At 42.7% G+C, this 115,343-nt stretch carries 108 protein-coding genes, 1 tRNA gene and 1 pseudogene (2 of these 110 only partly in view); 38 read left to right on the top strand and 72 right to left on the bottom strand.

The features are described 5' to 3' along the window. The 10 genes from miaA to Q9G97_RS05550 form a co-directional block, all read right to left on the bottom strand. Positions 1-1,104, bottom strand: the 5' portion of a protein-coding gene (miaA, locus tag Q9G97_RS05595) for a tRNA (adenosine(37)-N6)-dimethylallyltransferase MiaA (protein ID WP_305900064.1). It extends 24 nt beyond the left edge of the window; 1,104 of the gene's 1,128 nt are visible here — the first part of the coding sequence; its start codon is at positions 1,102-1,104; its stop codon lies off the left edge, out of view. A gap of 30 nt (positions 1,105-1,134) precedes the next feature. Then, on the bottom strand, positions 1,135-2,898 hold the full coding sequence (gene mutL, locus Q9G97_RS05590; protein ID WP_305900063.1) for a DNA mismatch repair endonuclease MutL: 1,764 nt from the start codon (positions 2,896-2,898) through the stop codon (positions 1,135-1,137). A gap of 87 nt (positions 2,899-2,985) precedes the next feature. Then, a complete protein-coding gene (gene tsaE / locus Q9G97_RS05585) occupies positions 2,986-3,504 on the bottom strand; it encodes a tRNA (adenosine(37)-N6)-threonylcarbamoyltransferase complex ATPase subunit type 1 TsaE (RefSeq protein ID WP_201573058.1) in 519 nt (172 codons plus the stop codon). A 316-nt stretch (positions 3,505-3,820) separates the two neighbouring features. Beyond that, on the bottom strand, positions 3,821-4,153 hold the full coding sequence (locus tag Q9G97_RS05580; protein ID WP_305900062.1) for a YnfA family protein: 333 nt from the start codon (positions 4,151-4,153) through the stop codon (positions 3,821-3,823). A 28-nt stretch (positions 4,154-4,181) separates the two neighbouring features. Beyond that, positions 4,182-5,015 carry a PhzF family phenazine biosynthesis protein gene (locus Q9G97_RS05575; protein ID WP_305900061.1) on the bottom strand — a complete coding sequence of 278 codons (834 nt, stop codon included), beginning with the start codon at positions 5,013-5,015 and terminating at the stop codon, positions 4,182-4,184. Positions 5,016-5,043: 28 nt separating this feature from the next. Continuing rightward, positions 5,044-5,505, bottom strand: a complete 462-nt coding sequence (locus Q9G97_RS05570) for an isoprenylcysteine carboxylmethyltransferase family protein (RefSeq protein WP_305900060.1) — start codon at positions 5,503-5,505, stop codon at positions 5,044-5,046. A 26-nt stretch (positions 5,506-5,531) separates the two neighbouring features. Then, positions 5,532-6,116, bottom strand: coding sequence for an HD family hydrolase (locus tag Q9G97_RS05565; RefSeq protein ID WP_305900059.1), 585 nt, complete (start codon positions 6,114-6,116; stop codon positions 5,532-5,534). A 21-nt stretch (positions 6,117-6,137) separates the two neighbouring features. Beyond that, positions 6,138-6,692 carry a hypothetical protein gene (locus tag Q9G97_RS05560; RefSeq protein ID WP_305900058.1) on the bottom strand — a complete coding sequence of 185 codons (555 nt, stop codon included), beginning with the start codon at positions 6,690-6,692 and terminating at the stop codon, positions 6,138-6,140. 26 nt (positions 6,693-6,718) lie between these two features. After that, a complete protein-coding gene (locus Q9G97_RS05555; RefSeq protein ID WP_305900057.1) occupies positions 6,719-7,348 on the bottom strand; it encodes an FMN-binding negative transcriptional regulator in 630 nt (209 codons plus the stop codon). 257 nt (positions 7,349-7,605) lie between these two features. Beyond that, positions 7,606-8,445 carry a BPL-N domain-containing protein gene (locus Q9G97_RS05550; protein WP_305900056.1) on the bottom strand — a complete coding sequence of 280 codons (840 nt, stop codon included), beginning with the start codon at positions 8,443-8,445 and terminating at the stop codon, positions 7,606-7,608. 135 nt (positions 8,446-8,580) lie between these two features. On the opposite strand from Q9G97_RS05550, the gene Q9G97_RS05545 reads away from it, so the two are divergent. Beyond that, positions 8,581-9,144: a biotin transporter BioY gene (locus Q9G97_RS05545; protein WP_305900055.1), complete on the top strand. Its 564-nt coding sequence runs from the start codon at positions 8,581-8,583 to the stop codon at positions 9,142-9,144. Between the two features lie 193 nt (positions 9,145-9,337). Here Q9G97_RS05545 and Q9G97_RS05540 read toward each other — a convergent pair whose 3' ends face one another. The 3 genes from Q9G97_RS05540 to Q9G97_RS05530 form a co-directional block, all read right to left on the bottom strand. Next, positions 9,338-9,958, bottom strand: a complete 621-nt coding sequence (locus Q9G97_RS05540) for a hypothetical protein (RefSeq protein ID WP_305900054.1) — start codon at positions 9,956-9,958, stop codon at positions 9,338-9,340. 230 nt (positions 9,959-10,188) lie between these two features. After that, positions 10,189-11,469: a saccharopine dehydrogenase family protein gene (locus Q9G97_RS05535; protein ID WP_305900053.1), complete on the bottom strand. Its 1,281-nt coding sequence runs from the start codon at positions 11,467-11,469 to the stop codon at positions 10,189-10,191. Between the two features lie 266 nt (positions 11,470-11,735). Next, positions 11,736-12,974: a carboxynorspermidine decarboxylase gene (locus tag Q9G97_RS05530; protein WP_305900052.1), complete on the bottom strand. Its 1,239-nt coding sequence runs from the start codon at positions 12,972-12,974 to the stop codon at positions 11,736-11,738. A gap of 86 nt (positions 12,975-13,060) precedes the next feature. On the opposite strand from Q9G97_RS05530, the gene Q9G97_RS05525 reads away from it, so the two are divergent. Continuing rightward, positions 13,061-13,690: a DUF924 family protein gene (locus Q9G97_RS05525; protein WP_305900051.1), complete on the top strand. Its 630-nt coding sequence runs from the start codon at positions 13,061-13,063 to the stop codon at positions 13,688-13,690. Between the two features lie 2 nt (positions 13,691-13,692). Here Q9G97_RS05525 and Q9G97_RS05520 read toward each other — a convergent pair whose 3' ends face one another. The 4 genes from Q9G97_RS05520 to lpxB all read right to left on the bottom strand — a co-directional run bounded on the left by Q9G97_RS05520 (position 13,693) and on the right by lpxB (position 18,667). Beyond that, positions 13,693-14,901, bottom strand: a complete 1,209-nt coding sequence (locus Q9G97_RS05520) for a CAP domain-containing protein (RefSeq protein ID WP_305900050.1) — start codon at positions 14,899-14,901, stop codon at positions 13,693-13,695. Between the two features lie 185 nt (positions 14,902-15,086). Beyond that, complete coding sequence (locus Q9G97_RS05515) at positions 15,087-16,382, bottom strand: CAP domain-containing protein (protein WP_305900049.1); 1,296 nt, start codon at positions 16,380-16,382, stop codon at positions 15,087-15,089. A 47-nt stretch (positions 16,383-16,429) separates the two neighbouring features. Beyond that, positions 16,430-17,305 (bottom strand): ribonuclease HII, encoded by an 876-nt coding sequence (locus Q9G97_RS05510; RefSeq protein WP_305900048.1) that lies wholly within the window; start codon positions 17,303-17,305, stop codon positions 16,430-16,432. A 75-nt stretch (positions 17,306-17,380) separates the two neighbouring features. Then, on the bottom strand, positions 17,381-18,667 hold the full coding sequence (gene lpxB, locus Q9G97_RS05505) for a lipid-A-disaccharide synthase (protein WP_305900047.1): 1,287 nt from the start codon (positions 18,665-18,667) through the stop codon (positions 17,381-17,383). A 195-nt stretch (positions 18,668-18,862) separates the two neighbouring features. Here lpxB and Q9G97_RS05500 point away from each other — a divergent pair, with 195 nt between their 5' ends. Further along, positions 18,863-19,945 carry a 3-deoxy-7-phosphoheptulonate synthase gene (locus Q9G97_RS05500; RefSeq protein ID WP_305900046.1) on the top strand — a complete coding sequence of 361 codons (1,083 nt, stop codon included), beginning with the start codon at positions 18,863-18,865 and terminating at the stop codon, positions 19,943-19,945. Between the two features lie 120 nt (positions 19,946-20,065). Here the strand turns inward: Q9G97_RS05500 and Q9G97_RS05495 are convergent, their stop codons facing one another. Then, positions 20,066-21,610, bottom strand: coding sequence for an inorganic phosphate transporter (locus tag Q9G97_RS05495; protein ID WP_305900045.1), 1,545 nt, complete (start codon positions 21,608-21,610; stop codon positions 20,066-20,068). Positions 21,611-21,777: 167 nt separating this feature from the next. Further along, complete coding sequence (gene pepN, locus Q9G97_RS05490) at positions 21,778-24,378, bottom strand: aminopeptidase N (RefSeq protein ID WP_305900277.1); 2,601 nt, start codon at positions 24,376-24,378, stop codon at positions 21,778-21,780. A gap of 174 nt (positions 24,379-24,552) precedes the next feature. Between pepN and Q9G97_RS05485 the strand changes: the two genes are divergently transcribed. The 3 genes from Q9G97_RS05485 (at position 24,553) to Q9G97_RS05475 (ending at position 26,718) form a co-directional block, all read left to right on the top strand. Next, positions 24,553-25,098 carry a DUF6231 family protein gene (locus tag Q9G97_RS05485; protein WP_305900044.1) on the top strand — a complete coding sequence of 182 codons (546 nt, stop codon included), beginning with the start codon at positions 24,553-24,555 and terminating at the stop codon, positions 25,096-25,098. A 294-nt stretch (positions 25,099-25,392) separates the two neighbouring features. Continuing rightward, positions 25,393-25,941, top strand: coding sequence for a peptidoglycan-associated lipoprotein Pal (gene pal, locus Q9G97_RS05480; RefSeq protein WP_305900043.1), 549 nt, complete (start codon positions 25,393-25,395; stop codon positions 25,939-25,941). A 150-nt stretch (positions 25,942-26,091) separates the two neighbouring features. After that, positions 26,092-26,718 carry a 4'-phosphopantetheinyl transferase superfamily protein gene (locus Q9G97_RS05475; RefSeq protein ID WP_305900042.1) on the top strand — a complete coding sequence of 209 codons (627 nt, stop codon included), beginning with the start codon at positions 26,092-26,094 and terminating at the stop codon, positions 26,716-26,718. Between the two features lie 135 nt (positions 26,719-26,853). On the opposite strand, the gene Q9G97_RS05470 is transcribed toward Q9G97_RS05475, so the two are convergent. From Q9G97_RS05470 to Q9G97_RS05455, 4 genes are all read right to left on the bottom strand, one after another. Then, positions 26,854-27,720, bottom strand: a complete 867-nt coding sequence (locus Q9G97_RS05470) for a hypothetical protein (protein WP_305900041.1) — start codon at positions 27,718-27,720, stop codon at positions 26,854-26,856. Positions 27,721-28,179: 459 nt separating this feature from the next. After that, positions 28,180-29,460, bottom strand: coding sequence for an enoyl-CoA hydratase/isomerase family protein (locus Q9G97_RS05465; RefSeq protein ID WP_305900040.1), 1,281 nt, complete (start codon positions 29,458-29,460; stop codon positions 28,180-28,182). An 86-nt stretch (positions 29,461-29,546) separates the two neighbouring features. Further along, a complete protein-coding gene (locus tag Q9G97_RS05460; RefSeq protein WP_305900039.1) occupies positions 29,547-30,707 on the bottom strand; it encodes an acyl-CoA dehydrogenase family protein in 1,161 nt (386 codons plus the stop codon). Between the two features lie 117 nt (positions 30,708-30,824). Further along, positions 30,825-32,030: an MFS transporter gene (locus tag Q9G97_RS05455; RefSeq protein ID WP_305900276.1), complete on the bottom strand. Its 1,206-nt coding sequence runs from the start codon at positions 32,028-32,030 to the stop codon at positions 30,825-30,827. A 378-nt stretch (positions 32,031-32,408) separates the two neighbouring features. On the opposite strand from Q9G97_RS05455, the pseudogene Q9G97_RS05450 reads away from it, so the two are divergent. Beyond that, positions 32,409-32,537 (top strand): annotated as a pseudogene (locus Q9G97_RS05450) (subtype I-F CRISPR-associated endonuclease Cas1); the annotation flags it as partial. Between the two features lie 205 nt (positions 32,538-32,742). Here the strand turns inward: Q9G97_RS05450 and Q9G97_RS05445 are convergent. Both Q9G97_RS05445 and Q9G97_RS05440 read right to left on the bottom strand, forming a co-directional pair. Continuing rightward, a complete protein-coding gene (locus Q9G97_RS05445; protein WP_305900038.1) occupies positions 32,743-33,243 on the bottom strand; it encodes a hypothetical protein in 501 nt (166 codons plus the stop codon). Between the two features lie 228 nt (positions 33,244-33,471). Further along, positions 33,472-34,263 (bottom strand): ankyrin repeat domain-containing protein, encoded by a 792-nt coding sequence (locus tag Q9G97_RS05440; protein ID WP_305900037.1) that lies wholly within the window; start codon positions 34,261-34,263, stop codon positions 33,472-33,474. Positions 34,264-34,491: 228 nt separating this feature from the next. Here Q9G97_RS05440 and Q9G97_RS05435 point away from each other — a divergent pair, with 228 nt between their 5' ends. From Q9G97_RS05435 to Q9G97_RS05425, 3 genes are all read left to right on the top strand, one after another. Next, the gene (locus Q9G97_RS05435; RefSeq protein WP_305900036.1) at positions 34,492-35,238 is read left to right on the top strand and encodes a hypothetical protein; all 747 of its coding nucleotides are present in this window, start codon (positions 34,492-34,494) and stop codon (positions 35,236-35,238) included. A gap of 109 nt (positions 35,239-35,347) precedes the next feature. Continuing rightward, positions 35,348-36,094, top strand: a complete 747-nt coding sequence (locus Q9G97_RS05430) for a hypothetical protein (RefSeq protein WP_305900035.1) — start codon at positions 35,348-35,350, stop codon at positions 36,092-36,094. 60 nt (positions 36,095-36,154) lie between these two features. Next, positions 36,155-36,466, top strand: coding sequence for a DUF1244 domain-containing protein (locus Q9G97_RS05425; RefSeq protein ID WP_201572982.1), 312 nt, complete (start codon positions 36,155-36,157; stop codon positions 36,464-36,466). Positions 36,467-36,529: 63 nt separating this feature from the next. Here Q9G97_RS05425 and Q9G97_RS05420 read toward each other — a convergent pair whose 3' ends face one another. The 3 genes from Q9G97_RS05420 to Q9G97_RS05410 form a co-directional block, all read right to left on the bottom strand. After that, the gene (locus Q9G97_RS05420; RefSeq protein ID WP_305900034.1) at positions 36,530-36,973 is read right to left on the bottom strand and encodes an SRPBCC family protein; all 444 of its coding nucleotides are present in this window, start codon (positions 36,971-36,973) and stop codon (positions 36,530-36,532) included. Positions 36,974-37,033: 60 nt separating this feature from the next. Beyond that, positions 37,034-37,471: a DUF3429 domain-containing protein gene (locus Q9G97_RS05415; protein ID WP_305900033.1), complete on the bottom strand. Its 438-nt coding sequence runs from the start codon at positions 37,469-37,471 to the stop codon at positions 37,034-37,036. Positions 37,472-37,542: 71 nt separating this feature from the next. Continuing rightward, positions 37,543-38,973, bottom strand: a complete 1,431-nt coding sequence (locus Q9G97_RS05410; protein WP_305900032.1) for a DASH family cryptochrome — start codon at positions 38,971-38,973, stop codon at positions 37,543-37,545. Positions 38,974-39,189: 216 nt separating this feature from the next. Here Q9G97_RS05410 and Q9G97_RS05405 point away from each other — a divergent pair, with 216 nt between their 5' ends. Continuing rightward, positions 39,190-39,420, top strand: coding sequence for a hypothetical protein (locus Q9G97_RS05405; RefSeq protein WP_305900031.1), 231 nt, complete (start codon positions 39,190-39,192; stop codon positions 39,418-39,420). Positions 39,421-39,521: 101 nt separating this feature from the next. On the opposite strand, the gene Q9G97_RS05400 is transcribed toward Q9G97_RS05405, so the two are convergent. Continuing rightward, entirely contained in the window at positions 39,522-41,009 is a 1,488-nt protein-coding gene (locus tag Q9G97_RS05400) for an aldehyde dehydrogenase family protein (protein WP_305900030.1), read from the bottom strand. Between the two features lie 415 nt (positions 41,010-41,424). Between Q9G97_RS05400 and Q9G97_RS05395 the strand changes: the two genes are divergently transcribed. The 7 genes from Q9G97_RS05395 to Q9G97_RS05365 all read left to right on the top strand — a co-directional run bounded on the left by Q9G97_RS05395 (position 41,425) and on the right by Q9G97_RS05365 (position 49,347). Then, entirely contained in the window at positions 41,425-42,060 is a 636-nt protein-coding gene (locus Q9G97_RS05395) for a TetR/AcrR family transcriptional regulator (RefSeq protein ID WP_305900029.1), read from the top strand. Between the two features lie 221 nt (positions 42,061-42,281). After that, positions 42,282-43,502 (top strand): iron-containing alcohol dehydrogenase, encoded by a 1,221-nt coding sequence (locus tag Q9G97_RS05390; RefSeq protein WP_305900028.1) that lies wholly within the window; start codon positions 42,282-42,284, stop codon positions 43,500-43,502. A 100-nt stretch (positions 43,503-43,602) separates the two neighbouring features. Next, positions 43,603-44,670 carry an NADP-dependent oxidoreductase gene (locus Q9G97_RS05385; RefSeq protein ID WP_305900027.1) on the top strand — a complete coding sequence of 356 codons (1,068 nt, stop codon included), beginning with the start codon at positions 43,603-43,605 and terminating at the stop codon, positions 44,668-44,670. A 70-nt stretch (positions 44,671-44,740) separates the two neighbouring features. Beyond that, a complete protein-coding gene (locus tag Q9G97_RS05380; RefSeq protein WP_305900026.1) occupies positions 44,741-45,418 on the top strand; it encodes a type 1 glutamine amidotransferase domain-containing protein in 678 nt (225 codons plus the stop codon). Positions 45,419-45,462: 44 nt separating this feature from the next. Beyond that, a complete protein-coding gene (locus tag Q9G97_RS05375; protein ID WP_305900025.1) occupies positions 45,463-46,098 on the top strand; it encodes a glutathione S-transferase family protein in 636 nt (211 codons plus the stop codon). A gap of 193 nt (positions 46,099-46,291) precedes the next feature. Continuing rightward, positions 46,292-47,980: an MFS transporter gene (locus Q9G97_RS05370; RefSeq protein ID WP_305900024.1), complete on the top strand. Its 1,689-nt coding sequence runs from the start codon at positions 46,292-46,294 to the stop codon at positions 47,978-47,980. Positions 47,981-48,069: 89 nt separating this feature from the next. Beyond that, positions 48,070-49,347 (top strand): HlyD family secretion protein, encoded by a 1,278-nt coding sequence (locus tag Q9G97_RS05365; protein WP_305900023.1) that lies wholly within the window; start codon positions 48,070-48,072, stop codon positions 49,345-49,347. A gap of 145 nt (positions 49,348-49,492) precedes the next feature. Here Q9G97_RS05365 and pdxH read toward each other — a convergent pair whose 3' ends face one another. The 5 genes from pdxH to cysS form a co-directional block, all read right to left on the bottom strand. Beyond that, a complete protein-coding gene (gene pdxH / locus Q9G97_RS05360) occupies positions 49,493-50,137 on the bottom strand; it encodes a pyridoxamine 5'-phosphate oxidase (protein ID WP_305900275.1) in 645 nt (214 codons plus the stop codon). A gap of 102 nt (positions 50,138-50,239) precedes the next feature. Beyond that, positions 50,240-51,604, bottom strand: coding sequence for a phosphoglucosamine mutase (gene glmM, locus Q9G97_RS05355; protein ID WP_305900022.1), 1,365 nt, complete (start codon positions 51,602-51,604; stop codon positions 50,240-50,242). A 156-nt stretch (positions 51,605-51,760) separates the two neighbouring features. Next, positions 51,761-53,233 carry an IMP dehydrogenase gene (guaB, locus tag Q9G97_RS05350; RefSeq protein ID WP_305900021.1) on the bottom strand — a complete coding sequence of 491 codons (1,473 nt, stop codon included), beginning with the start codon at positions 53,231-53,233 and terminating at the stop codon, positions 51,761-51,763. Positions 53,234-53,515: 282 nt separating this feature from the next. Next, positions 53,516-55,348 carry a mechanosensitive ion channel family protein gene (locus Q9G97_RS05345; RefSeq protein ID WP_305900020.1) on the bottom strand — a complete coding sequence of 611 codons (1,833 nt, stop codon included), beginning with the start codon at positions 55,346-55,348 and terminating at the stop codon, positions 53,516-53,518. A gap of 277 nt (positions 55,349-55,625) precedes the next feature. Next, positions 55,626-57,086, bottom strand: coding sequence for a cysteine--tRNA ligase (gene cysS, locus Q9G97_RS05340; protein WP_305900019.1), 1,461 nt, complete (start codon positions 57,084-57,086; stop codon positions 55,626-55,628). Between the two features lie 286 nt (positions 57,087-57,372). Between cysS and Q9G97_RS05335 the strand changes: the two genes are divergently transcribed. Next, positions 57,373-57,996, top strand: a complete 624-nt coding sequence (locus Q9G97_RS05335; protein ID WP_305900018.1) for a cob(I)yrinic acid a,c-diamide adenosyltransferase — start codon at positions 57,373-57,375, stop codon at positions 57,994-57,996. Between the two features lie 60 nt (positions 57,997-58,056). On the opposite strand, the gene lepB is transcribed toward Q9G97_RS05335, so the two are convergent. Both lepB and Q9G97_RS05325 read right to left on the bottom strand, forming a co-directional pair. Beyond that, complete coding sequence (gene lepB / locus Q9G97_RS05330) at positions 58,057-58,893, bottom strand: signal peptidase I (RefSeq protein ID WP_305900017.1); 837 nt, start codon at positions 58,891-58,893, stop codon at positions 58,057-58,059. 157 nt (positions 58,894-59,050) lie between these two features. Continuing rightward, positions 59,051-59,977, bottom strand: coding sequence for a hypothetical protein (locus Q9G97_RS05325; protein ID WP_305900016.1), 927 nt, complete (start codon positions 59,975-59,977; stop codon positions 59,051-59,053). A 263-nt stretch (positions 59,978-60,240) separates the two neighbouring features. Between Q9G97_RS05325 and Q9G97_RS05320 the strand changes: the two genes are divergently transcribed. The 7 genes from Q9G97_RS05320 to Q9G97_RS05290 all read left to right on the top strand — a co-directional run bounded on the left by Q9G97_RS05320 (position 60,241) and on the right by Q9G97_RS05290 (position 69,357). After that, entirely contained in the window at positions 60,241-61,026 is a 786-nt protein-coding gene (locus Q9G97_RS05320) for a glycerophosphodiester phosphodiesterase (protein ID WP_305900015.1), read from the top strand. A 234-nt stretch (positions 61,027-61,260) separates the two neighbouring features. Then, on the top strand, positions 61,261-62,679 hold the full coding sequence (locus Q9G97_RS05315) for a fatty acid desaturase (protein ID WP_305900014.1): 1,419 nt from the start codon (positions 61,261-61,263) through the stop codon (positions 62,677-62,679). Positions 62,680-62,929: 250 nt separating this feature from the next. Continuing rightward, positions 62,930-64,450: a YdiU family protein gene (locus tag Q9G97_RS05310; RefSeq protein WP_305900013.1), complete on the top strand. Its 1,521-nt coding sequence runs from the start codon at positions 62,930-62,932 to the stop codon at positions 64,448-64,450. 293 nt (positions 64,451-64,743) lie between these two features. Next, complete coding sequence (locus tag Q9G97_RS05305; protein ID WP_305900012.1) at positions 64,744-67,065, top strand: NADP-dependent malic enzyme; 2,322 nt, start codon at positions 64,744-64,746, stop codon at positions 67,063-67,065. Positions 67,066-67,195: 130 nt separating this feature from the next. Next, a complete protein-coding gene (locus Q9G97_RS05300; protein ID WP_305900011.1) occupies positions 67,196-68,377 on the top strand; it encodes a tRNA nucleotidyltransferase in 1,182 nt (393 codons plus the stop codon). Positions 68,378-68,380: 3 nt separating this feature from the next. Then, positions 68,381-69,184 carry a pteridine reductase gene (locus Q9G97_RS05295; protein WP_305900010.1) on the top strand — a complete coding sequence of 268 codons (804 nt, stop codon included), beginning with the start codon at positions 68,381-68,383 and terminating at the stop codon, positions 69,182-69,184. A gap of 96 nt (positions 69,185-69,280) precedes the next feature. Beyond that, positions 69,281-69,357, top strand: a tRNA-Ile gene (locus Q9G97_RS05290). 273 nt (positions 69,358-69,630) lie between these two features. Here the strand turns inward: Q9G97_RS05290 and Q9G97_RS05285 are convergent. From Q9G97_RS05285 to Q9G97_RS05275, 3 genes are read right to left on the bottom strand one after another with little or no spacing between them, the layout of a single operon-like run. Further along, entirely contained in the window at positions 69,631-69,984 is a 354-nt protein-coding gene (locus tag Q9G97_RS05285) for an MliC family protein (protein ID WP_305900009.1), read from the bottom strand. 28 nt (positions 69,985-70,012) lie between these two features. Continuing rightward, positions 70,013-70,177, bottom strand: coding sequence for a hypothetical protein (locus Q9G97_RS05280; RefSeq protein WP_305900008.1), 165 nt, complete (start codon positions 70,175-70,177; stop codon positions 70,013-70,015). Between the two features lie 38 nt (positions 70,178-70,215). After that, positions 70,216-71,121, bottom strand: coding sequence for a LysR family transcriptional regulator (locus tag Q9G97_RS05275; RefSeq protein ID WP_305900007.1), 906 nt, complete (start codon positions 71,119-71,121; stop codon positions 70,216-70,218). A 157-nt stretch (positions 71,122-71,278) separates the two neighbouring features. Between Q9G97_RS05275 and Q9G97_RS05270 the strand changes: the two genes are divergently transcribed. After that, positions 71,279-71,674, top strand: coding sequence for a DoxX family protein (locus tag Q9G97_RS05270; RefSeq protein ID WP_305900006.1), 396 nt, complete (start codon positions 71,279-71,281; stop codon positions 71,672-71,674). Positions 71,675-71,822: 148 nt separating this feature from the next. Further along, entirely contained in the window at positions 71,823-72,518 is a 696-nt protein-coding gene (locus Q9G97_RS05265; RefSeq protein ID WP_305900274.1) for a YoaK family protein, read from the top strand. Positions 72,519-72,670: 152 nt separating this feature from the next. Here the strand turns inward: Q9G97_RS05265 and Q9G97_RS05260 are convergent, their stop codons facing one another. After that, entirely contained in the window at positions 72,671-72,997 is a 327-nt protein-coding gene (locus Q9G97_RS05260; RefSeq protein ID WP_305900005.1) for a GNAT family N-acetyltransferase, read from the bottom strand. Between the two features lie 215 nt (positions 72,998-73,212). On the opposite strand from Q9G97_RS05260, the gene Q9G97_RS05255 reads away from it, so the two are divergent. From Q9G97_RS05255 to Q9G97_RS05245, 3 genes are all read left to right on the top strand, one after another. Next, a complete protein-coding gene (locus tag Q9G97_RS05255) occupies positions 73,213-73,923 on the top strand; it encodes a pirin family protein (RefSeq protein WP_305900004.1) in 711 nt (236 codons plus the stop codon). A gap of 95 nt (positions 73,924-74,018) precedes the next feature. Continuing rightward, positions 74,019-74,957 carry a pirin family protein gene (locus Q9G97_RS05250; RefSeq protein WP_305900003.1) on the top strand — a complete coding sequence of 313 codons (939 nt, stop codon included), beginning with the start codon at positions 74,019-74,021 and terminating at the stop codon, positions 74,955-74,957. 62 nt (positions 74,958-75,019) lie between these two features. Beyond that, the gene (locus Q9G97_RS05245) at positions 75,020-75,631 is read left to right on the top strand and encodes a nitroreductase family protein (protein WP_305900002.1); all 612 of its coding nucleotides are present in this window, start codon (positions 75,020-75,022) and stop codon (positions 75,629-75,631) included. 210 nt (positions 75,632-75,841) lie between these two features. Here Q9G97_RS05245 and Q9G97_RS05240 read toward each other — a convergent pair whose 3' ends face one another. The 15 genes from Q9G97_RS05240 to Q9G97_RS05170 form a co-directional block, all read right to left on the bottom strand. Continuing rightward, positions 75,842-77,302 carry a leucine-rich repeat domain-containing protein gene (locus tag Q9G97_RS05240; RefSeq protein WP_305900001.1) on the bottom strand — a complete coding sequence of 487 codons (1,461 nt, stop codon included), beginning with the start codon at positions 77,300-77,302 and terminating at the stop codon, positions 75,842-75,844. A gap of 151 nt (positions 77,303-77,453) precedes the next feature. Next, positions 77,454-78,746: a hypothetical protein gene (locus tag Q9G97_RS05235; protein WP_305900000.1), complete on the bottom strand. Its 1,293-nt coding sequence runs from the start codon at positions 78,744-78,746 to the stop codon at positions 77,454-77,456. A gap of 130 nt (positions 78,747-78,876) precedes the next feature. Beyond that, positions 78,877-79,710 (bottom strand): twin-arginine translocase subunit TatC, encoded by an 834-nt coding sequence (tatC, locus tag Q9G97_RS05230; RefSeq protein ID WP_305899999.1) that lies wholly within the window; start codon positions 79,708-79,710, stop codon positions 78,877-78,879. Further along, the gene (gene tatB / locus Q9G97_RS05225; RefSeq protein WP_305899998.1) at positions 79,707-80,093 is read right to left on the bottom strand and encodes a Sec-independent protein translocase protein TatB; all 387 of its coding nucleotides are present in this window, start codon (positions 80,091-80,093) and stop codon (positions 79,707-79,709) included. The genes tatC and tatB overlap by 4 nt, the downstream gene beginning before the upstream one ends. A gap of 230 nt (positions 80,094-80,323) precedes the next feature. Continuing rightward, positions 80,324-80,458 carry a Sec-independent protein translocase subunit TatA gene (gene tatA, locus Q9G97_RS05220; protein ID WP_305899997.1) on the bottom strand — a complete coding sequence of 45 codons (135 nt, stop codon included), beginning with the start codon at positions 80,456-80,458 and terminating at the stop codon, positions 80,324-80,326. 78 nt (positions 80,459-80,536) lie between these two features. Beyond that, positions 80,537-83,158 carry a copper-translocating P-type ATPase gene (locus Q9G97_RS05215; RefSeq protein WP_305899996.1) on the bottom strand — a complete coding sequence of 874 codons (2,622 nt, stop codon included), beginning with the start codon at positions 83,156-83,158 and terminating at the stop codon, positions 80,537-80,539. Positions 83,159-83,363: 205 nt separating this feature from the next. After that, positions 83,364-83,636 (bottom strand): DUF5676 family membrane protein, encoded by a 273-nt coding sequence (locus Q9G97_RS05210; protein ID WP_305899995.1) that lies wholly within the window; start codon positions 83,634-83,636, stop codon positions 83,364-83,366. 151 nt (positions 83,637-83,787) lie between these two features. After that, positions 83,788-84,900 (bottom strand): APC family permease, encoded by a 1,113-nt coding sequence (locus tag Q9G97_RS05205; RefSeq protein WP_305899994.1) that lies wholly within the window; start codon positions 84,898-84,900, stop codon positions 83,788-83,790. 153 nt (positions 84,901-85,053) lie between these two features. Next, positions 85,054-85,539 (bottom strand): DUF305 domain-containing protein, encoded by a 486-nt coding sequence (locus tag Q9G97_RS05200; protein WP_305899993.1) that lies wholly within the window; start codon positions 85,537-85,539, stop codon positions 85,054-85,056. Between the two features lie 41 nt (positions 85,540-85,580). Next, positions 85,581-86,765, bottom strand: a complete 1,185-nt coding sequence (locus tag Q9G97_RS05195) for a copper resistance protein B (protein WP_305899992.1) — start codon at positions 86,763-86,765, stop codon at positions 85,581-85,583. Between the two features lie 27 nt (positions 86,766-86,792). Continuing rightward, on the bottom strand, positions 86,793-88,493 hold the full coding sequence (locus Q9G97_RS05190; protein ID WP_305899991.1) for a copper resistance system multicopper oxidase: 1,701 nt from the start codon (positions 88,491-88,493) through the stop codon (positions 86,793-86,795). A gap of 67 nt (positions 88,494-88,560) precedes the next feature. Then, complete coding sequence (locus Q9G97_RS05185) at positions 88,561-89,190, bottom strand: DUF411 domain-containing protein (RefSeq protein WP_305899990.1); 630 nt, start codon at positions 89,188-89,190, stop codon at positions 88,561-88,563. A 95-nt stretch (positions 89,191-89,285) separates the two neighbouring features. Further along, on the bottom strand, positions 89,286-89,882 hold the full coding sequence (locus Q9G97_RS05180; protein WP_305899989.1) for a cytochrome c: 597 nt from the start codon (positions 89,880-89,882) through the stop codon (positions 89,286-89,288). A 126-nt stretch (positions 89,883-90,008) separates the two neighbouring features. Next, positions 90,009-90,284: a hypothetical protein gene (locus tag Q9G97_RS05175; protein ID WP_305899988.1), complete on the bottom strand. Its 276-nt coding sequence runs from the start codon at positions 90,282-90,284 to the stop codon at positions 90,009-90,011. Between the two features lie 129 nt (positions 90,285-90,413). Continuing rightward, positions 90,414-90,740 carry a hypothetical protein gene (locus tag Q9G97_RS05170; protein WP_305899987.1) on the bottom strand — a complete coding sequence of 109 codons (327 nt, stop codon included), beginning with the start codon at positions 90,738-90,740 and terminating at the stop codon, positions 90,414-90,416. A gap of 227 nt (positions 90,741-90,967) precedes the next feature. On the opposite strand from Q9G97_RS05170, the gene Q9G97_RS05165 reads away from it, so the two are divergent. After that, positions 90,968-91,672: a heavy metal response regulator transcription factor gene (locus Q9G97_RS05165; RefSeq protein WP_305899986.1), complete on the top strand. Its 705-nt coding sequence runs from the start codon at positions 90,968-90,970 to the stop codon at positions 91,670-91,672. A gap of 4 nt (positions 91,673-91,676) precedes the next feature. Continuing rightward, the gene (locus Q9G97_RS05160) at positions 91,677-93,230 is read left to right on the top strand and encodes an ATP-binding protein (protein ID WP_371747931.1); all 1,554 of its coding nucleotides are present in this window, start codon (positions 91,677-91,679) and stop codon (positions 93,228-93,230) included. Positions 93,231-93,527: 297 nt separating this feature from the next. On the opposite strand, the gene nhaC is transcribed toward Q9G97_RS05160, so the two are convergent. The 4 genes from nhaC to hppD all read right to left on the bottom strand — a co-directional run bounded on the left by nhaC (position 93,528) and on the right by hppD (position 97,720). Next, positions 93,528-94,952 carry a Na+/H+ antiporter NhaC gene (gene nhaC, locus Q9G97_RS05155; RefSeq protein ID WP_305899984.1) on the bottom strand — a complete coding sequence of 475 codons (1,425 nt, stop codon included), beginning with the start codon at positions 94,950-94,952 and terminating at the stop codon, positions 93,528-93,530. A gap of 169 nt (positions 94,953-95,121) precedes the next feature. After that, positions 95,122-95,460 carry a 4a-hydroxytetrahydrobiopterin dehydratase gene (locus Q9G97_RS05150; RefSeq protein ID WP_305899983.1) on the bottom strand — a complete coding sequence of 113 codons (339 nt, stop codon included), beginning with the start codon at positions 95,458-95,460 and terminating at the stop codon, positions 95,122-95,124. Between the two features lie 81 nt (positions 95,461-95,541). Next, on the bottom strand, positions 95,542-96,456 hold the full coding sequence (phhA, locus tag Q9G97_RS05145; RefSeq protein WP_305899982.1) for a phenylalanine 4-monooxygenase: 915 nt from the start codon (positions 96,454-96,456) through the stop codon (positions 95,542-95,544). A gap of 151 nt (positions 96,457-96,607) precedes the next feature. Then, positions 96,608-97,720: a 4-hydroxyphenylpyruvate dioxygenase gene (hppD, locus tag Q9G97_RS05140; RefSeq protein ID WP_305899981.1), complete on the bottom strand. Its 1,113-nt coding sequence runs from the start codon at positions 97,718-97,720 to the stop codon at positions 96,608-96,610. A 134-nt stretch (positions 97,721-97,854) separates the two neighbouring features. Between hppD and Q9G97_RS05135 the strand changes: the two genes are divergently transcribed. The 4 genes from Q9G97_RS05135 to Q9G97_RS05120 all read left to right on the top strand — a co-directional run bounded on the left by Q9G97_RS05135 (position 97,855) and on the right by Q9G97_RS05120 (position 102,505). Beyond that, positions 97,855-98,781, top strand: coding sequence for a LysR family transcriptional regulator (locus Q9G97_RS05135; RefSeq protein WP_305899980.1), 927 nt, complete (start codon positions 97,855-97,857; stop codon positions 98,779-98,781). A gap of 232 nt (positions 98,782-99,013) precedes the next feature. After that, on the top strand, positions 99,014-100,210 hold the full coding sequence (locus Q9G97_RS05130) for an amino acid aminotransferase (protein WP_305899979.1): 1,197 nt from the start codon (positions 99,014-99,016) through the stop codon (positions 100,208-100,210). A gap of 323 nt (positions 100,211-100,533) precedes the next feature. Beyond that, a complete protein-coding gene (gene fahA, locus Q9G97_RS05125; protein ID WP_305899978.1) occupies positions 100,534-101,823 on the top strand; it encodes a fumarylacetoacetase in 1,290 nt (429 codons plus the stop codon). Positions 101,824-101,929: 106 nt separating this feature from the next. Next, positions 101,930-102,505 (top strand): VOC family protein, encoded by a 576-nt coding sequence (locus Q9G97_RS05120; protein ID WP_201572892.1) that lies wholly within the window; start codon positions 101,930-101,932, stop codon positions 102,503-102,505. A gap of 74 nt (positions 102,506-102,579) precedes the next feature. On the opposite strand, the gene Q9G97_RS05115 is transcribed toward Q9G97_RS05120, so the two are convergent. Next, a complete protein-coding gene (locus Q9G97_RS05115; protein ID WP_305899977.1) occupies positions 102,580-103,440 on the bottom strand; it encodes an IclR family transcriptional regulator in 861 nt (286 codons plus the stop codon). A gap of 165 nt (positions 103,441-103,605) precedes the next feature. Between Q9G97_RS05115 and maiA the strand changes: the two genes are divergently transcribed. Further along, the gene (gene maiA / locus Q9G97_RS05110; RefSeq protein ID WP_305900273.1) at positions 103,606-104,247 is read left to right on the top strand and encodes a maleylacetoacetate isomerase; all 642 of its coding nucleotides are present in this window, start codon (positions 103,606-103,608) and stop codon (positions 104,245-104,247) included. Positions 104,248-104,391: 144 nt separating this feature from the next. On the opposite strand, the gene Q9G97_RS05105 is transcribed toward maiA, so the two are convergent. From Q9G97_RS05105 to narH, 12 genes are all read right to left on the bottom strand, one after another. Next, positions 104,392-105,321 (bottom strand): bestrophin family protein, encoded by a 930-nt coding sequence (locus Q9G97_RS05105; RefSeq protein ID WP_201572887.1) that lies wholly within the window; start codon positions 105,319-105,321, stop codon positions 104,392-104,394. Positions 105,322-105,614: 293 nt separating this feature from the next. After that, positions 105,615-106,058 (bottom strand): CopD family protein, encoded by a 444-nt coding sequence (locus tag Q9G97_RS05100; RefSeq protein ID WP_305899976.1) that lies wholly within the window; start codon positions 106,056-106,058, stop codon positions 105,615-105,617. Between the two features lie 25 nt (positions 106,059-106,083). Then, on the bottom strand, positions 106,084-106,233 hold the full coding sequence (locus tag Q9G97_RS05095) for a chlorhexidine efflux transporter (protein ID WP_201572880.1): 150 nt from the start codon (positions 106,231-106,233) through the stop codon (positions 106,084-106,086). 97 nt (positions 106,234-106,330) lie between these two features. Continuing rightward, positions 106,331-106,627 carry a MoaD/ThiS family protein gene (locus Q9G97_RS05090; protein ID WP_201572878.1) on the bottom strand — a complete coding sequence of 99 codons (297 nt, stop codon included), beginning with the start codon at positions 106,625-106,627 and terminating at the stop codon, positions 106,331-106,333. Between the two features lie 60 nt (positions 106,628-106,687). Beyond that, the gene (gene moaB, locus Q9G97_RS05085) at positions 106,688-107,218 is read right to left on the bottom strand and encodes a molybdenum cofactor biosynthesis protein B (protein WP_305899975.1); all 531 of its coding nucleotides are present in this window, start codon (positions 107,216-107,218) and stop codon (positions 106,688-106,690) included. 74 nt (positions 107,219-107,292) lie between these two features. Beyond that, positions 107,293-108,402, bottom strand: coding sequence for a GTP 3',8-cyclase MoaA (gene moaA, locus Q9G97_RS05080; RefSeq protein WP_305899974.1), 1,110 nt, complete (start codon positions 108,400-108,402; stop codon positions 107,293-107,295). Between the two features lie 182 nt (positions 108,403-108,584). Then, positions 108,585-109,892 (bottom strand): gephyrin-like molybdotransferase Glp, encoded by a 1,308-nt coding sequence (glp, locus tag Q9G97_RS05075; RefSeq protein ID WP_305899973.1) that lies wholly within the window; start codon positions 109,890-109,892, stop codon positions 108,585-108,587. Between the two features lie 66 nt (positions 109,893-109,958). Then, a complete protein-coding gene (locus Q9G97_RS05070) occupies positions 109,959-111,011 on the bottom strand; it encodes a peptidylprolyl isomerase (protein WP_305899972.1) in 1,053 nt (350 codons plus the stop codon). Positions 111,012-111,205: 194 nt separating this feature from the next. After that, the gene (locus tag Q9G97_RS05065; protein WP_305899971.1) at positions 111,206-112,408 is read right to left on the bottom strand and encodes a globin domain-containing protein; all 1,203 of its coding nucleotides are present in this window, start codon (positions 112,406-112,408) and stop codon (positions 111,206-111,208) included. A gap of 173 nt (positions 112,409-112,581) precedes the next feature. Next, positions 112,582-113,307, bottom strand: coding sequence for a respiratory nitrate reductase subunit gamma (narI, locus tag Q9G97_RS05060; RefSeq protein ID WP_305899970.1), 726 nt, complete (start codon positions 113,305-113,307; stop codon positions 112,582-112,584). A gap of 11 nt (positions 113,308-113,318) precedes the next feature. Continuing rightward, positions 113,319-114,134 (bottom strand): nitrate reductase molybdenum cofactor assembly chaperone, encoded by an 816-nt coding sequence (gene narJ, locus Q9G97_RS05055; protein WP_305900272.1) that lies wholly within the window; start codon positions 114,132-114,134, stop codon positions 113,319-113,321. A 112-nt stretch (positions 114,135-114,246) separates the two neighbouring features. Next, positions 114,247-115,343, bottom strand: the 3' portion of a protein-coding gene (narH, locus tag Q9G97_RS05050; protein WP_305899969.1) for a nitrate reductase subunit beta. Its footprint extends 445 nt past the window's final position; 1,097 of the gene's 1,542 nt are visible here — the last part of the coding sequence; its start codon lies beyond the right edge, outside the window; the stop codon is at positions 114,247-114,249.

The raw sequence follows: 115,343 nt of genomic DNA, 5'->3' as shown, positions 1-115,343 counted from the left end.
TACCTCTATCATAGAGTCAAATACCTGTAAATTTATTTGTTGGTTATTAATAGAGGTATTTGATTTTAGTTGCATCAATTTTCGCAGCCAAGTGTACTGACGTTTTGCCAGTTGTCTTGTGGCATATAGTGCTTTATTTTGCATGTCAGTATAAGCCAGCGCTTTTTCATCCTCATAAAACTCAACGTCTATATTTTGTGAGGACTTTGTGCCATTTTTTTCTAGCTTAAATGCGCTACAAAACGCGGCTTTGTCTAAATGGGCTTGCTCAAATACGGGATGATTACTCTGTACTAAGTATTCCAGTACTTGCCGATAGCCAACACAGCGCATAGACGGCATATTGGGCGTTAATCGGTAGCAACTTAACAAATCAACAACCTCAGAGATAAGCCCCTCATCCCACATAATATCTAATCTTTGCTCAATACGCTGATGTAGCCAAGGCCGATCAGGCATTACCGCTAATACGTGCCATTGCTGCTTCGTATTATGTGCGAGTGCCTGCTTAGGCTTTTTTTGCCAGTCACTAATCGCTATCCCTGTTTGTTTGTACACTTCAATAGCGCGTGTAATACGCTGAGTATCAGTAGGCTTAAGACGCGCATGAGTTGTGGCATCGACTTTACCCAAATAAGCATAAAGTGTATCAATGCCATCATCTTGACGCCACTGTTCAACTTGCCTGCGCACTTCATCAATGCTATCGGGCACTGGGGATAATCCCTCAAGCAGTGCCATGTAATACATCATAGTGCCGCCAACTAATAGCGGTATTTTGCCATTTTGGTGACAGCTGTCGATAAGGACTGCTACGTCATTGACAAATTCGGCGACACTATAACTTTGCGTTGGGTCAATAATGTTGACCAAGTGATGCGGGTAACGTACCAGCTCAGCGTTTGTTGGCTTGGCAGTGCCGATATTCATATCCCTATATATCAGTGCCGAATCTACCGAAATTAGCTCATAACGCCTCGTATCATATAGCTCATAAGCCAGTGCAGTTTTGCCACTAGCGGTCGGTGCCATTAAACAGACCACGCTATTCTCAGGCAAGCGCGTAGTCAAAAGACCAGAAGCGTTATTAGATGTGTAAGACATAGACTGGCCTTTGCCGCTCATGATAAGCGCTTAAAGAGAATAAGGAGATAGCAGTAGTGCTATGAGTTGAGCACTGTCTAAAGTTTTTATAGCTTTGGTGGTGAGTATATTATCAATATCAGCCTTAAAAGCTATAAAATCAGGTTTGGACATTTGAGTCGCATAACTCACCAGCTGCTGATTAATATCAGCGGCATCTGTCACGTTTTTATAAATAGCTAGTGAGCTTACCTTAAATAATGCGACTAAGCTCGCCTGCCAAGCTTGTTGACTAATCAGCACCATCTCACCTGTCCTATAGAATAGCAGCCAAGGTAGATGGCTTAGGCTATTTATTGAATCTAACTCTAGTGACTCGGCTAAGCTATCAATGACCTCTAAACATCGAGGCAACTCAAAACTTTGGGGCAACTCAAAACCACTTATAGCATTAGCTACAACGGTATCATCAGTAGAATTTACCCGTGGATTTAATTTAGAGTTGACGACTAATTGATTGCTTTTGGCATAACTATTAGCAACTAAATTATCAAGGGCTAATGGTTCATCCACCATTGAGTGCCGATAAGGCTGTAGGCTTTCTTCTACTTTTGAGGAGTGTTGAACTTTTTGACTGCTAGTACTAACATCAGTTTCAGTATTAACATCAGTAATTGCGCTGCTATTTTCTTTACGTTCAATACTCTTTAGTTGCATGCTGACAGCATGGCTAAGATGCGCCATTACATTATTCAAAGAACTGATCTTTATACGTTGTTTGCTCGGGTGCACATTAATATTAAGCCAGTGCAGCGGTAGCTCAAAATAAAGCGCATAACCCATACTACCCAGCTGCTCGCTCTGTGCCAGCTGGCGTAGCTGATTGCTAATGAGTGGCTCTTTGACCAGACGACCATTGATATATAGCAGCTTTGGCAGTAGAGCACTACTAGCTTGAGCATCACAGCTTGGCCATAGCCAGCCACTAATGCTAGCTATAGAAGTCATAAAATCAGCTGCTGGATATTGTAGATTGGAGTCAGAGGTTTGCTGCATGAGCGGTGTCAAATCTACGTTGACCTCTAGTGCATTGTCAACCAAAGCTACGCCCAGCGCTTGCTCTAGTCTAGATAGGGGTAATCGATTATCTGTATTGCTTAGGCTATTAGCCTTATTACCTTGCGCCTGAGCAGATAATGATAAGCGTTTTTTATTGTCGTGGAATAAACTCAGCGCCACATCAGCGTGAGCCAAAGCGACTTCACGGACGATCGTTTCGATATGAGCAAATTCAGTGGCAATCGATTTTAGATTACCGCGCCTTGCTGGCACGTTAAAGTATAAATCTTTGACAGTAATAGTCGTGCCGCGTGTACGAACTACAGGTACTAGCTTTGGCTCATCAGCCAGTACGCCAGAGACTTGCAGCTGACGACCGATACCGCTGTCATCATGACTACTATTCAGGCTTAAGCGCGAAACCGCAGCCGTCGCTGCTAGTGCTTCACCTCGGAATCCTAGAGTGCTAATACCGTGCAGATTGGCAACATCAGCGACTTTACTGGTTGCATGACGAGTGATTGCCATGACCATATCATCAGGGTGAATACCCTCGCCATCATCTACCACCTCAACCATACCCATACCGCCCTGAGTGATACGCACCTCAATATGAGTGGCATTGGCATCGATAGCGTTTTCCAGCAACTCTTTGACCACAGCCGATGGGCGCGTCACTACCTCGCCCGCTGCCAATTGATTGATCAATAGCGGTGAGAGTTTTTTTATACGGGTCTGTAGTTTTTCATCTAGCATAGCTATCTGGTATCGTTATTTAAGAATTATAAAGCCTATTGAACAAGCAAAATTGAAAGTCCAATTTTTAGAGCTGCATTGGAAAAGCTAGATTTGCAAAGCTGATAAATCCAAACCCTGCGCTTGCCCTACTTTTGATAGCCTCAGATCAACTTGACGCGATTCATCAACGCCTTGGGTGATATCAATGAATAATAGTGGTGGTGGTAGATAGTCATCAGCACGACTCGGCCACTCTATAATGATCAAAGCGTTTGGATCATCAAGATATTCATCAAACCCAATAAGAGATAACTCCTCAGGATCTTCTACACGATATAGATCGGTATGATAGACCAGCTTAATTTTATCGTCATCTTGCTCAATGCTGTAAGGTTCAACCAGCGTATAAGTTGGGCTTTTGACCGCGCCTTTATGACCAAGGGCTTGCAACCAATAACGGGTAAGCGTAGTTTTACCCGCTCCCAAGTCACCTGAGAGCCAGACACTACCTGAGACTAATAAAGTAGCGAGCTGATCGGCTAGACTTTTAGTATTATCTTCTGAACGCAAGATCAATACTTTAAAATTTTTGTCATTTAAAGAAGCATCATTATGAATAGTCATTAGACAGCACCTGTTTATACTTGCATAATTACCATAAAATTGATAAATCGCTCACCGCAAATGAGCTTGGCATACGGATGATATGAGCGTTCTCAAGTTTAAAGAGTTTACGGATACGGATAATAATTAATTAGCCAAAATAGTAAGTATTAAAACGAATAGTTAGTTTGTACGCTATATTATAACAAATCACTAGCAGCACGTAAGTAAGTGCTTATTAACAAGCTTGCTCATTAAAGCTTATTTATGCAGTACTAAAGTAATATCTAGGCACTACTTTTAGGCACTACTTTTAGGCACTACTTTTGGGCACTACTTAAACATTGCGCGGCGCAAACATAATAATCGCCATCCCCAATAACGCCACCGCTGATCCAATAATATCCCACATGCTAGGTCGAATACCATTAACCGCCCATAACCACAGAATAGCTGTGGCGATATATACCCCGCCATAAGCAGCATATACTCTACCGACAGCAGTCGGATGCAAAGTCAGTAACCAGACAAAAGCAGCCAAACTTAATGAACCTGGGATAAGCAGCCAAATACTTTTACCCTCACGCAGCCACAGGTAAGGCAAATAGCAGCCTATTATTTCTGCTAGAGCGGTCAAAAAGAAAAGAGCTAGCGTTTTTAATTCAGGCATCCTGAACTCCTCATCTAATGTCACTCTGCTAAACGGTAATAAAGCCTGTCATGTACTGCACGGCATTACCAGAGATGAGCACTCGGTCATCTGCCACCTCACATTCCAAAACGCCACCGCGACTTGAGGCTTGATAAGCAAGCAACTGACTTTTACCTAGATGCTCTGCCCATAATGGCGCAAGTCCAGTATGAATAGAGCCTGTTACGGGATCTTCATCACCACCGTTCGCAGGCCAAAAGTATCTGGAGATAAAATCGTATTGCTCGTATTTATCAGACTTAGCTTGACAAGTGACTACCACATCCAAAGGCGCGAGCTGCTTTAAGACTTCATTATCACGCTCAACCGTCAACACGTCAGCCTCAGCACTATAAATGACAAAATACGCTTGCGAGTTACGATAGACTTCAACAGGCACGATAGACAGACCTGCCAATAAATTTTCAGGAATGTCATCAATCTTTTCAGGTTTAGTATTAGGAAAGTCCATTTGAATTTTGCCTGAATCCGTCTGCACAACTGATAATGTACCGACGGCTTTCGCTACAAACTTGATCGTGGTTACATCAGGGTTCTTCTTAAAAAGTACAAAAGCAGATGCCAAAGTCGCATGACCACAAAACGCAATCTCAGTTAGCGGTGAAAACCAACGAATATGATAAGTAGCTACTTTAGCTATTTGCTCTTTCTTATCTGAATCGTCCGCTACTAAAAAGGCCGTCTCAGATAGGTTGTTTTCCATAGCTATCGACTGCATCAGCGCGTCATCTAGCCAGCTATCAGTGGTAATCACTGCGGCTGAGTTGCCTTTGAACACTGTGTCAGTAAAAGCGTCAACGATGTTGATTTCGAGTTGCATATTTCTATTTCCGTTATGATTAATATTTCTACAACCATCGTCTTACTTTCATTATATAAGCTCGATACTCATCACCAAACTTCTGCTTCATAAAGCGCTCTTCAGGCTGAATTTGGAAACGGCTCATATAAATAATGAAGATAGGCAGAACCAATAAAGCAGCAAAGTTGGATAAATAAAATGCCCAACCTAATAAAACCAGTAGCATGCCTAAATACATGGGATTACGAGTATATTTATAAATACCTTTAGTAACTAAGCTGACTGATTTTTCGGGAGTATGCGGATTGACAGTGGTTTGCGCTTTTTTAAACGCCAATATACCCATTATGGCTAGTGCCATACCTACTACAGCTAAGCCACTTGCCAGCCACTTTGTACCAAAAACCATGACCTGTAAGTTTGGAAATAGTCCAGATAAGCCATACATTGCAAATGCTATGGTTATTACTTGCAGCACGGGTGGTGCTTTTAATTCTAGAGAACTCATTACGTCACCTTGTCGACAATATCTAATTATTCATTGATCAACCAGCCCGCTTGTACCGCTAGATTTAATTGATGAAACATCCAAGCATGAATCTCAGGAAAATTATCAGAAATAAAGGCATGGGCATTCGCAACTTGGGACTTTTTGACATTTGACTCTCGCCATGTCCTGCCCTCGCTATTGATATTATGCAAAAACGGCAGCAGTCTATCGACAACTTTAAGCAGCTTAGTCTCAGGGCTTGTGCCAGTTTCTTGCTCCTCCCATAATTCAGATAGCTCGATAACCGCATTACCTTGATGAGCCTGTAAACGCTGCACCCCTTCTCGCTCGGCATTATGCGCGCTATCTCTATTAACGTCATAAAGAAAGGTATCGCCAGCATCGATCTCGCCTAAGTCATGAATAAGCGCTAGTTTAAGTAGCTTCTCTTCACATACTTCAAGTTTAAAACTTCTAGATATCGTCCAGCAAGCCATCGCCAAATGCCAAGAGTGCTCGGCTGAGTTCTCAACGCGCAGTCCGCCGTCGATATAGGTGCGTCGATTAACCAGTTTTAGCGCGTCCAGTTCAAGTAGATAATTAGTAATATCGGTTAGATTGTTTGGCAAAGTGAGTTCCTTATTAAATATCTATATAAATTTATTCTCGTTTAAAATTAGCTCATCCCACTCTTTTCTTGATAGTACGCACATATTGTCTTTGTTCGTACCTGTTAATATACACTTATCATCCCAACTGATTAATTCACAAGTATCTTTTGGTGTATCTGAGCTGAGCTTTGGTACTACACCGACATCAAACTTCCAATAGCCCTCTAAAATCAATTTTTTAACATCTTTTACTTTCAAAGGTATAGAAAGACACTTCCAACTCATCAGCAATTCAGCTATTTTTGCGTTATTCATATTATAGTCGTCACATAAGTTCCACCTGTGTGAGTCTCCAAAAATGAAGCCATACTCATTCTTTGTGGATATTACCACACAATTTTCTAAGTGAGTTTCTGCGCAATAGTAATAAAATTCTAGGTGGTTTGTCGTTTTATCTAGTTTTACAGCAAAAGGTTCAAGCCAAGGTTGAGCTATTTGTATCTCTTTATATATTTTATTGATGTTCAAATATAAACTTTCTACATCATCATAATTATTTAGAACTTTTATAATCTGCTCAGTAAAAATATTCATGGTCATGCCTTTCAGACTTATTAATGTTACTGCTGCGCTTGTATCATAGCCGCTACTTTGTCTGCATTAGTGCTCTTCTGCTCGGATAAACCTTTAATGACGCCAATCTGGTTAATCTCTGGCTGATTTTGACTAAGCTTCCACTGCCCTGTCATTGAGGTGACCGCTATTTCAATCCCAACTATCGCTGGTAGCATTTTATTAATATAAGTCGCTGGTGCATCGGACATTGCCCAAGGTTTATCGTTGTTGGATTCATGCTCAGCCGTCAAGGTCTCAAGCGCCTGATGTATCCAAATAGGATCATGAATAAAGCGAATAGTGCCTTTTACATGTACGGCAACGTAATTCCAAGTCGGCACCGCCTTGCCTGTCTGCTGCTTGGTGGGATAATGATTCGGGGAAATATAAGCGTTTGGCCCATTAAAAATAACCAGCACCTCAGAGCCTTCAGCAACGGATTGCCAAAGCGTATTTACCTTAGCAATATGCGCATGCAGATAGAGCTTATCGCCCTGCCAGCTGATAGAGATAGGCAAATGGTTGGCTTCGACACCTAATGCAGAATGGGTAATTAAGTTGGCAAAAGGATAATCACGTATCAGCGTCAAAAGCTCTTTGTCATCGTTTTGTTGGAATTTATTAGGAATGTGCATATCGGTTTCTTTGGTAGTTAGAGTCTTTTTAAGACTTTAAAAGTAAACCACTGCTATTAATTAAGCAATAAGAAAGAGGGCTATAGTTATCGCTTTACTAGCTGGGGCATTGTTTTTGATTTATTTGAGTAAGGTAAGGCAGGTTACTGAATAGAGATTTTATTTATGTCACTAATATAGAGCCTTAATCTGGTGGGTTATGCTTAGGCTAACCCACCCTACGCGAGGTATTTAAATGGCACTTTGATTTGTGGTGATTATGCTTGTTTATTGCTAAGAAAAACCCCTTCCACCATCCTCGCAATTTCCCGATAAATCAGCGCTCCGTAATCTTCATGATTAATAGCCAACCATAAAGACTGCTCTCTTTCAATATCTGCATTATCTGTTTTTGCGACTGCATATTGCTGATATACCCTAGGGCATAGTTCAAAATGCACGCCTGAAAGCAAATATTTGCCTTGCCCAAAGTTGCCGCTAACAACCGCGTTTTTGCCATTACTATAAGTCGCCACAATATTAAACTCAGCGTCATTATCCGCTACAAAGTACGCGCCACCATGATAATAAACCTCGTCTTGCTGCCCGTTAGCATAGTCTAAGCTAACTATAGTTTTAGACTTCACCGCTTCATCGTACAGCTGTCCATCAGTAAATTCACTTATACTACCGATAGCTGTGCCTGAGAATAACGCTAATTCACGAGCGCCATTTATCTCATAGCTTTCTTCAGAACTTTGTCCTGCAAACTTAATATCATGCGCGCCATAATAGCCGCCTGCGCAGATACCAATATAAATGTTGCCTTCGCTAATAAACTGACGAATATTATCATTGCCTAGTCCATTTAGCTTGTCGCAATAAGGCAAATCTGCGCCACCTGGCATGATTAGAATACTTTTGGTTTCATCATTGAGCTTATCATTAAGCACGTTATCGATAATGTCTTGGCTAGAGATTGTTTGCACCTTTGTGATCAAATTCTCTGGTAGCTTCTGCTGCATAGTTACTAGCGCAGATTGCACACTTAACGCGCTAGCACCTTCATCATCATAGACCCAAATTGTGATTGACCCAGTTGTTCTATTAATTACCATAAAAACATCGTCCGCATGACTCTAAATAAAAGTTGAAACTGTCTAAGCAATGATATACTTTGAGCCTCAGTATACAAGCGTTAACTAAAATTAATAACCACAAATTGATAACAAATCAATAGTAAGGGATTAACTATGACAGCTCTCTTAACCTCAACAAAGCAGTGGTTTCTCACCAATGAGCAGGCAGCTTTTTTTATCAAAGTTGTTTTCGGCTCGCTGATGATTGCCTTATTTGCGCAAATTTCAGTACCTATGTATCCTGTGCCAATTACGGGGCAGACTCTAGCCGTAACAGTAGTAGGCTTAGCCTTAGGTAGAAAGGCAGGTATATCAGCGGTATTGTTATACTTAGCGCAAGGTGCCATAGGTCTGCCTGTTTTCGCTAATGGCGTTGGTGGCATTGCTGCCTTCTTTGGCCCTACAGGTGGCTACCTTTATGGCTTTATCGCGGCAGTTGCTATCCTAGGTTATTTCAGTGATAAAGGCATACTAAAGAGTTATGTGATGAGCACGCTAGTCGCCCTCGTCGCCACTGCTGCGGTATTCGTATTTGGTCTACTGCATTTGTCATTCTTCGTACCGAGTGAGAGCCTATTACAGTTCGGCTTATATCCATTTATCATAGGTGGCATCATAAAAGCCGTATTGGCAGCCGCTTTGGTAGTACCGACGCATAAGTTTTTCTCAAAGCTTTAGCTTTACCTTAAAAAGGATAAAGAAGTTATATTTGAAAAATTATAAAAAGTCAGATACTTAGCGGTATTTGGCTTTTTTATTGCTCACATTTTACCTTTTTATGCACCCACTACAGTGGCGCAGTCTCTTTGGCGACCAAAATATCGCTGGCGGATAAAAACAATCGCTTTTTATAAAGTTCAAGCCTCGAAAATTACGGTAGTAACGCAGGTGCGATGAGGTCAGTCAATCGAATGCGATTTATCTTAGCATGCCAATCAGGCTCGGTGGGATGTGGCAAACCGTCTAATACTTTTAGTGGTTGATGATAACGGGACACGAAGACATCGATAAACCCAATAGCAGTATCACCACAAGGCACAATAATAATATCGGCGGGCGCTTGCTCAAGCACTTGAGTTAAGCGGCTAGTAAAGTCTTGAAAAATGTCCGTTTTAATTAAATCAATCGGCTCATTGCTATTATTCTGCGCCAAGTTTTGCTTAACCGTTACCAGCATATCGACTTGTGAGCGCTCGTCATCAGTCAAAGTACAGGGATAAAATACTCCGTTCATTGGCAAAGTAGAACAATTTAAAATACCAAGCGGCTTATAGTGCAGCGTTTTAATATTACAGCCTATAGGTAATTGCGCATCGAAGTCATTTAGATAGCCTTGCGAGATTAAAAACTGCGTGAGCTCAAGTGCGGACTCGCCTGCTGCTGGATGCCCATGGATATATTCATCAACATGGGGCGATTCTAAAATAATCAATACTTTTAAGGCGCTGACATCTTCAATTAGATTGAATACTTTATATTTATCTAGGGACAAAATCGGGTTTCCTTGTATCAAACTTACTTATAATACCTAATTCACTTACTTTGTGTAGGGTGCTTTTTAAGCACTGATGTCAATCGTAACCTAGGTGTCGGTGCGTGTAACGCACCCTATGCCTACTTGCGTTTTAGTCATTACTAGCTAGCATTAAAAAAGCACCCTAACGAGTAATAACTCAATAGGATGCTTTTTTACATAGAAATAATCGATTGAAAAACTATCGATTAAATCTCAAACTCTAACGCACGATCACCGTTTGCATCTTGAATACGCGTTGGCAGGCCAATCTTGTTTAATAGATTGATAAACGCCTTGGCATCTAATTCCTCGACATTGACCATCTTGCCTGCATCCCACTCGCCAGTAGCGACTAGCATAGCAGCAGCAACGGGTGGCACGCCTGCGGTATAAGAGATACCTTGGCTACCCATCGCCTCATAGGCCTCTTTATGATCAGAGATATTATAGATAAATACCTCAGTATCAACGCCGTCGATCTTGCCTTTGACTTTATCGCCAATACAAGTCTTGCCCGTATAGTTAGGCGCCAATGAGCTTGGGTCTGGTAGCACCGCTTTGACTACTTTTAGCGGTACGACCTCTAGACCTTCCGCAGTCGTTACTGGTTGCTCAGATAATAAGCCTAAGCTTTGCAGTACTGTGAACACATTGATATAGTGCTCACCAAAGCCCATCCAAAAGCGAATATTTGGCACATCCAAGTTAGCCGATAATGAATGAATCTCATCATGACCGCTCAGATAGCTGTCGCGCATACCGACGATAGGTAGATCATCGGTACGTTTGACTTCAAACATCTTATTCGACTGCCATTTGCTATCTTGCCAAGAATAAACTGTACCCGTAAATTCACGAAAGTTAATCTCAGGGTCAAAGTTAGTGGCGAAGTATTTACCATGGTCGCCTGCATTAATATCAATGATATCAATGTCAGTGACTGAGCCTGCATCCATCATATCGTAGCCCAAACGCGCATAAGCATTGACCATACCAGGATCGAAGCCTGCGCCTAAGATTGCGGTGATATTATTATCGGCGCAGCGCTGCTTGCGTTGCCATTCGTAGTTATTGTACCAAGGCGGCGTCTCACAAATCTTGCGTGGATCTTCGTGAATAGCGGTATCGATATAAGCCACGCCTGTTTCGATACAAGCTTCTAACACGCTCATATTAAGAAACGGCGAGCCGACGTTAATGACGATTTGAATACCAGTCTCTTTTATTAGACTGATTAAAGCTTTGGTATCTAACGCATCAATCTGATGCGTATGTAGAGTCGCTGGCTGCTGGAAGCTGTTTTTGTCATTGACGCTTTGTGCAATAGCCACGCATTTATCTAGCGTACGTGAGGCGATATGAATCTCGCCCAATACGTCATTGTGCATCGCACATTTATGGGCGACGACTTGTGCCACGCCACCTGCACCGATAATGAGCACGTCTTTTTTAGTTGAATTCTTTGGTGATGTATTTTGTGTAGTCAAGGCTACAATCCTCCTTTGTGTTCCTATCGTCGCCACTGCCTATTAAGCTTGAGCTGATCGATATAGCAACAGATGAATGATGTGCGTGAATAAAAAAGGAAGACCGAGGAAAACCCACGCACCCGATAAGTAACGACGCTTGTCGCTACCCGTAATAATTATAACAATTTTTATAAGCTTTTTAGGAATAATTAAGTATTAAATCAAAGCAGTATTTACATTATATAAAAATATAACTGCTTTAAAATCAATTAGTAACCCAGCGATTAAGACAAGCTCGCCTTATATTCTGAATAGTCAAATTCGCGCTGTATATCGATACTACCATCAAGCCGACGAATCACAATCGCTGGCATGTTAACGCCATTGAACCAGTTTTTCTTTACCATCGTATAGCCCGCAGCATTGGCAAAGGCAACTTGATCACCTACTTTTAAAGTATCAGCTAAAGCATATTCGCCAAAGATATCACCCGCCAAACAAGAGCGACCATAGATAATGGTATTATCCGCTGAATTGTCATCTCTTGACCCATTATCAGCAGGATCATTGTCAATAGGACTAACAGCAAGCGCTGCAATACTTACAACCTGATGATTAATAGCCGAAATAGGTGCAGACTCACGATAAATCAGTAAGTCCAGCATGTGCGCTTCGATAGAAGAGTCCACTACGGCTAGATTTTTCTCATTTGTCATAACATCCAAAACGGTAGTGACTAGCGTGCCAGCGCCATGAATGCTGGCTTCACCTGGTTCAAGATAAACTTGTACGCCGTAAGTTTCACCAAATTCTCTTAGACGTGCAGCGAGCTGCTCTAACGGATAATCGGGCGCGATGAAGTGAATGCCACCACCGAGACTGACCCAGTCTAGCTGCTGCAATATGTCACCAAAGCGAGCTTCGATATCGGCTAAGCTTTCACTGAAAGCCTCAAAGCTATCGTTCTCACAGTTGTTATGAATCATAACCCCTGTAATATCGCTCAAAACTTCAGATATTTTATCTTTATCAGACTCACCCAAACGACTAAAGGGTCGCGCAGGATCAGCGATGATAAAGGACGAGTTGCTGGTATTGGGGTTCAGTCGTAATCCTACCGGAGTGTTCTGTGCTGCCACCTGCTCTTTAAAAGCGTTCAATTGCGAGAGTGAATTAAAGATAATTTTATCAGCATATTTCAATACTTCAGGGATTTCGTCTGCACTATAGGCCACGCTATAGGCATGGGTTTCTTTATTGTTGGTATCGTCTTTGCCCTTACCAAAGGTCTCAAACCCTAAGCGCACTTCATTCAATGATGATGAGGTTGTACCATGCAGATAAGGCTGCATAGCCTCAAACACCCCCCACGTGGCAAAACATTTTAGCGCCAGTAACGCCTTAGCGCCCGACAGTTCACACAGACGAGCAATAACCTGCATATTAGCGACTATTGCCGCTTCATCAAGCAAATAATAAGGGGTTGGAACAGGGATAGATTGATTGACAAGTGATGTGTTCATAATAATTTACTCAATAGCATTTGATAACAGTAGCGAATAATATTTTTCGCTATAGTAGACTAAATTCATCTTAAATAGAATAGCTTATGACCACTGTAACTGACCACAATGAGTTCTTTAAAAGATCCGATTTTGACCTACTCTACCCTGATGCCCGTGCAGTATTAGAGTTTTGGTTTAATCCAGCAAACGAGCCGTATTGGTTTGTGCAGGACGATAGCTTTGATCAAAAAATTGACGATAAGTTTGCCGATTTATGGGAACAAGCTTGTCAAGGCGAGCTTAGTTTTTGGCGACGTGGCGAAAGCAATAAACCGAATGCTTTAGAGGATCTAGCAGGACGACTGGCAGAGATTATCGTGTTAGATCAGTTCTCTCGTAATTTATGTCGCAATCAAGCCTGCTCATTTACTCAAGATAGTATGTCAGTGGTTTTAGCGCAAGAGGCTATCAAACAGTCTCAGTTTGATATGCTACCTATGGAGTGGCGCCGTTTTACGATCATGCCCTTTATGCATTCTGAGTCTCTGTCTATTCATCAGCGCTATTTACCGCTGTTTGAGCAATTAAATGATGAGAGCACCTTGAATTTTGAGCATAAGCATCGTGCTATTATTGAACGCTTTGGTCGTTATCCGCATCGTAATGAAATATTGGGTCGTCAATCAACTGCTGAAGAATTAGCGTTTTTAGAGCAGCCTGATTCGTCGTTTTAGTCTTAATAATTTACATGACCTGTTGTAAAGGTAAAAGATTTGTTGACGAGTCTTTTGTTATCTATCAAAACATCAAAACTAACCCGATAGTCAGTATTACCATAAAGGCCACAATTTGTGTTCTTTATGGATTTACGCTCACAGCTTTTGAGGTGGTCGGTTAGCGGTAAAATAAAGGCTTCATTAGCAGGTAACTCATAGATAGTGTTTTTGTAGGGATCTTGACTGGCATCTAATACTTGAATGGGCACTTCCCTATCACGCGCAACATCATGAAAGCTCACTTGCTTGATTTTCATCGATTTCGCAGAGGGTATATTGATATAGATAGGCTGTCCAATAGGGTTGGTTTGCAGGTTGCGCTTAGTCTTAAAAGGATTTGGCGTCTCATTATAGAGTGCGGTAACGGTTCCTTTAACATCTTGGCAAGGATAAGTAAAAACACCGTTAACTGTCGTGTTTTTGGTCGCTTGTGTTGCCGTTGTATAGTTGACCAAAACATAGCCTTGATAGGTGTTAGCATCTTTACCAAAAGGCTTGTAGGCGGCCATACTAGACCCTAGCAAGCTTAAGTTAGGTTTCATCAGGGCGCGCAAATGATAAGGCGCGGCCAGTAGTGACTTGGTCATGGATCGCGTTGCGATACTGGGCGCGACAATATTACCAAAAGAATTAAAGTGAATGGATTGCGCAACATTCTCAGAAACATCATAAGAAGCTTTACTATACTTTGCCGTTAGTAAGCGCTTTTTTATACCATCGCCACTAAAGAAAGGGTTACTTGCGCCTGTGACATGAGCTATATTGCTGATTTTATTTTGAAAGTGCGCGTTAAAGACTGTTGGCGCGGCGTTGGCATACACATAGTTAATATAGTTTGCGTGATTAATGGCCATATTTTCAAGCTCTAAATCATCTGACAGAGTACTTAATCCACAGCGCTTGCGAGCTACATTAACTTCATTGTTAGAGATAGTAACCGCGGCTTTGTTATGGCTGGCAGACCTGCCATTGATGATAACCACAGGGTGATTATGAGCGGGGGTTTTTATTGATTTGATAGGTTTTGCAGCTCGGCTATCCATAGCCATATCTTGCGGTGTTGCCGCGCGAATTGATTTTTTTGATGCTTGGTTACTGTTACAGCCTATAACAAATGGTATAAACAAAAGAGCCAACCCTAAATGCTTCCATGCGGGTATTGCAGTCATTATCTATCCTGTTTTATCGATATAAGCGTGCCTAAGCGACGCACTATATTTAAAAAATAGGATAGTTAAACATTTTTTTACAAAGTATTTCTGTTAATCGGACGACTTGCAAGTTCAAGATTTTAGAGAAGATAAATAGTTTATTTAGAAGTGTTTGTTAAGCGCTGTTAAATAATATATTGAAATTAATAACTTACCTCACCTGTGCTAAAGGTAAAGGTTTTATTGATGAATGCTTTACTATCTATCATGACATCGAAGCTTACGCGGTATTGGCTATTACCATACAGACCACAATTTTCACCAATTTTAGGTCGATGCTCACAGCTTTTGAGATGATCTGTCAGCGGCAAAATAAAAGCCTCATTGGCAGGAAGCTCATAGCTGGTATTTTTATAGGGATCTTGATCAGTATCTAGTAGCTGAATGGGTATTTCGCTATTACGTGCGACATCATAGAAGCTGACGTTGCTGATCTTTATGGTTGTAGCAGTAGGCACATTGATATAGATAGGTTGTCCGATGGGATTGGTTTGCAGATTGCGCGTGCCTCTAAAAGGATCTGGCGTCTCGTTATACAGCGCTGTGACGGTATCTGTCACCCCTTGGCAAGGATAAGTAAAAATACCGCTATAACTGACATCTTTGCTGGTTTTGGTGGCGGCGGCATAGTTGACTAGAGCGTAGCTTTGATAGGTGTTGGCATCTTTATCGTAAGGTTTGAAAGCGACTACGCCCGTACCTGTCACGCTAGAATTAGGAATCATCAACGCCCGCAGATGATAAGGGGCAGCAAGCAACGACTTAATCATAGACCGTGACGCACTATCTGATGCGACCATATCACCAAGAGAATGATAGTAGCTGGATTGAGCAATGTTCTCAGCGACGCCATAAGCGATGTTATTATAGTTTGCTCTCTGCAAGCGCTCTTTGAGCTCATCACCTGTAAAGTACGGATTATTGCGACCTGTTACCTTTGCAATATCGTCAATTTGTCTTTGAGAATGCGCGTTAAAGAGCGTTGGTGTCGAGTTTGCAAAAACATAATTGATATAATTGGCATGAGTAACTGCCATTTTCTCCAGCTCAGAATCCTCTGATAAATCGCTTAACCCGCAACTTGTCCGCGCTAGATTGATCTCATTATTGGCAATGCTAGCGGCATTTCTATCAGAGCTGCTACCATTATCCGAATGGCTAGCAGCTATAGTGTCATCCGCCATAGTATCTTCAAAAGCTGGCTTACCAGCTTGGCTATCTGCATTATTATCTGGCAAGCTACTAGCTGGATCAAGGTCATCAGTCATTCGAAAATTAGCAATTGCAGCGACCATTTTGACCATAAAGGCATCTAAATCTTTTATATATATCGCCTTTAGATAAGTCCTATCTGCGCCATCATAGGCAGGTAATAGCAAAAGTAGTATTAATACTATTAACGGCTTATTAGATGACTGACTAAATGCTTTGGCGCTCATGCACTGCCCTATTTACTCTTGTCATTGTTATAATGACCGCTTTCATTCTAGACGTTTTTATTCTTGGCTAGCTTTTTAGCGACTGGCCCAAAGCTACGTCGATGCGCCTCTAATACCCCATAGTCATCGATAGCTTGGATATGAGCGCGGGTGGGATAGCCTTTGTGCTTTGCAATATTATACTGTGGATGGTTTGCATCCAAAGCATACATCGCTTTATCACGACTGACTTTAGCTAAGATACTAGCGGCGGCAATGCTAGTATGGCGCGCATCACCCCTCACCCACGCTTGGCTATCGATGTTGGCACGCTCTATCCCTGCTTGGGCCAGCTTGTCATAGTTAAGCTCAGGACAGCGATTACCGTCGTATAACACTTCAATTGATACTGATTCAGACGCGCTCTTGGCATCGTTAGTAACATACGGTGCTATTGCTTCTAATAAGATCTCAGTACATAAGCGCATACCCAGCATCGTAGCTTGCAAGATATTGATTTGATCAATGATAGCTGCAGGTATATCGGCGATCACATAGCCTAGCGCATGCTGCTGTACTAACGGATAGAGAATATCGCGCTTTTTTTCACTAAGCTGTTTGGAGTCGGTGAGTATAGATAGTGGCGTATCTTGTAAGGGCTTATCTTCAATGAGTCCCGACCAAGCGCTTGGCAATAGTGCGCTAGCCACATTGACACTGCCCAGTAAGGGGCCGCGACCTGCTTCATCGATGCCGATCTGTAACGGCGCTTGAGCTAAATCTTGAGTAAAGGATTGCAACTCATTGCACAGATCAGCGGCCTTTAGCTCACCTCTGATATAAATAGGTGCTGCTAAGCTGAGGTGTTGCCCCTTAACATCGATACGTTCGATAGTGGTTTCAATACAGATAACGGCTTTGTCCAAACTAGAATAATAGCTCATAAATTAACTTTTTATAGATGATAATTTGCTTATGCTCAGCTTCGTTAATGATAACTCAGTTGACGATGACAGCTTTTATTTGGCATTGTTTTTTAGATACCAGTGCTCAATGACACTAGTTGCAGGGTCATGATTGCTCTGTTGTTGTAGCATGTGCTTAGTATCTTTGAGAGCCTGTAATTGTTCACTATAAGCTCTTGGCTGAAGTAATTGCATAACAGTACGACAGATATTCTCGCCACTAGCCTGCTCTTGAATAAGCTCTGGCACAATAGCGTGATTGACTAAGATATTCGGCAAGGCGACATAGGAGACTTTGACTAAGCGTTTGACTATTCTGTAGGTCATCTTATTCAATTGATAAACCACGACCATTGGACGCTCAAGTAGCATTGCCTCAAGGGTGGCTGTACCTGACGCTAATAGGACAATATCTGAGGCCGCCATGGCTTGCTGGCTAAAGGCTGGCAGGCTCTCGTCATAGACCACGACTATCGCGGCACGTAGCTGCTCAGAGCGCTTGTCAATCACTTCTTGGACAATGTACTGATGATTTTGATCGACCGTTGGTACGATAAAACATAGATTCGGATCGAGCAATAGCAGCTTTTGGATACCATCGAGCATCAACGGTAAAATAGCGGTAATCTCCCCGCGCCGTGAGCCTGGCATCACACAGACCAGTTGACTGACCTCGGCGAAACGGGTGGTAAAAAACTGCTGCAAACCATCGTTATGCCAGACCAGCTCACTACGTAATTGATTGGTAGGCGTATGCTCCAAGTGCTTATCTATAGTATGTAGTAGCGGATGTCCAACACAAATAGCAGGATGGTCATGACGCTCATAAACGGCCAGCTCAAACGGAAATAAACATAGCACTAAGTCAGTAGCGGCTTTGATACCGTGAATACGTGATTCGCGCCACGCCCAGATCGATGGGCTAACGTATTGCACACAAAATATGCCTTTGGGTTTGAGCTTCTTGGCTACGCGCAGATTAAAATCAGGCGCATCAATACCGATAAACCAGTCAATATTAGCGTCTGCAAATGCCGTCAATAGCTCGCGTCTTGCCTTAAAAAGATCGGACAATTGCGATAGAACTTCCACTAAGCCCATCACTGCCAAGCGCGCCAGCGGAAAAATACTTTGTAGCCCCTCAGCTTGCATCTTGGTACCGCCAACACCCACCCACACGATATCGTCACGCAGAGCATTCATCTGGCGCATAAAGTCCGCGCCTAAGCTATCACCCGATACCTCACCTGCCACTATACCTATCACGAGTGGCGGTTTATGATGATTCTGTGCCTGAGAGAGTAGCTCTGTATGCTTAACAGGGGCGATAGAATTGGCCATGAAAACTCTTCTTATTATTAACACGCTATGAATGAGGGGCTCTAAAAAGGATGAGTATAACAAATTATTGGTTTTGACATTCCAGTTATCAGGTAATACCAGTTGCCCTTTAATAAAATTGCGACTGCCCTTGTCAACGCACTGTTTTCAACGCATAATAACTATTCCTATAAATTGGCTATACGAAGTATTATCATGACCACACTAGCTACTCATAATGCAGATATCGATGACGTGAATATCGAACAGTTCATACCCTTAATTACCCCAGCTGAGCTAAAAACTGAGCTGCCTTTGTCAGATGCCGCCTATAAAACGGTATTGAAAGGTCGTAATACGATTCAAGACATCCTAGATGATAAAGACCACCGTCTTTTTGTGGTGATCGGCCCTTGTTCAATCCATGACATAAAAGCCGCTCACGAATATGCAGATCGCTTGGCGGTACTCGCTAAAGAGATCGAAGATAGTATCTTTGTCGTTATGCGCGTCTATTTTGAAAAGCCACGTACGACTGTCGGCTGGAAAGGGATGATTAATGATCCTGATATGAATGACAGCTTCGATATCGAAAAAGGTCTACGCACCGCCCGTAAGTTACTGCTTGACCTAAATGAAAAGGGCTTGCCTTGCGCGACCGAAGCGCTCGATCCAAACACTCCGCAATATATGCAAGACTTGATTAGCTGGTCGGCGATTGGTGCACGGACTACTGAGAGTCAAACGCATCGTGAGATGAGCTCAGGCTTATCTTGCCCCGTCGGCTTCAAAAACGGTACTGATGGTGGTATGACTGTCGCGGTCAATGCGATGCAGGCGGTAAAAGCAGGACATAGCTTCTTAGGTCTGTCCTCAGATGGCAAAGTATCTATCATCAAGTCTAAAGGTAATCCATACGCCCATGTCGTATTGCGTGGCGGTAACGGCAAGCCTAACTATGATGCTACTGCTGTTGAGCAAGTCGAAAACGCGCTCTCTCAAGGTAAAACCAGCAATAAGATTATGATTGACTCAAGCCATGCCAATTCAGGTAAAGACCCTTACCTGCAACCGATGGTCATCAATAACGTCGCTGAGCAAATTCAAAACGGTAATAAGTCGATTATCGGTATGATGATTGAGAGCCATCTAAAAGGCGGCAGTCAAAAACTCACCGCAGATCTAAGCCAGTTAGAATACGGCGTATCGATCACTGATGGTTGCCTCGATTGGGATAGCACGGTTACGGCCCTGCATAATTTGCGCGATATGGTAAAAGACATCTTACCTACTCGCTAATTACTTATATTTACTTGCTCACTTGATGAGCTGCACTCTTTATAAAAAATAAAAAGCTCACCTATTTAGGTGGGCTTTTTATTTGTATCGATAACTATTATAAAAGTACTGATAAGAATATTAAGGCAGCAGTGCCCCTCTAATAGTATAAAAAATCAACGCCGCTAATAGAGCAGAGGCTGGTACAGTGATGAGCCAAGCAGCAGCGATTCTTAGCAATGCTGAGCGCCTTACTAGCTCTTTTTTATATACCTTTTTTAGGTTTTTCCTTTCACGCTTAGTAAAGACAGTAGCCGTATTCTCTTGTTTTAGGGTTTGCAACATCCTGTGCTTGCCCGCTACCGTTGCCTTTTGAAAATCCTTTAAAAAAGTCTCAACCACTTCATGTTCAGACTCTTTATGGTGCTGCATAATCTCATCGACCATTATATCATAGGATTTTTTGATATATTCACGCAAGAATCCCACACCGAAGATAGCGCCTACAGCAATATGGGTAGAGCTGACGGGTAAGCCTAATTGTGAGGCAAAAATGACTGTAATAGACGCTGCCATCGCCACGCTAAAGGCACGTAGCTTATTGAGTTCTGTGATTTCCGAGCCGACCGTACGAATAAGTTTAGGACCAAATAGTGCTAAGCCCAATACGATACCGATAGCGCCAACCAGCATTACCCATAGCGGAATAGCCGCTTCACTAGCGATACCGCCGCTGGTAATCGCATCGTTAATTGCAGCTAATGGCCCGATAGCATTGGCAACATCGTTAGCCCCATGAGCAAAACTAAGCATAGCAGCGGCAAATATCAAAGGCGCAGTGAATAGCGCATTGATGGAATCTTTGTCATTCTCAAGTTTATCAGCGGCCTTGACAATGAAGGGCTTGATTATAAAGTAGGTGACAATAGCGATAAAAAGTCCAATAGAGATTGCCGATAAAAAATTAACTTCAAATATTTTTTTCAAGCCTTTCATGATGAGATAGCTACTAAATGACCATGCCATTATAGCTATCAGTAGCGGCACCATACGCTTAGCGGCGGCTATTTTATCGTCTTTATAAGTAATCGTATGCTTGATAAACATCAAAAAAGCAGCGGCAATGATGCCACCTAAGACTGGAGATATCACCCAACTTGAGGCTATCGCTATCATTTGACTCCAATTAACAATACCCCAACCGCCTGCTGCTATACCAGCACCCATAACGCCGCCCACAATAGAATGCGTCGTCGATACTGGTGCCCCTATTGCCGTGGCAAAATTAAGCCATACCGCTCCCGCCAGTAAAGCGGCCATCATCACCCAGACAAAGACCGAACTATCCTCAATCATACTAGGGTCGATAATACCGCTTTTGATAGTACTAACCACATCCCCGCCAGCAATAAGTGCACCGGCTGCCTCGAATATCCCTGCAATAAAAATCGCACCCATCAAAGTCAAAGCTTGTGAACCTACCGCGGGGCCCACATTATTCGCCACATCATTGGCACCAATATTCAATGCCATATAACCGCCAATCATCGCCGCTACTATCAGCATTAAACGATTTGGAACATCAGCAGTATTAAAGTGTGTAAACAACATAACACCCATAATGAATAACAATACTAAGCCCATTCGCAGTGCTTCACCGCGACCGTAGCCCGATTTTTGTTCCATTTTTTCAATACTTTTTAGATCCATACCCCAAACACCCCTAATACTATTTTAAAAAGATATCTAACAAAAACTAGTGATTCGCTTGTATTTTATAATTATTAATAAAGGCCATCTTAGTTAAGACAGCCTTTATTAATTGACTTTTTGAGCTGATCGCTTAATTGTGCCTACTTATTCGCCGCTCCCAATACGCTATCCAAACTCTCAAGCACATGCTTGGACGTCGCTTGTTGCTGCAAATTAACCAATTTGTCATGTGCCATAGCTCGGCGCGGCTCGACCAAGGTGTACCAGCGGGCTAGCACTTGTAGTAATCGTGACGCCATCACAGGGTTTGCCTCATCCAGCTTTTTGATCACATTAATATAAATATCCAAACCCTCATCGGTCCATAATACCGCAGGCTGAGCGGTAAAAGCACTTACCACTGAGCGTATGCGGTTTGGTGTATTCCAATCGAAGTCGTCATGCGCCAGCAAAGTCTTGATAATATCAGTGGTTACATGAGCGCTAGAGGCTTGCACACTGAACCACAGATCTATCACCAGATCATCAGCAGCAAAGCGTTTGTAGAAGTCAGCTAAATACTTATCGGCAGATAAATGCTGATGATTAACCATCGCTTTTAGCGCGCCCAAACGCTCCGTCATACAGCTGGCATTATCATACTGCTGCTGCGCCCACTGATCAGCACCATCAACTTGAGCCGTCAGAGCCATATCAAGCACCACGTTACGCAATGCCCGCGTGCCTAATGCTTCAGGTGTGTCTGAATAAGGCTGTAGTGGCAGCTGCTCATAAAGCTCCGCTAACTTATCTTTTAGGGACTCGGCAACTTGACTGTACAGCGTTTGGCGCTGCTCTTTAACTTGTTCTGGATCATAATCCGTGCTAATAGCTGATGCCAGCTCTTGTGCTGATGGGATATCGAGCAGGCGTGCGGCTAACATTGCATCAGTAGCTGCAAGCATAGGCAAGGTTTTGGCTAAAGCCGCTAAATATACCTTTGGATCGCTATTTTGCAATAAGATTCGATTAACCAGCATTTGCGTTACTTGCCAGCGATTAAAGCCATTAGTCTCATGCGTGAGCAAAAACGCTAAGTCTTCATTTTGATAATCATAATTGAGCTGTACAGGCGCACTAAAGTCGCGCAATAACGACACTATTGGCTCATTACTAATATTGTCAAAGCTAAAGGTTTGCTCTGCTTGCTCGAGCAACAGCATACGCTCACCAATAATTTCGCCTGTAGTTCTATCAAAAAGCGCGGTCGCTACAGGGATAGGTAGTGGCTTTGGCGCATCAAATCCAGCAACATGACGGGTCTGCTGACTCAGGGTAATCGTTACCGTTTGTGTCTCGCTGTCGTACTGCTGATGACCTGATAGCACAGGCGTACCTGGCTGACGATACCAGTCGATAAAGTCCTCAACCTTACTATCAGTAATACTGAGCGCAGATAAAAAATCCTCAACCGTTACCGCTTGTCCGTCGTAACGGCGAAAGTACTCGTCAGTACCTGCTCTAAAGTTATCTGGCCCAAGTGTATTGGCAATCATGCGCACGATTTCAGCGCCTTTCTCGTACACCGTAGCGGTATAAAAGTTATTGATCTCAACGAAGCTCTCAGGACGCACAGGATGCGCAAGTGGCCCTGCATCTTCAGCGAACTGATGAGCGCGCAAGGTTGCTACATCGTCGATCCGCTGTACCGCGCTCGACTGTTGGTCGGCTGAGAACGACTGATCGCGGAACACCGTAAAACCTTCTTTTAGGCATAATTGAAACCAATCGCGACAGGTAATACGGTTACCTGTCCAGTTATGAAAGTACTCATGGGCAATAACGGCTTTGACATTAAAGCTACGCGCATCAGTCGTGGTCTCAGGACTCGATAACACACAAGCGGTATTAAATATATTAAGGCCTTTATTCTCCATAGCCCCCATATTGAACTGACTTACTGCTACGATCATATAGCGATCTAAATCGTAAGCACGGCCATAATTGACCTCATCCCAGACCATCGAGTCTTTGAGCGCTTGCATACCGACATGACATTTATCGATGTCACTGGCTTTGGCAAATAACTCAAGAGTGACCTCACGACCTTCACTGGTGATGTGCTGATCGGTAAGCACTGCTAAATCAGCGAACACACAGGCGAATAGATAGCTCGGCTTATTAGTCGGATCGTGCCAAATCGCATAATGACGATCGGTATCGCCTGCGACTTCTCCTTGCTCAACTAAATTACCATTGCCGAGCAGCGTTGGAAAAAGCTTATCAGCCTCAAGACGGGTAGTAAAGACCGATAGCACATCGGGGCGATCAGGATAAAACGTTATCTTACGAAACCCCTCAGGCTCACACTGCGTGACAAACATCGTCTCCGCGCCTGTACCCGCTATATATAAACCCTCAAGCGCAGTATTAGTCTGTGGGCAGATTCTCACCTGTAGCTCTAAGGTCAACTCATTTGGGGCATCGGTGATCGTCAGCTTATTGGCATCTTGATGATAACGCTCGGTCGATAGTGTCTCGCCATCAAGCTTGATAGTGAGCAGCTCCATATCCTCACCGAACAGTACCAAATCACCTGCGCTCTGTCGTGACATGACCAGCTTACTGTCCACTGTGGCGTCATCAGCAAATAATTTGATATCCAAATCCACCGTTTTTATCGTAAAACTTGGTGGCTGATAGTCTTTTAGATTAATCTTATTACTATGTTCACTAGGATTGTGATCGGGAACATCAGGCATTTGGGCATTGATAATAGTGTTATTATTGTCGGTAATTGACATGATACTTCCTATTTAAATAAATAATTTGTCGAGATCAGGGTCTGTTTGGGTTGGTATAAAATTTTATTTCAAGTATAGTTTATTTTCAGGCGCAACCCTATCAAAGAATGGTCAGTACTATGGTTAATCATTATGCAAAATAATCTTAAGTCTCCTAAAGTCACTCTACCATTACTAGTAGCCTACGTGACCGAATTATCGACGACGCTAAAGGACAAAGATAAAAATACAGATCTATTATGGGTTACGGAGAATAAAGACGCTTTGTCGCTTCTGAATGATCAAGCTTATGCTGATACAGCCACAAGTTATGCGATAAACGCTACGGCTATTACTCTACTAGCGCTAGCAAAACAAACCTCTCTTAGTCGCTATAACTTGGCGTGCTTTTGGTTGCCGACATTGACAGAGGAGACACTACAGCCTTATATTCCGTTAATGATGCGCTACCGTGATCTCTATGCGGCGCACCTGATAATCGCAGTAAGCCAAGAGATCGATCTGCGTCACTATGGCCTGATACCTTTAGATATCGTTAATCATGAGCAAGCCGCTCCTTACGCAGCCTTAGATATAACTATTTGGCAATTTAACATTTATGATTATAAGCAATTGCCAAACTGGTTAAATAGCGATTATTGGGCCAACCCTGAGAACTGGGATAAGCGTCGCTGGTAAATGATAATTTATAGCAGTCGTTATAATGATCGCATGGCGGTATCACTAAAAAAACATAATCGAAAGACATAATCAAAAATTATCAATAAAGACATGTATCACCTTTTAATCGCTTGATAAAGCCATTCGATATGTAAATAGATGACCACTTACATAATAATAAGTAGACTTCGATCAGATTTACAGTAATACTACTTACACATCTTAACACCGACTCTACTATGAGCAGCAATTGCTCAATTTTTGCATCCGTTTTGACAATAAAAATATTTATCAAGCACTTAGGAGCTTCACATGTCACGCTATACTACTTTTTCTAATACGACCGCTAAACGTTTTGGCAGAATTGCAGCTCTAGCGGTATTATCTGCTACCGTTGCGATAACCACAGGTTGTGCTACCAAACGCGCAACCTCAGAGGTTGTGGTTGCACCTTTAGGTATCCCAAGTGGTCAAATTGGTTATACTGGCGGCGCACTAGTTAATAACTCTAATGCTATCATTGGCGCTGCTGACAACTTGCAAGCGGTAGTCTATTTTGACTTTGACAGTAGTGCTATTACGGCTCAATCTGCAAGCATTCTTAATCAACATGCGAACCTATTAAGCTCAAATCCTGCCGCCAGCGTACTGATCGCAGGTAACACCGATGAGCGTGGCAGCCGTGAATATAATATCGCTCTAGGTGAGCGCCGTGCTCAAGCCGCTAGTGCTTATTTAGCAGGTCAAGGCGTCGCGCCTAATAATATCCGTGTGATTAGCTACGGCGAAGAGCGTCCTGCTGTAGCTGGCAATAGTGAAGAGGCCTACGCGCAGAATCGTCGCGCTGAGCTCTCTTATTAATTATAAAAGCGTCCAACACGCTCTGATCAACCAGCTGTTATAAAATTAACCCAGTGATATTATTATTGCTGGGTTTTTTAGCATTAAAATTGAGCTTGTCTTTAACAACACAAAACTTTAAAACACTCACTAATACTGATGTTTGCACTTATGATATCACTTAATAATATTCAGTTTACTCAGCTTGATGCTAATAGTTATTGCGCTACAGCAAGCTTAGCGCTGACTGTGCCGATAGTAGGGTCAGACGCTTGGACAGATAAAACCTCAAAACGTCAGAATCAACGCAACGGTGTGCGACTACTGCTACAAAGGCTACTGACTGAGCTGGCTATCGTAGATACTTTAGATGAGTTGGCGTTCCCCTATAGACTCAGCCGTCATGGCTACTATGTATGCTTTAGCCATTCGGCGGATAAAGTCGCGGTAGCTATCAGCTATCAGCAAGCTGTCGGTATTGATGTTGAGGTTAATACCGTAGCTTGGAAAGTCGCCAAACGTTATTATCATGCCAGTGAAATTGCGATACTAGAGCTATTACCAAACGCGAAACGCGATTATTTAGTCAAGCTACTTTGGCAAGTCAAAGAAAGCTTAATTAAAATTGATCAAAATAAGTTAGCAGCAGGATTGGGTGTGCCTTATACGGCACTGGCTAGACAGTTAGTTGAAAATGATGATATAGCTGATAGCTCATCTATTCAATTGAACCATCATCACGCTGCTAACCGTCAGCTTATGATTCTTGCAACACAACAGACGATTGTTGTTTTTTAGTAAAAAATACATGGTTAGTCGATCACTTTAGACATTTACAAGTTTTACTTCAGTAGATTTCAGCCATAAAAAAACGACCCAAAGGGTCGTTTTTTATTACTTTACTATTTATAAGAGATCTAAGTCTCTTATAAATTAGAAGCGGTAAGTTGCGCCTAACTTAACGATTGGTAACCACTCAGCGTAGTTTTTATCTTCCAATTCTCTTTCAGCTATTGCAGCTACGCTAGAAGAAGTTTCACCTGTTACCGCACCAGTCTCATCTCTAACAACAAGGTTGTTAGAAACTGAATTAATGTCAGCATCTGTTTTACCTAGGTAAGCAGCACCGATTTCACCGAACACACCGAAGTTATTAGTAATGTTAGGACGGAAACCGATAGTAGCATAAGGTGCTAATTCATTACGATGCTCAAGAGTACCTTTCAAAGTACCTACATCATTAGCATTGTACTGGTTGCCATTAACTTTGTATATGCCACCATTAGGGTTAGAGGTTACTTCGATATCATTGTCAGGAACGATGATACCAGCACCCATAGTGAACCAGTTCGCTGCTGGACGTAACTGAACACCCATGTACGGGTTACTAAAATCAGCATCTACATCATAGTTTACGTCGTTAGCGTCGAAGTCACCACCGAATAGATCAGCAACATCGCCACCTGCCCAACCTGCTTGTAGTTCAACTTTATCGTTGATACTGTAACCTAAGTTAGCACCATAACCCATTGAACCAACCTCAGCGCTGATAGAGGCTGGGTTTAACAAAGTACCGAAGATAGTTTTAGTACCACCAACTAGTGCACCAGTAGTGTTACGGATACCACCAACTACCGCACCAGTAGTATTACGGATAACACCTCTGTCTTCATAAGCATAATTAGACGAGTTAGTAGGCTGTACTGCATTACCGTCAACCATATAAACTGGCTCAGCGGCTAGAGCAGCAGTTGAAGCTAAAACAGCGGCAGAAATTGCCGTTAATTGAATAATTCTCATGGTGGTTCTCCTAAAGTATGAAATGTAGCCCGAAAAAAACGATTATTTGGTATTGTTTTAAACAATCAGTTTGTTGAGCAGATTAAAACAATTTTGGCTCAAAAAGTCACCCCTAAAAGCACTCTTTTTATTTACTGTTATGTAAATATTGCATAGCAATTGTAATGATTACTAATACAACCTGGCTATACAGGCTTTGTGGTTACATTACACCTGCAAATCAGTTTTATAGAGTAGCTACTAAACCTTATTTAAAATTAGGAGTTACAAGTCAAACCTTACTTCATTTTTACAACATCTATCAGTGACGCCTATTATGACACCGCGTATGGTATACCACTACATGTAACACAAATGTTGTATTTTGTTAGTATTTCTTATTTATATTAATGCTACGTTTTAAGAAAAAGTTGTATTTTATTAGCTGTATTTGTATAAGCTCAATCTAATTAGTCTAGCCTAACGGGCATATTGAGCACTAAGAGCGTCATCCCCTAACCAAGTAGACAAAGGATGCTGACCTGATTGATAAGGATTTTGAAGATGTTGATCAATATAACTTTGCCCCTCAGCACTAAAACAATCCACGAGCTGGCGTGACCATTTTGGATTCTTATCTTTCTCTATAAGCAGTGCGCGTACCCCTTCTTTAAAGTCAGGATTGGCGGCGCAGTGCACAGCAACATTCAGCTCTAAATACAAGACTTGCTCTAAAGAGAGCTGTGCAACCTTATGATACAGCGTAAAGGCAAGCGCGGCGGTAACTGGACAGCCTTGTTTATAGGTGTTGATGGCTTTTTGTACCCAAGGGTCTTGAGCAAATGCCGTATCAAGCTTAGCTAAGGCGCTATCATCTCGCAATAGCGCATCGATATCTAGCAAGTCACCACTATTCATGATTTGTTGAATCGGCTGCCAATGAGTCGCCAGTTTACTTTGATCAAGATCGGCTTTGGGCATCTTGGCTAAGGTGCGACTGACTATACTATAGGCGCTGATGAGATAGCTGGAGTCAAATACTGACTGCCAATCGCTTGCTAATAGCTTTTGCAAGAGCAGATCGTAATCTTGGCTATCAACGCTGTACTCTGCAAGACTCGTAAATAAGGCATCATTACCATTACAGTGCACACCCGTCAGCCCTAAAAATAGTCCTGTTTTGGCTGGCATACGCGACAAAAACCAGCTACCAGAGGCATCGGGGAATAAGCCGATAGTGATCTCAGGCATCGCAAAACGTGTGCGCTCAGTGACAATCCGATGACTACAAGCGGCCATCAACCCCATACCGCCACCCATGATAATACCATCGCCCCACAAGATTAGCGGCTTGGGATAAAAGTGCATCTGCCGATAGAGCTTATACTCATCACCAAAAAACTCAGTGGCATAAGGGTTAGGCATTGGCGCATCGACGCCCATACTGTCGTAGAGCTTACGGATATCGCCACCTGCACAGAATGCTTTATCGCCTGCTCCCCTTAACAGTATTGCTACTATTTCAGGTTGCGTCTGCCACTGCTCAAGTTGCTGTGATAACAGCTGGCACATCTCTACACTTAGCGCGTTTAGAGACTTTGGGCTGTTTAAGGTCATAACACCTAGATAATGACCGCTAGTAGTTTTTTCGGTCGTAAAAATCACAGGAGCATCTGCTGCTGGACGCTCGTTGGTTTTGGCACTACTAACATTGTTATTACTTATGTCAGTATCATATTTAGGATCGTTTGCTGCGCTCATAAAATGGCCTATATGGTTTAAAAATTAGGGTGAAAAAAGGGAACGTGCTGTGACACAGTTAGAGTTTTCTAAATAGATAAAACATCCTAATACAATGGCTCTAGTCCGTCCTCTTGTAGCAATTGCCGCGAGATAATGACGCGCATAATCTCATTGGTGCCTTCTAATATCTGATGCACACGCAAATCACGCACATGGCGCTCAAGCGGATAATCATTGAGATAACCATAGCCGCCATGCAACTGTAGAGCTTGGTTCGCAACCTCAAAGCTCAAATCAGTTGATAGACGTTTTGCCATCGCGCAATAGACGCCAGCTTGGGGATCATGGCTATCGACTTTACTGGCGGCTAAATAAATCATGTGCCGCGCGGTAATCGTTTGAGTAAGCATATCAGCCAGCTTGAACTGTACCGATTGCAGATCTGCTATCGGACTACCAAACTGACTGCGCTCTTTGACATAGCTAGTCGCAGTCTCAAGCGCGGCTTGCGCAGTACCGACCGCACAGATACCGATATTAATACGACCGCCATCCAAGCCTTTCATCGCCATTTTAAAGCCTTCGCCCTCCTCGCCTAAGCGATTCGCCACTGGAACTTTTACCTTATTAAAGCTGATCGTACGCGTTGGCTGCGCCTTCCAGCCCATCTTATGCTCGCTCTTACCGTACTCAATGCCTTCGCTATGCGCATCAACGACAAATGCAGAAATACCTTTGGGCCCAGCTGCACCTGTACGTGCCATAACGACTAACACATCAGTCGCGCCTGCCCCTGAGATAAAAGCCTTTTCGCCTGTTAATAAATAATAGTCGCCATCTCTAGCAGCTTTGGTACGCAAGGAAGCAGCATCTGAGCCTGCATTGGCCTCGGTTAGACAATAACTACCGAGTAACTCACCATTGACCATCTGTGGCACATACTGCTGCGCTAATGACGCGCTGCCATACTCGCCAATCATCCAGCACACCATATTATGAATGGTCATATAGGAAGCTATAGAGGTATCACCCCAAGCCAGTTGCTCAAATATCATAGCTGAATCTAAACGCGATAAGCCTAAACCTTCGTAATCTGTAGACGTATATAAGCCCAAAAACCCAAGTTCAGCCGCTTGCTTGATGACTTCTACTGGAAAGTAGGACTCTCGATCCCAAGTAGCCGCGTTTGGTTGCAGCTCTTTAAAAGCGAACTGCTTTGCAGTTTGTTTAAAAGCAATTTGCTCATCGGTTAATGAAAAATCCATCAATTACTCCTTCATCGTTGAATTAGTCTTTATGGGTTAAGTCGCTTTTATAGATAAACAGTATAATAAAAAATCTCATACAAGCTATAAGCTTTTATAAAAACAGCCTTGACACTTTTAATGGGTAGCTAGCTTGGCGGTACGCTTGGACTTAATCATGCCAAAACTTGCCATTAATAGCGCCAATACCTGCACAAATAACAGCAGCCATACCGTAAGCGACCATTGTCCATGGGTATAAGCAATACCGCATAGCCACGCGCCCAATGTGCCACCTGCATAGTAGCCCATATAATACAGCCCTGAGGCTAGTGAACGACCTTTTTTTACATTGACAGCAATGTAACTAATCGTTGCCGCTTGGGTGACAAACACGCCAGTAGACATAACCGCCAGCCCTAACACTACGCCCCATAGCGGTGTCATCAGAGTCAAGAGCACGCCGAGCATCGACACTACTACTGCCACTTGTATCGTTCGCGCTGAGCCAAATCGATTGAGTAGAGAAGTGGTCAATGGGGTGATAACGACCCCAATTAGATACACGGCAAAAATATTCGCTAGCTGACCAGTGCTCAGCTCATAAGGCGTATTAGCCAAATGCAAATTAATAAAGGTAAAGCAGCCCACCAGTGAGAACAAGACACAAGCGCCGAGCAGACAAGCGGTCACCACATAACGATCGGTCAGATGCTCGCCAAGAGTTTTTATAGCAGAGCGAAAGTTAGGATTGGCCCTAAAGCAGCGTGATTGGGGCAAGGCTCTCGTCACCCAAACCGCGCCAATAAGGGTCATGCCAGCCATCACATAATAAGCGTGTCGCCAGCCGATAAACTCCTCTAAATGCCCTAGTATAAAGCGTCCCATAAAGCCGCCAAGCACCGCGCCTGACACATAAAAGGACATTAGTTCAGTCACTGCCTTGCCTTCAAACTCCTCACCTATATAAGCAATTGCCACCACCGTGATGCCAGGCACGGATAGACCTTGCATAAAGCGCCATAATCCTAGCCAGCCAAGCGTTGGACTCTGCGCAATAAGCGCTGTTGGAATAGCTAAGAATAATAACGCGCCAACGATAAAGACCTTGCGACCTATAGCATCCGATAACATCCCCAAAAATGGCGACATAATCGCAATCGCTAATATCGTTGCACCAACGATCATCCCTGCCTGTACCTCAGTCGCAGCAAAATCGGTCATTAACACAGGTAGTATCGCCTGTATCGAATACACCTGTAAAAAGGCAAATACTCCAATGAGCCCAATGGTCAGCTTGAGCACCAGCGATGGCGAGCTGGCTTGTGGTGACTGTAGTGACATGGGCGCTGAGTCGTTAGAAGTTGATGTTTTAGAGTTATTCACAAGGAGGCTGACTATGTTGGACGCGGTTTAGCTGGCGTGGCTAGTAGGAGTAAAATCGTAAAAACCAATCTTGATATGCGCTTAGTGATTACGGTTGTAAGTACGCTATGGTAGCACATTGTAAGATGGTCTCAGCGCTAAAAAGGGTGCAATAACAGTGCAATAACTAGGGTCTGTTGATTATTATTAATAAATAAATATCTAGCGTCATCTGTTGTCGTATGACTAATTTTAACCCTTGTTTTTAATGACAGAGCTGTTTAGTATAAATCAACAATAATTTACTTTTATATTATTATAAAACTTCTAACTCATTGGACACCTCTTGGAGCTATTATGGTCAAACCTACCTCTCGCAAAAACGCTTATACCGATAATAGCTTCGCCTCATCCGACCTCAAAACTATCTTACATTCAAAACGCGCTAATATTTATTATTTATCGCACTGTAGGGTAATGCAAAAGTGACTTAGAAAGCACAGGTACAGTTGACCAAACTCATATCGCACTTCATCACCGCATAGGTTACTTAGAAATGAATGATTGATTGACTTTATCTATCCAATAGCATCATCTAATTCGTCAAACGCTTTTTTAAATGTTCTAAAACTACTATCGTCTATGATAAGGACAAACTTACCGCTGCATTCTATCTCAACAACTTTCAAAATTAATTTTCTTCAATTGCTTGAAGCTCAAATTTTATCGCTCTAAGACGCAATATTGATGCGCCTAGCGGCATGTCATTAAAGACGCGCTTTATATCACCTTCACTGTGCATACAATACTGCTGTGTTCTAGCCGCTAGCAACCTTGTATACTCAAGCGAGCGATCAGAATAAATCAAGCGGCTGGCAGGCTGACCATCAATAGTCATATTTTGGCGTTCATATTTTCGAGCGTCTGAATAGCGCTGTGCTATTTCGCTGGCAGGTATATCATGCATCAGGCTCATAGCTGTTAAACGCCTGTAGCTACGATTCATGTTTTCCTTAGCTTGTTCGGTTGTCATACTACCTGCAGGCATCAAATCATCTACTGCCATCATGAGATAAACGGCACAGATAAGGCTGTCATCCTCATTTAAGATGCTAGCCTGCGTTGTAGATGGCACGCCCAAACTAACCCCAATACCTATCGCTACCAATCCCGCCTGTAACCGCATGAGCAAGCCCTCTATCCGATATGTTTTGACTGATTGTATCATTATTGCTTTGAACAATAATAGACTTTGTGTTCGACCTACCATCTAGGCAGTGAGTGACTTTGAGCATATTAGGTATCTTGATCATAGACGTAGCTGGAAAGTTGGCAGGAGCAATTCGCGTCTTAAAAATAGCCAGAAAGGCCGCTAATCATTAGCGGCCTTTCTGGCTGAATGCCCAATTCTTAGTTCTATCTACTCACAGCTCGCCTCACCCGTACGATGGTTGATCGCGCCATTGGCTTTTAGCAACTGCTGCATCTCAACTAACCCGCGAGTACACGCATAGGAATATGCGCCTTGGTTATATGAGCCTAAGCTTTTGTTATCAGTGGTTGCTACTAAATTGGGGTTAGCACCTTTAGATAATAGATATTTCACCGTCTCTAAACGATTATTACTGGCTGACACCATGATTAGCGTCTCCCCATCGCTCTCACGAGTTTGATCGTTTAGATCAACGCCTTCACTAGCATCCAATAAGTTATAAACCTTTTTAACTACGTTAGTATTCTTGCCTAATGCCGCTGACTTTAGCACATTATAGACGTCACCTTTATCAGTAGCTTGCAGACTAGCATCTTGGTCAATCAGATAATCTACCATATCCTCATAACCGATAAATGCCGCCCAGCCAAGAGCCGTTTGACCTAGATTACCCGTGTCTTTTGCTTCTAAGTTTTGACCACTCTCAACCATGTATCTAACCGTAGGTAGATCGCCTTTTTTGACCGCATCAAACCACTTAGCATCAACGCCAGTCGATGGCTTGGCATAAAAGTTACGATAAGATAGCTTGTCCTTATTGACGATATCGAAGTTTTCAGCGGCGCTAAAGCGATAGCCCGTTTGCGGGGTAGGTGCAGTTTGTACGGCTGTAGTCGTGGTATTAGCTTTAGAGTTGCTATTTGGGCTTATATTTGAGCAGCCTGTCATCAGCATAGCCGTCATAATAGCTGAAGCGCTTAGTTTAAAAATATAATTCATGGTATAGCCTCAGATAAGTAAAAGAATAAGTAGCATCAATATCAAAGACTTTTTTGAAAATAACACTAATTAAAGATCATTTAGTAAAGCTAAATTGTAATGCATAGCTTTAGAATAAGAAGACAAAACGCTGTATAGCGTTTGTTACCTGTGTTATCACTTAAAGGAAATAATAGGTACTATTCACCTTAAATATTATTAATTCAAAGTAAAATAGGAATAATCACTATGTCAGACAAAATCCATGATTTAGGCGCAGGTTTTTGGAGCATTCGTGGCTCGTTTGTCAGAGACAACATCATCGATATCGGCAATCAATCAGCGTTAGTCAAACTAGCATCAGGCAAGTTCATCCTCCTAGATAGCTATACCCTCACTGGTGAAGTGCGCGCACAAGTTATGGCTTTGACTGATAACGGTCAAGATATAGAAGCCGTGCTCAACGTGCATCCTTTTCATACTGTACACTGTGCTCGCGTTGCCAAAGACTTTCCGCACGCTACCTTTTATGGCAGTGCTCGTCATCACAAAGAGGTTCCAGAAGTCGATTGGAACGAGGATTATGTCGAAAGTAAAGCAGTAGCTGAGCGCTACCCAGAGCTTAAATTTTCAGTTCCTAAAGGAATTTATTATATAGCGCCAGATGATTCGATACATTCAGGCTCGCTGTTAGTTTTTCATCCTGCTAGTCAAAGCTTGTATGTGGATGATACTATTCAGACTCCGCCCTCCAAGCTATTTGACGAAGTGCAAGCAAATATAAATTTGCATGCGACTACCTTGAAAGCGCTCATTGATGAGCCAAACGCGGGCAAAGACTATTGCGACTGGGCAATAAAGCTTGCGCATGATTGGCGTGAGACACGTCATTTCTGTAGTGCGCATTCTGGATTAGTCGTATTTGCAGAAGGTGAGTTTGAAGAAAAACTGCTAGCGGCTATCGATAAAGCGCGTTCAACTTTAGAAGCAGGATAAATTATCATTAATCTCAAACTTTAAAACTCAACTGTTAAAACTTAAATTTTAGAGATATGTACAATCAATTGTACATATCTCTGAAATAAAAACTAATTAGGAGATATCAATGTCAGAGAAAATTCATGATTTAGGCTCAGGATTTTGGAACATACGTGGTGATTTTCGTATTGGTGGCGTTATCAACATCGGCACCCAGTGTTCACTAGTCAAGCTTGAGTCAGGCAAATTTATCTTTCTGGATAGCTATACGCTAACCGATGATATTCGCTCAAAAGTTATGGGCTTGACGAACGATGGTAAAGATGTAGAAGCAGTGCTCAACTTGCATCCTTTTCACACTATTCACTGTGCGCAAATGGCGAAAGATTTTCCGCAAGCTGTCTTTTATGGTAGTAGCCGTCACAAGCAAAAAGTAGCTGATGTAAGTTGGAGCGATGATTTAGTTGAGAGTAGAGCTGTAGCGCAGCGCTATCCTGAGCTTGAATTTTCACTATCGCAAGGGATTTACTATATTCATGCCAACGAGATGATTCATGCAGGCTCGCTTTTAGCTTATCATCCGGCTAGTAAAAGCTTGCACGTCGATGACACTTTTATGAGTCCGCCTACTAAGTTGCTTGGGAAACTACTACCAGAGATTATGCTGCATCCGACAACTAAAAAAGCACTTGAAGACAATTCAAACGCAGGTAAAGAGTATTGTGATTGGGCAAGTAACTTAGCTCATGACTGGCGTGAAGTGCGCAACTTCTGCGCCGCACACTCTTATTTGGTTAGATTTAAAGAAGGCGAATTTGAAAAATCTTTGCTTAAAGCAGTCAATAAAGCTCGTCCTAAACTTGAAAATCCTTAAGTCAATTAAAGCTTAAGCGTTTGTATTAAAAATCGAGCATTAATAATTAGGAAAAACTTTATGGCAAAATTAGAATCCAATATCGAGTTAGAAGCCGCTGCTTTTCGTCGGTTATTAGCTCATCTAGACGAACGTAAAGATGTGCAAAATATCGAACTTATGAATCTTGCTGACTTTTGTCGCAACTGTTTATCTAAATGGTATAAAGCGGCTGGTGAGGAGCGCGGCATTGCAATCGATTATGAAGAGGCACGCGAACTCGTTTATGGTATGCCCTATTCTGAATGGAAAGACAAGTATCAACTAAAAGCAACGCCTGAACAGTTGGCGCGCTTTAATGAAATTGAAGCTGCCAAGAATAAAGCCGATTAAAATTAAAAGTAGTCTTCTAAGCTTAAAATTTTAACCGCTAAATAGTGAAAAATAGCCGCTGAGTTAGCGGCTTTCTATTGCCTTGAGTATGCTGCTAAATCCTACTGTACCTTGTTTCTGCATTTTGCGATCAAGTAAACGACCGATTAATGGCAATGGGACTACTATTCGACCTTCGGACACCCAAGTCACCCGTGTGGTGCCATCGCCTAAATCTTTTAGATCAATAATGCCTTTATCGTGCTGCATTTTTACAGGCCTAGCTTTTTCTATTTGATATTGCATGTGAGTCGGACGCTCAAACGCAGTAATTCGCTCCCAAAATTTGACGGGGCCCGTCTGTATAGTACGCAGAGCGCCAACACCATTACGCTCATCGTCACCCTCAGTCACTAACTTAGCAACCCCTACAGCTTTGAATGATCCATAACTGGCATGATCGCTCAGTGCTTCAAACACCTCATCAATCGGCTTTTTTATAATGCGTTCTACTTTTATTTTAAACATTAGGTTATCTCGTTATAGTTAAAGGATTTAGCTTTCTTTTATATTATTCACAGATAAGTTCTATAGTTGTACTGCTGCCACAATCAGCGAAACGACCACGATTAACGTCACATACTTTCTCACGGTAAAATATTTGTCATCGATTACTCGTGCTTTATTAAGTCCATAATCGATAATGAGTAAAGCAATAAAGCTAATAATAAGCAACCAAATAAAGCCTGCAATTGATAATATTAAAAAGCCAAGCCATAGCGCCAGCGCAACAATATTACTTAATATAGGCAATTTAACTGCCCAAGCATTGTCATCGGCTAAGCTCAAATGATTACCCCACTGCGCGCCAGCCATAAAGGTAGCAATCACTAGACCATAAACCGCTAGAATATGCTCAGTCGCACCCAAAGCCTGTATCGCATCGATCCCAATAGTAATCAGCACAGCACAAGCTATAAAAGGGATGGTACCTGCAAAAGTCAAATAAGGACTGGGTTTTTTCATAGCATTGTTTCGTTTTCTTAGTGTCTATATTTCATTAGTTTTTCAATTAATATCTGGTAGCGAATTAATTCCTACGTCCATCTATCGATAAACTCATTTTTAGGATCATGCTGCTGGGTTTGTTTTGATAGATTGAACTGTCGGCAGCCTCTAGGATCAGCCCCTACTCCTGCCAAATATTGCCAATTACCCCAGTTGCTGGCGACATCATAATCGATCAGCTGCTGCTCAAAGTAAGTCGCCCCATAGCGCCAGTCTAACCCCAACTCATGAATAAAAGCGCTGGCTACTATCTGCCGACCACGGTTGGACATATAGCCCGTGCTATTGAGCTGCTTCATACAGGCATTGACTATAGGGTAGCCCGTTTCGCCCTTTTGCCACTCCTCTAAGCGCTGCTCTCTGGGCGCTTTGCCCGAGCGATTATCGTACAGCGTTGTCGGCTTGTGACTGCTGATGCCTTGGAAGGTAAATAGCTGCTTTTGATGAACGTCGGCATACCAATAAAAATACTCACGCCAGAGCAGCTCAAACCATATCCAATAAGTTGACTTATTAGCGACAATTTCACGCTCATACTGACGTAAGCGATTGAGCAGCACCTTCACTGATAGTGAGCCATTCGCCAGCCAAGCAGAGAACTTAGTAGAGTGTGTCCAGTCATCAAGTGTATTACGTGTCTCTTTATAAATGCTGGGCGCATCAGATTCAAAATAGCTATTAAGATGCTCTATAGCGCTAGTCTCACCGCCTTTAAACTGACTTTGAGGATTAACTTTTGACTGATTATCAGCACTACTATCGATAACTTGGCTGCTAAAAAACAGCTTATCTTCGTTGCTGTTGATCAAAGAATCAGGCATTTTTGGCAGCGTCGCTGGTGTTTGAGTAATAAGTAAATCAAAGTCAGCAGTCAATAAATCATGATCATACTCAACCTTTTTACGGAACTGAGTAAAGCTCTGCGGTAACGCTTTGGTCGGCATATCATCAAACAAGGTCGTGACCGCTTGCACATGCCAATCGATATTTGGGTACTTATCTTGCAGCGCTTTATAAGCTCGATTTTGCGCGTAGTCTGCCATTTGGCTCACGCAGACATCCGTGACCTGTTGTGCTTCGATAAGCTGACATAACTGCGTAAAAGTGTCTGACTGTGCTGACTCATCCTGTGAATTGCTATGCTGAAAGCCGTCATTTTTTAGGCACAGTAGCCTATTGCCCAGCTGCTGCAAGGATTGATCTAAATCTGCCAAGCTATCAACTAAAAACTGCCGACGAGCATCTCCCATCTCATCAAAATGATAAGCCTGACTCCAATTATTTGAGTTTGAGCTATCCACTAGTGCTTGCGCGTAGACCAGTAGCAGTCGTCCGTTATTATCATCAGTCAATTGGGCGGCTTTAACTAAAGTGGCGTTATCATGAACGCGTAAATCATTATGAAATAGCACTAGTGATGTTTTGGCAGTAGGTGGACTATTTACAGGCGTATTTGACATCGTTACGGTTCCAAAAGTTATTGTTCTATGTCTCTTAAACTAGGTCATATTAAACTATAGTATCTAAAGAAACATCGAACAGTATATGGCTTGTTAACCGCGTGTATTAATACTACTTTTGCTTTACTTATATTATGTAGGTATTACATCTTCACTAAGCTGTTATTGACTAAATTTAAGCTGACTGTTTAAATAGTTCCTCTCTAGGAGAATGTTATGACTGTAGAACACGTTGTGATTCACAAACGTAAAATCGTAAATGAATTTTTGATAAAACTCACCAAAGAAGAACCACAAATGTACTATGCCACAACCTCTGAGGTGGCACGCAGTATCCATAAGATGATCAAAGAGCATACCAATCGCTTGTCAGTAGAAGATCAGGCGCTCGTTAGGCACATGACCATCGATGAGATCAAAGATATGTTAGGTTTTCACCTTGATTAATCCTACTATCAAAGCTCCCATAGAAAAAGACTGCCTATACAGCAGTCTTTTTTTCATTTTAAAAACATTATTTTAAATCATCTGAGTAAAAACAGCCGTTTTTAGAAAGGATAGTTACGAGGCTCATGCTGCACAGATATCCAATGCAAAGTTGTAAACTCTTCTAACACCCATTCGCCATTAAAGCGCCCAATACCAGAGTTTTTCTCCCCACCGAATGGTGCATTACTTTCGTCATTAACGGTGATGTCATTGATATGGGTCATGCCTGCTTTGATACCGCGAGCGAAACGCAGACCTTTTTCCATATCTTCGGTAAATACTGCACTTGATAATCCATACTCAGTATCGTTAGCCAGCTTTAAGGCTTCATCCTCATCTTTGGCACGGATAATACCGACTAATGGACCAAATATTTCATTACAAGATAAATCCATATCAGCAGTAACCTCAGTAAAGATATGCGGCGGCACCACTTGCCCCTCAATCTCGCCACTCATAATCATGTTCGCGCCAGCATCTTTTGCTTTAGCGATTTTATCTTTGATTGATTTAAGCTGATCTTCATTAATAATAGGTCCAATCGCTGTATCTTGATCGTTAGGATCACCCACTTTTAACGTTTTTACATGCGCGTGAAAACGCTCAACGAAATCATCATAAATAGCATCTTCAACGATAATGCGGTTGATAGCGATACAGATTTGACCTTGATGCAAGAACTTGCCAAACACCGCCGCTTTTACCGCGTTATCTAAGTTAGCGTCTTTTAGCACTACGAAAGGGTTATTGCCACCCAGCTCTAATGCTAGCTTTTTAATAGTATTACCACTGTTGGCCAGCTCGCCGATATTCTTACCGACTGATGTTGAACCTGTAAAAGAGATGAGTCTTGGGGTGTCATGAGTGACGATAGCATCACCAATCTCGCTACCTGCCCCAACCACTACATTGAGCAGCCCCTTTGGTAGTCCCGCTTCTTCAAATATCTTGGCAAGCAGTAGACCGCCTATAACTGGTGTATCGCTGGCAGGCTTCAGCACTACTGCATTACCTAGCGCTAGAGCTGGTGCAATTGAGCGCTGGGTCAGATGAAACGGAAAATTCCATGGACTAATCACTGCAATAACCCCAATAGGCTCACGATAAATAAAATTCTCTTTACCCGGAATCTTTGAAGCACGTATCTCACCATGCACACGACTAGGGAAACCTGCTGCCTCTACTGTAATGGCGCGTGCACTGCTAAACTCGACCATCGCCTTGATACGCGTACTGCCCGACTCCTTGACTAGCCAATCAACGATCTCATCTTGACGCTGATCTAAGATGCTAACCACTTTATGTAGTAGTGCACCGCGTTCGGCTGGGCTGGTTTGTGCCCATTCAATCTGTGCTATTTCTGCCGCTTTATAAGCCTCATCTAATTGGCTTTGCGTGGCTTGCTTAATCTCAACTAAGGTCTCACCGTTGAATGGGTTGGTGTCGGTATTGACGCTATCGTCTTGACCTTTTTGCCACTCGCCCGCTATATATTGAAAACTAAAATCGCTATATTTCTCAGTGCTTGATTGATTATTATTTGACATGATCATTCCTATTTTTATTCAAGTTAATGATTGTATAAATCAAGAGTTATCTAGGGCGCGTCATCAATTAAAACATTTATATTTTTATGGGCTAAAATTTACTTCAATGTTGTCCATTTGGCATTCATTGAGTCGTTATTCCAATAAGAGCGACTCTTTTCTCTCAATCATAAAAGTCTATTTTTAATGTGAGTATCATTTCGATAGTAAGTATCACGAATATACAAACCTAACTTGCTAGACGACTGGTCTAATGCTACCATAGAGGCACTTAAAACCAAAAACTATTATCAGCAGATTTTGTTGAAAAAACGTAACTCATCCAAATACGATTGGTCTAAATGCCATTTGCTCGATAGTTCAAACCAATACAACCTAATGTCAAAACCAACACAATAAGGAGGGCATAATTTTTATGTCTGCTACTACCTCAGCTGTTTCTATTAATGATACTACGCTAAACAGTACCACGCTTACCAATACTAAGACGCATCTACTGACGACCGGCTATCAGCTCCTTTCGCAGAAGGGGTTTACCGCTGTTGGTATCAAGCAAATACTAGATACCGCAGGTGTCCCTAAAGGCTCATTTTATCATTACTTTGCGTCAAAAGAAGCTTTTGGTGAAGCGATCATCAATTACTATTTTACTCGTTATAAAACGCGTTTAGATATGATTAATGAGCAAGATACTAGCGCTCAGCAAAAGCTTTATGACTACTTTCAAAACTGGTATGACACGCAGCAGAACGGCTGCGATCATGAAAAATGCTTGGTAGTAAAATTAAGTGCTGAAGTCGCTGATATGTCAGAGCCGATGCGTAAAGCGCTAGATACAGGCTATCAGCAGACTATAAACTGGTTAGCGACACATATCAAAGCTGGTTGGGCAGATGGCTCAATACCTAAGCGCGCCAATATCTCAGCGGAGAGTATCGCCAAGCGCTGGTATTTTGCATGGCTCGGTGCCAGCCTGATTGCCAAAATTAGTCAGACTAATACACCTCTATCTGAGGTCTGGCAAATGACTACGACTGAGATGGGTCGTTAAAGTATTTATAGGCTAGCTTTATTGTTGTTAGATCAATTGTTCTTGTCTAAATATCTCTATACAGCTGTTTTGTAACTATTATAAATAATGACTAGACGACCGGTCTAATTAATGTACAATGCAAACAGTTTTTGGTTATCTATGTTTATTAGACATTTATAACCAATCAAAATTTTTAATAAAACTAATTTAATTAACCTCAATAAAGATTTAGGAATATTATGAATAACTTTCAATATTACAATCCAGTACGTATCGTCTTCGGTGAAGATCAAATCCAGCAGCTATCTAAGCTAGTACCGACTGATGCCCGCGTGTTAATTACTTATGGCGGTGGTTCAGCTGAGCGCACAGGCACTTTAGCTGAAGTCAGAGAAGCACTAGCGGCTAGCGGTAGCCGTGAAGTATTTGAGTTCGGTGGTATTGAGCCAAACCCTGAGTTTGTGACCCTGCTAAAAGCAGCTGATATGGTCAATGAGCACAATATCGACTTTTTGTTAGCAGTCGGTGGTGGCTCAGTTATTGATGGTAGCAAATTTGTCGCACTGGTCTCTTCATTACATGATGATGATAATGTTGACAGTACGGTATCACGTGATAAAGCTTGGAGCGCGCTAACTAGCTATTGTAGAGATATAGACTCTGCCATTGATTTAGGTGCCGTATTAACGATTCCAGCGACGGGTTCTGAGATGAATTCAGGGGGTGTAGTCAATCATAGCGAACGCCAAGCGAAGCTACCGTTTGGTAATCCATTAGCCTTCCCTAAATTCTCTATTTTAGATCCTAGCAAGACTTTGACCTTGCCTGATCGTCAAGTGATGAATGGTGTGGCAGATGCTTTTGTGCATGTAATGGAGCAGTATTTGACTTATCCAGTCAATGCCAAGGTACAAGATGCGTTCGCTGAGAGTCTACTCAAAATCCTTATTGATGAAGGTAGAGCCGTCAAAGAAGATTCAGAGAATATGGAAGTCCGCAAAAACATTATGTGGACCGCCACTATGGCTCTGAACGGTCTCATCGGTACGGGCGTACCACAAGATTGGACGACTCATATGATCGGTCATGAGCTAACATCATTGCATGCTATTGATCATGCTCGCACCTTGACCATCGTATTGCCATCAGTACTACGTGAGCTTAAAGACAGCAAAAAAGATAAACTGCTCCAGTATGCTCGCAATGTATGGCACATCACTGACGAGGGTCAAGATGATGACGCTATCATAGAGTCCGCTATTAGTCATACTGAAAACTTCTTCCGCGAGCTCGGACTGCCAGTTAGCTTAGAAGATGCCGAATTAGATCAGTCAGCTATTGATCCGATTATCAAGCAATTGGAAGCGCATCAAATGGTCAAACTAGGTGAGCATGGCAAAAACGACTTGCAAGTATCACGCCGTATCTTAGAGCGAGCAGTGACAGCAAAAGCCAGCTAGTTGCTTTTATTAATTACCAAACGGTTGCTTTACTAGTAGCCGTTTGGCTTGATCTTCAATTGCCTAAAAACAATACTATTAATAAGAAAAGGAGCCTCCTATGAGTACTGATAAACAGTCGAGCTTTCAACAACAACAAAATAATCAAATCAATCGTCAAATTAAACTAGCCAGCCGTCCAAATGGCGCGCCAACTGCTGATAACTTTGAAATGGCGACTGGTGAGATACCGAAGCCTAATGACAGCCAGATGCTTCTGCGTACCGTCTATGCCTCACTTGATCCATATATGCGTGGACGTATGAGCGATGCCAAAAGCTACGCTGATCCGCTAGAAGTCGGTGATGTGATGCTCGGCGGTACGGTTGCGCAAGTGGTCGAATCGAATGTAGACAAATTTGCCGTCGGTGACTTGGTAGTCTCTAACTCAGGCTGGCAAGATTATAGCGTCAGTAATGGCGAAGGCGTGATCAAACTAGACAAAGATATGCCGCACCCCTCATACGGTTTAGGTGTTCTAGGTATGCCAGGCTTTACGGGTTATATGGGTCTGACCGATATTGGTAAACCGCAACAAGGCGAGACATTAGTCGTTGCTGCTGCTACAGGCCCTGTTGGGGCAACGGTCGGTCAAGTCGGTAATAAATTAGGCTTGAATACCGTCGGTGTGGCAGGTGGAGCCGAAAAATGCGCTTATGCGATCAATGAGCTAGGCTTTGATAAATGTCTTGATCATTGTGCTGATGACTTCGCTGAGCAGCTCCAAGCGGCCTGCCCTAATGGCATCGACATCTACTATGAAAACGTCGGTGGCAAAGTATTTGATGCTGTATTACCCCTACTCAATGCTCACGCGCGTATTCCAGTATGCGGTCTAGTATCACAATATAACGCTACCGAATTACCTGATGGTAAAGATCGTTTGGGCATGCTGATGGGTAATGTCCTAAGCAAACGCCTAACGGTCAAAGGCTTTATTATCTTTGAAGAGTATGGCGATCATTTCCCTGAGTTTTTAAAGACGATGGGCGCTTGGGTTGAGTCAGGTGAAATCAAAACTAAAGAGCATATGGTTGAGGGTTTAGGCGCAACACCACAAGCCTTTATCGGAATGCTAGAAGGTGATAACTTCGGTAAAACGGTCGTTAAAGTCGCTGACGTAGAATAGTTTTTGATAGTAGATAAGCTAATATTAAACCAATAATTTAAAGCACATTTAATGAATAATAGGAATAATTATGAATATTTTAATGGTACTAACTTCACACGATAAATTGGGTGATACGGGCAAAAAGACAGGTTTTTGGTTAGAAGAGTTTGCCGCCCCTTACTATGCTTTTCTTGATGCAGGCGTCAATGTGACACTCGCCTCTCCTGCTGGCGGTCAGCCACCACTAGATCCTAGTAGTGATACCGAAGATACGCAAACCAAAGATACCACGCGTTTTAAAGACGACAAAGACGCTCAAGAGCATTTGGCCACTACCAAAAAGCTTGCTGATATGAAAGCAGAAGATTTTGATTCTGTATTCTACCCTGGCGGTCATGGCCCATTGTGGGATTTGGCAGTAGATGAAAACTCTATTAACTTGATCGAGACTTTCGTCAAGCAAGACAAACCTGTTGCTTTTGTTTGTCACTCTCCAGCTGCGCTCAAAAACGTCAAAATCGATGGTGAATACTTAGTCAAAGGCAAGACCGTCACGGGCTTTACCAATTCAGAAGAAGATGCAGTAGGCCTAACAGACGTCGTACCATTCTTAGTAGAAGATGCGCTTATTGCCAATGGCGGTAACTATGAAAAAGCGGCCGACTGGGAATCATTTGTGGTTGAAGATGGTCTGTTGATCACCGGTCAAAACCCAGCTTCATCAGAAGAAGCGGCTACGCGTCTAATCGCAAAGCTTAAAGGTTAAGACCCAACTGTCTATAAATCACACCACGAAATAAGGTCGATACTATGGTTCGCTTACATCATCTCAATCAATCACGTTCATTACGCACTTTATGGCTCTTAGAAGAGCTAGGCGTGCCTTATGAGGTGGTCAGTCATCAGCGCGATGCTAAAACGCATCTGGCACCTGATAGCTTAAAAGCTGTGCATCCTCTTGGTAAATCACCGGTCATTGAAATGGATGGTGAAATATACTCGGAGTCAGGGGCCATTACTGAGCTATTGATCGAACGTTTTGCGCCAGATCGTCTACGCCCTGCTCTTGATAGCGCCGATTATGGGCATTATCTACAGTGGATTGACTTTGCCGAAAGCTCGCTGATGTTGCCATTGATGCTTGAATTGTTTACCAAAAAAGCAGGTATCAACGACAATGAGTTTTTGAACGGTTATATAGAGATAGAAAAAACCAGACTGTTCAAATATTTAGACACCTCAGTTGAGGGTAAGTCGTTTATTGTGGGTGATAAATTGAGCGGTGCTGATTTTATGCTGTCGTTTGACTTGATCATTCTTGCTCAACGTCAAAAACTAGACGCTTATCCACATATTAAACAATATGCTGAAAAGCTGGCCAGTCTTGATAGCTATCAACGTGCGATGAATCTTGAAGCTGAGCATGACGAGTCAAAGCAAGCGTAAACACGCTTCATAATAAATGCTCAATAGAAAATATGATAAAATAGCCCAAGTCTATCTTGGGCTATTTTTGTTGTTTTATTCCATTAATAACTGTACTAAGATCAGTTACTGACACGCTCATCTAGCGCCGCCAATCATAGGGGAGCTGTACCATGTCCTTACTCTATTCATTCACACAAATCATCATACGACCATGAGTACTGAATACCAGTTTAAGCCCCACGAACAACCAATGATGGTGGGCTCTCCAGCCAATCCTGACCATCCTGCACGCCGTAAAGTATTTTATTTGCTGATTGGAATTTTCGTTGGTCTCACAGCCAGCTTCCAAAATGGTCTACTTGTCGCAAATCTCACTCAAATTCAAGGCCAATTGGGATTAACGCCTGCGGAAGGTGGTTGGATATCTGTCAGCTACAATATGACCAATGCCTGTATTACCGTTCTACTGTACAAAATTCGCCAACAATTTGGCATGTCACTGTTTAGTAAAATCACCCTGTTTTTTCTGTTAGCCGCCACGAGTCTACAGTGGCTGATCAGTAGTCACTTATTAGATACGCCTAATATCGGCATCGAGCCCTATTACCTAGAGATTGTCGCAAGGGGACTTAGCGGTATGGTAGCCAGTGGCATGACCATATTGGGCTTATTTTATTGCTTGCAAGGTATGCCAACTGTCAAACGTACTAGTGGCCTAATATTGGGCTTTGGCTTGGTACAGTTCGGTATTCCATTATCCCGCATCATTTCGCCCTACCTCACCATCGATGGTCAGCTTGAAAGCTTATTTCTATTCCAATTTGGTTTGGCACTGATTTGCTTTGGATTGATTAATATCTTAGAGCTACCACCAGGTAATACAGAAAAAGTATTTGAGAAACTCGATTTTCTCAGCTTTGGGTTTTTTGCGAGTGGTCTGGCTGCATTAGCGGTCATTTTGGTGCAAGGTAGGATTTTATGGTGGACGACGCCTTGGCTTGTCTATCCACTGATGATTGCCATTGTTGGAATCAGCATCGCCTTATGGATTGAAACGCATCGCAAAAACCCAATGCTACAAGTTCGCTGGATGCGTAGCCGCAATATTATCGCCTTTATGATTACGGGCGCTGTCATGCGAATTTTGCTATCTGAGCAAAATGTCGGTGCGGCAGGATTACTTGCCAACTTAGGCTATGGTAACGATCAGCTCATTACTTTTTATGCGGTCATATTGGCTGCCAGTGTGTTGGCTTTGGTGATTAGTATTTTTAGCACCAATCCGATGGATTTACGCCGACCCGTTATTTTTGCAGTGGCATTGATTGCATTAGGCTCTTGGATGGATGTGGGTGTGTCTATTAATTCTGCACCCTATATGTTTTATCTCAGCCAATTTTTGATTGCATTTGCCGCGGTGTATTTCATGGGGCCTCTGGTTTTTGAAGGATTTTTGCGTGCGATTGCCAGTGGTCCTGCCTATATTATTAGTTTTTCCGTTATTTTTGGTATTTCACAAACGGTGGGCGGCTTGGCAGGTGCGGCGGCAATTCAGGCATTTACAACCATTCGTACGCAAGTGCATTATGCAGATATGGTCAGCTCACTGAATTTGGGTGATCCTACGTTCAGCGCTCAAATTGCTGGTACTCGTAGTATATTGTCAAACCAAACGACGGATGCAGCGCAAGCGAATGTTGGGGCAATGAGCCAAGTATTACAAGGTATTCAGCGCCAAGCAACAGTCTCCGCTTATGGTGATTTGTTTTTTATCATGGCCATTCTATCAACTGTGGCTACTGCTATGTTATTACTCAATTATTTTTACTATCGTTATCACAAACGCAATCCTCTGGCCAAAGAGCTTGCTGTTATTGCAAAAATGCGTGAACCAAAATAACGCCTTTTATTGCATGAGTGATTTTTCACTTTATTGATTTATCGCCACACCGTTTAAGTATTTGCTAATTAAACATTTAGGAGCGCGTCATGAGCCAAAAGAAACCTAGTGAACTGAATCAAACACCTCAGACGTCAACTGATGCTCCCATAACAGACGCACGTATTGCGTCAAATACCGATACCAATCAGGCCGAAAATCCTACAATAGAGCAAACGGATACCTCTGAGACAAATCCAGCTACTGACATACAAAAAGGCTCACGTGATGAGACGCCTATGCCACCAAAAGAACCTATCGCAGCGGCTACTGGCTGGTCGCCAAAGAAAAAATCCTATCTGAATTTAGGATTATTGGTTGTAATGATTGTCATTGGTGTGGCATTGATTTTATATGCATGGAAGCTGCCACCCTTCACGCCTACTGTGCAGCAAACCAACAACGCCTTTATAAAAGGACAAACCACCATTATTAGCCCGCAAGTATCCGGCTACGTCACCGAAGTGGCCGTACAGGATTTTGCCAACGTAAAAGCGGGTGATTTATTAGTAAAAATTGATGATCGTAGCTTCCGTCAACAGCTTGAGCAAGCGCAGGCCAATATAGAAGTGGCCGTTACTAACCGCTCTAGCAACACTCAAGATACTCAATCAAGCCAAGCACAAATTGAAGCACGTGAAGCCGATTTATACAGTGCCAAAGTGAGTGTTGAAAGTGCTCGTGAAGATGTCAATCGATATCAAGGTTTGGATGCTATCGGCGCAGTATCAAAGGCAGAAGTTGCTCATACAAAAGCACAACTTGCGCAAGCACAGGCAGGCGTCCAGCAAGCTGAAGCTAATTTACAAGCAGCTCGTGAAAACCGCAAAAAAACCAGTGGCAGCCGCTCCTCTTTGGACGCGAACATAAAAAATGCTGAAGCAAGTCTCAAGCAAGCACAAATTAATGTAGATAACACCATCATCACCGCGCCTGAAGCGGGACAGTTGAGTCAGGTCAGTGTCAAAGAAGGTCAATACGTTAGTGCTGGCACCCAGCTGATGTATGTCGTTCCTAAAGGCGTTTGGATTATCGCGAATTTTAAGGAAACGCAAGTCGCTAATATGGCAATTGGTGAACCTGCAACCATCCATGTTGACGCGCTTGGTGGTGCCAAATTCCACGGGCGTGTCAGCAATATCTCACCAGCGACTGGTAGTGAATTTAGCGCAGGAGCGGCAAACCCTGCTACTGGCAACTATATTAAAATTGCCCAGCGTATCCCCGTGCGCATTGACCTAGACCAAAATCAGGCTGAGCTTGCTCAATTACGTCCTGGTATGTCGGTCTCTGTCGATGTAGATACTAATATTAAAGCGAAAAGCTAGATTAAAGCGAAAAACTGGGGCATATTAAGTACGCCTCTGCATAAAAAAACCCCTTTAAATACCAGCACAAATGGATTTAAAGGGGTTTTTGTTTGGCGTTAAAACAAGCTGACATCTATCAGCCTTACACCTATTGATTTAACATCTAAGGTAATAAACGCTTAGTCGTCCAACTATTAGCATCATCTTGGGTATAGACAATTCGGTCATGTACACGGTTCGCGCGGCCTTGCCAAAACTCGATACTCTCAATAGTGATTTCATAACCACCCCAAAACTCTGGCGCTGGTACAACGCTATCTTTTGGATAGTCGCTTTTTAGCTGATCAAACTTATCTTCCATAATCGCGCGATTTGCCACCTCGCCACTTTGTGGCTCACTAATCCACGCGCCAAGCTGACTATCGTGTGGACGCTTATGAAAATAGTCCGCAGATTTGCTCGCGTCAATTTTGGCAATAGAGCCACTGATACGTACTTGGCGCTCAAGCTCATTCCAGAAGAATAAGACTTCAGCGTTTGGATTCTCAGCGATGTCTCGACCCTTGGCGCTGTCATAATTGGTATAGAACACGATACCTGTTTCGGTAATCTCGCGCATGAGTACGATGCGTACACTTGGCTTATTATCTGCGCCGCAAGTTGCCAGACTCATCGCATAAGGCTCTTTTACCTTTTGTGCTAATGCCTCATCCATCCACGTTTTAAATAGCTCAAATGGTGATGCTGGTACTGAGTTCTGATCCAAAACTCCTTTTTCGTATGATAAACGCTGATCGGTAAAGTCCATGCTCATAGTTTTTCCTTATTCGCCTTAATAATTATTAGCTTTAATCATTATTAGCTTTAATCATTATTAACTTTAGTTATTACTCGCTGCAATAAAATTGCATTAACCTAGCACAGCCTTAATATGATCGGCTAAATCATTCGCCATCACATCACACTCTATCTCGTCATCAGACTCAACCATCACCCGAATCATCGGCTCAGTACCTGACTGACGAATAAGCAGACGCCCGCGACCTTCTAAAGTATCACGTGCTTTATCGAACGCCGCTACTAGCTCAGGATAAGTGAACGGATCTTGCATTTGCGCTAAACGTATATTTACAAGCTTTTGCGGTAATACCTCAAAGCCTTCTAGCATTGCGCTTAATGCTTTATCTTGAGACTGCATAACGGCTAGTACTTGCAAGCCTGCTATGATGGCATCTCCTGTACGGCTCTTATCCAGACACAATATATGCCCAGATGGCTCGCCGCCTAATATCCAACCGTTAGCGTCAAGCTCTTGCATGACATAACGATCACCAACTTTAGCACGGGTAAAGCCAATATCGAGTCTATTAAGCGCCAGCTCAAGTCCCATATTGGTCATCAAAGTACCGACCACGCCAGCGACTTGCTGAACGCCCTGTGTCGCCAATATATAAAGGATGCCATCACCATCGATCAGTCGACCTTTATCATCGACCATAACGATACGATCACCGTCACCATCGAGGCCAATACCGACATCAGCATTATGATCGAGTACCGCTTGTTGTAGCCCTTTAGGATGAGTCGAGCCGCACTCTTCATTGATGTTGAGACCATCAGGAGTATTATTGATGGCGATTACCGTAGCACCCAGCTCACGCAATACTCTAGGAGCGACGCTATAGCCTGCCCCATTAGCACAGTCGATCACGATGGTCAAATGATCCAAATCGTATTGATAAGGAAAACTGCCCTTACAGAATTCAATATAACGGCCTTTAGCATCGTCGATACGATGGTTTTTACCTAGATTGGCAGGATCTACTATCGGCATCAGGGCACTTGCATCAGTGCTTTCCATAATAGCTTTAAGCTTATCGTTGATAGCGTTTTGCATGGCATCAGTGAGCTTTTTACCATCACCTGAAAATAGCTTGATACCATTATCAAAATAAGGGTTATGCGAGGCAGAGATAACCACCCCAGCATCGGCATTAAAGCTACGGGTCAAATGAGCAATAGCTGGCGTCGGCAGTGGGCCTAACATATGCACATCGACTCCAGCCGCATTAAAGCCCGCTTGCAATGCGCCTTCGATCACATAGCCTGATAGCCGAGTATCTTTACCGATGACGACACTCGGTTTACGCGAGCTATTGCCATTGCTTTCTATCAGTACTTGTCCCGTCACATAGCCTAACTTGAGAATAAAATCAGGAGTAATAGGCAGCTCACCAAATCTTCCACGAATACCGTCCGTACCAAAATAGCTCATTGTACTTATATCCTTTTTTATATTATAAACCTGTTAAATATAATACTTATTAATCCTCAATCAATCTAGGGAATAATTACATTAGTCAAAAAAAACAGCCAACAATGAGCAAGCACTGTTGACTGTTATTAGCTACATTTTAATGATTACCAAGATTTAGCTAACACGGTAGTTAGGCGCTTCTTTGGTAATCTGTACATCATGGACGTGCGACTCTTTCATACCTGCTGAGGTTACTTTGATGAACTGCGGCTTAGTACGCATGTCCTCAATAGTAGCGCAGCCTGTATAACCCATTGATGAGCGCAGGCCACCGACCAATTGATTGACGATACCAGCGACTGGACCTTTATAAGGAACGCGACCTTCGATACCCTCTGGAACCAACTTCTCAACCCCATCTTTTGCATCTTGAAAGTAGCGATCCGATGAGCCATTGTCGCCAGACATCGCGCCTAAGCTACCCATACCGCGATAGGCTTTGTAGTAGCGACCTTGGAATAGCTCCACTTCACCTGGGGCTTCTTCCGTACCTGCCATCAGTGAGCCGACCATAATACAAGAAGCACCAGCGGCGATAGCTTTTGCCATATCACCTGAATAACGGATACCGCCATCAGCGATCAGTGGAATGCTGTTTTGTAGTGCGCTGGCTACGCTATCAATCGCTGATATCTGTGGCACACCGATACCCGCAATAATACGCGTAGTACAGATTGAGCCTGGGCCAATGCCAACTTTTACCGCATCAGCGCCTGCATCACGTAATGCCAAAGCCGCGTCGCCTGTCGCGATATTGCCGCCGATGACTTGAATATGAGGGAAGTTTTTCTTAACCCAAGCGACTTTATCGATGACGCCTCTTGAGTGACCGTGTGCGGTGTCGACTACGATAACATCGACGTCAGCAGCAACGAGTGCCTCAACGCGCGCTTGAGTATCAGCGCCTGTGCCAACCGCCGCGCCTACTCGCAAGCGACCATGATCATCTTTACAAGCATTAGGATTGTTTTCAGCTTTGGCAAAGTCATTAACCGTGATCAGACCACGCAAGCGGAAATCATCATTAATGACGATCACTTTTTCGATACGATGTTCATGCAGTAGTTTTTTGATATTCTCGTTGCTTTCGCCTTCATGCACCGTAACTAGCTGATCTTTTGGCGTCATAATATGGCTGACTGGCAGCGTCAGATTGGTCTCAAAACGCCAATCACGATGGGTGACAATACCGACAACTTTGTCAGTGCCCTTTTCAACCACAGGCACACCAGAGATATTGTTATCTTGGGTTAGCCTGAGCAGCTCCCCAATCGTCATCTCAGGATGCACAGTAATGGGATCAACGACGGTACCCGCTTCAAACTTTTTGACGCGGCGAACTTGCATTGCCTGCTTACTGATATCCATATTTTTATGCAAGATACCCATACCGCCTAGTTGCGCCATGGTGATCGCCATTTCAGACTCAGTAACGGTATCCATCGCCGCAGAAACCAGTGGCAAATTCAAAGTAATACTTTTGGTTAAGCGTGTAGACAAGTCAGCTGTTTTTGGAAGTACTTCAGAATAAGCTGGCAACAATAATACGTCATCAAAAGTGAAGGCTTCATCGACAATACGTAACATACAGACCCCTATGGTGGCTATTTTGATGGATGGGAGCTCGATACCAAGCTTCTCGATACTAAGCTCAATAATGAGCTAGTTATTAGAATACGACTGCGCCAATGTAGCCAATCGATTATCAGTATCTAAAGCATATCAGCGATCAAACTATCTTATTGAAGAACAACTTTAAATAGTAAGACGCCTTGAGTTATCCCGTTAAAATAACGCCATATTATATCAAATAACACTCTTATCCGCATGATTATTTCAGTGCACTATCTTTGCCAGTCACCTAATGAATTATTGAGCCTCTTTGAGGGTAATACGTTCAGTAGGCAGATAGCCTTTTTGCTCATTATGTAAGTATTCGAGCATGCGTTCGCGGACATCACACTCAAGCGTCCAAGCGTTTAGAGGGCTATCAGAGGCTAGTGCACCGCGCAGCTTAATAGTCTCTTCATTAACAGAGACTACTATCAGCGCAGGGTCTGTCTTACCATCCCAAAGCTCATGCGCTTTGACAACCTCTATAAATTTCTGTCGAACCGTATCGATATCGATTCCATAATCGACAAACAGATAGACCACACAGGTTTGATGAGACTCGGTATGCGACCAGTTTTCAACGATTTCGATAACAAAATGCCTCATCGGCACGATCAAACGACGCTCATCCCAAGTTTTGAGTACCGCATAGGTATAACGCAAATCTTCAATAGTAGTCCAGTCTCCCTCCATCATCACAGTATCGCCAATGCGTACTGGCTGAGTAATAGCAACCTGTAGACCCGCTATAATATTCCCCAAGGTAGGTTGCGCAGCCACACCGATTACGACACCTGCTATCCCAGCCGAGGTTAGTAAGGTTGTACCCAAGCCTTCAATATTCGTGAATTCACTAACCCCAACCCAAATGCTACCAAGGATCATGACGAATATAAATAAACGACGAAATACCGATACGTAAGTGAGGCGCACTCGATACTTATCATACTCATCATCGGCTAATCCATCGATCTGCAGATCTTTGTAGCGATTAGCAAAAAAGTTGATCACTCGGATGCCTAGCCATACAGCACTGACTACCAGCCCTATCCACATAATAGGTCTAGTTGAGGTTGCAATAGATTCGATATACGGAAAGCCACCAGAGACTAAAGTAAATACTGACGAGAAGCCTATAGTAAAAGTCAGCGGTACGGTTAACTGATCGATAAACTCGGTAATGCTTCTTTTACTATGAGTAAGAGACTCTACTGCTGCATCACCAACATACCAGTTGACTAACTTACCAGTCACTCGACTTACTAACCAACCAATCCCCATAGTAACCAAAAAGAAGCATACTAAAGCTAAAAACTCCCAAACAGCCATCCCAAAGAATCTTAAGACCATCCACTCAGGTATGTACTGCTCAAACTCTGGTGGCTTATACCGATCATAGAGATTATCTATATTGCCTACGGTCTGTGCTGAAAACACCCAGATAGGAGCCTCATCATTCACTCGTACGCGCTCAATAAATAGCGGAACTTGTCGATCTCGATAATTGATATAGCCCAGTTTAATGGAGCGACGCGAAATACCACTGATACTGCTGCTGCTACCGATAGGCGGTTCTATCAGACCATCAGCTCGGTCAGGCATACTATTAAAAACGTAGAGACCTTTGGTATTTAATAAAAAATCCAATCGCTGAGCCAGCTCGCTGCTACGATTGGCTTGGGTGTCATTATCGAGCAAATTCATATTTAGCGCATAGGCGGCCAAGTCGTACTGCTCTTTTATAATCGCTGATTGAAAAAACTCCAATGTCGCGAGTGGCGTCGCCAAATTAGGGGGTGTTGAGAGCGTCTTTAGACCACTATTCAGCGTTTTTAACAGGTAGTAGCTCTCATTATACTCTCCAGTCAGTGCTGAATCTGCTTGCAGCTGACCAGCCTGATCGGCTATCTCTGTATCATCAGTAATAAAGACATCTGCTACGCTATCAGGGAAATCAATATCCTGCTCTGAGAGCTGATCAAGCTGATTTTCGGCATAATCAAGGAGATTGTCAGGCTCAGTACTTGACTGCGTAGGAGCTTGGTTTTGAACTTCAGCTGACGTTTGATTGTCAGCATAAGCTGGCATGTACCCTAAGCTTAATAGCACGAGTAATAGCCAGCTAAATCTTATATACCGAGCTGTATGATAGCTTGACCCTCTGTCACTTTGGCAAGCTTTATTGGCGGCACTTTTATGAGAATTATAAGTATTCATAAGATTATTAGAACTGGATTTATAAAGAATAGCCATTTGATCAATGTTTCAGAGAAAATTACCACATAAGCTAAAACAGTTAGCTAAAAAAAGCCAGCGCGAAGCTGACTTGATTTGTTAGTTTGTGTCTATAAAGCTATTTAAAAATTCAAGCACGTCGCCAAGTCGTACCGCTACGGCTATCCTCAAGCTCAATACCAGTATCTAAAAGCTGCGCCCGTATCTGATCGGCGCGCGCAAAGTCTTTATTAGCTTTGGCATCGGCGCGCTGGGTAATGAGACTATCAATATCGGTGTCACTAAGGCTACTCTCTTGATCATCACCGATTATAGCTTGCAAAAACTGCTGTACGGGCTGCTGTAATATATTGAGTACTTGCGCAAGAGCCTTTAGCTGGCCTGCCAGTTGCCATGCTTGGGTGGCATCATCGGCCTTAACTGCTTTATTAATATCGCGCGCCAAACCAAATAATATACCCATTGCCGCTGAGCTATTAAAGTCATCATTCATCGCGGTGATAAACGCTTGTCCTGCCGCACTACTATAAGCATTACTAACAATCTCATCGTCAAGCTCTAGCTTTTGATCTTGCTGCTGCTCAACATTTTTTAATGCTTGATATAGTCTACTTAGGCTATTATGTGCATCCGTTAACGCCACATCTGAGAAGTTCACTTGACTACGATAATGACTTGATAATAGAAAGAAACGCACGGTTTCAGGTAAAAACTTCGCCATAACTTCACGAATAGTAAAAAAGTTACCCAAGGATTTGGACATCTTTTCGCCATCGACATTGATAAAGCCAACATGCATCCAATTACGCGCATACTCGCAGCCAGTCGCTGCTTCAGACTGGGCAATTTCATTCTCATGGTGCGGAAATTGCAAATCATGCCCGCCGCCATGAATGTCAAAGGTGTTGCCCAAGCATTGCGTCGACATTGCTGAGCATTCAATATGCCAGCCAGGACGCCCTTGACCCCAAGGCGATGCCCACTGCGGCTCGCCCGCTTTTGCCGCTTTCCATAGTACAAAGTCAAACGGATTACGTTTGATAGTCTCAATCTCTACCCGCGAGCCCGCTTGCATCTCATCAAGATTACGCTTGGACAATTTGCCATAATCAGCAAAACTATCAACCGCATAATAGACATCGCCGTTATCTGCCGCATAGGCATAGTCGCCTTTGACCAACGCCTCAATCATCTGCTGCATATCGTCGATATGATCAGTGGCGCGCGGTTCGGCATCTGGTGACAAGCAACCAAGAGCGTTAGCATCCTCATGCATCGCTGCAATAAAGCGCTGAGTCAAGGCACTTATATCTTCACCGTTCTCAGCGGCACGCGCGATAATCTTATCGTCGATGTCGGTAATATTACGAATATAGTTGACATCAAAACCCAATTGAGCAAGCCAGCGCACTGCCATATCAAAGGCAACCATCACCCGTGCGTGACCAATATGACAGTAATCATAAACCGTCATGCCGCACACATACATGCCGACTTTTCCAGCCTTTAGTGGTGTAAAAAGTTGCTTACGAGCAGTCAATGAGTCATAGATCATCAATTGAGAGGTAGCGTCGGCATGAGATAGGGTCATAATAAACTAGCCTTTTAAATAAAATAGTAGTAATTAAGATAGTAGTAACAAAAAAGTAACCGCATAGCACATTCAATCTGCATTTATAATTATATCTGCGTTAACAATTGGAAAAGATAGCTACTTTACTGTTGCAACCCTGTATATTAGCGAAAATAGCGTTGAAATACTACAATGAAGGCTTTAGCATGACTGAGTATTAATGAAGCAATGGCTATAAACTAGAGTTGTGGCTCGCTGAAACTCATATCATTTAGCATCAACTTTATAAATTTGAGGATATATCATGGGCAATCGTTTAAGCAAAATTTATACCCGTACTGGCGATGACGGCACTACAGGTATGGCGGATGGTAGCCGCGTCAGCAAAGCCGATGAGCTGTTTAGTGTGATGGGCGATATTGATGAGCTCAACTCTCATATTGGGCTAGTACGCGCGCACTTCACTCATGCAAGCGACGACAATACTTTGCCAGAACGATTACAATCACAAGCGGGCGCTGACTTTAATCAAGCACTAATTGTCATCCAGCATCTGCTATTTAATATAGGTGGTGAGCTGGCAATGCCAGAATACGAAGGTATCAATCCTACTCACATCGACTGGTTGGAGCAGCAAATCGATGCGATGAACGCTCATCTGCCGCCACTCAAAGACTTTATTCTACCGACAGGTTCAGTGCTAGTCAGTCAGCTGCATGTAGCACGTACTGTCTGTCGCCGTGCCGAGCGCCAAGCGGTAATATTACAGCAAGAGCGCCCAAAAGCTATTCGTAGTACAGCGGTCAGCTTAGTGAATAGATTATCTGATTGGTTGTTTGTCGCGGCTAGATTCTGTACTGATCCTGAGCACATATCTGAGGTGTTATGGGATAGTAAAGTGTTGCAGGGTTTAGAGACCAAGCAATGATTTATAGCTTTAAATAGAATAAAAACCTGTGTTCTGTGAAGAGCACAGGCTTTTCAACATTTATTTACCGAACACATAAGCCACTTCACCTACGAAGTCAGTACTAGGTACCGTGCCCCAGTAACGACTATCAGCAGAATTATCACGATTGTCGCCTAAAAAGAAATAGTTATCTTCTGGAACTGTGGTAGTTGAGGCCTCTATAGGTGACCCTGCTTCTGTAGTCTTTATCTGATATGAATACACACCAGAGACTTCATTATAGTAGTTAAACTCCTGATCCTTAGAGATCAAAGTGGTCTTCGATAAAGAACCATTGACAGATATATTGTTCTGCTCAATTTTTATAACGTCACCAGGCTTGCCAATGAGTCTCTTAACATAAGGTATATCTAAATTGGGCGGATAAAACGCGTACATTTTCCCACGCTTTAAATCGATACCATCCGACAAGTCTGTATCCATTAGCTTCATTCCATAAGTACCATAATCACCGAAGCCTAGCTTTTTGATAATAAACACATCTCCTACCTCAAGGCTAGGACTCATAGAGGCTGCTGGTACGCTGAATGGCTCATAGAAGAACGAACGTATCAAAAACCCTGTAGAAAATATAACGACATAGACAGCTGGAATACCCCACCATTGTGAATACCAGTTACGTGTTGTTTTGGCATTATAGTTTTTGGCGACTAGATAAGCATGGATAGGACAAATAACCATAAAAATAATGCTTAAATGCATTTGGTATCGCCAGTCTAGTAGGTTTACAACGCTAACTAATATCAGATATAACCAGAATAGCACGAGCTTATTTAGATACAAAAAAGCAAAGGGCTGTACGATAATACCTAATAATACTGCGACCCAAACTTTTGGCTGCCATGTCTCGCTCAAGTGCCTCTCCTTAAGTGAAAGTGTTTGTTAAGCATAGTTTATATTCTTGTCAAATTTGCTCAGCATATCTTCAAAATTTATCAGTATTATTTTTTCGACATAAAAAAAGCAAGGCATCATAATCCTTGCTTTTTTATTACTTTAAGCACTCTACTAATTAATAAGTCGCGCTGTCATCTTCGATAATCACCATATCGATACTTTCATCTTTCGGCACACTCTTAGGGGTAGTTACTGGCGCGGCTTGCGTGCTGCTCTGTACCTCTGGGCCTTGAGTGATGGTTGGTGGCGATGCAGGCTGAGCGGGACGGACAGGTTGAGCAGGACGCGTAGGCTCAAGTGGTATAACTTCTTGCAACTGTTGGCGCTGAGCTTGGGCGGCGTTGTTTCGAGCAGCAGCGGCGCGGCGTTCAGCTTGCTCGGCCTGCTGTTGTGCAGCGCGACGCTCAGATACTAAAGTACTGACAGCTGAGCCTGCTACTACCTCAGACACTAAGGTTACCAATGTGGGCTGACCGATGATACGAGCTTGCACTTGACCACCTTGAGTACCGACGACATAACTAAACGCATCATCGACGAGCATATTATTATTGATACGGATATTATTCTGCGCCAAACGCGTCTGCAAGCTTGGCTGATTATTAGCGGACTGCAACTGACTGGCCTGATACAGATCTTCACTAGCTAGCGTCATACTGACACTGGCTTGACAGGTTGTCATCCCATTAGCATTGGCTTCTTGTAACAGCGCCGCGTTTTGTACATCAATTAAGATACGACTAACTTTGCTAGTAATTGCATTAGCATTAATACTGACTTCTGTAGCATTGGCGTAATTGGCAGCTAAGCTCTGCGCTTGTTGATTCAAAGTGCTCTTAAGTGCTGCTTTGAGCTTATCTTGCACCAATGGATTATCACAGGCGATAACGGGAGCGACTGTCTCTTCATTAACCACAACCACCTCATCGGCATCCAGCTCGTCTTTTTCTGAGCGGTTACAGCCAACAATAGCTAAACTGCATAGCAGGCCGACTCCAGCAAGTTGTGTTCCTTTAATCCATTGATGATTCACTATGCTCATACTGATACTGCTCCTAAAATAAAACTATTATACGGGGTTTAGCTTAGATGTTCATTAGCTCAGGCCACTACTATGCCAATTTAAAAAGTCAAAAGCTCAAAATTTCCGCTCTAGTTGCAAAAACATAACAAACATTGCACCTGAATAAAGCTATAAAATCAGCGTAGGTTTAGAGCGTACTTAACTCAAAGCCTATTTAATTACTGAAAACATATTTAACAATAGACCCTAATAACTGATAAACCTACAAAATTTGAATAACTATGCTAGAGCTAAGAAACACCCGACTGTTAGGCCATCGCGGTGCGCGTCATGAGGTGTTAGAAAACAGCTTACAAGGCTTCCAGCATGCTTATAACTTGCAAGCGCGTGGACTGGCTGGTGTTGAGTTTGATGTGCAATTGACTGCTGATGGGCATTTAGTCGTTTTTCATGATGATACTCTGCAGCGGCTTTGCGGGCTGCAATCACGCATTGATCAGCTAAACTTAGCTGAGATTCAGCGCCATCTGCAACTGGGTCATCAAATTATTACTTTGGATAAGTTGTCGTGGCCTCTATTATCCTCGTCTAAGTTTCCAACTATTGAAATGAAAAACCCCTTAAGTCGATTCTCACATATAGAGCTTGAGATAAAAACCCACAGTCGTACTAGCTATCCGCATCTGATTCGCGCGCTATGCCGCTATCTCATTGATAGCCCTCTTGCCGGCTTACCTATCGTACTCACTAGCTTTGATCTACAGCTGCTTGCCCAATTGCAGCGTCATAAACTACTGTCTACCATTCCCCGAGGACTATTAGTAAAGGAGACTAATAGTCTACGTATAGCGCCTAATACAGCCCTGCAATTGGGCTGTGGGCAGTTAGGTATTCATTATCCACTGCTCAATCAGCAAGTGATTCAACATTGTCACCGCTATGGCTTACCAGTCAGTGCTTGGACGGTCAATGATGTTGATATGGTCAAACAGCTGATTCGATGGCAAGTCGATGTGATTATTACCGATATTCCAACACAGTTATTAGGGCTGTATGGCTTGAAATGAGCTATTAACACCCTCACTCTTTAATCCACTGATCCAATATTGCTATCTACTTATTGACATAAATTCTTACCATTTTGTTTAATTCCTGACAGACAACAAGGTTTTAAGGCCTTATGTTATATAACTCATACAAGTTATTGTTATTTAGCAAGATTTTTATAGTGTATAGGTGTTCACTTTCTCTCATTAATAGCGTAAAATAAACACTGAAACTAATACCTCAAGGGATATTACATGATTGCAAAAACAGTAATGGGTTTACCGCTTAAGACTTTACGTTTAGCTATAAAATCTAGCGATACACTTATTCAAACGGCAGGCACTCAGGCACTACGTCTTAAGATGTGGTATGAGAATGGCGATGCTGAAAAAACTGCGGATTCTACGGTGACTGGCGCTGAGCAAGTTGCTGCTGGTGATAGCGCTGATATAAGTAAAGGTAATGGCGCGGTATCTGTTAGTGAGCCTATAGATATTCGTGAGCTTGAGTTTAAGAACTCACCAATTAATAAGATTCCTGCTGCTTTTTTGATAGCGACACCACTTGCAGCGGCAGTTATTACCCCTTGGTACTTAATGACTCATCAAGTTAGTGCGCCTGTTTGGGGTATCTTTGGTGCATTCATGGTATGGACGGGTATCAGTATCACTGCAGGCTATCATCGCCTGCTCGCGCATCGTGCCTATAAAGCGCATCCAATTGTCAAAAACTTTTTATTATTAGGCTCAACTCTTGCTATTCAGGGTTCAGCATTTGACTGGGTATCAGGCCATCGTAGTCATCATCGTCATGTTGATGATGTCATGGACGACCCGTACTCAGCCAAGCGTGGGTTTTTCTTTAGTCACATAGGTTGGATGCTTAAGAACTATCCTAGTGGTCGTTTTGATTATAAAAACATTCCAGATCTAACCAAAGATAAGACTTTACAGATTCAGCATAAATACTACGGTCTTTGGGTATTGGCTACCAACGTTGGCTTGGTTGCGGCGGTCGGCTGGTTAGTTGGTGATGTTTGGGGTACTTTAGTACTAGCGGGTTTATTACGTCTAGTATTGACTCATCACTTTACTTTCTTTATTAACTCTTTGTGCCATATGTTTGGATCGCGTCCTTATACGGACACCAATACAGCGCGTGATAACTTCTTCTTAGCTATCTTTACTTGGGGCGAGGGTTATCATAACTATCATCACTTCTTCCAGTATGATTACCGTAATGGTGTTAAATGGTGGCAGTATGATCCTACTAAGTGGTTGATTGGTGGATTATCAAAAGTTGGTTTAACTACTGAATTACGTACTGTTGATGATACTACGATCAAGCATGCTGAAGTGCAAATGCAGTTTAAACAAGCGCAGCAGCAGATTGATAACGTCTTTGCTGGTGGTTTAGATATTCCGCACACTATGAAAGCTTTTCAAGATCGCATTAAGTTTGAATTTGATGCTTTCACTCAGACAGTAGAGGAATGGCAAGCGCTAAAAGCCAAAGCTATTGAGATGAAAAAGACAGAGTTTGCTGATCGTTTGCATGAAGTCGATGATAAGCTCAAGCATGAGTATGCTAATATCGAACAAAAGATCCATGCTCATAATGACAATTTAAAAGTTGCTTTTCGCTCAATTGGTTACAATAGCAAGGCTGCTTAAGTACCAAAGCCGCTTAGCGCAAGTTCATTAAGCCTATACTTGTTAAATAGCTAACATTTATTTTGATTAGAGCTTATTTTAAATAGTACAAGAACCCCTATCATCCTAGATAGGGGTTTTTTTATGGACGCGCAAAACATTTTTAGCGAGTCCTGTTATTAATGCTTACAGAGTTCATAAGCCTAATAATGTGGCTATGTTATAGTAGCTTAAATCACTCACACCTTGAAACTTGACAGAGATCGCTGTTATGCGCTACCAAAATACTTATACCAATTTAGATACCCGTCTGTACCATCGCCAGCCTCCGACCCCACTAGATAATCCTCGCGTAGGTCACTTTAATACTCAAGTAGCCGAACAATTGGGCTGGAATGACGATGATGATCTGATGACACGTTGGGTTGAAATTCTGGGGGGTCACTATGTGCCTGCTGAGTTTGCACCACTATCGATGGCTTATGCGGGACACCAGTTTGGACAGTGGGCAGGACAGCTGGGCGATGGTCGTGGTCTACTTATGGCACAAGTACTCGACAATAACGATCAACTACAAGATTTACACTTAAAAGGTAGCGGTTTGACACCTTATTCGCGGATGGGCGATGGCCGTGCAGTACTGCGTAGTACTATTCGCGAATATCTGTGCGGACATGCGCTAAATCAGTTGAACATCCCCGCCTCCAATGCGCTCGGCTTTGTGGTATCTGATACGCCCGTTCGCCGCGAGCGTATGGAGGCAGGTGCGGCGCTGATGCGAGTTGCTGATAGTCATATTCGTCTCGGTCACGTCGAGTGGATTGCCAGCTTTGCCCCTGATTTACTCGCTGAATTTACAGATTATATGCTAGATACCTATTATTCTGAGTGCCGTGATAGCGATCAACCCGTCTTAGCCTTTTTACAGTCTGTGGTTGAGCGAACAGCGAGGATGATTGCCGATTGGCAGCTTATTGGCTTTGCTCATGGGGTTATGAATACCGATAACTTATCGATTACCGGTAGCACTTTAGACTTTGGCCCCTTTGGCTTTATGGAGCGCTTCAATCCAGCATGGATCAATAATCACTCCGATCATACAGGCCGCTATGCTTATCAAAACCAGCCTGCCATCGGTCACTGGAATCTTAACGTTTGGCTGTCGCACTTTATGCGCTTGACGCAAGATGGTGTCACTCGTGACAGCTTGGCGGAGTGTTTGGCCGTCTATGAGCCAACCTTTATGCAGCATTATCAGCAAGGACTATGTGCCAAATTAGGATTACCTCATCAGTCTGAGAGTCTAAAATTAGCTTTTGAATTTTTGACGCTGTTAGAGGATAACTTACTAGATTACACTAACAGTTTTCGCGCATTATTAGCACTTGTAGCACCAGAGGACTGTCCTTATGAGCAGCAGCTATTGGATACGCTGGTCTTAGAGCTTGGCGACAATGCCAATAACGAGATTGGTACTAATGCTGATACTAATATTAGTACTGATGCGCAACAAGTTTGGCAGGCTTGGCGTGAGGAGTATCTCGCTCAAATAAGCCTTTTAGACAAAGCCGCAGTCATTGTTAGTTTGCAAAGTAATAATCCTGTTTACATCTTACGTAATGATATGGCGCAGCGCGCTATTCTTGCTGCTGAACAAGGACAATTTGAGGAAGTCGCTCGTCTTTATGAGTTACTTGCTAGTCCTTATACGGTACAAGATCGTGCTATCGAACTGGACACGACTGCGCCCGCTCGTAATGCTAGGCAACAACCTATAAGCTGCTCTTCGTAGAGTTAGTTTTCATTAACAGCAGTTGTTTAATAAAGGTCTAACACTTACGGCTATCGTGGCACAAAATACTTACTATAAATCTAAGCAACAAGTTTCTTGTTTTGGCTTTATCGGCTAGCCAGCGAATTGACAATAGTGCTAGAATAGTTAACTTGTAAGCTTATGTTTCTTATGATGCTGCTTTACTATTGGCTTATCGTCCTTAAACTTAGTAGCCGTATTAAATATAATGATCGCTTTTGTGTCTTGAGCCTTACTCTATTTTCTCCTTTATTCCAACAATGGTACTCATTATGACTGACGATAATAATCTGAATATGGACACTCCTACTACTGATAAAGAGCAGTTCGAACAAGCGGCTCTGCATTATCACGCGTTTCCAAGACCTGGTAAGATTTCGGTTACACCTATTAAGCAGATGGCTAATCAACGTGATTTGGCTCTAGCTTACTCACCAGGTGTTGCGGTCCCTTGTTTAGAGATTGAAAGAGATCCAAAACTAGCGGCTAAATATACCGCTCGTAGCAATCTTGTCGGCGTCATCACTAATGGTACGGCTGTTCTTGGTTTAGGCAATATCGGGCCGTTGGCTTCAAAGCCTGTGATGGAAGGTAAAGGCGTCTTATTCAAAAAGTTTGCAGGTATTGATGTATTCGATTTAGAGATTGCGCAGAACGATCCTGATAAATTTATCGAAGCCGTAGCAGCACTTGAGCCTACCTTTGGCGGGATTAATCTTGAGGACATCAAGGCACCAGAATGTTTCAAAATTGAGCGCGAATTACGTAAGCGCATGAACATTCCTGTTTTCCATGACGATCAGCATGGTACATCTATTATTGTTGCTGCAGCTCTGCTGAATGCTTTATTGTTAACAGGCAAAAAAATCGAAGACATCAAAATTGTTTGCTCAGGTGCGGGTGCGGCGGCTATTTCATGCTTGAATATTATCTGTGCTTTGGGCGTCAATAAAGAGAATGTCTTTGTTTCTGATTCACGCGGTATTATTAGCACTAGTCGCGAAAACCTTGACGAAACCAAACAGCGCTATGCTCGTGATACTGACGCGACGACTATTGAAGAGGTGATGGACGATGTAGACATGTTCCTAGGTCTATCTATGCCAGGTGTGCTGTCAACAGATATGGTTCGTCGTATGGCAAAAGATCCTATTATCTTTGCCTTAGCTAACCCAACTCCTGAGATTATGCCAGAAGTGGCGCACTCAGTACGCTCAGACGTTATCATGGCAACAGGCCGCTCGGACTATCCGAACCAAGTTAACAACGCCTTGTGCTTCCCGTATATCTTCCGTGGTGCGTTAGATGTTGGCGCAACGACGGTTAATGAAGAGATGAAAATTGCTTGTGTGCGTGCTATTGCGGCTATGGCACATGTTGAGGCCACGCCAACGGCTAATGTCAGAAATGTCGATAACATCGCAAGATTTGGTCCTAATTACTTAATTCCAGGACCATTAGAGCCAAACTTAATCATCGAGATTGCCTCTGCGGTCGCCCAAGCGGCTATGGATTCTGGGGTTGCAACCTTACCTATCGACGATATGCAAGCCTATCGTCAGCGTCTCTCTGAATTTGTTTATAACTCAGCGTTTGTGATGAAGCCTATTTTCTCACGGGCAAAATCTGACCCTAAACGTATCGTCTATTGTGAAGGCGAAGACAATAACGTCCTGCTTGCTGTGCAGGTCGTCGTTGATGAGCAATTGGCGCAGCCTATCTTAGTGGGTCGTCCCGCTATTATCGAAACGAACATCGAGAGATTGGGTCTACGTTTAAAAGATGGGGAAAATATCACTATCGTCAATGTGGATGACGATGATCGCTATAAAGACTACTGGCAAGGCTACTACGAAAAGAATAAACGTAATGGCGTAAGTATCGAGCTTGCTCGCCGTGACGTCCGTCGTAAGACTACTCTTATTGGCTCATTACTAGTCGAAAACGGCGATGCTGAAGGTATGATTTGTGGAACCTTTAGTCATTACCAGCTGCATTTGGAATACGTGCAAAGCGTTATCGGTAAAAAGACGGGCGTCAGTAATTTCTATGCTATGAACGCCATCTTAATGCAAGATCGCAACATCTTTATCGCTGATACTTATATCCATGAAGACCCGACCGCTGAGCAATTAGCTGAAATGACGGTATTGGCAGCTAACCAATTGCGTCGATTTGGCATGACACCACGTGTCGCCTTAGTATCACATTCAAGCTTTGGTACTTCAAACCGAGCCAGTGCTGTGAAAATGCGTAAAGTCTTTGGATTATTGACCGAGATGAACGTTGATTTTGAATTTGATGGCGAGATGCAAGGCGATGCGGCGCTCAATGAGCACATTCGTCTAGAGGACTTCCCTTCTACTAATTTTAAAGGCTCTGCAAACCTATTGATTCTACCTACTTTGGATGCAGCAAATATTGCCTTTAATTTACTAAAAACAGCGACTAATAGTGCATCAATCGGCCCTATTCTTTTGGGTGCCAATAAGCCTGTGCATATCTTAACCCCATCAGCTACTGCCCGTCGTATCGTCAATATGACAGCCCTTGCGGTTACTGAAGCGATGGATTTAGAGAATGAGCAACAATAGTTAGCACTTGCAGTCTTGGCTACTATTATATTAGACAGTAGCCCTCTGTTATAATAAAGCCCGTTGGCGCAAATAGTGCCGACGGGCTTTATTTTGAGCTTAAGATATAAAAATAATCAAAGAGGTCATCATGCAAGTTTATCTAGTTGGCGGAGCCGTAAGAGATCAGCTGTTAGGACGTTCCATCAAGGATAAGGACTTTGTGGTAGTCGGTGCGAGCGCAACCGATATGCTGACAGCAGGCTTTGTGCAAGTTGGTGCTGATTTCCCAGTGTTCCTGCATCCTAAAACTCATGAAGAGTATGCACTGGCTCGTACTGAGCGCAAGCAAGGCCATGGCTATCAAGGCTTTAGCGTCGATGCTAGTAGTAAAGTGACGCTACTTGAGGACATGCAGCGTCGTGACTTAACCGTCAATGCGTTAGCGATTGAAGTCACTAGCCTCACTGATGATACACCTATCAATGGTACGGTAATCGACTACTATGGCGGACTAGATGATCTCGAAAATAAAACCCTGCGCCATGTCTCAGCCGCATTTAGCGAAGATCCACTGCGAGTATTACGCGTTGCACGCTTTTATAGTCGCTATTATGATTTAGGCTTTACGATAGCCGATGAAACTTTGGAATTGATGCGTGAGTTAGTCAGCTCAGGTGAGCTGGCACACTTAAGTCGCGAGCGCATATGGCAAGAGTCTAGCCGTGCGATGATGCAGACCTCACCGCAGGTTTATTGGCAGCAACTGTACGAGCTTGGCGCCCTCAATGATTACTTTGCACCCTTAGAGCAAGCTTGGACGAATACTTCTATTCGTGAAACGGTTCAAACTGCGCTCTACTTTGCAGGGCAAATGCAGCTCAATTTATCTCAGCGCTGGGCGTTATTAATGAATAGCCTCGATTCGTCTTTATTCGATGTCGGTACTGACACGAGCACTGATGACCCTATAAAAAGCGTTATTAAAATAGGTAATAATGCGAAAATACCCAAAGCACAGACTCAGTTTGCCAAACTATTCACTCAACAGGCTTCTAAACTGAACAAAATAAATGAGCTAACTGCTAGCGATAGAATTGATCTTATTCAAGCCTGTAGCGCTCATAAAGACCCAAACACTCTATCTCAACTACTCGTTACTAGTAACGTTTGGCAACTAGCTCAGCAGCATCGACAAATGATGCTTGCGTTAAACAGCTTTCATGCTATTGGTATGGATCATATTGCTCCTGAATTAAAAGGTATCGCCATTGGTACAGCATTGCGCCAAGCGCGTATTGAGCATTTACAGACGCAAGAGCAGCAGGCTTAGTATATGAATGAGCTAGATCAAAAGGCGGATAAAACTTTGCAGGATAATACAGCTGTAATGTTAGTGACTGGTGGCGCTAAGCGTATCGGCGCGGCTATCATCAAAGCGGCGCATGATAAGGGCTATCGAGTCATCATTCACTGTCATCGCAGTCAACAGAGGGCTGAGCGCTTAGCAAAAGCATTGAATAGTATTCGAGCTGATAGCGCATCAGTAGTAGTCGCTGATTTAGCGCTAGTCAATAATCAAGCTGAGCTAAACGATTTTGTACAGCATGTCATAGAACCGTTTGGTCAGTTAGATGTGTTAGTACATAATGCTTCTCGGTTTTATCCTACGCCGATCGGTAGTATCGATAACCCGCAATGGGATGAGTTGATGCTAACCAATGCCAAAGCGCCGCTACTACTGAGCCAAGCCCTACTCCCTTACCTGCAAGTACAGCAAGGCTGTATCGTCAGCCTACTCGATATCCATGCATACGATAAACCTTTTAGTGGCTACACCGTTTATAATATGGCCAAGGCGGCGCAGCGTACGATGGTACAATCCTTGGCGTTAGAGCTAGCGCCTGACGTACGAGTCAACGGGGTTGCCCCTGGCGTCAATATCTTACCTGATGCCAATAGCGATCAAGCGCTTGATCAAGCTCAACAAGACAACATCGTCCGCTCTATTCCTATGCAGCGTATTGGCACCCCTGAGGATATCGCACAAAGCGTGCTGTTTTTGATTGAGGCTCTCTATATTACGGGGCATATCATTAACATAGACGGCGGACGTAGCCTAACTTTGGCAGGTGATTGAGATAAACAATCACTCTATTAATAATAAAATCCAGCTAGATGCTATCTTTTACTTGAAAAACTAAAAAATTAATGTATCATTGTCCGTCTAGCGTTAGGGCCCATAGCTCAGTTGGTTAGAGCAGAGGACTCATAATCCTTTGGTCGTAGGTTCAAGTCCTACTGGGCCCACCAAATTTAAGTTTTACACTTTATAGAAAACAATCAGGCTTGTTCGCAGCGATGCAGCAAGCCTTTTTTTATGGGATTTCTGGAAGTCTTATAGACGCCAATAGTGGCAAAACACCATTCTTCTTTTAACAATATACAAAATATGTCATCGGTATTTGCATTCTCTATAAAAGCACTTATTTTATAAAAAAAGGGTTATTAAAGCCTAAAAATCAGACATTAACAACCCTTTAGCACAGTCAACCTCTTAAACTAAATAGGATGACTTATTTTTAATTATAGCTGACAGTTCACGCTATATTCTTGGCCATTGGCCATACGCACACTCATAACACCATAGTCCGCTTTGGTGTGCCAATCATAGCTCACCTTAGGGTCAGTATTATTAACATAACGAGCGCCAGAAGCAGATACCGCTTGATTTAAGCTGATCTTTTTATTGTTTATACCAACTTTAGGCAAAGTTACGTTTAGATTGGCCACTTGACTGTTATCTGAATACGCTGCTAGGACTTGACCACCGTCTTCACACGTCATAGTAGTCGTTTGGTTTTCGCTAGTCATAGGCGCATTAGTAGCACAAGCAGCTAGTAGTAACATAATAGGGGCCGTAGCCATTAGTTTTTTCATAAAAGTCTTTATTGATAAAAGTAAGTCATTAAAAAAAATCATGTTCGAGTAAACGATGATGTAGCCCGCTTGCTGCAGCGGCAACCGCAATGACATAGACTAAATCAAACAATAACTCTAGCGTAGTTGAGGGTCGATTGGGTTCATTAGGATCTCGGGCACTTATCTTATTGAGGGCATGCATAGTAATCATTTAAGATTGTCCGTTAAGTGTCGAGCCGTAAATGCTTATCAAAACTCATCCCAATAAGGATTATCGCCGAAACGCTCAGCAATAAAGTCAATAAGATAGCGACAGCGCTGTGATAAAAAGCGATTCTTAGGATAGACCGCATAAGCGTTTAGAGTTGGCAATTGATACTCTGGCATTACCGCAACTAGCCTGCCATCTGCTAGAGCTTTATAAGCAATAAAGGTCGGAATATAGGTGATGCCATGACCTTTAATTGCCATATCTACTAGGAACTCTCCATTAGTAGCCTTTATCTTTGAGTCAACGGTCAGGTTATGTTTTTTGCCATTAGCATCCATTAATTCTAAGGTGATATCTTTACCTAAACCATATTGCACAAACTCATGCTGAGCGAGTGTCGCTAGCGTGTCAGGTTTACCGTTTTTCGCCAAATATTCAGGACTGGCGCACATGACAAAGCGAATCAAAGCTAAGCGCTTGGCTTGATAGCTAGAGTCTTGTAACTCACTTATACGAATAGCAAGCTCATAGCCCTCCTCTACTAAATCAACATGCCGATCCGCTAAATCTAGCTCAAAGCTCAAATTAGGATGCATAGAAGCAAAGTCATCAATAACTTCGCCTAAATGCAACAGACTAAAAGATAACGGCGCAGTCATCTTTAGCGTACCCTCAATTTGCGTGGGCGCTCCACTGGTTTGTTCATTAAGAGCATCGACATCATTTAGGATACTACATGCTTGTCTGTAATAATGCTCACCCGCTTGGGTTAGATTAGATTGCCTTGTCGTTCGACTGATGAGTTGCGAGCCTAAGCGTGACTCAAGCTCTTTTAAACGGCGACTAACCGCAGACTTTGCAATATTTAATTGTTCAGCGGCTTTAGTAATACTACCCGCCTCGACAATGCGTACGAACATCGCCATGTCTTCTAATTGTCCCATGTGGCTTATCCTATTTTTTTCGATGATAACAGAATCATTGTTCTAATATTAAGAACTTATAATTGCAATTATCTGTGTTTATTCAATTTCCGTCAACGATTATAATAGCTTCATTCATACGTGATTGAGCAAAAACATCAATAATTGGAGCAATAAAATGGATAAACTACAAGAATTAAGCGCCCCTATTGGACGTCTATTTTTATCAATGATATTTATATTTTCAGGCTTTACCAAGATTACAGGCTATGCAGGTACTCAAGGTTATATGGAGTCAATGGGAGTACCAGGTATGCTACTCCCTTTAGTAATAGCGGTTGAATTATTGGGCGGTCTTGCTATCCTTTTTGGGCTTAAAGCGCGTTTGGCTGCTATTTTGCTAGTGGGATTTAATGTTATATCGGCGCTGCTTTTCCATCAGTTCTGGATAGATGAGTCGCAAATGAACCCATTTATGAAAAACATCGCTATGGCGGGTGGGTTTTTGATGATATTTGCGCATGGCGCTGGTGCTTACTCTATTGATAATCGACATACCATGGATAAGCTCTAATCACTTAGATCTCACAAAGAAAAAGACATTGTATTGAATCTGCTATAAAAGTAGCATAGCGAATCTAATGTGTTTTTTGCGGTACTATTTGCTTTGTTAATAGTCAAGTAAGGATTATTTTATTAAAACCAATAATGTAGGGACAGACATATCAAATCAGCCAAGCTTTTGGCAACGCTACCAAGCACCTATTCTGCTGACGGTGGTGGGCGGTGCGATTGATACTATTGGTTTTATAACGCTATTTGGCTTTTTTACCGCGCATGTCACGGGCAACTTAGTGCTTGCGGGTAGCGGTCTAGTCAAAGGTGAGGATGGCTTGTGGATCAAGCTGGCCTCAGTGCCCTTGTTTATAATAACTGTAGTTGTAACTAAACTATATATCGATCATAGCCGAAAACAGTCGTTGGTACTGAGTCATCTGTTTTTAGCAGAAGCGCTATTCTTAAGCGCATTTATGATATCAGGATTATCCTTTGGGCCCTTTACTGATGCCGATAGTCTTAACGTCGCATTGACAGGTGGCTTAGGATTAACCGCACTTGCTATTCGTAATACCGCTAGTAAAACGGTCATCAAAGGCATGAGTCCTACTGTGCTAATGACAGGCAATACGACCCAATTAGGTATTGGACTTACCGATTACTTAGCCAATAGAACCTCGGAGAATGCTAGAAAACTAGCCAATAGCTCAGCATTGGTCATCAGCTTTGTGGTTGGTGCGCTATTAGGTGCTTTATTGTATGTGCAGTTGAGCTACTGGGCAGTAGGTTTATTTGTCATTCCTGTGTTGTATTTATCGATACTGGCACGTGATCCAAAGTTTTTGCAGCATATCAGCTAATTAAAGTTTTATTTTTTTCTACCGTCATTAATCGAAAAAGCCATGATTACTCGTCATGGCTTTTTTATTGAACGTTACTTTTTTATTGAAGATACTTTTTTATTGAAGATACTTTTTATTAAAAGGTACTTTAACTGTTTTGAGCCTCTGCTTTAAGGAGTAGCGTCATGAAAGACTGAATTGGCTTGGTATTCTGGATGCTTATCAATGTAAGATTTTACATAAGGACAAGTCGGTTTTACGCGTAGTTTTCTAGCGGCTGCACAATCTAAGATAACCTTTACTAAATAGCCTGCAATGCCGCGACCACTAAGCGCTTCTGGTACTAAAGTGTGCTTATATTCAATACCCTTCTCGCCTTGTGAGGTAGTAAAAAACTCATAGTCTTCATAAGCAATCTGATCCTCGATATGAATCTCAAAGCGATTTTGGCTTTTATTATCGATCACATCGTAGTGCGTGGTATGTAGATTTGACATGGTTATTCCCTCTTTATAATTGGCCATTCATTTACTGACTTATGCTAGCAGTTTATATGGATTATCAAACTAGCATTATAGTACGTTAATTGTACGCCTTTATTGTTCTAAAAATAAGAATAGTCATTTGCGATTAGCTTAGTTTATCTACTCTGGATTAACAATTATAATAGACCCATAGCTTAAACAAGCAGATTAATTATAAAGGACAGTTTATGAAAACGATCTATCATGCAGCAGACTCTCGCGGCGATGCCAATCACGGCTGGCTCAAAAGCCGTCATACCTTTAGCTTTGCTAATTATCATAATCCAGAGCGTATGGGTTTTGGTGCACTACGAGTTATCAACGACGATTTTGTCGCTGGTGGTCGCGGTTTCGGTAAGCATTCACATCGCGATATGGAAATCATCAGTATTCCACTCTCTGGCAAGCTAGGTCATGGCGATAATATCGGTAATGAAGGCTTTATTGAGACGGGTGAGATTCAGGTCATGTCAGCAGGTACGGGTATTACTCATAGCGAGATGAATGGTGAGGCTAATGAGCCAGTCAAGTTCTTACAGATTTGGGTCATTCCTAATAAAGGCAGTGTCGAACCACGCTATCAGCAATTGCATATGATTGATGAAATGAAGCCTAATGAATTCAGCCAAGTGCTATCGCCAAATCCAGATGATGCTGGGGTCTGGATTCATCAGGATGCTTGGTTCCATATGGGTCATTTCGACAAAGGCATCACGCACAGTTATGATCTCAAAGATACTAGAAATGGCGTCTATGTCTTAGTACTAGAAGGTAGTGTCACTATTAATGGTAACGTTTTAGCTACTCGCGATGGTCTCGGTATTTGGGATACTAAGAGCTTTACAATGGATGCTGATGAGGACGCTAGAGTTCTATTAATGGAAGTACCAATGCAATAAAGAGTGCAGTAAAGATTGAAGTGGCGCAGGCTGGGCTTTTAACTTAGTTAACCCAGCTCAAAGCTTTATAATTAATAACTAATAAGAGGTCAATAATGAGTATTCAAACCTTAGAGCCAAGAATGGCCGATGTCGGTGGTATTCCGATTGCACGTTTGCTGCCTAATAAAGGCAAACAGCCCATTGGTGCGTGGTGCTTTTTGGACCATGCAGGTCCTGCCGAATTTGATGCAGATGAATCAGGTATGCAAGTGGGTCGCCATCCGCATATCAATCTACAGACCTTTAGCTGGATGCTTGATGGTGAAGTACTGCACAAGGATAGCTTAGGTAACGAGCAAGTGATTACCAAGAATCAAGTCAACGTCATGACCGCAGGTACAGGCTTGAATCAAGGCATTAGTCATACTGAACAAAGTGTCTTTGCAGATACAGGTGGCTCACCAGACGCATCGCGCGCCCTAAGCATGGTGCAGCTATGGATTGCCCTACCGACTGATCAACAGATAGAGCGCGGTTTTCATCATTATCTTGATCTGCCCACTTGGCAGGAGAATAATGTCGAGATGATCCTGACTACAGGTAGTTATACCAACGCTTCAGGTAAGCATTTTGAAGCGCCTACTATTCAATACTCAAAGATGGTCGGTATCGACGTTTATTTCACTGAAGATGACGAAGCCATAATGACCTTAAAGTCAGGCTTTGAGTATGGCATCTTAGTTAGCGAGGGCGAAATAGAGTCTGAAGGCAAAATCTGTAAACAAGATCAATTGTTTCGCTTCCATGATAGTGATGTCGCTAATAATGAGAGCATTAAAATAGCGGCTAAAAAAGGCACGCGTATCATGTTTATCGGCGGTGAACCCTTGAATAACCAAGTGCTACTCTGGTGGAACTTTGTCGCGGATAATAAGGAAGAGATTGAGCAATCAATCATTGACTGGAACAATGGTCATGAGCGTTTCGGTAATGTTGACTCTGATATGAAGCGTTTGCCAGCACCAGAATTACCTGAAGGCTTTAAAGGCTAATCACCGCTTCATTTTAGATTATTTTTACATTTTACTTAAATTTATAACCACTGGAGATAACTATGTCAAATTTAAAAGACTTACAACAACTAGCTGAAAAGCGTCGTTCTATATATGCGCTTAGCGACAATCTGCCCGTCTCAAAAGACGAGATCGTTGATCTGGTCGAACATGCTATTTTGCACACACCATCAGCCTTTAATTCGCAGTCAGCGCGTATTGTCGTCTTATTCGGCGACGATCATAAAAAGCTCTGGGATATAACTGAAGAGACGTTAAAAGCTATCGTTAATGATGAAGAGAAATTCCAAGGCACTAAAGATAAGATCGCTGGGTTTAGAGCAGGCGCTGGCACGATTATGTTCTTTGAAGACAAAGGCGTCGTCAGAAATATGCAAGAAGCTGCGCCTTTGTATGCCGATAAGTTCCCTATCTGGGCACACCAAACCAGTGCTATGCATCAGTATGTTATATGGACAGCACTTGCCAGCCTTAATGTTGGTGCGAACTTGCAACATTATAATCCAGTGATAGATGACAAAGTTGCGAGTACTTGGAATATTGATACCGATTGGGAACTAAACGCACAGATGGTATTTGGCGCTATCGAACAGCCAGCAGGCGACAAAGAGTTTCAGCCTGCTGAAGAACGTATGAAAGTATTTGGTAAGTAAGGCACAACTGTCTTAGTTAAAACCAAGTAAATTTCGAAAAAATGATGGTCAGCTTAATGGTGGCCATCATTTTTTATGGGATGGAATCCAGTTTCTAAAAAGCATGCTAGTTAGCTGGCTGTACTCTAGTAGCTTCAAAACTCGTTAATAATATTAGGTTTTTCATACTTTTAGTTTTACTTAAATGAGGTTGTTAAGACCAGAATATAACTATTCATCCCAACCATAGACGGTATCTATAGAACGTAAATAATCTACCACCTTTAAAGAGAGTCTATCAAGAGGATTACCAGTAAGATTGATACATCTCAAACTATTCAGCTGTACAAGATTGTCTGGCAGATTAATTAGATTACAATAAATAAGCTCAAGCTTAGCGAGATTATTAAGCTCACCAATACTACTAGGCAGCTTGTCCAATTTGCAATAACTAACGAATAATTCGGTCAGGTTCTTAAGTTGCCCGATGCTATTAGGCAGCTCTTTAAGGCTACAATGGTTGATGTAAAGCTTCTCTAGATTAGTAAGTTGGCCTACGCTATCAGGTAGCTTGTCAAACTTGCCATGACTAATAAAAAGCTCAGTAAGGTTAGTGAGCTGCCCTATGCTGTCAGGTAGGACTTCAAGCTTGGAGTGATTAAAACTGAGCTTAGTTAAGTTAATGAGCTGTCCGATGCTATCAGGCAACACTCTGAGCTTACAGTCAATAATATTAAGCTCAGCCAAGTTAATAAGGCGTCCAAAGCTATCGGGTAGCTCTGTCAGTTCAAGGTGAAGCAGGTCAAGGTGGGTTAAGCTCACAAGCTGGCCTATACTATTAGGTAGCTGTTTGAGCTCACAATGAGTGATAAAAAGCTCTGTAAGATTGCTGAGTTGCCCAATGCTATCAGGTAGCTCTGTAACATTACAACGATTGATATAAAGCTTGTTGAGGTTGGTTAGCTGTCCGATACTACTAGGTAGGTCTTTGAGATCACAGTTAATAAATTCAAGCTCAATTAAGTGAGTGAGTTGCCCTATGCTATCAGGCAAGTGCTTGAGCAGACAATAACTCATAAAAAGCTTAGCAAGGTTATTAAGCTGTCCAATGGTATCAGGCAGATCTTCAAGCTCACAGTGAACGAGATCAAGTACTGTCAGATTAGTGAGTAATCCTATGCTGTCAGGTAGATGTTGAAGCGGACAACGGCCAATAAACATTTTAGTAAGACTACAAAGTTGCCCAATACTATCGGGTAGCACTTCAAGTCTACTATCATCAATGAAGAGCTCTTGGAGGTTACTGAGTTTTCCGATGCTGTCAGGTAATGCGATAAGTTTAGAGTGACTAATAGATAGCTTAGTTAGATTATTGAGCTTGCCTATATTGTGAGGTAAATGACTTGAAGACAAACCACTGATCGTTATTTCTATTAGATTGGTAAGATTGGTAAGCTCATCAGGTACATAGTCTATTCTATAGACGTCCCTTGAGTGTTGCTTATCGAGTTCAAGCTCCAAAATCTCTAGCTTTTTTAGAGCAAGTAATGACTTCTTGTCACGAGGGATTTCTGAGTCCTTTAGCTCAAACTCATCTGCCCATGCCCATATTTTCTCAATCCAGTTGTCATCAGAATCTAGGGTTCTAATAGACTGATCAATGTCCTGATGATCTTTGTTGCTTCGTGTCATAGATTTATTCCTTTTAACCACTTGAACTATTTTATCCGTATCAGAGTAGTATTAGCGTCCTGACATAGCTTATGCAACTCTGCGTGACGTATCGTTGAGAGAGCTTTTAGTTATCCCTTTCTATCGATGTAAGCATAGCAAACCCGTATAATCACACTTGGAAAACAGGCGCAAATCCACCTCCTGGTGTACGAAAATTGGTCACTTGACCCTGATAGATACGTCCCGCAGTGAGTAGCAACTGTCCTGCATAGGTGTAAAGACGTATGTCTACCTTTCTAGTCGTCACAACATCATCGATTTTTATTGAGCGCTCTGTTGCCGGTATAAAAGTCTGCGCAATATAGTCTTCATCTAATATATTCTCAAACACTCGGCGAGTGACCTTGCTACCACGATAGACACCTTTGCTACCATAACCAGCTACTGGCTTAAAAAACCATTGTCGCCGCGTACGCCACAATTCTTCTGCGTCGTTTTGCGTCGCCATTCGCGTTATTGGTACTGATCTTTTTAGGTGTTCTGCTGCGACGTTATCTAGTCCCCACGAACGTAACGTTTGCGGATCGGATAACAAAGCAAGATTGCGCTTATTAGCGAATATAGCATGAACATGCGGATTAGGGGTTACCACTACCGCGCCCTCTAAGTAGGCTTTTTTGAGTATGGCGTGACTAGAGTTTTCAAATGCGAAGTCAACCAAGCGATTATAGATCATATCAATGGGCTTGCCATGGGCGGTCAGTGTTCCATCAACATAGTTAAGTTCGGACGGATCAAGTATAACGGTATCGATGCCTCTAGCCTGAAGTAGTTGGCAGGCCAGCTGAAACTCTAAATACATGAACTGGTTTTTGGGATCGTTGTCCACGATAGCGATGCGATTGGGCATGGCAGTCGCTGATTGTCGCTGCCATTCTTCTATGAACATGCTAGTGACCGCTTCTTCAAACCCATCCAGCATTTTAGTAGTAGCAACACTTTGCTCGGATGGGTGACAGCAGTGTTTTTGCGCGCGGGCAAGTGCTACGTTCAAAAATGCGCCCCCTGCATTAGTATTAATCTCAATAAGCTTAGGGCCATCGCTACCTAAGTGAAAGTCATAACCCATAAAGGCCCCTATTGGACCAGGATTAAAAGCCGCTATTTTAGGTGCCCATGACAGTACTTGCTGTTGGTAGGACTGTAGTCTAGCAGCCGACTCAATAGCTTCAACAATGCGCATCATTGTCATGATTTCTGTTTTAGGGACGAACACTGGCGTTGCTGAAAACAGCTTATTGAGCTCATTAGCGCCTATTGGGTTGTCTGTGGTATCTGACAACTGATTTTGAAGGCTACTATTAAGTGCTTTGCGATCTAAAGTACGGCAATAGCACTCTTGATTGAGTTGATTGGCAAGATTGTCATTCTCTTTATTTTTATTATTAATTAGGGGTTCCATTTTAATCTCATTACTAAATAGAGTGAATATACTGATAAGGTTTAAAGAGAAGCCAAAGTAAAAGAAGGGTTTGAATGTTTAGATAAATCTAATTTTTATAGTTGTTTTGCGAAATAGTGACTTTATAAGCCTAGACGGTTTTATGCTCTTCTTTGATTAATATTTTTGCCAGAAACAAGCCTAACTCGAATAGTAGCCACATTGGAATTGCGAGTAACAGCATCGAGATACCATCTGGCGGTGTCACTACCGCTGCGATTGCAAAGCAGCCGACTATGATATAACGACGTTTGTCCTCTAAGCTCTTTGTAGAGACGAGTCCAATCATTATCAGTAGTAAAGTCACGACTGGAATCTCAAAGGTGAGTTCAAATACCATAAATAATTTGAGAGTAAAGCTCAAATAACTATCAATATCAGTCATCGGTATGACGTTTTGCGGCGCGAACAGAATAAAGAATTTGAGGACGCTTTTTAGTACGACAAAATAGGCAAAAGCAACACCCGTATAAAATAGAAATATGGAAGATAGTAAAACAGGAATAGTGACTTTTCTCTCTTTTTTATATAATGCGGGGGCTATGAATGACCAAATTTGATATAAAATATAAGGCATCACTACAAAGGCAGCAACGAAAATCGTCAAGCGAATGGGTGCCATAAAGTTCGAGGTGATATCAGTGGCAATCATAGTCGAATTCGCAGGCAGCTGCGCGACTAGAGGGTCTGATAAGAGGTTGTAGAGCTCGCGCGAAAACCCTACCAATGCTAAGAAGACAATCAAAACGGCTACGCATATTCTGATGAGATGCTTGCGTAATTCGATCAAATGCTCAGTAATAGGCATATCGCTGAGCGCATTTAGCATATTATCAGTCTCAGCACTATAGGTAGTATCTGGCGCTTTAGTATCTGTATCCGCTAACTTTCTTTGGTGGTTTTTTCGGCGCTTAAACAAGCTCATTCATCCCCCTTCTCTACATGCGATAATGAGGAAATATTTGGCTTATGATTTTGCTGATGAGGAGCGGTTGGCTTATAGGAGCTATCTGAACTTTGATTCTGCGAGTTTTCAAACTTATCCATACTACCGCGCATCTCGGCCAATTCGCGCTTCATATCTGTCTCAGTCTGACGAATTTTTACTAACTCATTTTGCATCTGTTTTCGTGTTTCTGCTAGATCAAGCTCAGACTCTATGTCAGACTGAAGGGTAGATATCATACGACGTACTTTGGCGTACCATTGTCCTGCTGTGCGCGCAGCCTGTGGTAGTTTTTCTGGGCCCAAAACGATTAAAGCGATAACCCCAAATATAAGTAATTCGGAAAATCCAATATCAAACATAATAGGCAAATATATTAGTGAATAGGCTATTGAATATGGCTAGTAATACGCTTTACAACGTATTCTTGTCATCAGTGGGAACCGGACTAACTTCTAAATCATCGACTTGAGTGCTACCCTCAGTATTTAAGTTATTAGTACTTAAATTATTAGCGTTTAAGTCATTATTTGCAGTTGAAGTAGTGGCTTCATGGCTAATTGCCTGCCGCGTGCGAGCGTGCTCAGTTTCTTCATCTTACCGCTTCTTTAAAGCCCTTTACTGCGCTGCCTAAATCTTTACCTGCATTTTTAAGCTTGGCAGTACCAAACACCACTACCACGACTACTAACAATATCAGCCAATGTGTAATAGAAAAACTACCCATAACAACATCCTTACTTTTAAGTTTTAATCAAACCCATACTGGGCACTGCACTTTAATACTCTCTTTATGACATTCACATCATAAGTCCAACCGACGTAGTCTAAGCGCGTTAGCAATCACCGAGAATGACGACAAGCTCATCGCTGCCGCTGCTATCATTGGGCTAAGTAGAAGCCCAAATACGGGATAGAGCACACCTGCGGCAATTGGAATGCCAAGTGCATTGTAGATAAAGGCAAAAAACAGATTCTGTCTGATATTACGCATGGTGGCGTGGCTAAGCTTATAAGCTTTGGCAATGCCCATCAAATCACCTTTTAGCAGGGTAATACCCGCACTCTCCATCGCCACATCAGTACCCGTTCCCATAGCAATACCGACATTAGCCTGCGCTAGTGCAGGCGCGTCGTTGATACCGTCACCTGCCATAGCGACCAATTTACCGCTGTCTTGCATTTCTTTGACGATACGGTTTTTGTCCTCTGGTGAGACATCCGCATGAACTTCATCAATACCTAATTTATTAGCGACTGCCTGCGCGGTTTTTTCGTTGTCACCCGTTAGCATCACAACTTTTAGTCCCGAGTCGTGTAGTAACTTTATGGCTTCCTTGGTGCTTGATTTAATAGGATCAGCGACTGATATTATCCCTGCCGCTTTACTATCTATCGCCACAAACATTACCGTTTCACCATCCTTTCTACGGACGTCAGCTTTAGTAGATAAATCCTGATCGAAGCTGTTTAAACTCTCCATAAGCTTTGAGTTACCGATAGCGACTTGTTTACCATTGACGATGGCTTGTACGCCCTCGCCCGTCGTCGAATTAAAGTCTTGGGCTTTAGGAATAGTAAGTGATCTTTCTTGAGCGGCTCTCACGATAGCTTCTGCCAAAGGATGCTCGCTTGCGCTTTCTACTGCGGCTATTAAGGCTAAAAATTCATCTTCATCTTGACCTGCCAACGCATCGATTGAGGTCAGCTCAGGTTTACCAGCAGTCAGAGTGCCAGTTTTGTCAACGACGATGGTATCGACCTTTTCCATAGTCTCTAGCGCTTCGGCATTTTTGATAAGGACACCGTTTTGCGCGCCTTTACCTGTACCGACCATAATGGACATAGGTGTCGCCAGACCAAGGGCGCAAGGACAGGCAATAATCAGTACTGCAATCGCGTTAACCAAAGCATAAGCCATAGCGGGCTCAGGGCCGAATATCGCCCAAACAATAAAGGTTATGATAGAGCTGATAATAACAATGGGTACGAACCAACCCGCCACTTGATCTACCAAGCGCTGGATAGGCGCGCGGCTACGCTGAGCCTCACTAACCATTTGTACAATTTTGGATAATACCGAATCTGCTCCAACATTGACCGCTTCGACCAACAGCGTTCCAGTGCCATTTACCGTACCACCAGTCACGGTATCTCCTGCTACTTTTGATACAGGGATTGGTTCACCCGTTACCATTGATTCATCAACATTACTATTACCATCGATCACTGTACCGTCTACGGGCAACTTCTCACCAGGTCTAACCCGTAGCTTATCGCCACTGACAACCTCATCAAGCGAGACTTCGATCTCTTCTCCGTTTTCATCCACACGTCTTGCAGTCGGTGGAGCTAACTCAAGCAATGCTCGAATCGCACCTGAAGTTTGACTTCTGGCTTTGAGCTCTAACACTTGACCGAGTAGTACCAAGGTTACGATGACAGCTGCTGCTTCATAGTAGACGCCGACTTGTCCGCTAGCGTCTCTAAAACTGTTTGGGAAAATATTGGGGAAAAAGGTCGCGACAATACTGAAAATATAAGCAGCGCCTACGCCTATGGCAATCAAAGTAAACATATTGAGATTGCGACTTTTTATAGACTGCCAGCCACGAACGAAAAACGGGGCGGCCCCCCAAAGCACGACAGGTGTCGCAAGCACTAACTCAGCCCATTGTAAAACCTGTGAAGGTATACCATACTGACTAAAGTCAACTCCAAACATACCGCTCATAACATATATTAATAGCGGGATAGTGAGTACCGTACAAATCCAAAATCGGCGGGTCATATCATTAAGCTCTGAGGTATCTTCTTCGCCAATGGTGACCGTTTCTGGCTCAAGTGCCATGCCGCATATTGGACAACCACTATTCTCAACATCCCTGACTTCTGGATGCATGGGACAGATATAGACCGTACCATTATAATCGTCTGGTACTTTATCGTATTTACCGCCTTTAATAGATTTTACCGAGCCGCTACCATTACCCGCTCCATGACAATGGGCATGACTGTCTTCTTTGTCGCTTGAGTCAGCAACTTCGTCTTCAGGCTGAAGAAACATCCCGCATATGGGGCAGTCACTTTTTTCGGCATCTCTGACCTCAGGATGCATCGGGCAAATAAAGACTGTACCGTTGTAATCGGCTGGCACTTTATCGTACTTACCGCCTTCGATAGGTTTTGCCTCAGTGCTATTGTTAGTATCTGCTCCATGGCAATTCGCATGACTATCTTCATTATTGTTGGATTGAGTAGCCTTGTCTTCAGGTTTGAGAAACATACCGCATATCGGACAATCGCTAGCTTCAACATCTCTAACCTCAGAATGCATCGGGCAGATATAAACCGTACCACTATAATTTTCTGGCACTTTATCGTACTGACCACCTTTGATAGATTTGTCATCGGCAATATGTTTCATAAATTTACTCCTTGAAGACAATAAATGTTGATAATAAGTACAGCTCTTAAAGCACTATTATCAATTCTCAATTGCTATTAATATAATCATTAATTCATATAATCATTAATCTAAAAAATTACTTTTTATACTTTCAATTGGACTTTAGTCTTTATCATTCAAATATTTGAGCAGAGCCTTGATGATTAATATTAGTACCTTTGAACTATTTTGCGAACCAACGGTATAGTGGCACGAACAAGATTGCGAAATACCAACCATAAAGGTACGATTCTACAAGTCCAATTAGAAAACCTGTCCAAGTCAACCATTCAAAGCCGGGTAGTAGAGGCGCCCAAGCTTCATGCATGGATATTTGCTCGGGAGCGAGTAAACCAAAGCCTATGCATAACAGGTAACTAATGAGTAAAAACAACGATACACTGTTGCCAACAGGGACAATTCTTAAGGTACTTGTTGTCAAATTTGATTTGACCATCTTAATACTCCTTGTTATCACATGATGTCGTTCAAGCTTAAACTAATTAAACATCCACCTTTCCGTTCTAAATTTAAAGAACCAGTATAAGTAGAAGCTTTATGCTGTATTAGCATTACTTTTTGATTCGTGTGGCGCCAGCGAGTTGACGCTAGCGACCCCAATGAATAGCGATATCCATGATCAGATAAAAAACAATGCCAAGCGCTGCAATTCGTGAAAGATCAAATAACGTTGTGAAAGCCAAACCCAACACCACAGTGTAAACCAGCGTATGTTTCTGAACGCTTCCTGGCATCCCCAAATGACGATGGGGTACCAGCTTCATGTCAGTCAACATAGCAAGCATCCGCGAGACTGCGAAGATGCTAGCAAGGAGACCACCAGCGGTAGCTACCATTGCGATTGCCACTGTGAACCACAGACCATAATCGCCAAGCGCTGGCCGTGCGGCAGCAGCCAAGGAATAGTCTTTGGTTTCAATAATCTCGGCAAGGGACAGATTACTAGACACCGCAAAACCGACTAAAGTGTAAATAACTACGCAGATTGCGATCGAGATTATAATGGCACGGCCGACGTTACGACGAGGATTTTTTACCTCCGAGCCACTGTTGGCAATCGTGGTAAAGCCTTTAAATGCCAGTATGCCTAACGCCGTTGCGCCAAGAAAGTTACCAGCAGTATTAGTATCACCTAATATGGAAGAATCAATTGCAAAGCTATCAGCCAGCCAGACACCAACCAATCCGAAGACGAGAATACCGACAATTTTTATAATGCCAATAAACGATGCGACTCCTTGGATCCAACGATTGCTAAGCAAATTAATCAAGAATGCAGCAAGAATAAGCGCTGCACCAAGAACAGATACCATGCGACCGCTATCATCACCACCGAACAACTGCATAGTATATGACCCGAACGTCCGAGCCAAAAAACTTTGCGCTATAACCATGGAAAAATACATCAGCAAAGCATTAAAGCCAGTCGGTAAACGATCTCCGTATGCCTGATGCAAATACATTGCAACACCGCCAGCTGATGGGTAGGCATTAGAGATTTTGATGTAGGAATAGGCGCTAAAAGAAACAACAATTGCAGCAGCTAAAAACGCTAAGGGGAAAAGCGAACCTACCATCTGAGCCATCTGCCCAGTCAATGCAAAAATACCGGCGCCAATCATGACACCGGTACCTAGCATAACTGTTCCTGATAAAGTCAGACTATCTTGCTGATAACGAGTCGTTCTGTTTTGTTCCATGCCAATTTATCCTTTCACTACCTTTTTAACGAGTAGGACTTTAAATCTGCGGTGGATAAGAACTTTGAGTACATATATCTGTATGAGCAACCGTAACTATTCGATAGCTCACTATTTTTTAGTTTAAAGTACTCCTATTAATCTTATAATTCTTTACTCCAGCTCATCAATCAATTGCTGCATCTCACCGATTTCACGCTTCTGCGCTTCGATAATATCATCAGCTAATTGACGCACCCGTGGATCTTCGATATGGGCACGTGAACTGGTCAAAATTGCAATCGAATGGTGCGGAATCATTGCTTGCATCCAATCGACCTGATCGACCGTTTGTTGCGAGCGTACACCCCATAGACCAAAGGCAAAAAGAAAGACACTAATCCCATAAACCATCAAGTTTATCTTGGTTTTCTTATACATATTGGTCATAAAGGCTAGCATGATAATAGCCATCACTGCGCCCATGTATAGCGCCATATAAGCGCGAGTCTCACTAAAATAAATATGGTCGAGTTTATAGGTATTGAAATACATCATGACAAACATTACGATTGTAGATGTGACAATCATCAAGGTAAACTTTAGGTAAGGATTCATACCCTGTTGATGATTCATACTATTTTGGTTATCAGCATTCATAATATGACCTCTTTAAATTTAACAATTGTACAATTAACGGTTTAAAACCAGAATTTGACACCCGCAGTCAGACTACTGCCATCAACTGATTCGTTATCTTGACGACGCAAATCACGTGCATCACCCAAAGCTGACTCGTAGCTTATACCAACATAAGGTGCTAACTGCCGACTCAAGGTTTCATAAGTTAGTCTCACTTCGGCTTCCATTTCATTGAAGCCTTTAGCGATTTGGTTGTCACTATCGTCTTTACTAAACGCAGTCAAACCTACTTCTGGTATCACCACCCAACGTTGAGTTAAACGCCATTCATATTCTGCACCCAGATCAAGCTGTACTTGACCATCACTATATAAGTAGGCTCTAGCATTTGTTTCAATAAAGTATGGAGCCGTACCGACAATACCTGCCATTACCGCTGGCTTATCATTTTCAGTATTATAAGCAACACCCGCTTCCCCATTCCAATAAATGCCGAGTGGCTTCCAGTAAGCCAATGAGCTCAAACTACTAATTTCTTTATCGTCTTTGGTTTGAGCACTTCCCTCTGTACGCAATCTGAAACGGTTACTATCATCGCCATACCATCCCTCAATCTCAAAGTTGATCTGATCATCATCGAACTGATAGCCTAAATCATCTACTGAAACGCCCCACAATGGCATGCTACCCATCATGACAGGCTTACCATACTGTCCATAAGGGACACCGTTGGAATAATCTGAACTACGAGCATCAGCTGGAGCCTCACCACCTTGCATGCCTGACATGTCCATGTTCATTTTGCTATGGTCCATACCTGCCATGTCGCCTGACATATCCATACCGCTGTGGTCCATGCCTGCCATATTACCTGACATATCCATACTGCTGTGGTCCATATCTGACATGTCCATTCCAGACATATCCATACTGCTGTGATCCATATCCGACATGTCCATGCCTGACATATCCATACTGCTGTGATCCATATCCGACATGTCCATGCCTGACATATCCATACTGCTATGATCCATATCCGACATGTCCATGCCACTATGATCCATACCCGACATATCCATACCGCTGTGATCCATGCCTGACATGTCACTTACTGGCATTTTCGTTTTACTCATAGCATCAGGATTTGATGCTGCATTCGCCACTGGCATAGCCAACAACATTGCTGCAGACAATATGGATACTGGCAATACAGTAGTGTTAAACCTTACTTTACGTATTTTCATCTTATCTCTCACCTATCAAAGAATAACTTAAACAACGGCGACTTCTCTGAACATACCTGCTTCCATGTGATAAAGCAGATGGCAATGCCACGCCCATCGTCCCGCTTCTCCTGTGACATCAAAGCTAATCTTCTGTGCAGGTTGCACGACGATGGTATGCTTGCGGACTTGAAAGTCTCCATTAGGTGCACGTAGATCACTCCACATACCATGTAAGTGCATAGGGTGGTTCATCATGGTGTCATTGACCAAGGTGATACGTACACGTTCACCCGGCTTGATATTGACGGGCGTGGCATCTTTAAACATAACCCCATCCATGGCCCAAATATAGCGCTCCATAGCACCTGTTAGGTGTATTTCAATCTCTCTAGTAGGCTTGCGCTGCTCGCTTAGTACTTGCTTATCTACAGAGCGTAATTGATCATAAGTCAAAACCTTACGATTGATATCGCGTAAATTGATACCCGGATCATCAATGTTAATACGTGCACTATCAACGCGCATGTCCGTCTTAAAGTCATATTCTGTTTCAGCATGACGGGCTTCATAGCCATTCGCGCCCATCGCGCCCATCATATCGGCCATCGTGAGCCACTCGATTTTATCCATAGCAGGTATCGCAGCGCGAGCGCCTTTTTTGGTCGCAAGCGTAGTGGCAACAAAACCTGAGCGATCTATATTTTGCGCAAATATCGTATGCGCATCCCCAGTTGGCGTGACGATAACATCATAAGTCTCAGCAACACCAATACGGAAGTCATCAACACTGACAGGTGCAACATCATTGCCATCTGTCGAGACGACGGTCATCTTCAGACCGGGTATACGTACATCAAATATTGTCTGCGCAGAAGCATTGATAAAACGTAATTTGACCTTTTGTCCCGCTTTGACCAGTTGCGTCCAATTAGCCGCTGTGGTCTTACCATTCATAAGATAAGTGAACGTGTTTTCACCTGACAAATCCGTAAAATCAGTCGGCATCATGCGCATCTGATTCCACATTTTACGCTTATCGTAAGCAGCCTCAAGATCCGTAGCGGCGATATCAGATAACAGCTTTTTGAAATCTGGCAAATGGTAATTGTCAAAATCAGAACGCTGCTTTAACAGTTTGAGTAAATTATGCGGGTCACGGTGCGTCCAATCACTGAGCAAGATCACATGGTCTTCCTCTACTGGATAACGCTCCGCTCCTTTGGGCTCAATGACTATAGCGCCGCGCATACCCGTCTGCTCTTGAAACCCTGAATGCGAGTGATACCAATAAGTACCCGATTGCGGTATGTTAAATTTATAAGTAAAAGTGCTTTTGGCGGGAATACCGTCGAAGCTAATGCCGGGTACGCCATCCATCTCAAACGGTACCAGCAAACCATGCCAATGAATAGAGGTCGATTCATTGAGCTGATTATGAACCCGAATGGTAACCGTGTCGCCCTCTTGCATTTTGAGCGTAGGCCCTGGTAGCGAGTCATTGATCAAGGTTGCCATACTTGATTTGCCATTGACCGTTATCATCTTTTCGCTAACATATAGGTCAAACTCATTACCTGTCAGAACAGGTACGATATGGTCGGCTCGATCACTGTTGACAGCAACTTTTTGATTTTTGCTTAGTGCACTATTGGCCATCGTCGGTAGTGTGGATAGCATTGACGCGCCGAGCAAGGTGGATGACCCTGTCAGAAAACGCCTACGGTTAAATATACTTTTATTATTCATAATATTGACCTAAGTTAATCCATGAAATGAGAGTTGAACTTATATATCTAACGACTTATTAATAAAACTATAGCTGCTGCGCTGGTGATTCAATAGCAGCGTAAACTTGAGTACTACCATCTTTGTTCAGCTGCATTACCTGATAAGGCATAAACTTATCTTGGTACTCCATACCAGGGCTGCCAACAGGCATACTAGGTACAGCCAGACCAATCGCATCCTTTGGCGGATTTGTCAGAAACTGCGCCATATGTTTGGCAGGGACATGTCCTTCAAAAACATAGCCATCTGTGGTGATAGTAGTATGACAAGAGCGCATCTGTTGGGGTACGCCATAGCGGTCTTTGAAAAGGGACACATCTGCAACGTCTTGTGCCGTTGCGTTTAAACCATTGTCTTCGGCATAACCTACCCACTCTTTACAGCAGCCGCAATTGGCATCTTTGTAAACAGTAGCTGAGACATCCCTTAAAATAGTTGACTGCGTGTCTGAGTTTGCGCTAACAGGCATCATGTGAGCCTGTGGCTGCTCTACTGCAGTTGTCGTCGTCGATTGCGTAGCTGGCATCGAGCTAGTAGCAGTAGAGCTTGGTTGACTACAAGCTGCAAGTACTAGTGACAATGAAGAAACCAACAAAAGAGCACGCCCGGATGCCCAGTGATGCTCATTGAAAGATATATCAGTGTGGCGTCTCATAAAACTACTCCTAAGCGTTTATTTGTCTAGCAAATACTCTAAAAATTAAATCTCAACTGATAACTGGTAGTACCACAGCACTACCAGTTATCACATTAATGCTGCATCTCAGTGTCACCATCCGACATATCCATCATCTCATCGTCAAACGACATATCCATCATATCGCTGTCAAATCTTGTGGTGAGTAGCGTATATTGCGCCTCATCTAACTCAGGCAATGCTCTGATAAAAGCGACCATAGCCCACATTCTCTCGTCATCGTGAGTCGCGCCCCACGCAGGCATTCCAGATGCCATAATGCCATGCTTAATCGCCCAAAAGCTTTGCTGCGCACCTGCTTCAGATTTGAAACGCTCGACCACTTCAGCCTTAGTAAAGTTTGGTGGTTTCGGATACAAGTACTCACTCAGATCTGTTTGTGTTGCATCAGGTGCTAGATGGCAGCCTGCACACATGTCTTTGTAGTCCGCGCCGCCAGAGCTGATCATATCCACTTGTTGTAGGTCTGGAACAACGATGTCTTTACTCGCATTTTCTATAGAACGTTCGCGAGCCGTCTCCAAAAAACCATGGACTATTGGAGTATGGAGTTGATCTGCCCCAATATTAATAATGCCACTAGAAACTACCGTAAAAACGCCAACGATGGCGACAAACATAGTAAACAGCGCACCCCATAAAAATCTCATATGTTCGTCCTTGATTTTGTTGCTGTCAAAACTTTACTATCAATCTAGTCAAAAGAATCAGATTTAACGAAGATTGTAGTTAAATCTGACTTATTGCGTATTGCCTAATAACTAGTACAGCTAAAATTATTTAGAAGCACTGTCACTGGCGACGCAATGCTTTTGGTACATCTGTTTCATCTTGCTCATATTCGTCATCATCGCTTTCATAGCCGGGTCATTCATATCCATTTTGCTATGATCCATTTTTTGCATCATTTGCATATGCTTCTCCATTTTTTCGCAGTTCATTTGATCTTTTTGTGCATGCATTTCTGGAGAATGCGCCATCGCTGATGTTGAAACAATTAAAGTAATAGCCGTTGCTGCGATTGATTTAGATAGTAATTTAAATTGTGACATAAATAATTCCTAGTAGTGAATTGGGTTAGAAAGTATAAAGACGTTGGACCAGTCTAGATAATACAATAGTGATTCTGACTGCTAGATGACGCTAAGATTACAATCTTGTCATCTTTATACATTTGAATTTTAATGCTGCACGTATTCCTTTAATATAGCATCAGAGCTGCGATTACTCTGACTACCATACTTATTGATAAAGTATTTTTCAGATTGTAAATGCTGGTCTTGATGTTGAACCTGACAAGCGACTCGTGCATCAATATAACTTTTCATTTGCGCATCAGAGATTTGCGCATTATTGTGGTCTAGATTCCTGGCAAACTTAGTAACGTTATCGCAGTTGTCGATAATCGAAGTACTTAGATTGGTCGTATGTGCATTAGCCGCTGACATACCAATGAGCATTGAAGCAGACAGCAGTACTACTTTTTTGAATGAAAGATAACTTTTCATATAAAACCCTTAATAAATTATTGAATATCAAAATTAATGATCTGTAGGAATAATTCATAGTAGCTACTCGTATCATGAATGAGCCGCTATGTACTATGGATATAGAGTAGCAAATGAATACTGACCGTTTGCTGACGAGCACGTGACATCTTTGTCAGACACCAGTCCATTTTGTCACTTATGTCAATTCGAGCATTAAAAAGCCATAATTACATTAAAGGATTATTATGAAAGTACTACTAGTAGAAGATGAGTTAAAACTTGGCGAATATATAAAAAAAGGTTTAAGCGAAGCAGGCTTCATTGTCGACCACCAGCTAACAGGCTTAGATGGCTACCATGCTATGATGACTGAAGAATTTAGCGTGATACTCATGGATGTTATGCTGCCTGATGTTAGTGGTTTTGAGCTAGTACGTAATTACCGAGCGGCGGGCAAGCATACGCCAGTATTATTTCTAACAGCGAAAGATGATTTGGATGACAAGATTAAGGGGATTGAGATTGGCGGTGATGATTATCTGACCAAGCCTTTTGCCTTTGCAGAATTAGTCGTGCGTATAAAAAGCTTGCTGCGCCGTGCTAATCAAGCCGATTATAAAAGTACGCTGATGCAAATAGCGGATCTCAAAATGGACATTGCCAAGCGCACTGTACACAGAGATGACGCACCTATCAAACTGACGGCAAAAGAGTTCTCCTTACTACAATTCATGCTAGAGCGCCGCGGTGAAGTATTGCCACGCTCAGTCATTGCCTCACAAGTATGGGATATAAACTTCGATAGCGATACTAATGTGATCGATGTGGCCGTTAGACGACTACGACTAAAGATCGATGATGGTTATCAGACCAAGCTCATTCATACGGTGCGCGGCATGGGCTATCGTTTAGATTCTGTTGACGCTGATACTCATGAACATGACTGCTAATAAGATGAGAGGAGCTTTTGATAATCGGCGCTTGCCTTTATTGTGGCGTACCGTGTTATTACTAACAATCTTCGTCGTCATCTCTCAGGTCATCATTTATATCTGGGTACAGCGCTCTGTCAAAGGGCATTTTGAGCAGATGGATGCTGAGATTATCACCCACGCAGCCTTCAACCTACGTAAGCGCGTAACAGAGGTGGATAACCAAATAGCCTCTCAGACCCTACCCGAAACTCAAAGTCCATCAAATACTCAACAACAATTTCGCTCGCAAGCTCCTTCAAATCTGCTGCCTACCATAGCCACGAAAAATGATGATCATCTACATTCTGCTTGGCTAGATTACGACTTAAAAACTGTCATTGCTGATAAAGAGGGACGATTGCTATCGAGCACTCCAAATATCTTTGCTGATGAGTTAAGTGGCAGTTTCAATCTATTATCCTTGCGGCAAAATAATGATGATAGACAGTTTGTGATCAATATCAGTGACCGAAGTTATCGGGCTATGGTCATCGAAGACGATAATATGCTTGCCCTTATCGCCTTGCCCATCGACGTGCATCATCAGTATTTATTGCAGTTCAATCGTCAGCTGAGTATGATTTTATTTGCTATTACCTTGCTGTTGGTGTCAATAGCAGCGTTGAGCGTCTATTGGGGATTTGCGCCTTTATCAACGATTATTCAGAAGATGAAGAGTATTAACCCTGAAAGATTGGGCGAAAGAGTAACCGTTAGTGATATGCCATTAGAGCTAAGACCCTTAGCCGAGTCCTATAATTCAATGATAGCTAAGCTTGAAAGCAATTTTGAATCCTTATCTCGATTTTCAGATAATATCGCTCATGAGCTGCGCACGCCCATAGCGACGTTAAGTACGCAAACGCAAGTCATGTTGAATAAGCCTAGAGAAGAAGCGGAATACATTGAGCAATTGCATCATCAGCATAATACCTTAGAACAGTTATCGGCGATGATTAATAACATGCTGCTGCTAGCAAAAACACAAAAAGGACTGAGTGATTCGCAAGTGACTACTGTAGATACTGAGAGCCTAATCAACAAGCTACTAGATTACTTTGAAATGATTGCCGAGGATCGTGGGATAACTTTTGAGAAATCAGGTGAGTTCAGTGCAGTATTAGGTAATGAGGGTTTACTGCAAAGATTATTTGCTAATCTACTGTCCAACGCCATCTACTATGCCACTAGTCACAGCGTTATCACGATATCAGCTACTATTAATACTTCAAAAACTCCTGTTAATACTAATAGTTTGTTTAAGAATGACAAGGGTAATACTCAAACCTCGAATCAATCTTGGCTAGAGATAACTTTTACTAATTATCTACAAAAACCTTTAAACCAAAGCGAAGCAGATCGATTGTTTGAGCGCTTTTATCGTCATGACAAGACCAGCCAGCACCATTCAGGCTCAGGTCTAGGGCTGTCTATCGTTCAGACCATCGCTACTGCTCATAAAGGGGAGGTTAATATTGTTATCAAAGATGACTATTGTTTTGAGGTTACCGTGGGTTTATTGATTGCTAGGTAGTAAAAACCTCAATATTTTAGTATTTAGAATATCGATGATGTGTAGAAATCCTTATAGGTTTAATTCATTTTAATAAGTCAAAAAAGCCCTATATGCTATTACTTATATAGCGTATAGAGCTAAAGTGTGAAGCCTGATTTTCTTAGGTGATGTGGTTAATATTTTCTATAGTACTGTCAGCTTGCGCTGTTACTTTGTCCATCATTTTCATGGCTTCTAAAAACACAACCCCTTATCGTTAGCGCTTAATGTAGAGTACTTCTTAACGCTGTATAAGCTCTCTGCCATATCGACTTATTAATGAGCGGATTGTGCTTTTTGGTACTTACGCACGTTGCTGCCATCTTTACGGGTAATCGTTATTCCAGTAAAACCAAACACTATCGTTAGCAGTAGAGATAAGTAACAGAAGAACGCATAGGGCAGATAGTCGAGCACTGGTACTCCTAGCGCTTGGCTGATAAACACCCCGCATACGCTCCACGGCACCAGTGGGTTGATGACCGTACCTGCATCTTCAATGGTGCGCGATAAGTTTTTAGGATGTAAGTCTAAGCGCTCAAACGTCGGGCGAAAGGCTGTACCTGACAATAGAATACTTAAGTACTGCTCACCGATTAACACGTTGATGCTAAGGGCTGCCATAGCGGCGGCAAAGATGGCACGACCTGAGCTGGTCAGCATATCTTTGATACCTAACAATAGTGCTGGTAATACACCCAAAGCTCGCAGTAGACCACCCAAACTTAATGCCAATATCACAATGGTCTGGGTGAAGAACATGCTCTGCATACCACCACGTGAAATCATACCGCCTACTTCGCCAAGAGCCAAGTTTTCAGCAGGCGCATAGCCACCAAACATATAGCCGCCCAACTGTCCAATACTCGGCATACTATGTAAATAAGTAATAATCAAAGCGCTGGCAATCGTGTAAATAATGGTATAAATGGCATTCACTCGACAAAGCGCTAAGACGACTAGCACGATAAACGGTATGACAGAATAACCATGGACTAAGCCGCTATCTACTAACTGCGACTGCAACAAAGTCACTTGGTCTAAATTGCCTGTACCTGCTTGCCCTGAGAAGAACCAAAATAGCCCTGCGGTGATAAGCCACGCGGGTACTGTGGTATACATCATATTGCGAATGTGCTCGAATAAATCGATACCCACAACAGAAGACGCTAGCGTACAAGTATCTGAGAGTGGCGACATTTTATCAGCAAAGAACGCACCTGAAACGATAGCCCCTGCAGCGATAGCGACATTGGCGTCAAAGGCATTACTCATACCAATAAATGCCACACCGATGGTCGCAGCCGTAGTCAGACTACTGCCCAAGGCAATCCCAATAATCGAGGTCAAGACAAAGGCGGAAATATAATAATACTGTGGCGAGATCAGCTCAAAGCCATAGTACATAATAGTAGGAATAGCGCCTGACATCATAAGCGCGGCAACTAGCAAACCAATAAAGAACAATAAATAGATCGCACCAATACCACTGACAACGCCAGATGACATTTGTTCCTGCATCTTCTCAAAGCTTAAGCCCTTGAACATACCTAGAGCGAGCAAAATGGCAATAGCAAGCATTAATGATAGGTGCGGCACCCAGCCAAAACCGATCATGGTGACACCCATAATCGCGATGACTACGCTGGCAATGATAAAGGCTAATTTAGGAGATAACTCGGTAAGTACTTGCGGCGGCATGACACATCCTTATGTGGCCTGTTTTTATTAAAGCTCTAAAATAGAGGCTTAAATCATTAAAAACGAATGGATAAAAGATCTAACAATAAATGGCAATGATTCAAGAGCTGTGAATCTTTCTAAAATAAGCGTTTTAAAAATAATCACTTCTGAAAAACTTAGCACCTTATTAATTGAGCAAAGCATCAGTCTTCGCCGCCATCACAAAATCATTTTTGTGTAGACCCTTGATACTGTGCGACCACCATGTAACCGTCACTTTACCCCATTCAACCAACATACCGGGATGATGGCCTTCGGCTTCAGCAACTTCAGCCAATTGATTGGCAAATGCCATCGCCTTTACGAAGTTCTTAAATTTATAGTGACGCTCTAACTGCTGGATGCCATCCACTTCAATAAGTGACCAGTCAGGGATTTGTTGCATCAGCTCTTGAGCCTCCAAATCGGTAACTTTTGGCGCGCCGATACGGCAGACTTCACAGCTGGCTTGTGATAATGCAGACATAATAATTTCCTTGTTTTATTTTTCTGTAGTGATAGTTATTTAAGGGTTAATTTATTTTGCACGTACTTTCTTTAATCGCTATTACTCAGCATAAGTGGCTGCATACAAGCCTAAATTCATGGCTTTTTTTACCGCGCCCATGATATCGCTATTTACGATATCAAATAAGGTATCTAAGTCATCAATGGCATAATAAATAGGTTGGACTTGGTCAATACGATAAGGAGTGCGCAAGACGTCAACCAAATCAAATGCTCGGCATTCGGGTTCATCGCTTAGGGCATAGACAGTCTCAAAAGGTGAGCTCAAAATGCCACCACCATAAATTCTACGAGTGTCTTTGGTCGCGCCCATGAGACCAAACTCAATGGTAAACCAATAAAGACGCGCCAAAAACCATCGCTCCTCTTTACTAGCGTCCAGTCCTAGCTTGCCATAAGTCTCATTAAAAGCGGCAAATGCAGGATGGGTCAGCAGTGGACAATGTCCGACGATTTCGTGAAATATATCAGGCTCTTCGATATAGTTCATGTCCTCAAAGCGGCGAATAAAGGTAGCTACGGGAAAGGACTTATTAGCCAATAGCTTAAAAAACTTACCAAAGCTGATCAGCGCAGGCACCGCCGCAGTCTGCCAGCCTGTGGTAGCTTGCAGCGCTTCATCGATATCAGAGAGCTGAGGAATATAAGTCGTAGGCAGCTGTAGCTTCTCTAAGCCCTCTAGATAAGCCGAACAGGCACGATTAGGGATTTGTACGGCTTGACGCTCAAGCAGCGTCTGCCACATCATATTATCATCAGCGCTATAACCAATATGACCGTGCTCATCTGGCTGACGCGATACGTAGGGCTGCTTTTTATCAGCTGCATGCTTTTGAGCAGAGACACTGGGAGTAGAAACATTATGAGTAGAATTGTGGTGCGCAGATGCTTTAGCAGTAAGCGCACTATTGGCGCTAACTGTCTGCTGAATCATGTTAGATAATGGACGTTCCATGCCCCTCTTCCTTTTATTACGGGTCATCTCCAACCCTATTTAGGGTTTAGCAACCGTCATTAAAACAACGCTATCAATAGCAATAGGTTATAAACAACAGATTAATAGGGACAGGACGAACTCCTTTTGTCCTGCCCGTTCAGCACTTTAATTACGGTGTTTCAGTTTCTGACTGACCAACCGCGCCGCGGCGAACTTGATCGCGCTCGATGGATTCAAACAAAGCTTTGAAGTTACCTTCGCCAAAACCTTCTTCGTAATCACCTTTACGCTGGATAAACTCAAAGAAAACTGGGCTGCCCAAGATAGTTTCAGAGAAAATCTGTAGCAGCAGACGCGGCGTGCCACTCTCTGTTGTACCGTCTAATAAGATGCCACGCATTTGCAAATCAGAGATATTTTCGCCATGGCCAGGGAGACGCTCATCAAGCATCTTGTAATAGGTATCATTTGGTGCTGTCATTAACGGAATACCAGCGGCTCTTAGCTTATCAATACTGGCAAACAAGTCATCACTGGCCAAGGCAATGTGCTGTATACCTTCGCCATTGAAATGCATCAAATACTCTTCTATTTGACCGCCGCCCTGCTTTGACTCTTCATTCAACGGGATACGAATTTTACCGTCAGGTGCGGTCATAGCCTTACTGGTCAGGCCTGTGTATTCGCCTTTGATATCGAAAAAGCGGATTTCTCGGAAATTAAAGATACGCTCATAAAAGTTTGCCCAATAAGCCATGCGACCGCGATAGACGTTATGGGTTAAGTGGTCGATGACTTTAAAGCCGTGGCCAACAGGGCTTCTATCGATATCAGCAAAAAATTCAAAATCGACATCGTAGATAGATTCGCCATCTTTATAACGGTCGATAAGATAGATCAATGAGCCGCCGATACCCTTGATAGCAGGTAGTCTCAGCTCCATTACGCCAGTTGGAACATCAACAGGCTGTGCGCCCATTTCAATAGCACGCTCATAAGCTTTTTTGGCATCGCGAACGCGAAAACCCATACTGCAAGCACCAGCGCCATGCTCTTCAACGAAGTAGCTGGCTTGGCTTTTTGGTTCGCGGTTCAAGATAAGATTGATATCACCTTGACGGTATAGCGCCACGTCTTTTGAGCGGTGATTGGCGACATGAGTAAAGCCAAGCTGTTTGAACAAAGCTTCAACGGTATCAGGCTGAGGTGAGGCGAATTCAACAAAATCAAATCCGTTTAGGCCCATTGGGTTGTCAAATAAATCTGCCTTTAACTCTGACATTGTCATCATCCTTAATTTCAATTGGTGGTATAAAATGCTGTAAATCAATAATTCTTATTGACGTTGTATTTATAGTAGAGTAGCTTTATTTATAAGACTAATTGTTTTTTATGATTTATTTATCAGGTTTACTTATGAATATCAGCATTCGCCAATTAAACGCTTTTATTAAAGTCGCTGACAACGGTAGCTTTACTCGTGCCAGCGACCAGATGCATTTGACTCAATCAGCGGTCAGCGGCTTGATTAAAGAGTTAGAATCAAACCTCGGTGTAGTATTGTTCGATCGCACTACGCGCCAGCTGTCTTTATCCGTCGTGGGGCATCATTTACTACCACAAGCGCGGCGTATCTTAAATGAGATGCAATTGTTCGAAAACGAGGCCAGTAGCTTAACCAGCTTGGCGCAAGGCAACGTGAGACTTGCGGTATCGCAGTTTGCCGCGTCCTCCATGCCAGCGGTGATTGCGCAATTTGCCAAACACTATCCCGATATTAGCGTGTCGTTATTGGACTGCTCGGCTGAGAATTTACTCAAACATATTCAAGATATTGAAGTGGACTTAGGCGTTGGCACTGAGCTTGGATTTATAGACACCGAGGATGACATCAAAGCCGATTTGTTATATCAGCTGCCCTTTTGCGTGGTGATACCTGAGCGGCATCCACTAGCAAAAAAATCTGCAATCACTTGGCAGGATCTGTTACATAGCCCGCTTATTACCCTACAAGGGCCTTTTTTGGAGCAAGTCACCGCCGAGCTCGCTGACGATGTGGCAAGCCATGTCCAGCAGGCGCGCTACAAGGTCAACTTTATGTCCACCGCTCTTGAGATGACTCGCCAAGGCTTTGGCATTACTTTGTGTCTGCCCTATATGCCTGAGGTCATTGACTGGGTCAGCGCCAATGGTTTACAGATGCGACCATTAGCACAACCGAGAAAAATGCGGCAGTTCTTTATCTATCAGCGTTCGTCGCGCGCCTTATCGCCTGCCACTATCGCCTTTAGGGAATTTTTGCAGCGCTATTTTTCTGATCACTTCGACGACTTACAGCAATAACTTGCAGTGATGATTTATAAAGATGGCTTATAATATGCTTAAGTACTGTCTACACGGTGGTTGAGTGCATTTTAAAACCTTAAAGTACGATAAAAACGGCTCATTATTTCATGAATTATTTCACTTATTGTCAAAGATAACTGAATCTAATATTGAGTTCGTCGTCAATTTGCTCTATGATTTTTGGCGGCTCGATTTATATTTTGCTGTATAAAGAAAACAAGGAAGCAACATGTTTGAACGTATCGATTATTATGCTGGTGATCCTATCTTGGGATTGGTAGAAAAATTTTTGGCAGATGAAAATCCTAATAAAATCAATTTAGGTATCGGCATTTATTATGATGAAAATGGCGTGATGCCTGTGCTTGATTGCGTAAAAACCGCAGAAAAGCGTATCGCTGACTCGATTTCTGCACGTCCATACCTGCCTATGGCAGGCCTGCCAGGACATCGCAAAGGCTGTCAAGATTTGCTGTTCGGTAAAGATGCTCAGGTTCTAAAAGACGGCTTAGTTGCGACTATCGCCACTATCGGCGGCTCAGGCGCTCTGAAGATTGGGGCAGAGTTTATCAATGAATGGTTCCCGCAATCTAAGTGCTACGTTAGCGACCCAACGTGGGGCAACCATATCGCTATATTTGAAGGCTCTGATGTAGAAGTCGGTAAATACCCGTACTACGACACCGCAACGGGTGGCCTCAGATTCGACGAGATGATTGCATTTTTTGCAACGTTAAATAAAGACGATGTGATTTTGCTCCACCCGTGCTGCCATAACCCAACGGGACTAGATTTGACCCATGCGCAATGGGATACCGTATTAAATGTCATTCAAGAGCATGAGCTGATTCCCTTTATGGACATCGCCTATCAAGGCTTTGGCGAGGACATGGATAGCGATGCTTATGCTATCCGTAAAGCGGTAGATATGGGTCTGCCCTTGTTCGTCAGTAACTCGTTTTCCAAAAACTTATCGCTATATGGCGAGCGAGTTGGTGGTCTATCAGTGGTTTGCCCAACGACAGATGAAGCCGAGCGCGTCTTCGGTCAGCTAAACTCGATGGTACGTCGTATCTACTCAAGCCCGCCCTCACATGGTGGTCATGTGGTCGATATCGTTATGAACGATGCCGCGTTGCACGAGCAATGGATCGGTGAAGTCTATGCGATGCGTGACCGTATCAAAGCCATGCGCCTAAAGCTCAAATCAGTGTTAGAGGCCAAAATTCCGAACCGCAACTTCGATTATATTACCCGTCAAAACGGTATGTTTAGCTTTACTGGTCTGACCCCTGAGCAAGTCGAGCGCCTAAAAAGTGAGTATAGTATTTATATGATATCTAACTCACGTATGTGTGTGGCAGGATTGAACACCAATAATATCGATTATGTAGCCAATGCTATGGCGGATGTCCTAAAAGACTAAGCAGCTGAGAAACTAAACGAAAGAACTAAGCAAACAGGTTTAATGTTTGGCAAAAGATAGATAAATTAAAAAGGTTGAGCCAGTCTCAGCCTTTTTTTGTGCCTGTTTTATTTTATGTATAGTCGATTGGTTTTAAAAATGAGAATGATAGGTACCTGTTTTATTTAGTATCAACTATAAAACTGTTTTATGTACAACATTTATAAAAGTGCTTGCAATCTATAGTTTGGTAAATTACATTATACGTAAGTAATTATATATAACGTAATTCACTATCCTATTATTTTAATACTTTCAAATCCATATTCAGCAAGGAGCATTCTATGTCAATGATTGACAAAAACCTCACCTCTTTTATCGATGTCGCTCAAGATTCTGACTTCTCAATTCATAATCTGCCTTATGGCATCTTTAGTGAAACAGCCGAGGGTCAACGCCGCGCAGGCGTAGCTATTGGCGAGCGGGTATTAGATTTATCCGTGCTTGAATCAGAGGGCTTACTGAGCTTAGACGGCGGGCCTTATTTTGACCATTCAACGCTGAACGCCTTTATTGACTCTGGCCGTGATAATTGGACGACAGCACGCAAAACTATCCAAACCCTACTCTCTACTGATAATAAAGATTTAAGTGAGAACCAAGACTTGATGAGCAAGGCATTGTTCCAGCAAGCTGACGTCACCTTGCACTTACCTGTACGAGTACCAGGCTTTACCGATTTTTACTCCTCTAAAGAGCACGCGACCAACGTCGGTACTATGTTCCGTGATCCAAGTAATGCCTTACTGCCGAACTGGACTGAGATGCCCGTTGGCTATAACGGACGTGCCAGCACCGTCATCGTCAGTGGGGACGATGTAGTACGCCCATCAGGTCAGCTAAAACCCAATGCTGATGCGCGCCCTGTATTCTCAGCCTGTCAGCGTTTGGATTTTGAGCTTGAAACCGCTTTCGTTGTCGGTCAAGGCAATAATATCGGTCAACCGATTGCCGTCGATGCTGCTATCGAGCATATCTTTGGCATGGTACTGCTCAACGACTGGTCAGCTCGCGATATTCAAAAATGGGAATATGTACCGCTCGGCCCGTTTAATGCCAAAACCTTTGCTTCTGAGGTATCGCCTTGGATTGTAACTATGGATGCCTTAGCCCCTTTTAGAACCCCATGCCCAGCCCAAGAGCCAAAGCCGCTGGCTTATCTCAATGAAAAAGAGCCCAATAACAGCTATGATATTAATCTATCAGTAGAGCTATTACCTGAAAACAGCGATGAAGCCACTGTCGTTTGTGAGACTAACTTTAAGCATATGTACTGGTCGATGGCACAGCAACTGACCCATCACACCATTACGGGTTGTAAAGTGGAAGTTGGCGATATGATGGGTTCAGGGACGATTTCGGGACCTACACCTGACTCTTATGGTTCGATGCTTGAGATTGCATGGAATGCGACCAAACCAGTCACCCTCAAAGGTGGCGAGATGCGTAGCTTTATCGAAGATGGTGACACTGTGATTATGAAAGGTTATAGCGAAAAAGACGGTGTTCGCATCGGCTTTGGTGAAGTACGTGGCAAAGTATTACCTGCGCTGAATTTTGATTTTGATAAATAGCGTTTATATACAGTATTAGCCTGCAAATAGTAAATATGAGCTGTTAATCGCCCCATTAGCCATTAGCAGCCCTATCAATAGCACGCCCTATCAAAAGGAGTTTGATATGAGTTTTGAAATTGAAAAAATCCATCACGTAGCCTATCGCTGCAAAGACGCCAAAGAAACCGTCGAATGGTATCAAAAGCACTTAAACATGAATTTTATTTTAGCCTTTGCTGAAGACCATGTACCTTCTACCAAAGCCTTTGACCCTTATATGCATATCTTTTTAGATGCTGGTAATGGCAATGTGCTGGCATTTTTTGAAGTGCCTAATCAGCCTGAAATGGGCTTTGATCCTAATACACCCAACTGGGTTCAGCATTTAGCGCTGAAAGTAAAAGACCGCGATACTTTGATAGCGGCTAAGAAGCAATTAGAGGATGGCGGAGTTGATGTTATCGGCGTTACCAACCATGGCATTTTCCATTCTATCTATTTCTTTGATCCCAATGGCCATCGCTTAGAGCTAACTTATGACGATCCGACCTCAGAAGACAAAGTGTCTATGATTACCGAAGAGATTAAGAGAGACATGCTCGATGAATGGTCACGTACCAAGCGCGCACCCGCGCATACGCAGTTTTTGCACGCTGAGGAATTGGCAGAAGCAAGAGAGGTTGCACCTGTGGGTGAGTAAGCCTTTAGTGGCTTACTCGCTTGGATAAGTGAGTCATTGCTTATGAAGATTAGTAACCTATAAAAAGGCAATCGCTACGCAATTTGATAGCGCTGCGCGATTGCCATAATTTTCTCGATGACATTATGTTTTGCACTTATTGGCAACTGCTCTGTAGTACCAATAACGGTGATCGCATACTCTAACGAGGGTTGTTCAGTCAATGAGCGACTATCGCTAGGCTTAACGAAGGTACAATCAAGCGCTGGTAGGATCACAGGGATAGTAATAGCATTAATACCCATTAGCATATCGCCCGTCACAGTTGCATACCCTTGGTGGCGTATCTCGATTTTTAGTTGCTCAAAGTGCTGCCATTTTTCTGCTATTAACGCCGTATCATTAGTTTTCCATTCGGCGATAACAAGTGGCTTAATGATAGAGTCAGACTGATAACTAGCAAACAGCTGGCCTGTAGCCGATGTCGTCAATGGCATACGTGAGCCGATGCGCGTAATAATACTAATAGGACTATCAGGTTCGACAGACTGAATGATAATAGGGCCTTCATTGAACCATTTGGCGATTTGTACCGCGCAGTTTGTCGTTTTTTGAATATCATTAGCAATATAGGTGAGGCGCTCTAAGATATTGTTCGGGTTAAACCCTGTGTGACCCATTGCGCCTAACGCTGCTAATGAGCTGACCCTATCGCCAAGCCCATAGCGGCCATCATCGAGCTTACGCGCGTAGTTTGTGCGGATAAGACTGACCAAATAACGATGGCACTTTGCAGGATGCATCTGTATCGCTTGCGCGATGTCTTTTAACATCATAGGCTCGTTATAATCGATAAGCACATCTAATATCGATAGTCCAACTTCAAGAGATTGCACGCCGTTTTGGCTTTTACTCGCGCTTATAGATTTATCTACAGGATTTTTAGCTGCTGGCATGATTGGCTCAATTGATTTTTTGATTGCTTAATTAGCTATTACTATATATTGATATAAGACGCAAAGTCATAATAGATATTTATGATTTTATAAAGTGATGATCGTAGGCGTAATTATAACCATTTCACCTACCTTTATATAACACAATAAAAGGATTTAATGATGATGACGCTTTATGGCTATTTTCGCAGTAGCACCGCTTACCGCACGCGTATCGCGATGAATCTAAAGGGCTTGGACTATGATAATATCACGGTCAATTTAGCACAGGATGAGCAGTTGGAGGCAGAATTTAAAGCGCTTAACCCGCAAGGACTAGTGCCGGTGCTGCAAGCCGATGATTTACTATTATATCAGAGCCCTGCTATCTTGGAGTGGTTAGAAGAGGTCTATCCTGAACCTGCATTGCTGCCCAAAGATGCTGCTGGGCGCATGCACGTCCGCGCTATCAGTGCCATGATCGGCTGTGATATGCATCCGATTAACAATCGGCGCATACTGCAATATCTACGTAATGAGCTGTCAGTGGAAGAAGACAAAGTCATGGCGTGGTGTCAGCGCTGGATGAGTGATGGGTTTGCTGCGCTAGAGAAGCGCTTGGCTGCCAACAAAACCCGTGGTGACTTCTGCTATGGCAACAGTCCTAGTTTAGCAGACTGCTATCTTATTCCGCAGGTCTCCTCTGCTCGCCGTTTCAAAGTCGATTTGAGTCCTTACCCCAATATTGTCGCTGTTGATACCAACTGCCGTACGCTAAAAGCCTTTGCCGACGCTGATCCTATGATGCAGCCTGATGCGCCTCATTGACCCTATAGATTGTGCAGAAAAAAGTATAGTAGAGGATCACCGCTACAAGATATCTTTATCGCAATGCTCAAACTACCAACTTTGAGCATATTTGCATAGGGTCTGTTAAAAGCTACTCTCACTTAGCAGGCTCATATCTATGATTTACTCTAAAAAATAACCATCTATTGGACTAATCTCGTCTGGGATATCCGTCTCTCCCATTGCCTCTAGCAAGTTTATTTCAATAATCCGTGATAAGGCCGTCAGTGGTAAATTGTTAGCCTCTGTACCGAAGGGATCCGTGATCTCTTCACTTAAAGCATCAAGACCGAAAAAGGTATAGGCAATGACAGCGCACATCAAAGGGGTGGCCCAACCTAAAGAGTTCGCTAAACCAAAAGGCAGCATAAAGCAAAATAAATAAGTGGTTCGATGGACGAGTAGAATATAAGCAAAGGGCAACGGTGTCGTATGAATACGCTCACACGCTGCCAAAACTACCGTCAACGAGGATAATGTGTTATCCATATTCTGTATCATAAGATCCGAGGACAAACTCTGGCGTCGACTATAGCCTAATTTTTTACCCATTAATCGTAGCAAGTATTCAGGTAGATTTCGCGCTTGACGCATACTGATATGATATTCAGGCTCTACAAAACGCTCAACATCTTGCCATGGGGATGTATTGCGCAGTCTATGTCGTAGCGCATGAACAAAAGCGATATTAAGGCGGATAATAGACTGCTGTGTGTCGCGTCCTATTTCACTCTCATCATCAATAAACGAAAGCACTTGACGAGTTAAGCTACGAGAGTCAAAGACCAGCTGACCCCATAATCCTCGCGCCTCCCACCAGCGTTGATAAGTTGCATTATTACGAAAGCCTAAAAATAGAGATAAAGCGATACCGAGTAAAGTAAAAGGCGCGGCACCATAAGTAGAAAAAGAGCTTGGAATCCAATGTTGAACGGCTGATATAATGGCACTGAGTAAGGTAATGAATAAAACCTGAGGATAAATGTGCGGAATGACAGATCCACGTAACGTAAAAAGTATTTTGAATGCATTCGGTTTTTGTCGGACGATCATAACAGTTTCTTATCGATAAATTTTGGACAGGCAATAGCAAATTCACCATCTGAGTGGCGATTGAATGATTTCAATAACTTACCTATCTCTTATAAAAGCACTTTTTATTGAGAAAATAGCGAGTGAAGATTTTATCACTAAAACTTATCTTTTTATAATGCCAAGTGTATTAACCGTATAATTACCAATAACATAAACACCTATCACATATTATTTAAAATAAATCGGGTGCTTGGTATCTTATGTCCTAGTGTCTTACTTTAATAATCAACTATAACCAGCATTTATTGTACTTATCCGCTTAAGCCTGTCCGAAAAAGTGTACCAACGACCACGAAGCTCACTGATAGCAGAGTTACTAAGAGAATATTTACTGAAAAGGCTTTTAGCGTTTCAGCAGATAGTTTAGGTATCACGTAAAAGCGTGCGTGTAGGGCCACAACAATAGTGGCTAACAACAGTAGTAATTTTAGACCAATCAAAATACTAATATCGTTATCAAAAGTGAACCAACCTCCAATGTCTGGCATCAGTTTGTACGCCATCCATAGACCCGTGCTTATTTGTACAACTAAGGCGGGAATACCGACTTTCTCAAACTGTTCTTCAAATTGTAGCAGTACATTGACATCATGTTTTGATAAGGCTTTGGGTAGCACAACTAGTGATAAAATCAGATGGCCGCCTGTCCAAATTGTAGCGCCTAACAAGTGAGCGATTAGTATATAGTTGAGCATAAAGCTAAATCCTGAAAATTGAAATTTAAAAGAGTTTGTTGAAGTTATCTTTGGCTATTGCACTTATCAAATACATCTCAAACCCGAATACCCAGCTTGTTAATGGTGTAAAAACAATTAAACCTATTATTTTAAAAGCTAAGGTATGACGGATACGATTTTTTATAATACGCATGATACTTCCTAATTTTTTTAACTACTTATGATTTCCTTTTTTAGTTATATTTAAAATTAAGCAACTTAATGATTGAATATAATTTATCCTTATGGCTTTAACTACAAGCTACTGGCGAGATAACTGGCAAAATAAATGCCACATTATCACCATCATAAATCAGCTCATTCCAGTTGACGAAGTCATCATTTATTGCCACTCGTAGTTTCGATTGAGGATGACTAAAAATATGATTTTGACTTAGCTGCTTATATAAATCAGTCAGTGAAGCTGCTTGCTCAATTTTTACTCTCTCTTCGCTATAATCCTTTTTATCAGTTACATCTGCAAAATATAAAACATCAATCGTCATAGTGTTATCAGCGATAGTATTATCCGTATAAGTAATGAGCATAAAATTCTCACCTTTCGCTATTTGAATGAAAGCTAATAAAAAAAGCACTTATTAAAAATATTAATGAGGGCTCGGATTGGCACGCATAAAGTGCGCTACAAAGTTGCAAGGGCGAGTACGACTGTCAAACTGCTCTTTTAATATACCTTCCCAACCCGTACGACAAGCACCTGTTGATCCTGGTAGACAAAAGATACCCGTGCCGTTTGCCATGCCAGCAATCGCACGCGACTGGACAGTAGACATGCCGATATCATCTTTTGATATTAAGCGGAACATCTCACCAAAACCATCAATCGACTTATCAAATAACACCCCAACTGCTTCGGGCATACTGTCACGAATATAAAACCCTGTGCCACCAGTGGTAATAACGGCATGTATATTCGAATCGGCAATCCAACTGCTAATAACCGCGCGGATATTGTAGATATCATCCGTAATAAGCTGGCGATCAGCTAGATGATGCCCCGCAGCGGTCAATTGGTCGACCAGATATTGCCCTGAGCTATCCTCGTCAATAGTACGAGAGTCAGAGACCGTTAAGATGGCGATATTAAGTGGGATAAATTCGGCAGCAGGTTTGGACATTAGGGTTCCTTAACGATTATTATTTAGTCAGTGTTTTGCTAGTTGTTGTTTTATAAAAAATTACTAATAAGAACTTAGCCACCAATCATTGACAAATTATTCATCATACCGCTGTTGGACTCATGCAAGTGATGATGCTCAGGCTTGATCGGCATAAAACTATGTAAAGTATTGATTAAGCCCGCAATATCGTTTTGCTGTAAGTAGCTACGAATATCATAGTTACCGTCATCAAACAGGCAAAGATGGACTTTGCCCTGACTACTGACGCGCAGACGGTTACAGTTATCACAAAAGTGGGTAGCATAAGGCGCAATCATACCAATGCGTCCGATATAATCGGGATGGCTGTACTCAATAGCAGGGCCATCGGCACTACCGCGATCATGCGCATGCCAACCGTGCTTGATTAAATAGTTAGTGATAAGATCAGACTGAGCATATTGCGCAAAGAATAGATCGCTATTATCACTGGTCTGCATAAATTCTATAAAGCGATAAGTCACGGGTCTGTCTTTGACGTATTCAATAGCATTCATCAGATTTTCAAAGGCGGTTTCTGCCATTAATATACTGTTTATTTTTAGCTCAATATCAGTGGTGTCTAACAGCTTATCCATATCGGTCATTAACTGCGGCAGCATATCAAAGCCTGTCATCTTATGAAAAGTCCCAGCGTCAAAGCTGTCCATACTGATATTGATTTGATTCAGTCCCGCACTATTCCAATCAGCTAAGTGCTTACCAAGCTTGTAGCCATTACTGGTCATAGCGACGGTTTCTATACCTTCAGTATTTTTAATCACTTTTATAATATCGACAACGTCGCGACGAATAGATGGCTCACCACCTGTAATACGTACCTTTTTAGTCCCAACTTGCGCAAAGCCGCTCACTAAGGTAGCAATCTCAGTCACACTTAACTCATTCTGTGGCGGCTTACCTTGATAGCCGTTTGGCAAACAATACTCACAGCGAAAATTACAAAAATCAGTAATAGATAGGCGCAGATAAGTGAGCTGCCGTGAAAAGCTATCAGTTAAAGGTTCAGCGGGTTTGATGAAGGATTGAGTAGACGATTGAGTAGATAAGACCGCAAGTTTCGATGAATCATCATCAAAAACAGCGGGGACGGCAGGCGAGTATAACTGAGCACCGCCTATAATGGGGGCAAGAGGGTTCATAGATGATTACCACTACTATTGAGTGTACGGTTGACTTTTAGGCGTTGCCTCAGGTTGTGAGTGAATATATTAGTATTAAAACTTATTATGACAGGTTTAGTAAAGATAACTATTAACCAAAAGAGCTCTCCTACCTACCCCTTTAGTAGTAGATTTGGAGAGACTACTTTTGACTATATAGCTTAACTATTCAACCAAGGAAAGGGTTGTACTTCTACCTTAGTGCCTGATGCTATATCACCTGTGTCTTGTGATAGTACAATAAGACAGTTGGCTCGGCTGAGCTGCTTGATTCGGTGCGACTGTTGATTAAAGAAGCTTTCGACTTGATAACCGCCTTGTTTATCTCGGGTTAATAGACCACGCTGAAAGTCCGTACGACCTACCGACTTTTTAATGTCATTGATCAGCGTTGCCGTTACGGTCAATGGCATAGGCTGATCTTGTGTAGAAACAGCAGATAATTGCCATAATGCTGGGATTATGAATTGTAGAGCGCCAACTACCGTCGATATTGGATTGCCCGGTAAGCCAAAATAGAGCACGGGCTTAGCCATTTTTTTATTCTTATCACCTAGTAGTTCGCCAAAAACAAAGGGCTTACCGGGTTTCATCGCGACTTTGTAATGATTGATCTGACCTAATTGTTCAATGACCCTAGTCAAAAAATCATAATCGCCTACTGACACACCAGCGGTAGATATCAGCACGTCACACTTTTGCATGGCTTTACTGACAATCTTAGTGGTTTTATCCAAATTATCAGGGATGATGCCATAATCACGAATGATAATAGGCAGATCAGACAGCATGCTTTTAAGGGTCGGGGTATTAGAGTTATATATTTGCGCAGAGTCTGTTAACTTATCGCCAAGTGTCACCAGCTCATCACCCGTCGCTAATATGCCGACGGTGAGCGGCTCAAATACCTTTACTTTATCAATGCCTAAATTAGCAAGCAAACTGATATCAGCAGGATTCAAGCGCTTGCCTTGCGGTAGCATCAACTCCTTTTGTTGTATCTCCTCGCCTTGCTTACGGATATGCGCATCCGTGTCTGCCGCTTTTGCTAATATAATCTCATAAGGTTGGGTTTTATCAATGCTATCTTTTATAAACTCAAAATTAGTGTTCTCTTGCATAATAACTGTATTACAGCCGTCTGGCACGACAGCACCAGTAAAAATACGAATGCCCTGATCTTTTTTAAGCGAACCTGCAAAGGGGCTTCCCGCTTGTGATTCGCCAACTATTTCAATCATAGTGGCTTTTGAGAGCGTACTGCCTTTCGCTATAGCATAGCCATCCATTGCTGATACATTCTGTCTAGGAACGTCAAACGGCGACATAATATAATCCGCTAAGATCTTATTACGACTCTCCAAAAGCGAGCACATCTCTGTAGCTCTTTTATTTATAGGAGCATCAATTTTATTGTAAATCTCGACACGCTTGGTTATCGCATGGAGCAACTGATCTGTCGTGATCATAAACGCCGTACCCCTATTCTCAATAAAAGACTATAGTAAATAAAATTATTTTAAGCCGATAGCTAACTATCCTCGAAAGATGTTTTCTTGCTCAAGCGTCATCTCAATACCTTCTATCTCGGCTTCGTTAGATAACATAAATAAATAATCACAAAGCGACTGATGAAAGGCTTGCTGGCTTAATTTATTAGAGATTGCCGCTGCGACTTGGTCATAAGTCATTTGCATCCCTGGTTGCTTATCGAGCACCTCGACAATATGAAAGCCGTATCGACTCTCGATAGGACTTGGCGCAAGGCCCGTCTCTAAGCTAAATAATATGCTTTCAAACTCTGAAACCGTTTGACCTTTACTAACCACGCCAAGCTCACCGTCCGCTTCTTTTGAGGGACAAGCCGAGTGTTGACGTGCTATTTGAATAAATTCTGCATTGGGATTGGCATTATTATTAATCTGCTCAATCATCTCATAAGCCGTTTTTTTGACGGCTAATCTCTCTTCACCATCTTCAGGCAGACAAGCTAATAAGATATGGCGCACTGACATAATAGGATCGGTCTTAAAGTCAGCAGTATTTTGCTGATAATAGCGTTTGCAAGTGTCTATATCTGGCATCACAGCTTGGACATTTTTATCAATGAGTGCTGAGATCGCCTGCTCTTCATCCTCTATCCATGCAGACTCGCCAAGATTATTATCCTCTAATACAGCGATTCTTAACAGTTCACGAACGACTAGAGCTTGGGCTGCTAAAAACAGGGCGTCATCTTTATCCTTAGCAGGGTGATACTGTAGCTCTTGCGCGATAGCGGTTTTATCAATCATTACACCGTTGACACTGACCGTTGGTAGCTCTTCACGGCTAGAGCCGATGAGATTGCTATTATTGCTGTGATTGCTACGCTCTTCGCGCATGGCCTTATCAATAAACTCTTGATCAGAATGTGGCTTTTGTAGGTCAGCTAAGCTGGGCATGACACGGACAATGTCATCACTGTTATTGGCAGGTGTTGTGTCGATAGTATGCGTTGCCAGCTTGCTTGCGACAGTAGGGGCGTTAGCGGCATGAGTGACGTCGTTATTAATGTAGTCGGCTGGGTTATAAGTACTGACTGTCATAGGTTCTACTCCGCTATTTAAATAATCAAATTAGGTAATCAAAATTCAAAAAATTATTAATTTTACTGAAAAACTGAAAAATCTTATTAAGTCATATTAAAAACAGAACAGCGTCTAAAAGCATAATGATGGTTAATTATAATGCTGCTTAAATGCCGTTCTGTTGTTATTATCATTACTATTGATACAAAAACTTAAGCGATTTGTAGGCTCATTTTAGGACCAAAGGGTTCGTAATGGACGTGATCAGTGCTGTGCTCAAGCGCTGTTAAGCCACCAATCATACTTTCCATAAACGGCATAGAGCCGCAGACGTATATATCAGCAGGTTTAGGCAAAGTAGCCAGCAAGTCGTTACCTAATAGCTGTCCACTATCAAAGTAGAAGATATTTTTTTCTACCGTGGTCGCTGACTCTAAAAGTTGATTTACTTGACTCTCAAAAGCATGATGCTTTTTATTTTGACAAGCATAAGCCCAAATGATAGGGCGCTGAGGGTTCGCCGTAACTTGGGTCTCAAGCATCGCTAAAATAGGCGTAATTCCAACACCCGCACTGATAAATATTAATGGAATATCGTTCTGATGGATAAGTTCTTTATCAAGAGCAAAGTCGCCCGCTGGTGCTGATAATAACAGCGTCTCGCCCACTTGCAGCTCGTCGTGTAGATAGTTAGAGACTAAGCCATAATGACCATTGCGATTGTCTCTTTTGACAGCGAACTGAATACCTTTATCGGTAATAGTGGAGTTTAAAGAGTAATGACGTAGCGCTAAATGGTCGCTGTCTTGAGGGTTTGTTTTTACCGTGATGTATTGCCCAGCGGTTAAAGCAAGTTTGCTCAAATCAATATTTTGGCTTTTATCTTCTGAATCATCATTTACAGGAACGACAGTAAAGGCGGCAATATCTGTTGCAGCGGCTACTTTTTCGACGACTTTAAAGCTCGCAAAGCCTTTCCACATCGCATCAATATACAAGCCTTTTTCAAACTGAATAAAGACATTAGCGATCTCATCATAGGCTTCAGTCCAAGCCTCTATAATGTCATCGTTAGCCGCCTCGCCTAGCACTTGTTTGATAGCGCCTATTAGATGCTCGCCGACGATAGGATAATGCTCTGGCAAGATCTGCAAAGCACGATGCTTATGACCTATTTCGGTCACTTGTGGTAATAAAACTTCCAAATGCTCAAGATGTTTCGCGGCCGCCAGAACCGTCGTTGCCAATGCCGTTTGTTGGCGGCCTAGCTTTTGATTGGTTTCATTAAAGATATCGAGTAGCTCAGGATGATTGGCGAACATATTTTGATAAAATACAGTGGTAATAGCGTTGCCGTGTTCTTCTAATACAGGAACGGTTGCTTTGACGATTTTTAGCGTTTGTGCAGTAGCCATAATATTTCTCTTTTTCAGGATCTAGGGTGTGTTGAAAGTATGCACTTGAAAAATGTAACGATGGTTTATAGGCTAGCTATCAAACCATCGTTAAACATTCATTTTAAATACATCTTATAATAACATTATTCAAATTCCCTTGCATCATTATTGTGACTATTTATTGAGACTTTTTATTGAGAGCTTTTTTGTCTAACGATCTGATATCGACGACCGAGATACCAGACAGGCGCACTGATAATATGAATCAAACGGGTGAATGGGAAAATCATAATCAAAGTGATACCTAATGCCATATGCAACTGATAGATAAGATCGGCCTGCTCGATACGTGCTGCGGCTTGTATTGGTCTTAAGAGTGTAATGTCCTGTGCCCACCCTGCATAGTTGAGCATGGTCAATCCATCTAAATGCTGAGCTGAGGTAAAGATAGTGCCTAGTCCTAACGTTAACTGCACAAACAATATTACCAATATCATTTTGTCGGAAAACTTAGAAGTGTTAGAGATGCGATCATCAGTAAAACGTCGCCACATCAGCATCACTAGCCCAATCCAGCAGAACACGCCAGCAATACCACCAACCACTACTGCTAATATTTGCTTATTACCTGCACTGATAAAGCGATCATATAAAATATGCGGCGTTAACAGCCCGAATAAATGCCCAAGTAACACGATAATAATACCGACATGAAATAGGTTGCTCGCCCAGCGCATGTTTTTCTTTCTGAGCATCTGCGAAGAGCTGGATTTCCAAGAGTACTGTGATAGATCAAAGCGCACCCAAGTACCAACGATAGCAATAGCCAACGCAATATAGGGATAAACACCAAAAAGGAATATTTGTAGCCAATTTAAGCTGGCTAAAGCTTGTAAACTAGGCGCTCCAAGATTCATGTTATCTCTCCTTATAATTGGTCAGCTGTCTGGTTTTGCTTGCTAGTTTGCTTAAAATCCACCCAATGTACGGGCGCATCAACCATTTTTGCCGCTGACGTAGACTTTCTAACTCCAGCCTTAGCCGCAAGGCTTTGCGTGCTAGTGGATGAGGCGCAGCGCTCTTCTTGCTGGGCATCCAAGAAATCAACGACCTCTTCTTCCCACTCTTTATCTATGGCATCAAAAGTGTCATCGCGTGGCTCTTTACTGATTTTTTCATCGTAATCCGCCACGATATCAAGCGGCTTACCAGCGATTTGCAATAGCGCATTAAAACAACCTTCGTACAGGCTACTGCGGTCTTTGAGTCTAGCGGCTAGCAAAGCAATAATATGGCTGACATCAGCTATCTCCATACGAATCTGAATATCGTCGTTTATCACCGTTGCTTGATAAGCCAAAAACTCTAGATATAAAGGAATATAGTCTGGTAGCTCTTTCATATTGATCATAAAACCAGCTTCTTCGTACTGATTCATCAGATCAACCATAGCTTGACCGCGATCACGCGATTCGCCATGCACATGCTCAAACAACCATAGTGATAAAGTACGACCACGCTCAAATAGTCCGTCATATTCCGCTTGCGCTTCAAGCGATCCTTTAGCGATTAAACTATCGATTAAGTCGCTAATTTGACGGCGCACTTGTGGACTGATCAAGGTTGAACTCATTACTATTTGCTTGCAGGTCGCAAAGGTATCGTCTGCAAACAGCTCATTGGTTGGATAATCTACCAATAAGCTGAGTACTTTAAGTATCTTAAGCTCAGAGTGTTCAATCATAGGCAGCACATCCGTATCATGATCCAAATCATTATCTAAATCGTCGCCTAAATCACTGTTATAAGGCTGGGCGCTATAAGATTCAGAGCTATTTAGTTTAGAACTTGGCATGTTATACCTCCCACTTTTGGACAGTTTGGGTAAAGTCGCGACGATTGGTTTTACTTTGCCCAAACATACTGTTATCAGACTCACCAGATGAGCAACCATCGCCAAAGGTAAAGCCACAGCCGCCACGTTCAGCGAATGCATCGCTTAAGGCTTCTTCACGGTGCGCGGTTGGTATGACAAAGCGATCTTCGTAGTTAGCGATAGCCAGATAACGGTACATCTCCTCGACTTGCAGTTTAGTCAAACCGACGTCGTCTAAGATGCTTTGTACTTCTTGCTTTTCGACCAGTTGCATACGCTTGTAGCTACGCATAGCGAGCAAGCGTTTCAGAGCCAAACGTACCGGCTCTTCATCGCCTGCTGTCAGCATATTGGCAAGATAACGCAGTGGAATACGTAAACTGTCAACATCAGGGATGAGACCGTCCATACCGACTTTGCCCGCTTCAGCAGCGTTTTGAATCGGTGATAATGGCGGTACATACCAAACCATAGGTAGCGTACGGTATTCAGGGTGTAACGGTAGCGCTAGTTTCCAATCGACTGCCAGCTTATAAACAGGTGAGCGCTGGGCTGAATCAATAACCGATTGCGGCACGCCATCTTTTAACGCTTGAGCGATGACCGCAGGATCGTTCGGATCCAAAAATATATCAAGCTGTGCTTGATATAAGTCTTGCTCGTTAGGGGTGCTCGCGGCTTCGGCGATTTTGTCAGCGTCATAGAGCAATACGCCTAAGTAGCGAATACGCCCAACACAAGTCTCTGAACATACCGTCGGCAAGCCCGCTTCGATACGGGGATAACAGAAGATACATTTTTCAGATTTACCAGACTTCCAGTTGTAGTAGATCTTTTTGTAAGGGCAGCCAGAGATACACATGCGCCAACCACGGCATTTATCTTGATCGATCAAGACAATGCCGTCTTCTTCGCGCTTATAAATCGCACCACTAGGGCAAGATGCAACGCACGTAGGGTTCAAACAATGCTCACATAGGCGTGGCAAATACATCATGAAGGTATTTTCATACTCGCCATATATCTCAGCTTGGATATTGTCAAAGTTCTTATCTTTGCGTCTTTTTTCAAACTCAG

The sequence above is a fragment of the Psychrobacter sp. M13 genome, from assembly GCF_030718935.1.
In the GTDB taxonomy this organism is placed as follows: Bacteria; Pseudomonadota; Gammaproteobacteria; order Pseudomonadales; family Moraxellaceae; genus Psychrobacter; species Psychrobacter immobilis_G.
The sequence above is the reverse complement of the archived record's forward strand: the minus strand, read 5'-3'. Positions and strand labels throughout refer to the sequence as shown.

Coding starts and splice junctions, on each gene's coding strand:
- mutL (WP_305900063.1), bottom strand. CDS start 2,898: ATGCTAGATGAAAAACTACAGACCCGTATAAAAAAACTCTCACCGCTA.
- tsaE (WP_201573058.1), bottom strand. CDS start 3,504: ATGACTATTCATAATGATGCTTCTTTAAATGACAAAAATTTTAAAGTA.
- Q9G97_RS05580 (WP_305900062.1), bottom strand. CDS start 4,153: ATGCCTGAATTAAAAACGCTAGCTCTTTTCTTTTTGACCGCTCTAGCA.
- Q9G97_RS05575 (WP_305900061.1), bottom strand. CDS start 5,015: ATGCAACTCGAAATCAACATCGTTGACGCTTTTACTGACACAGTGTTC.
- Q9G97_RS05570 (WP_305900060.1), bottom strand. CDS start 5,505: ATGAGTTCTCTAGAATTAAAAGCACCACCCGTGCTGCAAGTAATAACC.
- Q9G97_RS05560 (WP_305900058.1), bottom strand. CDS start 6,692: ATGAATATTTTTACTGAGCAGATTATAAAAGTTCTAAATAATTATGAT.
- Q9G97_RS05555 (WP_305900057.1), bottom strand. CDS start 7,348: ATGCACATTCCTAATAAATTCCAACAAAACGATGACAAAGAGCTTTTG.
- Q9G97_RS05550 (WP_305900056.1), bottom strand. CDS start 8,445: ATGGTAATTAATAGAACAACTGGGTCAATCACAATTTGGGTCTATGAT.
- Q9G97_RS05545 (WP_305900055.1), top strand. CDS start 8,581: ATGACAGCTCTCTTAACCTCAACAAAGCAGTGGTTTCTCACCAATGAG.
- Q9G97_RS05530 (WP_305900052.1), bottom strand. CDS start 12,974: ATGAACACATCACTTGTCAATCAATCTATCCCTGTTCCAACCCCTTAT.
- Q9G97_RS05525 (WP_305900051.1), top strand. CDS start 13,061: ATGACCACTGTAACTGACCACAATGAGTTCTTTAAAAGATCCGATTTT.
- Q9G97_RS05520 (WP_305900050.1), bottom strand. CDS start 14,901: ATGACTGCAATACCCGCATGGAAGCATTTAGGGTTGGCTCTTTTGTTT.
- Q9G97_RS05515 (WP_305900049.1), bottom strand. CDS start 16,382: ATGAGCGCCAAAGCATTTAGTCAGTCATCTAATAAGCCGTTAATAGTA.
- Q9G97_RS05510 (WP_305900048.1), bottom strand. CDS start 17,305: ATGAGCTATTATTCTAGTTTGGACAAAGCCGTTATCTGTATTGAAACC.
- lpxB (WP_305900047.1), bottom strand. CDS start 18,667: ATGGCCAATTCTATCGCCCCTGTTAAGCATACAGAGCTACTCTCTCAG.
- Q9G97_RS05500 (WP_305900046.1), top strand. CDS start 18,863: ATGACCACACTAGCTACTCATAATGCAGATATCGATGACGTGAATATC.
- Q9G97_RS05495 (WP_305900045.1), bottom strand. CDS start 21,610: ATGGAACAAAAATCGGGCTACGGTCGCGGTGAAGCACTGCGAATGGGC.
- pepN (WP_305900277.1), bottom strand. CDS start 24,378: ATGCCTGATGTTCCCGATCACAATCCTAGTGAACATAGTAATAAGATT.
- Q9G97_RS05485 (WP_305900044.1), top strand. CDS start 24,553: ATGCAAAATAATCTTAAGTCTCCTAAAGTCACTCTACCATTACTAGTA.
- pal (WP_305900043.1), top strand. CDS start 25,393: ATGTCACGCTATACTACTTTTTCTAATACGACCGCTAAACGTTTTGGC.
- Q9G97_RS05475 (WP_305900042.1), top strand. CDS start 26,092: ATGATATCACTTAATAATATTCAGTTTACTCAGCTTGATGCTAATAGT.
- Q9G97_RS05470 (WP_305900041.1), bottom strand. CDS start 27,720: ATGAGAATTATTCAATTAACGGCAATTTCTGCCGCTGTTTTAGCTTCA.
- Q9G97_RS05465 (WP_305900040.1), bottom strand. CDS start 29,460: ATGAGCGCAGCAAACGATCCTAAATATGATACTGACATAAGTAATAAC.
- Q9G97_RS05460 (WP_305900039.1), bottom strand. CDS start 30,707: ATGGATTTTTCATTAACCGATGAGCAAATTGCTTTTAAACAAACTGCA.
- Q9G97_RS05455 (WP_305900276.1), bottom strand. CDS start 32,030: ATGTCACTACAGTCACCACAAGCCAGCTCGCCATCGCTGGTGCTCAAG.
- Q9G97_RS05440 (WP_305900037.1), bottom strand. CDS start 34,263: ATGAATTATATTTTTAAACTAAGCGCTTCAGCTATTATGACGGCTATG.
- Q9G97_RS05435 (WP_305900036.1), top strand. CDS start 34,492: ATGTCAGACAAAATCCATGATTTAGGCGCAGGTTTTTGGAGCATTCGT.
- Q9G97_RS05430 (WP_305900035.1), top strand. CDS start 35,348: ATGTCAGAGAAAATTCATGATTTAGGCTCAGGATTTTGGAACATACGT.
- Q9G97_RS05425 (WP_201572982.1), top strand. CDS start 36,155: ATGGCAAAATTAGAATCCAATATCGAGTTAGAAGCCGCTGCTTTTCGT.
- Q9G97_RS05420 (WP_305900034.1), bottom strand. CDS start 36,973: ATGTTTAAAATAAAAGTAGAACGCATTATAAAAAAGCCGATTGATGAG.
- Q9G97_RS05415 (WP_305900033.1), bottom strand. CDS start 37,471: ATGAAAAAACCCAGTCCTTATTTGACTTTTGCAGGTACCATCCCTTTT.
- Q9G97_RS05410 (WP_305900032.1), bottom strand. CDS start 38,973: ATGTCAAATACGCCTGTAAATAGTCCACCTACTGCCAAAACATCACTA.
- Q9G97_RS05405 (WP_305900031.1), top strand. CDS start 39,190: ATGACTGTAGAACACGTTGTGATTCACAAACGTAAAATCGTAAATGAA.
- Q9G97_RS05400 (WP_305900030.1), bottom strand. CDS start 41,009: ATGTCAAATAATAATCAATCAAGCACTGAGAAATATAGCGATTTTAGT.
- Q9G97_RS05395 (WP_305900029.1), top strand. CDS start 41,425: ATGTCTGCTACTACCTCAGCTGTTTCTATTAATGATACTACGCTAAAC.
- Q9G97_RS05390 (WP_305900028.1), top strand. CDS start 42,282: ATGAATAACTTTCAATATTACAATCCAGTACGTATCGTCTTCGGTGAA.
- Q9G97_RS05385 (WP_305900027.1), top strand. CDS start 43,603: ATGAGTACTGATAAACAGTCGAGCTTTCAACAACAACAAAATAATCAA.
- Q9G97_RS05380 (WP_305900026.1), top strand. CDS start 44,741: ATGAATATTTTAATGGTACTAACTTCACACGATAAATTGGGTGATACG.
- Q9G97_RS05375 (WP_305900025.1), top strand. CDS start 45,463: ATGGTTCGCTTACATCATCTCAATCAATCACGTTCATTACGCACTTTA.
- Q9G97_RS05370 (WP_305900024.1), top strand. CDS start 46,292: ATGAGTACTGAATACCAGTTTAAGCCCCACGAACAACCAATGATGGTG.
- Q9G97_RS05365 (WP_305900023.1), top strand. CDS start 48,070: ATGAGCCAAAAGAAACCTAGTGAACTGAATCAAACACCTCAGACGTCA.
- pdxH (WP_305900275.1), bottom strand. CDS start 50,137: ATGGACTTTACCGATCAGCGTTTATCATACGAAAAAGGAGTTTTGGAT.
- glmM (WP_305900022.1), bottom strand. CDS start 51,604: ATGAGCTATTTTGGTACGGACGGTATTCGTGGAAGATTTGGTGAGCTG.
- guaB (WP_305900021.1), bottom strand. CDS start 53,233: ATGTTACGTATTGTCGATGAAGCCTTCACTTTTGATGACGTATTATTG.
- Q9G97_RS05345 (WP_305900020.1), bottom strand. CDS start 55,348: ATGCCAGCTTATGCTGACAATCAAACGTCAGCTGAAGTTCAAAACCAA.
- cysS (WP_305900019.1), bottom strand. CDS start 57,086: ATGACCCTATCTCATGCCGACGCTACCTCTCAATTGATGATCTATGAC.
- Q9G97_RS05335 (WP_305900018.1), top strand. CDS start 57,373: ATGGGCAATCGTTTAAGCAAAATTTATACCCGTACTGGCGATGACGGC.
- Q9G97_RS05325 (WP_305900016.1), bottom strand. CDS start 59,977: ATGAGCATAGTGAATCATCAATGGATTAAAGGAACACAACTTGCTGGA.
- Q9G97_RS05320 (WP_305900015.1), top strand. CDS start 60,241: ATGCTAGAGCTAAGAAACACCCGACTGTTAGGCCATCGCGGTGCGCGT.
- Q9G97_RS05315 (WP_305900014.1), top strand. CDS start 61,261: ATGATTGCAAAAACAGTAATGGGTTTACCGCTTAAGACTTTACGTTTA.
- Q9G97_RS05310 (WP_305900013.1), top strand. CDS start 62,930: ATGCGCTACCAAAATACTTATACCAATTTAGATACCCGTCTGTACCAT.
- Q9G97_RS05305 (WP_305900012.1), top strand. CDS start 64,744: ATGACTGACGATAATAATCTGAATATGGACACTCCTACTACTGATAAA.
- Q9G97_RS05300 (WP_305900011.1), top strand. CDS start 67,196: ATGCAAGTTTATCTAGTTGGCGGAGCCGTAAGAGATCAGCTGTTAGGA.
- Q9G97_RS05295 (WP_305900010.1), top strand. CDS start 68,381: ATGAATGAGCTAGATCAAAAGGCGGATAAAACTTTGCAGGATAATACA.
- Q9G97_RS05285 (WP_305900009.1), bottom strand. CDS start 69,984: ATGAAAAAACTAATGGCTACGGCCCCTATTATGTTACTACTAGCTGCT.
- Q9G97_RS05280 (WP_305900008.1), bottom strand. CDS start 70,177: ATGATTACTATGCATGCCCTCAATAAGATAAGTGCCCGAGATCCTAAT.
- Q9G97_RS05275 (WP_305900007.1), bottom strand. CDS start 71,121: ATGGGACAATTAGAAGACATGGCGATGTTCGTACGCATTGTCGAGGCG.
- Q9G97_RS05270 (WP_305900006.1), top strand. CDS start 71,279: ATGGATAAACTACAAGAATTAAGCGCCCCTATTGGACGTCTATTTTTA.
- Q9G97_RS05260 (WP_305900005.1), bottom strand. CDS start 72,997: ATGTCAAATCTACATACCACGCACTACGATGTGATCGATAATAAAAGC.
- Q9G97_RS05255 (WP_305900004.1), top strand. CDS start 73,213: ATGAAAACGATCTATCATGCAGCAGACTCTCGCGGCGATGCCAATCAC.
- Q9G97_RS05250 (WP_305900003.1), top strand. CDS start 74,019: ATGAGTATTCAAACCTTAGAGCCAAGAATGGCCGATGTCGGTGGTATT.
- Q9G97_RS05245 (WP_305900002.1), top strand. CDS start 75,020: ATGTCAAATTTAAAAGACTTACAACAACTAGCTGAAAAGCGTCGTTCT.
- Q9G97_RS05240 (WP_305900001.1), bottom strand. CDS start 77,302: ATGACACGAAGCAACAAAGATCATCAGGACATTGATCAGTCTATTAGA.
- Q9G97_RS05235 (WP_305900000.1), bottom strand. CDS start 78,746: ATGGAACCCCTAATTAATAATAAAAATAAAGAGAATGACAATCTTGCC.
- tatC (WP_305899999.1), bottom strand. CDS start 79,710: ATGAGCTTGTTTAAGCGCCGAAAAAACCACCAAAGAAAGTTAGCGGAT.
- tatB (WP_305899998.1), bottom strand. CDS start 80,093: ATGTTTGATATTGGATTTTCCGAATTACTTATATTTGGGGTTATCGCT.
- tatA (WP_305899997.1), bottom strand. CDS start 80,458: ATGGGTAGTTTTTCTATTACACATTGGCTGATATTGTTAGTAGTCGTG.
- Q9G97_RS05215 (WP_305899996.1), bottom strand. CDS start 83,158: ATGAAACATATTGCCGATGACAAATCTATCAAAGGTGGTCAGTACGAT.
- Q9G97_RS05210 (WP_305899995.1), bottom strand. CDS start 83,636: ATGGTCAAATCAAATTTGACAACAAGTACCTTAAGAATTGTCCCTGTT.
- Q9G97_RS05205 (WP_305899994.1), bottom strand. CDS start 84,900: ATGGAACAAAACAGAACGACTCGTTATCAGCAAGATAGTCTGACTTTA.
- Q9G97_RS05200 (WP_305899993.1), bottom strand. CDS start 85,539: ATGAATGCTGATAACCAAAATAGTATGAATCATCAACAGGGTATGAAT.
- Q9G97_RS05195 (WP_305899992.1), bottom strand. CDS start 86,765: ATGAAAATACGTAAAGTAAGGTTTAACACTACTGTATTGCCAGTATCC.
- Q9G97_RS05190 (WP_305899991.1), bottom strand. CDS start 88,493: ATGAATAATAAAAGTATATTTAACCGTAGGCGTTTTCTGACAGGGTCA.
- Q9G97_RS05185 (WP_305899990.1), bottom strand. CDS start 89,190: ATGAGACGCCACACTGATATATCTTTCAATGAGCATCACTGGGCATCC.
- Q9G97_RS05180 (WP_305899989.1), bottom strand. CDS start 89,882: ATGAGATTTTTATGGGGTGCGCTGTTTACTATGTTTGTCGCCATCGTT.
- Q9G97_RS05175 (WP_305899988.1), bottom strand. CDS start 90,284: ATGTCACAATTTAAATTACTATCTAAATCAATCGCAGCAACGGCTATT.
- Q9G97_RS05170 (WP_305899987.1), bottom strand. CDS start 90,740: ATGAAAAGTTATCTTTCATTCAAAAAAGTAGTACTGCTGTCTGCTTCA.
- Q9G97_RS05165 (WP_305899986.1), top strand. CDS start 90,968: ATGAAAGTACTACTAGTAGAAGATGAGTTAAAACTTGGCGAATATATA.
- Q9G97_RS05160 (WP_371747931.1), top strand. CDS start 91,677: ATGAGAGGAGCTTTTGATAATCGGCGCTTGCCTTTATTGTGGCGTACC.
- nhaC (WP_305899984.1), bottom strand. CDS start 94,952: ATGCCGCCGCAAGTACTTACCGAGTTATCTCCTAAATTAGCCTTTATC.
- Q9G97_RS05150 (WP_305899983.1), bottom strand. CDS start 95,460: ATGTCTGCATTATCACAAGCCAGCTGTGAAGTCTGCCGTATCGGCGCG.
- phhA (WP_305899982.1), bottom strand. CDS start 96,456: ATGGAACGTCCATTATCTAACATGATTCAGCAGACAGTTAGCGCCAAT.
- hppD (WP_305899981.1), bottom strand. CDS start 97,720: ATGTCAGAGTTAAAGGCAGATTTATTTGACAACCCAATGGGCCTAAAC.
- Q9G97_RS05135 (WP_305899980.1), top strand. CDS start 97,855: ATGAATATCAGCATTCGCCAATTAAACGCTTTTATTAAAGTCGCTGAC.
- Q9G97_RS05130 (WP_305899979.1), top strand. CDS start 99,014: ATGTTTGAACGTATCGATTATTATGCTGGTGATCCTATCTTGGGATTG.
- fahA (WP_305899978.1), top strand. CDS start 100,534: ATGTCAATGATTGACAAAAACCTCACCTCTTTTATCGATGTCGCTCAA.
- Q9G97_RS05120 (WP_201572892.1), top strand. CDS start 101,930: ATGAGTTTTGAAATTGAAAAAATCCATCACGTAGCCTATCGCTGCAAA.
- Q9G97_RS05115 (WP_305899977.1), bottom strand. CDS start 103,440: ATGCCAGCAGCTAAAAATCCTGTAGATAAATCTATAAGCGCGAGTAAA.
- maiA (WP_305900273.1), top strand. CDS start 103,606: ATGACGCTTTATGGCTATTTTCGCAGTAGCACCGCTTACCGCACGCGT.
- Q9G97_RS05105 (WP_201572887.1), bottom strand. CDS start 105,321: ATGATCGTCCGACAAAAACCGAATGCATTCAAAATACTTTTTACGTTA.
- Q9G97_RS05100 (WP_305899976.1), bottom strand. CDS start 106,058: ATGCTCAACTATATACTAATCGCTCACTTGTTAGGCGCTACAATTTGG.
- Q9G97_RS05095 (WP_201572880.1), bottom strand. CDS start 106,233: ATGCGTATTATAAAAAATCGTATCCGTCATACCTTAGCTTTTAAAATA.
- Q9G97_RS05090 (WP_201572878.1), bottom strand. CDS start 106,627: ATGCTCATTACTTATACGGATAATACTATCGCTGATAACACTATGACG.
- moaB (WP_305899975.1), bottom strand. CDS start 107,218: ATGTCCAAACCTGCTGCCGAATTTATCCCACTTAATATCGCCATCTTA.
- moaA (WP_305899974.1), bottom strand. CDS start 108,402: ATGAACCCTCTTGCCCCCATTATAGGCGGTGCTCAGTTATACTCGCCT.
- glp (WP_305899973.1), bottom strand. CDS start 109,892: ATGATCACGACAGATCAGTTGCTCCATGCGATAACCAAGCGTGTCGAG.
- Q9G97_RS05070 (WP_305899972.1), bottom strand. CDS start 111,011: ATGACAGTCAGTACTTATAACCCAGCCGACTACATTAATAACGACGTC.
- Q9G97_RS05065 (WP_305899971.1), bottom strand. CDS start 112,408: ATGGCTACTGCACAAACGCTAAAAATCGTCAAAGCAACCGTTCCTGTA.
- narI (WP_305899970.1), bottom strand. CDS start 113,307: ATGAATCTTGGAGCGCCTAGTTTACAAGCTTTAGCCAGCTTAAATTGG.
- narJ (WP_305900272.1), bottom strand. CDS start 114,134: ATGATTGAACACTCTGAGCTTAAGATACTTAAAGTACTCAGCTTATTG.